Below are 88,211 nucleotides of genomic sequence, written 5' to 3'. Positions count from 1 at the left end.
CATACATAAATGCAGCCCGTGCTTTCTTGCCCACGCAGCGGTTGACACCAGGGGCGAGTCCATACATAGGGCGGGCACTGCCCGCCAGCTTTTGATCTCGCAATGCACAGCGGCGGGCAGTGCCCGCCCTACAATGGCAGGCTGTGGGCTGCGGCCCATCCGCTATGCTTGCCGCGATCCAACCACCGGCAAGACCGATGCCTTCCCGCCTCCCCGAACCGAGCGCCGACGAGCGCGCCCATTCCGATCGCCTGCTGCAGCTGCTGCGCGAGCAGATCGTCTCGCACGGGCCGATGCCGTTCTCGCAGTACATGGAGCGCTGCCTGTACGCGCCGGGGCTGGGCTACTACAGCGCCGGGCGCACCAAGTTCGGCGCAGCCGGCGATTTCGTCACCGCGCCGGAACTGGGCGACCTGTTCGCCGGCTGCGTGGTGAACGCGTTGCAGCCGGTGCTGGCGATGCTGGGCGACGAGGCGGATTTCCTCGAACTGGGCGGCGGCAGCGGCGCGTTCGCCGAGGCGGCGCTGAAGGTGCTGGCGGCCGGCGGCACGCTGCCGCGGCAGTACCTGATCCTGGAGCCCAGCGCCGACCTGCGCGAACGCCAGCGCGAGCGGCTCGCCGCGAACCTGCCGCCCGGACTCCACGCCCGCGTGCAATGGCTGGACCGTCCGCCCGAACAGGACTGGCGCGGCGTGCTGTTCGCTAACGAGGTGATCGACGCGCTGCCGACCACCCGCTTCGCGATGCGCCAGGGCGAGGTGTACGAGGAGTACGTGGCGCTGGACGGCGAAGGCCGCCTGATCCGCGTCGACCGTCCCGCCGACGCGCTGGTGGCTGGTGCGGTGCGCCACGTCGAGCGCGACCTCGGTGTCGAGTTCGTCGATGGCTACCGCTCGGAGATCCTGCCGCAGCTGCCGTACTGGATCCAGGCGGTGGCCGGCGCGCTGACGGCGGGGCTGCTGCTGTTCGTCGACTACGGCTACGTGCGCCGCGAGTACTACCTGCCCGAGCGCGACGACGGCACCTTGATGGCGCACTACCGCCATCACGCGCACAACGATCCGCTGTACCTGCCGGGCTTGAACGACCTCACCACGTCGGTCGATTTCACCGCGCTGGCGGAGGCCGGCAACAGTGCTGGTTTCGGTGTGGCCGGTTACCTGCCGCAGGCGCAGTTCCTGATCGGCGCGGGCCTGCAGCAGGTGTTCGAAGAGGCCCAGGCGAAAGTCGCCGACGAGCACGGCCGCTACCGGCTGGCGCAGCAGGCGAAACGGCTGATGCTGCCCGAGCAGATGGGTGAGCGCTTCCAGGCCATGCTGCTGGCGCGCGGCCTCGATGCGCTGCCGCTGCCGGCCGACCTGCTGGCCGCCGACCAGGGCGGGCGGCTTTGAGCGCACGCGTGCCGGCGCGGCCGCTGGTGCGGCTGCGCTGGCATGCCTGGTGGGTGGGGCTCTGCGCGCTGCTCTTCTGCGCACACCGCTCGCCAGCGTGCTGGCGAGCGTGGAAGCGCACTCAGTGCGCCGGCAGCGCGACTGAGCCAGCCGCGGCGGGCGCCACCGCCGAGCTGGCCGGCGCCTGCGCCGAACCAGCCGGTACGGGTGCCGTGGCGGACTCCGCCGGCAACGGCGGCACCGGCGTCGAATCCTCCGGGCGGCGCACCAGCTGGCCGCGCCTGAACAGCTCGCTGGCGACCTGGTAGTAGGCGACCGCCTGGTCGATCTGTTCTTCGTTCTGCGGCACGATCGGGGTGGCGTCGCCGCTGATGTAGTCCGGCTTCATCTGCTCCAGCTTGCGCTGCGGCTCCAGCACGGTGAGCACGTCGCGGTGCAGGTAGCCGAGCTTCTCGTAGGTGGCCGGGAAGGCGCGCTCGCGCCCGGGCTCGAGCTGGAACAGGTCGTAGCCGAAGAAGCGCGAGCGGTAGCTGAAGTTGAGCAGGCCGAGCAGCGTCGGCGCGATGTCGATCTGGCCCATCAGCCGCTCCACCCGCTGCGGCGGGATGTGCTTCGGTGCGTAGATCCACAGCGGCACGTGGTAGCGGTTCACCGGCACGCTGGTCTTGCCCGCGCTGGAGGCGCAGTGGTCGGCGGTGATCACGAACACGGTGTCGTCGAAATACGACTTTTCACGCGCGCGCCGGATGAAGTCGCCGATCGCCCAGTCGGTATACGCCACCGCGCCCCGGCGGGTGCCGTTGGCCTGCTGCACGCGGCCCCGCGGGAAGGTGTATGGCCGGTGGTTGGAGGTGGTCATGATGTGCAGGAAGAACGGCTTGCCTTCGGCATGGACGCGGTCCATCTGGCCCAGCGCCAGCGTGTACAGATCCTCGTCGGCCACCCCCCACACGTTCTCGCTGTGGATCACGGCGGTCTTCGGGATGTCGCGCCGGTCCACCGCGCGATAGCCGTTGTGGCCGAAGAAATAGTTCATGTTGTCGAACTCGCCGTAGCCGCCGTAGACGAAGTCCGACTGGTAGCCGCGGTCGTTGAACACGGTGGCCAGCGAGAACAGGTTCTCGTTGCCGTGCTCCTTCAGCAGCGAGTCGCCGGGCGTGGGTGGCACCGACAGCGACAACGCCTCCAGCCCGCGCACGGTGCGCGTACCGTTCGCATAGAGGTTGTCGAAGAACAGGCTATGGCCGACCAGCGCGTCGAGGTACGGCGTGATGTGCTCCGGGTTGCCGAACGTGCCCAGATAGTCGCCGGACAGGCTCTCCACGCTGATCAGCACCACGTTGAGGTGCTGCTCCGGGCCGAGCCGGCGGATCGCGCGGGTGAGGTCGCGCGGGTCGTCGCTGACGTAGCTCGCCTCGGGCGTCTTCAGCATCTCGCGCACGCGGCGGAACGCCTCGTCGTCCGGCAGCGTGCGGTAGAACTTCGCGTAGTCGAGGTGGCTGCTGCGGAACGCATTGAAGAACTGGTAGATGCCGTTGCCGGCCAGCTCGTTGACGTAGTTGTTGCTGGCACGGTCCTTCATGCTGCCGTTCACCGCGGCTGTCGAAATCGCCGTCAGCACCAGCCACAGCAAGGCCACCTTGCCGCGCTGCCAGAAGCGGCTGCCGTCGTCGCGCACACGCAGGGCGCGCCGGCCGATCGCGAACAGCACCAGCGTGATCACCCCCAGCAGCGCCAGCCAGCGGCCGATCGGATAGGACTCGCGGATGTTGCCGATCACTTCGTTGGTGTAGACGAGATAGTCCACCGCGATGAAGTTGAAGCGCACGCTGAACTCGCTCCAGAACACCAGCTCGGACGCCGCCACGAACAGCAGGCCATACAGCAGCACCAGCGCCAGCCCGTGCAGCACCCGCTGGCCCGTGCGCGAGGCGTAGGCGAAGCCCGGCAGCGGCAGCACCAGCAGGAACGGCAGCACCAGCGGCCAGGTCATGCCCAGGTGCGCGCGGTAATGCAGGTACAGCGCGCCCAGGCACAATGCGTAGACCAGCGCCAGCAGCAGCAGCCACGCCAGCCATCGGGCCAGCCCGGATACGGTGGCGTGCCGCGTCGGCACCAGCCACAGGAACAGCACCATCGGCCACGCCACGTAGACGAGGGTGACCAGGTCGTAGCCCAGGCCCACGCCGAACGCGTACAGCAGGTTCAGCGGCGTATGCGGCACCTCGCTGCCGGACATCGCCAGCAGCACCACGCGGGTGGCCAGCGAGACGGCCAGGAAAACGACGACCAGCCACCACAACGGGCGGAAGCGCTGACGCAGGGGCGAGGTCGGGGTGAAGGCACGCGGCACAGGCAACTCCAGCTGAGAACACGAGGGCGATGCATGCCCGGCGGGCATGGGTATCCGGGCTTTATACCGTGGATCAGCCTGGCGAAGGATGAGCCCGCAGCGCGGCGATCGCCTCGAGGCGGGCACGCTCCATCGCCTGGCCGATCGCCGGGCCGGCCAGGCCCTGCCCGACGAAGCGGCCGGCGTCCACCGCCGCGGCCGCCGCGCGCGCGGCGCGCAGGTACGCCGCCTGCGGGTAGTCGTCGTCGCCATGGCCGAGCCGGCCGCGCTGGTCGGCCGCGCAGGCGGCGAGGAATGCTTCCAATCGGGCCGGCCGGCGCAGCGCGTCCAGCGCCAGCAGCAGCTTCAGCACCGTGGCCGGCTTCAGCTCGAACGCGCGGTGCGCGTTCAGATGCTCGCGACAGACCAGCTCGGCCAGCGCGGCATGCTCGTTCGGCACCTTCAGCCGCGCGGCCAGCGCGCGCAGCGGCGCCACCCCGCGATGCTCGTGGCCGATGTGGCGCGGCAGCTCATCGGCCGGCGTCAGCGCCTTGCCGAGGTCGTGGGTCAGGGCGCAGAAGCCCACCACGTCGTCGCCCGGCGCCAGCCGTGCCGCGGCGTCCAGCACCATCTCCACGTGCACGCCGGTGTCGATCTCCGGGTGGAACTCCGCGCGTTGCGGCACGCCGTACAGCGCGTCCACCTCGGGCAGCAGCACCGCCAGCGCACCGCATGCACGCAGCACGCGCAGGAAGGCCGACGGCTGCGTCTCGCCCAGCGCCTTGCGCAGCTCCGACCACACGCGCTCGGGCACCAGGTGGTCGGCCTCGCCGTCCGCCACCATCCGCCGCATCAGCGCCATCGTCTCGTCGGCCACGCTGAAACCCAGCGGCGCGAAGCGCGCGGCGAAGCGCGCCACCCGCAGCACCCGCACCGGGTCCTCGACGAACGCCGGCGACACGTGGCGCAGCACGCGCGCCTCGAGATCGCGCAGGCCGCCGAACGGATCGGTCAGCGCGCCGTGCTCGTCCTCGGCGATCGCGTTGATGGTGAGGTCGCGCCGGGCCAGGTCCTGTTCCAGCGTGATCGTCGGCTCGGCCTGGAACACGAAGCCGTGGTAGCCGCGCCCGCTCTTGCGCTCGGTGCGCGCCAGCGCGTACTCCTCGCCGGTTTCGGGGTGCAGGAACACCGGGAAGTCCTTGCCCACCGGGGTGTAGCCCAGCGCCAGCAGCTGCTCCGGCACCGCGCCGACCACCACATGGTCATGGTCGACCACGGGGCGGTTCAACAGCTTGTCGCGGACCGCGCCGCCGACCAGGTAGATATGCATGCGGGGATTCTGCCACGGGGCTGCGTCTCGCCCCAGATCGGGCGCTGCGCGATGCCGCGCGCCGCCCGGTGGAGGCCACCTAACGCATCCCGGAATCGCAGGCGATGGCCACGCGGGTGATCCGGTTCGCGCGGACCGTGGCCTCGACCGTTTCGCAGCGCGGCCATGCGGCCTGCCGGACATCGACCCGTACCTCGTAGCTGCCCGCCGGCGCGGCCACCATGAACTGCCCCTGCCCGTCGGTGACCGCGCGGGCCACGACACCGCCCCGGGCATTGCGCAGCTGCACTGCTGCCCCGCGGTAGGGACTCGTGCCCGGCTCGCCGGCGCGCTGCGGCCCAGGCCCGGCGGGCGACAGCTGCACCGTCCCGCTCACCCCGCTGACCGCGCTCGCACCCATGCAGGCCCATGCCAGCACGGCGATCGCGGCGCTGCCCGGTACATACGCACGGATTCCTTGCCACATGGGATCGACTCCGGCAGGTTCGGCTTCGAAACGCGCCACCGCAAAGGTGAAGTGTCGAGAAGAGCCGTGGTAGGCGGAAGCATAACCATTTTCGAGGCCGCCGGCGGAGCCCGTGTTCCGGCCCGTGCGCCGCGTGGCTTTATGCCGCTTTCCCCCTCACGTAAGCTGGTGCCATGAAGTGAAAGGTGGCTACAGGGGGCTCCCGGGCATGGTGGATAAACAGGCTCATCCGCTGTTGCGGGATCGTGCCGCGGGCCTGTCGGCGGAACTGGTGCGGCAACTCGATGAGGCGGTGGATGCGATCGACCGCCGGCAACCGGAGCAGGCCGAAGCGTTGCTGACGGAGCTGCTCGGACGGGAGCCGGCTTGCGCGGAGGCGCGGCGGCTGCTGGGCGTGGTGCAGCAGTTGCGCGGCGAACATGTGCCAGCAGTGGCGAACCTGCGACAGGCGGTGGCGCAAAACCCGCACGACGCGCTGGCGCAGATGAATCTGGGCGTTGCGTTGCAGTCGATGGGCGAGCCGGAAGCCGCGCTGGCCGCGCTGCGACGTGCCTGCGGGCTGGCGCCGGATTTCGCGCCCGGCTGGTTCAACTACGGCCAGATGCTGCTTGCGTTGGGGCGGCCGGTCGGCGCGATCACCGCGCTGCATCGGGTACTCGACCACGATCCGGATCACCCCGACGCGCGGCTGGTGCTGGCCGAAGCGCAGGCCGACGTCGGCGCGGCGGTCCAGGCGGCGGCGAATTACCGCGAGGTGCTGCAATGCCGGCCTGCCAGCGCGGAGGCATGGACCGGCCTGTGCAACCTGGCGGGCGAGCGTTTTGGCGCGGACGATGTCGCCCGGCTGCGACAGGTGCTGCAGACCGCGTTGCCGCTGCCCGCGGTGCGCACCGCGCTGGGCTTCGTACTGGCGCGGGCGCTGGAGGACCAGGGCGAATTCCACGAGGCGTTCCGCATGCTGCGCAAGGCCAACGCGCAGATGCGCCGGCAGCTGCAGTGGAACGCGGGCGTGGAGCACGCCCGTATCGAGTCGGTGCTGGCGGCCTTCGCCAGGCCGCTGGACGGCGCGCGGGAAGCATTGCCGGAGGGGCAGGTGGTGTTCGTGGTGGGCCTGCCGTGTTCCGGCGCCGCGCCGGTGGCGCGTTCGCTTGCCGCGCATCCGCAGGCCGCCGGCGACGACCAGCCCCATCTGCAGCGGGTGATCGAGGCCGAGTCGTTGCGCCGCGGCCCGGCGGGCGTACGGCGCGCGGGCACGCAGACGCCGGACGACTGGGCGCGGCTGGGCCGCGACTACCTGGCACGCCGCGCCTCCGGCCGCAGTGGCAAGCCGTGGCTGGTCGATGCCTGCCTGCCGAACTGGCGGATGCTCGGTGCGGCGATGACGATGCTGCCGCAGGCGCGCGTGGTGAACGTGCGACGCGACGTGCTGGAGACCTGTTTCGATTGCTACAGCCAGCTGTTCGCCAGTGGCCACGAGTTCAGTTACGCGCTGGACGACCTCGCCGGCTACTGGCATGACTACGACCGCATGATGCGCCATTGGCAGAAGCTGTATCCCGGGCGTGTGCATGAATTGGCCATCGAATCGCTGCTGGCCGAGCCGGAGGAGCAGCTGCGCGGGGTGCTGGCGTTCTGCCGGCTGGACGACGATCCAGCCTGCGTGGCCAGCCTGCGGAGCGAGCGCGGCGTGCGTGCGGAGGTGGCGCGCGGGGCGCTGTACGGCAACGAGCTGGACCGCTTGCGGAAGTTGCTGGGCGTCGCCTGAGGTTCAGCGCCAGCGCGCGCGCTGCGCGGCCAGTCGCCGTTGCCGCGGCGGCTCGTGGAGCAGCACCGGCAACCACGGCGTCAGCGCTTGCGGCAGGATGCCCAGCGCGGCGTAACCGTCCACCTTGCCGACCGAATCAGTGCGCAGCGAGTGGAAGTTGTCGAGCGAAAAGGGCTTGCCGGGCAGCAGTTCGGCGAACCGCGCCTGCAGGCGGCCGAGGCCGTCGGGCAGGGCAATGATCGGTGTGCGCAGGCCGGCGGCGGCGCGGATCGCACGCACGATCTCGCCCAGGGTGAGCACCTCGGGGCCGTACAGCTCGAAGCTGCGCTGCACGCCCAGCTTTTCGTGGCCGACGCAACGGGCAATCGCTTCGGCCACGTCACCCGCGTGGGTGGGCGCCATGCGCGCCTGCGCGCGCGCCAGCGGCAGTGCCGGCATGCGCCGCAGCAGGCCGGCGAAGCGACTGACCAGGCCGTCGCCGCGGCCGAAGATCACGCTGGGCTGGTAGATCGTCCACGCCAGCCCGGAGGACTTGACCAGCGCCTCGGCCTCGCCGCGGCTCTTCAGGTACTGCGACAGGCCTTGGCCGGCCTTCAGCGAGCTCATCTGGTGCAGCCGGCCCACGCCGCTGGCGTGGCAGGCGGCGATCAGCCGGCGGGCGAATTCCACGTGCGCACGCTCGAAGCTGTGCCGGCCGCGCGGGTTGAGGATGCCGACCAGGTTGATCACCGCGTCGGCGCCGGCGAGATGACGGCGCAGCACCTCGTCGTCGTAGACGTCGGCGTTGCGCACGCTGACCCCGGGCAACACGCCGAGTTCGCGATGCTGCTCGCGGTTGCGGCTGAGCAGCACGATGCGATGGCCGTCGGCGGCCAGCCGCGGCACCAGGTAGCTGCCGACGAAACCGGTGCCGCCGAGGATGACGAGTTGCCGTGCGCTCATGCGAAGGCTCTCCTGCCGCACTCAGGGCGTGGCGGCTGCCGCACTGGCCGCCGCCGTTGGCGCGGCGACCGGTGGGCAGTCGACCGGGCGGCGTGCCGTCGCGGCGGTCGGCATGACGTACGGCTGGCCGATGGCACCCATGCGCTCGGCCAGCGCTACCACCGGGCCGCCGCTCAGGCGCCAATCGTAGATCACGCTGAACGCCATCACCCGTGCCACGTACTCGCGGGTTTCCTTGTACGGGATGGTGGCGACGAACAGGTCCGGCGCCAGCGTGCCGCGCGCGGCCAGCCACTGCTCGACCTTGTTCGGCCCGGCGTTGTAGGCGGCGCTGGCCAGCCACGGCGAACCGTTGAAGCGCGCGGCCATCTGCGCCAGGTAGCGCGTGCCCAGCGCAATGTTGGTGGCCGGGTCGTACAGCGTGTCGCCGCCGCCCCAGTCGAGGCCGTTGCGCCTGGCCACCAGCGCGGCGGTGGCGGGCACCAGCTGCATCAGGCCGCGGGCGTCGGCACCCGATTGCGCGTCGCTGACCCAGGCGCTTTCCGCACGCAGGATGCCGTAGGCCCAGGCCGGCTCGACGCCGGCCCGTTCGGCCTGCGGCACCAGGCCGTCCTGGCTGGCCAGCGGGAAACGCAGGTCGTACAGCCGCAACGCCTCGCCGCTGTTCAGGACGAACACCGCGCGGTCGTACCAGCCGCGGCGGTTGGCCAGCACGGCGGCGACGCGCTGGGTGGCCGGGTCGGCGTCCTGCAGCGCCCGCGCCCATTCACGCCGAGCCAGCTTCGGCAGGTCCACCGCGTACAGCTCGAAGGCGCGGCGCAGGCCGGGGTTGCCCAGCAGGGCCTGTTCGCGCTGCGGGTCGCCGGCCAGGGTCAGCGGACAGATCGCGTACGGCTGGTCGAGCCGGTCGGCGGAAAGGAAGCCGAAGAAGGTGGCCTGCCCGGCCTGGGCCTGGAACAGCCGGCGTGCCTCGTCGTCATGTCCCAGCGCGGCCAGCGCGCGGGCGCGGAAGTAGCGCCACTCGCCGTCCTGCTGCTGCTCGGCGGGCATCGCGTCGATGGCGGCCAGCACCGCGCTCCAGTTCTGCCGGGCCAGCGCCACCCGCACCCGCCACTCGCGGGTGCCCTCGGATTGCGCGGCGGCAGGCAGCGCGATCAGCCGTTCCAGCGCGCCGTCGTCGAAATCGGTGGCATGGAACAGCGCCAGCGTGCGCAGGATCCGGTTGCGCTGTGTCTCGCTGAAGGTGAAGTGCGAGCGCAACTGCTGCCACGCGGTATCGGCGCCGTCGACCTGGCGCCGGGCCAGCCGGGTCAGGGCCAGCGCGGCGGCCTCGCGCTGGCGTGGCTGGTCGGGCCAGCCGGCGGCGGCGGACAGCGCGGCGGCCGGATCGCGCAGCGCCAGCGCCAGCTGTTGTGCGCTGCGGCGGCCGGGTTCGTCCAGCCAGTCGGCCAGGCTGGCGATGGTGCCGGCCTGGCCGGCGTCGGCGGCGCGATCGATCCGTGTCCACAGCCGCGCGTCGGTGAGCAGGCCCTGCTCGTGCGCGGCACGGAGTACCGGGTCGCAGGCGCCGGGCAGGCCAGGCCGGGTCCACAGCTCGGCCAGGTCGCGCTCGAAATCCAGCGTGGCGCCACCGGCCAGCCGCGCCTGCAGCGCGTCGCAGCCCAGCGTGTCGCCGAGGCCGGGCTGGTACAGCGCGAGGAAACCGCTCCAGTCCTGCCGGCGCGCCAGTTCCAGCAGGAACGCGCGGCGCAGGTCGGCGGCGGGAATCCAGTCGGGGTATTGCCGCAGATATGCCTCCACGCTGGCGCGGTCGACCTGCTGGATGTCGTGCTGCAAGGCCGCGGCCTGCAGGTACGGATACAGCGGATAGTCGCGCAGGCCGGCGGCCAGGCTGCGCCAACCATCACCTCCCTGCTGCGCGGTGGCATAGGCCCGCTTGAAGGCGACGCGCTGGGTGTCGGTGGGTTCGGCGGCTTGCGCCAGTGCGCCCGTCAGCAGCCAGCCGGCGACCAGCAGCCAGGCGAGCAGGAGGCGCCGCGGCGGAAGGGAAACGGACATGGGGGCTCCTGCGGTGGATCGCAGGCAGTGTAGTCGATGCGCCTGAACCGCTTCTCGCGGTGCGCTGAGAGTTCGAAAAAACAAGCTCTCGGCCTGCCCTGCCTCGCACCTAGAAGAATCCGCAGGAAGTGGATCCTTTCCGGGCTCCCGGCACGCGTGCCACCGACCGGCGCTGGTAAGCTGCGGCGTTTGGCTTCCAGCATCCACGGAATCGGCATGTCACCAGCAGCTCCGCCCGTCTTTCGTCGCGTCTGGCCGGCGTGGCTGGCGCTGCTGCTGGCGACCCTGGCCGGGACGAGCTGGTGGTGGGCGATCGGCCGGCCGGTATCCCTGCCGGATGCGCCGTCGGCGCGGATCGCCTGCGTCTCGTACGCGCCGTTCCGCCAGGCCGGCGAGACGCCGCTGGATGCGGGCGCCTACATCAGTCCCGAACGCATCGACGCCGACCTGCGCGCGCTGTCGCAGCGCTTCGACTGCGTGCGCACGTACTCGCAGGGGCAGGGCCTCAGCGCGGTGCCGGCGATCGCGGGGCGCTACGGCATGCAGGTACTGCTGGGGATCTGGCTGGGCGGCGATGCGAAGTCGAACGAGCAGCAGGTCGCGCTGGGCGTCGCCACCGCCAACCGCTACCCGCAGGTGGTGCGCGGGTTGATCGTGGGCAACGAGGTGCTGCTGCGCGGCGATCTGCCGCCGCCGGCGCTGATCGGCTACCTGCGCCGGGTGCGCGCGGCGGTCAGTGTGCCGGTGAGCTATGCCGACGTTTGGGAGTTCTGGCTGCGCCATCCCGAGCTGGCCGGCTCGGTCGACTACCTCACCATCCATATCCTGCCGTACTGGGAAGACCAGCCGGTGCCCCCCGAGAGCGCGGTGCAGCATGTGGCGGCGGTGTACGCGAAGGTGCAGCAGGCGTTTCCGGGCCGCCGCGTGATGATCGGCGAGACCGGCTGGCCCAGCGCGGGGCGGCCGCGCCAGGCCGCCAGCGCCAGCGTGGTCAACGAGGCGCGCTACCTGCGCGAGTTCCTGCGCTACGCGGCCACCGTGCACATGCCGTACAACGTGATCGAGGCGTTCGACCAGCCGTGGAAGCGCGCGCAGGAAGGCACCGCCGGCGGTTACTGGGGCATCTTCGACGCGCAGGCCCGGCCGAAGTTCGCGATGCAGGGGCCGGTGACCGAGGAGCCGCGCTGGTGGCTCGGCTGGCTCGCCGGCGCGGCCGGTGGCGTGCTGTTCGCGCTGGCCGGCGGCCGGCGCCGCCGGATCGCGTCGGTGCTGGCCGGCATGGCCAGCGGTTGCGCGCTGGCGTGGCAGGGCCGGCAGATGCTGTACGCCTGCCGCGACGGCTGGGAGTGGGCACTGTCGCTGGCGGCTTGTGCGCTGGCCCTGCTCACCGCACTGCGGCTGGCGCGCTGGATCGCCGCGCGGCTGCACGGCGATCCGGCACCCGCCCCACCGCCGCGCTGGCTGCGGGCGGGCTGGCTGTTCGCGCTGGCGTATTACGGCCTGCTGCTGGCGGTCGACGGGCGCTACCGGGATTTCCCGCTGGGCCTGTTCTGGCTGCCCTGCGCCGGCTACGCGCTGCTCGGCTGGCTGGGCGACCGGCGCGCGACGAGGATGCCGTGGCTGGAAGAACGCTTCCTCGCCGTGTGGCTGGCGCCGCTGGCGCTGGTCGTGTTGTGGCAGGAGGCCGGCCTCACGCCGGCGGCCTGGCTATGGTTGGGCCTGAACCTGCTGCTGGCCCTGCCGGTGCTGCTCGAATGGCACCGCGCACGCGGCCTGTCGGCGCAGCAGGCACAGGCAGCCAGCCAGTAGCGCCAGCGCGCCGCTCTCGACGCAGTACAGCTGCAGCGCGAACACGCCCAGCGCGGCGGCCAGCCACGCAGGCCAGGCGCGACGGTGCAGCAATGCCAGCGCCGTCGCGGCGAGCGCCGCGATGCCGTAGGCGTCGTTGAGGAAGCCCAGCACCAGCCACTGCCGCCAGCGGCACCACCACGGGCCGCCGCCGCTGCACAGCTGCCCCGTTGCGCTGGATTCGACCACGCCGTAGCGCAGCCAGGTGGCGAGCAGCGCCACCGCCAGCAGTGCCAGCCACGGCAGCGCCTTCTTCCACCCTCGCCCGCTCATTGGCGCCGGCCCGGCACCGGCTTGCCGCCGACGTGTGCCGGCAGGCGGATCTCCGCCGCCAGCGGCAGGTGGTCGGAAAATGCCTGCGGCAGCGCCCAGGTCTTTTCCAGGTGGATCGCCGGCGAGGTGAGGATGTGGTCCAGCGCGCGCCGCGGCTTCCAGCTGGGGAAGGTCGGCGTGGCCTGTGCCGGCGGCTGCAACGTGGACTTGGCGAACAGCTGGCGCATCTCCGCGCTGTCCGGCTCGGTGTTGAGGTCGCCCATCAGCACGGCGTGGGGGAAGTCCTGCAGCAGTTCGGCGATGAATCCGAGCTGGCGCGCGCGCGCCGGCGCGCTCAGCGACAGGTGCGCGATCATCACCGCCAGCGCGTGTTCGCCCTCGCCGAACTGGGCCAGCAACGCGCCGCGGCCGGGGATGCGGCTGGGCAGCGGGTAGTCCAGCACCGCATGTGGCTCCAGCCGGCTGATCAGGCCGTTCGCCGAGTGCGCCAGCCTGGCCATCGCGCGGTTCGGCTGGTGGCTCCAGAACGGCAGGCCGGCGGTCTCGGCGAGGTAGCGGGTCTGGTTGAGGAAGCCCGAGCGCAGGCTGCCGGCGTCGGCCTCCTGCAGGCCGATCACGTCGAACTGCGCCAGCACCTCGGCCAGCCGGTCGAGGTTGTCCATCTTGCTGCGGCCCGGCAGCACCGCGTTGATGCTGCGGGTGACGTACTGGCGGTAACGCTGCACGCTGGCGCCGGCCAGGATGTTGCAGCTCAGCAGGCGCAGGTGGCGCTCGGCAGGCGCGGCGGGGGGAGTGGCGGCACGGGTCATCGCAACACACTGCACGGGGAGGGGGCGCTCGCGGACTCACGCCGGACGCGGCGGCCAGCATGCTCCGGCGGACGTGAACGGCACGCCAGCCGCCGCGCAACCGGCGCTTACTTGTGCGCGAGCTCGCGCTGGACCAGCCACTGCGTCACCGCGATCATCTCGTCGAACGAATGCACCGTGGCCACGCGGTACTTGCCGTTGACCACGATGCTCGGGGTGCCGTCAACCTGCCAGCGCTGGATCAGCGCCAGGTCGTCCTTCAGCTTCGCGGTGACCTCGGGCGAGGTGGCGATACGCAGGAACTCGGCACGGTTGACCCCTTCGCGGGCATAGAAGTCGGCCAGCTCGTCCAGTGAGTTGATCGGGTAGTGCTCGGCGAACTTGGCGTTGAACAGCGCCAGGTGGGTGCGCTCGACCGCGCCGAGCTGCCTGGCCGCGTAGTAGGCGCGCGCATACGGCGTCCACTCGGCGTTGAACGGCGCCGGCAGCAGCTTGAACACCACGCCCGCCGGCAGCTGCTTGCGCAGCTTCTCCGCGGCCGGCGCGAACTGCGCGCAGTGGATGCAGCCGTAGGAAAACACCTCGACCACTTCCACCTTGCCCTCGGCGCTGTAGCGCTGCGGCGCGGGCAGGGTGACGTACTCGTTGCCTTCGGTGTACGGCGCCGGCGTGCCGGACTGCGCGGTGCAGGCGCTGGCCAGCAGCAGGCCGCCAAGCAGGGTGAGTACGCGCAGGCGGGCGAATCGCTTGGACATGGAGCTTCTCTTCGGGGGGAGGACGGCCCAGCCTACTTGCCGGCCGCTTCCTTCGCCACCAGCCACTGGGTCAGCTCGATCGCCTGCGGGTAGCCGCCGGCGGAACTGGTGGTGAAGCGGTACTTGCCGTTGACGATCATGGTCGGCGTGCTGTCCACGCCATACGCCTTCATCAGGTCATCGGCGCGCTTCATCTGGGTGTTGACGGTGAACGAGTTGGCGACGGCGACGAACTCCTTCGGGTCGACGCCGTACCTGGCGTAGAACCTGGCGACGTCCTCGATCGTGGGCCACGCCGCATGCGGCTTCAGCCCGCTGGCCTTGAGATTGTAGGTGGACAGCTCGCCGCTCTTCCACACCGCGTCGTACATCGCGTCGTGGGTCTTGTCGACCACGCCCAGCGCCTGCGCCGCGTAGAACGCGCGCTGGTACAGCGGCCAGTTCTCGTCCGGCCGGAACGAGGCGGCCAGGTAGTTCATCACCGCGCCCGGCGGCAGGCCCTTGGCGATCCGGTCGACGGTGGAATGGAAGCCGTTGCAGGCCGGGCAGCCGTAGGAGAACACCTCGGTCACCTCGATCTTGCCCGGGTGGCTGGTCGGCTGTGCGGGATCGATCCGGAAATAGTGCTTGCCCTCGACCCAGGTGCCATTGTCGGCGAACGGTGTCGCGGCCGGGGCCGGCGCCGCGGCCGTGGTGGTGGCCGGCGCTGCTGCTGCCGTGCCGGCGGCTGTCGGAGCCGCGCTGCCGGATGCGGCCGGCGCGCTCGCAGGCGTGGTGGTGCTCGCGCCGGCGGCGGGCGTGGCCGTGCTGCTGCCGGTGGCTGCCGGCGCGGTGGCCTGCTGCGCGCCGCCGGAGTTGCTGTCATGGCTGCAGGCGGCGAGCGCGAGCAGGGCGGCACACAGGAACGGCAGGCGCTTCAGCATGGCAAACCTCGTACGGTGGAGCATCAGACGACAGCGCCGACACGAGGGTCGGCCCCGGGTCGCCGGGTCGGTCAGGGCGTGGCGGCCGGCTGGGTTCCGGCGCCGTGCAGGCCCTCGACGTAGCTGGCCAGGGCGGCGATGTCGTCGGTGCTCAGCTGCTTGGCGATCGCCGGCATGATCTGCGCGCGGGGCTCGTCGCCCCAGCTGGTGCCGTCGTGCCAGGCCTTCAGCGTGGTCTGGATGTACTGTGCGTGCTGGCTGGCCAGGTGCGGATAGGCGGCGCCCGGGTTGCCGCTGCCGTCGATGCTGTGGCAGGCCATGCAGGCGGGGATGCCGCGCGTGGCGTCGCCCTGGCGGAACAGCGTTTGGCCGCGCTCGACCAGCGCCTGGTCGGCCACGCCGGGCAACGGGGCCTTGCTGGCGAAATAGGCGCCGACGTCATGCATGTCCTGCTCGGACAGCGGCGCGGCCATGCCCATCATGATCGGGTTCTGCCGCTTGCCGGCCTTGAAGCTGGTCAGCTGGTGCACGATGTACTGCTCGCTCTGGCCGGCCAGCTTCGGGTACTGCGCGTCGCTGGAGTTGCCGTCCATGCCGTGGCAGGCGCCGCAGACCGCGGCCTTGGCCTGGCCGGCGGTGGCGTCGCCGGGCTTGACCGGGGCGCTGGCCGGGGCTGCGGTCGCCGCGGCGGCCGGGGCCGCCGCCACGGTGCTGGCGGCAGCCGGCGCGGCGGTGTTCGGCTGGGTTTCTTGGGCCATCAGCGCGGCGCTGGACAGCGCGAACGCGAGGGCGATGGCGGACCCGAGAACGGCGGGCCGAAAACCAGCAGACCGAAAACTCATACACTTGACTCCCGAGAGACTTGCAGACACTGCCAGTGTTGGCGGCCGCGAGGCCCGCAACAGGCAGAAACCGCAGAATTATCCCTGCGCCACCATCGCTTGGTCAAACCGTCCCCATGCCGAATCCCCTTCAAGGCGCGCAATTCGTGCTCGCCGCGCACCGCATCAGCCAGCTTCCCGCCGACCAGGGCGCCGAAGTGGCGTTTGCCGGCCGCTCCAACGCCGGCAAGTCCAGCGCGCTGAACGCGCTGACCGGGCACAAGGGGCTGGCGCGCACCTCCAAGACGCCGGGGCGCACCCAGCAGATGGTCGTGTTCAGCCTGCCGCCGTACAGGGATGTACCAGTGTCGCGGGCGCAGGATGCGCAGGAGCGACCGCCGTACAGGGATGTACCAGTGTCGCGGGCGCAGGATGCGCAGGAGCGACCGCCACTGGCCGTCGACGGCCAGCCCGCGGCGGTCCCGCGCCTGATCGACCTGCCCGGCTACGGTTACGCCAAGGTGCCGCAGGAGATGCGCGAGCACTGGAAGCAGGAGATCGACGCCTACCTGCATCAGCGGCGAAGCCTGCGCGGGCTGGTGCTGATCGTGGACATCCGCCATCCGCTGAAGGAGTTCGACCGGATGATGCTGGAGTTCTGCTTCGCCACCCACTTGCCCTGCCACCTGCTGCTGACCAAGGCCGACAAGCTTTCCCGCGGCCAGGCCGCGCAGGCGCTAGCCGCCTTGCGCAAGCAGTTCGCCGCCGACGGCCTGCACGCCACCGCACAGGTCTTTTCCTCGTCCGCCGGCACCGGCGTGGAGGAGGCGCGGCAGGCGGTGATGGCGCTGCTGCAGCAGCCGCGCGAGCGCTGAGAGGTTGTGACTATTCAACCTTGAAGCCCGGCCATGGCGAGGGCATGGAGGCCCGAGTTGAGGCAACGCAGGAGCAGTTGCCCGATGGCCGGACGCGAATCGGGCACGTAGGTGCCTGATTCGCGTGAGCGAGTCCGGACAAATCCGTCAGGAACGGATTTGAACAGCCGCAGGCTGGCCCGCAGGGTGCATGCCATGGATGGCATGCACACATGTTCCGGACTCGCGACCGAAGAAAACCACAGGAAGTGGTTTTCTTCACAAGCTCTGAGGCCCTGCGCCGGCGCGGTCAGCCGGCTATCGACGCCATGAACACCGCGCACAGCGCTTCCATCCCGGCGCGGTCGTCCTCGTCGAAACGGCCGGTCACCGGGCTGTCGACGTCCCACACGCCGAGCAGGCTGCCGTCGGGCTTCACCAGCGGCACCACGATCTCCGACTGCGAGGCCGCGTCGCAGGCGATGTGCCCGGCGAACGCGTTGACGTCGCGCACCAGCTGGGTCCGCCGCGTCTGCGCCGCGGTGCCGCAGACGCCGCGGCCGAGCGCGATGCGGATGCACGCCGGCTTGCCCTGGAACGGGCCGACCACCAGCTCGGTGCCATCGTACAGGTAGAAACCGGCCCAGTTCACCTGCGGCAGGCTGTGGTAGACCAGCGCGCCGAAGTTCGCCGCGTTCGCGATCAGGTCGCGCTCACCGGCGAGGATGCCGCGCGCCTGCCGCACCAGGTCGTCGTAGTGGTCGTGCTTGCTGGCGTAGCTGTGGGTTTTCAGTTCGAACATGCGGCAGGTCCGGCGGCAAAGCCCGTATTATGCGCGCAGCCATCGACTAGGGAGACGCCACGTGAGCTTGACCGGACCATGCCATGGCGCCGTCGCGGCGCGGTACGCACAGGCGTGACGGCGGCGGTGTTCATCGCCGGCACCGATACCGGCATCGGCAAGACCCACGCGGCGTGCACCCTGCTGCACGCCTTGCGCGCGGCCGGCCACGATGCCTGCGGGATGAAGCCGGTGGCCAGCGGCTGCGCGGAAACGCCCGACGGCCTGCGCAACGACGACGCGCTGGCGTTGCAGGCGGCCGGCCAGGACGCGAACCTGCCATACGCGCTGGTCAACCCCGTGGCGTTGCGCGATCCGCTGTCGCCGCACCTGGCGGCGGCGCACGACGGCGTGGCGATCACGCTGGCGCCGCTGCGCGAGGCGTTCGAGCGGCTGCAGACGGCGCACGACACGGTGGTGGTCGAGGGCGTCGGCGGCTGGCTGGTGCCGTTGGCGCCTGGATTGTTCGCCTCCGACATCGCCAAACAATGGCAGCTGCCGGTGATCCTGGTGGTCGGGCTGCGGCTGGGCTGTCTCAACCACGCCCTGCTGAGCGCGCGCGCGATCATGGCCGACGGCTGCCGCCTGCTCGGCTGGATCGGCAACCGCATCGACCCGGCGATGGACGCGCCGGAGGAGAATCTGGACACCCTGCGCGAACTGCTGCCGGCGCCGTGCCTGGGCGTGCTGCCGCACGGCGTGGCGCCGGCGCTGGCGGCCGGCCAGCTGCGCGCCGCGGTGGCGGCGTTGGACTGAACTTCACGTCCGGCGTGCTTGGATGACCGCCCGCCCGAACGCCGGAGACGCCATGGCTCGCAACCACTACTACCTCTCGATCGCCGACCTTGGCCATGCGCGCGGCGAGGACCAGCGTTTTGCCTATGACGGCGCCGGCCCGGACGACTTCGCGCAGCAGCTGCAGCAGGCGTTGCGCGACGACACCCTGTTCCAGCGCTGGCGCGCGGCGCAGCCCGACCCCGATGCGGTGGACGGCAGCCTCGGCGCCACCGATCCGGCGGCGCAGGTGCACGCCCGGGTCGCCGACCTGCGCACCGACGTGGAGCTGGTCACCGACCTGCCGATGAGCGTGGTGCGCCACCGGCTGTACCTGCTGATCGGTGCGGCGTGGCAGCTGCGCGACCTGCGCGCCGCCTGAGCTGCCGGACCGGCACGGTTTGGAAAGTGTCCGCGCTGCCGGTACAGTCGGTGGTCGCCACTTTCCGCGCCCGGCAATGGGCACGCCACTCCAGGGAAACCAATGCCTCGTCTGCACACGATTGTGATCGCCACCACGATGGCCCTGGCTGCCTGTTCGCGGCAGCCGAATGAAGCTGCCAGCCCGTCCGCACCGGCCACCTCCGTTGCCACCGCCAGCAGTGTTGCCACCGCCATGACCAGCAACCCGTTCTACAGCGCCAGCACGCTGCCGTTCCAGGCGCCGCCGTTCGACCGGATCAAGGATGCCGACTACCAGCCGGCGATCGAGGAGGGCATGCGGCAGCAACTGGTCGAGATCGGGAAGATCGCCAACGACCCGGCGGCGCCCACGTTCGAGAACACCTTCGTGGCGATGGAGAAATCCGGCGCTATGCTGAACCGCGTGATGGCGGTATTCAGCGCGGTCACCGGCGCCAACACCGACGACGCGCTGCAGAAGGTGCAGGAAGACGAGGCGCCGAAGCTGGCCGCGCACCGGGATGCGATCTACCTCAACGGCAAGCTGTTCCAGCGCGTCGGGGCGATCTACAACCAGCGCGACACGCTCAAGCTCGATCCGGAATCCGCCCGGCTGGTCGAGGTGGTCTACAAGAACTTCGTGCATGCCGGCGCCAGGCTGTCCGATGCCGACAAGGTGAAGCTGAAGGACCTCAACAAGGAAGAGTCCACGCTGAGCACCGCGTTCACCAACAAGCTGCTGGCCGCCACCCGGGACGCCGCGCCGGTGATCGCCGACAAGGCGAAGCTGGCCGGCCTGTCCGACGCCGAGCTGGCCGCCGCCGGGCAGGCCGGCAAGGACCGCAAGCAGGATGGCAAATACGTGCTGACCCTGCAGAACACCACCCAGCAGCCCGAGTTGCAGGACCTCGCCGACCGCGATACCCGCAAGGCGCTGTTCGAGGCGTCGTGGAACCGTGCCGAAAAGGGCGACGCCAACGACACCCGCAAGACCATCGAGCGGCTGGCGCAGATCCGCGCCGAACAGGCCAGGCTGCTCGGTTATCCCGACTACGCCGCGTGGAAGCTCGATGACCAGATGGCGAAGACGCCGGAGACGGCGCTGAAGTTCATGCAGGACCTGGTGCCCGCGGTCACCGCCCGCGCACGGGTCGAGGCGGGCGACATCCAGGCGCTGATCGACAAGCAGCATGGCGGTTTCAAGCTCGAGCCGTGGGACTGGAACTTCTACGCCGAGCAGGTGCGCAAGGCGAAGTTCGACCTCGACGAGAGCCAGATCAAGCCGTACTTCGAGCTCGACCACGTGCTGCAGAACGGCGTGTTCTACGCCGCCAACCAGCTGTACGGGCTGACCTTCAAGGAGCGCCACGACATCCCGGTGTACCAGCCGGACGTGCGCGTGTTCGAGGTGTTCGACAAGGATGGCAGCTCGCTGGCGCTGTTCTACTGCGACTACTTCAAGCGCGACAACAAGAACGGCGGCGCCTGGATGGACAACCTGGTCGCGCAGTCGAAGCTGCTCGGCACCAGGCCGGTGATCTACAACGTGGCCAACTTCAGCAAGCCGGCCGCGGGCCAGCCGGCGCTGCTCTCGTTCGACGATGTGGTCACCATGTTCCACGAGTTCGGCCATGCGCTGCACGGCATCTTCGCCGACGAGCAGTATCCGACCCTGTCCGGCACCAACACCGCGCGCGACTTCGTCGAGTTCCCGTCGCAGTTCAACGAGCACTGGGCCACCGACCCGAAGGTGTTCGCCCACTACGCGAAGAACTACAAGACCGGTGAGCCGATGCCGCAGGCGCTGGTCGACAAGGTGAAGAAGGCCGGCAAGTTCAACAAGGGCTACGACATGACCGAGCTGGTCGCCGCCGCCCTGCTGGACATGAACTGGCACATGCTCGGCGCCGACGCGCCGCTGCAGGATGCCGACCAGTTCGAGTCCGCCGCACTGAAGAAGGACGGCATCGACCTGTCCTATGTGCCGCCGCGCTACCGCTCCAGCTACTTCCAGCACATCTGGGGCAACGGCTACGCGGCCGGCTACTACGCCTACCTGTGGACGCAGATGCTGGCCGACGACGCCTTCATCGGCTTCAAGGAACACGGCGGCCTGACCCGCGAAAACGGCGACCGCTTCCGCGCGATGGTGCTCTCGCGCGGTAACACCGAGGAACTGGCGAAGATGTACCGCGACTGGCGCGGTCAGGATCCGCAGATCGAGCCGATGCTGGAGAACCGCGGGCTGAAGGACGCGCCGAGGAAGTAGGGCGGATGGGTCGGCAGACGTCGAGGGGCCGGTGCAGACCGGCCCTTTTATTTTCAAATTTCCGCTTATTAACTAGCAAATAAAGCGATATAACTTTAGAATCCGAGCATGGCTCGCCCCAGTCGCTCCGCCGAAATAGATACCGCCCTGCTGCAGGCGGTGGCCACACATCCCCGTGACCTGGTCGGCATGGTGGCGGCGCAGCTTGGTTTGTCGGGGGCAAGGGTCAGCATCCAGGTTCGCAAGCTGGTGGCCGATGGCTACCTGCACAAGGACGGGACGACGCGCCCGGTTTACACGATGGGCCACAACCGCCGGTTCTGGCAGCGCTACCCGCGGGAGGGCTTGGCCGAGGACACCCTGTGGTCGGCGCAATTGTCGCCGTTGCTGCGCGAATTGCCGCGCAATGTCCTGGACATTGCCCACCACGGCGCAACGGAAATGATCAACAACGCCATCGACCACTCCGAGGCTGCGCACGTCGAGGTGCACATGGAGCTGCGCGATGGAGAGTTATTGCTGGTGATCGCCGATGATGGTGTCGGCATCTTCCGAAAAATCGCGCGTGCGTTGGAGTTGCCTGACGAGCGCCTGGCACTGCTGGAACTGTCTAAGGGCAAGTTCACCACGGATCCGCGAAATCACTCGGGTGAGGGCGTGTTCTTCACCTCGCGGATGTTCGACCGTTTCCAGATCATGTCTGGAGGGTTGGTGTTTTCCCATGAGGAGGGGCATGGCAGGGACGTGCTGTTCGATTTCGACGACATGCCGCAAGAGGGCACCGTCGTACTTATGAGGATATCCACGGCATCCGTGCGCACTGCCAGGCAAGTGTTCGATGAATATTCCAGCGGCCCGGACGAGTATGCCTTTGCGAAAACCGTGGTTCCGGTTCGCCTTGCCCAGGTGGGGGATGAGAACCTGATTTCACGCTCGCAGGCCAAGCGCTTGATGCAACGTGTGGACAGGTTCCGCCATGTGGTGCTCGACTTCAGCGGCGTCGCCGCCATCGGGCAGGCATTTGCCGACGAGATATTCCGCGTTTTTGCGCAGGCCCACCCGGAAGTCGAACTGGTGCCTGTGCATGCCATGCCGCAAGTACAGCAGATGATCCGTCGCGCCGAAGTGGCGCGCGATCACGATGACGGGCAGTTGTCCTTGCTTTGAGCGTTGAACCATTGTCTTCGCATCAACCGGGTCCGTGCGGAGACACCGGAAAGTCCTTCAGGACAAGGCCCTAATGGCGTTCGAAGAACGCGGCGGATTCTCCAGCGCCGTCCTTTCCTGGTCGAGAGGTGCTGTTGACGTCAAAGCGAGAGGTCGGTGGCAGGATCTTCCTGATCGCGGTGCCGGTGGTCGGAATGGCGCCGTCGCGGAAGGCGTTGTTGATGAAGGCACGGGTTTCCTCAGCCTTGTAGTGCCTCCTGGGCAACTCTGCGCTCCAGTTCCTCCATTAGCCGCCTGCGCGTGGACAACCACCATTTCCTGCCGGCCGCGATCGAAAAGGTCAGCAGGCGACGCTCGCTTCCGATCCGAAGAGGGCATTCCTGCGCACCTCGAACCGGGCTGGAAGGATCAAGAAAGGAGAGGCTGCCTGAAATGCGGGTGGTGAGCCGAACATCCTGCTACCCGAAATTTTCGGAGAGATTATCGGTGCTCTGCACAGCTCACGATCCATTACGAGCCTTTTAAGAGGAAACGGCTGCATATGTCCAAACTGTCGACGGATTGCGACATTAATTTTCCAAGGACTGATCGAAGCCGAATAAGACGGGAACCTCATCTTGGTAGTTACCTGCGTTCCGACGTCTATGCCGTCGTGGACGCTTCCCCGCTCTGCCACATCGGTTATGTCATCGACGGGGCGCCCTTTGTGACTCCGACCATGCACTGGAGAAAAGACAATCGCATCTACTGGCACGGATCGATAGGGAGTCGCTTCCTCAGGCAAGTAGATGGAGCGCCAGCCTGTGTAACTTGCAGTTTGGTCGATGGCTACGTTTTGGCGCGGTCAGCCCTGAATCATGCCGTCAACTATCGTTCGGCGATGATGTTTGGCACGGCCAACGTGATGGAGGATCTCGACGAGCGGGCTGAAGCACTCCGTGACTTCATGGAAGGTCTCTTCCCGGGGCGGTGGGATACGCTGCGACCGGTAATGGAGAAAGAGCTTAGGGCGACGTCGGTGCTTTGGATGGATATTGAGGAAGCGACTGTTAAGGCTCGTACGGGCCCTCCATCCGACGCTGACGAATCCCATGTTCCGGTCTGGGCCGGAGTCATACCTATGCAAACAATGCTTGCGGAAGGCCAGCCTGCGCCAGAGGCCCCGGCATCGACCAGGTTGCCAGACCCCTTGGCGGCTCTAATTGCCTCCGGACGTCTTCGCTAGAAGCAACCTGGGGTTCGTGTTTTTCTGTGGGCAAGTTGCGGATGAAACGTCGCCCATGCGGGGCCCCATTCAAGCTCAGCCATCGATCGTACCCAGGAGCTGACAGAAGGTGGGCACGTGCCCGCCGCAGCGGCCCATTCATCAGGCCGCTTCCAGCGCCTGGGCCGCTGGCCTGCCGAGTGAGAGACGCAGTCCGCACGGCCGTCGGCAGCGTGGAATAATCGCGACATCCCGGACCGGAGCCGCCTGCGCGTGGACAGCCATCATTTCCTGCAGACCGCGGTGGTGTTCCTGCTCGCCACGGTGATCGCGGTGCCGCTGACCAAGCGTTTCCGGCTCGGCGCGGTGCTCGGCTACCTGATCGCCGGCGTGGCGATCGGCCCGCAGCTGTTGGGCCTGGTCAGCGATACCGAGGGCGTCGCCGCGATCTCCGAGTTCGGCGTGGTGCTGATGCTGTTCGTGATCGGCCTGGAGTTGTCGCCGCAGCGCCTGTGGGTGATGCGCCGCGCGGTGTTCGGCATGGGCCTGCTGCAGGTGCTGAGCTGCAGCGTGGCGATCGGCGCGGCGGCGTATTTCCTGTTCGGCCTGTCCGGCAAGGGTGCGGCGGTCGTCGGCGGCAGCCTGGCGCTGTCGTCCACCGCGTTCGGCCTGCAGATCCTGGCCGAGCGCAAGGAGGCCGGTTCGGCCTACGGTCGCCAGGTGTTCGCGATCCTGCTGTTCCAGGACCTGGCGGCGATCCCGCTGATCGCCGCGGTGCCGCTGCTGGCGTCGGCGGCGGGGGCGCAGAGTTTCGACCTGCTCGCGCTGCTGCGCACGGTCGGCGTGATCGTGGCGGTGGTGGTCGGCGGCCGCTACCTGTTGCGGCCGGTGTTCCGTTTCGTGGCGCGCGCGGACTCGGTGGAGGTGTTCACCGCCACCGCGCTGCTGGTGGTGATGGGCGTGGCCCTGCTGATGGAGATGGCCGGGGTTTCCGCCACGCTGGGCGCGTTCCTCGCCGGCGTGCTGCTGGCCGATTCGGAATACCGGCACGAGATCGAATCGAACATCGAGCCGTTCAAGGGCCTGCTGCTGGGGCTGTTCTTCATCAGCGTCGGCATGTCGATGGACATCTCGCTGCTGCTGCACCGGCCGGCCCTGCTGCTGGGGCTGGTGGCGGCGCTGCTGCTGCTGAAGAGCCTGCTGCTGTGGCCGCTGGGGCGGCTGCTGGGCGGACTCAACCGTTCGGACACGCTGCGCCTGGTGGTGCTGCTGGCGTGCGGCGGCGAGTTCGCCTTCGTTGTGCTCAAGCAGGCGGCCGACCAGCGCCTGGTCGGGACGGCGCAGCACGACGTGCTGGTGCTGGCGCTCACCCTCACCATGGCGCTGACCCCGCTGCTGGTGGTGCTGGCGGCGAAGGCGCTGAACGTGAAGCCGAAGAAGCCGGTGCGCGAGTTCGACACGATCGAGGCCGACACGCCGCGGGTGATCATCGCCGGCTTCGGCCGGGTCGGCCAGATCATCGCCCGCGTGCTGCGCGCGCAGAACATCCCGTTCGTGGCGCTGGAGCATTCGGCCGACCAGGTGGACCAGTCGCGCCGCTTCGGCAACGTCAACCTGTTCTTCGGCGACCCGGCGCGGCCGGAACTGCTGCGCGCGGCCCAGGCCGACAGGGCCGAGGTGTTCGTGCTGGCCACCGACGACCCGGAGGCGAACCTGCGCACCGCACGGCTGGTGCGGCGGCAGTACCCGCACCTGAAGATCATCGCCCGCGCCCGCAACCGTCAGCACGTGTTCCGGCTGATGGACATGGGCGTGGAGGAGCCGATCCGCGAGACGTTCCACTCCAGCCTCAAGATGACCCGCAAGACGCTGGAGGCGCTGGGCCTGCCGCACGAGCTGGCGGTCGACCGGGTCGAACGCTTCCGCCGCTACGACGAGGACCTGCTGAAGAAGCAGGCGCTGGTCTATGACGACGAGACCAAGCTGATCCAGAGCACCCGCGAGGCGATGATCGACCTGCAGCGGCTGTTCGAGGCGGATGCCGAGCGCAGCGCGGAACGCGAGCGCCAGCGCGACGCCGGGGTGCCGCTGGCCGACGGCGACTGAGCGGGATCGTCCGCGCCGCCGGGCAAAGGCAGCGGACGCGTGTCAACCGGCCGCCGGCTCCGGCGTTGCCCGGCAACATGCCTCCCGATAACCGACCTGCAACCGGCCCCGTGGTGATCCGCTTCGGCCGGCTCGGCGACACCGTCCTGCTGCAGCCGTTGCTGCACAAGCTGCACCTGCGCTACGGCCAGCCCTGCCGGTTGCTGGCGCTGGGCGACTGGCCGCCGGCGCTGTACTCGGCGGCGCCGGAGGTGGCCGGGTGCATTCCCCTGGATTCGCAGTACGGGCCGTTGTGGCTGCGCCCGCGGCGCTGGCGTGCCGCGCTGGCTTTGCGGCGCCTGCGCGGGGCGCCGCTGTACATCAGCGAGCCGCTGGAACGCACGCGGACCAAGGTGCGCCCGATGCTGGCGCTGGCCGGGGTGAGCGCCGAGCACTGCACCTTCATCGAGGACATGCCATCGATCGCGGACGAGCACTGGGTGGACATGCTGCTGCGCTTCGGCGACACCACGCCGCCGGCATTCCGCGCCAGCTGTGTGCCGCTGGCGACGCCGGTGCCGGCCGCGCCGCGGCTGCGGGCCAGCGCGGCCGAGCGCGCCGATGGCGAGGCCTGGCTGCGCGCGCGCGGCTTCGCCGGTCGCCCGCTGGTGCTGCTGCAGCCGGCCAACAAGCGCACCATGCGCTGGAACGGGGTGCGTGCCGCCGGGGATGACGACAAGTCGTGGCCGGCGCAGTGCTGGGCGGCCTTGGCGCATGCCATCAGCCGCCAGCTGCCGCACGCGCAGGTGCTGTTTTGCGGCTCGCCGGCTGAGAGCGGCTACCTCGATGCGCTGATCTCGGCCGTGGGCCGGGAACGGCCCCGGATCGCCGCCGCCGCCTTGCCGCTCGGCCGCCTGAAGGCCCTGCTCGACACGGCGCACAGCATGGTCTCGGTGGATACCGGGCCGGGGCACCTGGCCGCGGCCATGGGCTGCCCGCTGGTGGTGCTGATGGGCTCCCGCTCGCCGCGGTTGTGGACCCCGCGCAGCGGCGCGGGCAGCGACGTGACGGTGCTGGGCGGCCTGCCGGCGGTGCGGCGCGTGGACGAGATCGCCACCACGCAGGTGCTGGACGCCTGGCGCTCGCTGCGCTGGCGCCATGCCGCGGCAATGGCCGCCGCGGTGGAAGACGATGCCGGGGCGGAAGCCTATTCGGCTGGCTGCGCCGGCTGACGCAGGGTCTGCCGCACGCTGGGGATCGCAGTGTTGCGCGTGGCCAGCTCATGCGCGATGTCGACGTAGCCCAACTGCCGCGCCACCTCGGCGGCGGTGCGGCCGAACGCGTCCACCGCGGCGCGGTCGGCACCGCGCGACAGCAGCACGCGCGCCGGCGGCAGCAGCGCGTGCATCGCGCAGGCGTGCAGCGCGGTGACACCGCGCTGGTCGGCGTGGCCGACCTTGGCGCCGGCCTCCAGCAGCGGCGGTACCAGTGCGCCGATATGGGTGGCGTCGCAGGCGCTGCCGGGGCGCAGCTGCGCGCCCAGCAGTAGCAGCAGCGGAGTCTTGCCCTCGCTGTCGGCGTGGTTGATGTCCGCGCCGTGCTTGAGCAGGCTGTCGAACAGGCGGCGCGCGCGCAGGCTGTCGTTGTGCTCGAAGCCGAACTGCGCGGCGGCGTGCAGTGCGCTGCGGCCGGTGCCGTCGACCGCGTTGACGTCAGCGCCGGCGTCGAGCAGTTGTTCGGCGATTTCCGGGTAGCCCATCGCGGCGGCCACCATCAGTGCGGTGGCTTCGTTCGGCAGGCGCTGGTCGACGGCCACCTGGTGCTGCAGCAGCAGCGCCACCAGTGCTTCGCGCCGGGCGGCGACGGCGGCGGCCAGCGGCGTCACGCCACTGTGCGCGGCCAGCGAGGGGTCGGCGCCGGCGTCGAGCAGGCAGGCGGCGACCTCGCGGTGCCCGGCGCCGCACGCGCGCAGCAGGGCCGAGGCGCCTTGCTCGTCGCGGGTGTCCACGGCGAAGCCCAGCTCCAGCAGGCGCCGTACCGAAGCGGGCGCACCGACGGCGGCCGCGGCCGGCAGGTCGGTGGCGCGCAGCGGGCGGTGCGGCCGCGGCCAGTCGCGCCAGTCCAGCCAGCGTTCCACCGCCGGGTGCTCGAGCGCCAGTCCCAGCGGCGTCTCGCCGTTCGCGTCAGTTGTCTCGGGATTCGCACCGTGGGCGATCAGCGCGCGTACCAGCGGCAGCGCCTGCGCGCCATGTTCCAGCGCGGCGAACAGCGGCGTGCGGCCGTCGCGGTCGCGCGTGTTCGGGTCGCAGCCGCGCGCCAGCAAGGCTTGCAGCAATGCGGGTTGGGCGTGGGCCGCGGCGAGCTGCAGCGGGGTGCGCCCGCGCGGGTCCGGGCCGAACGGATCGGCGCCGCGCTCAAGCAGTTGCAGCGGCAGGGCGGCGCCCTGCGCCGCACTGCCCAGTTGCGCCAGCGCCCGCGCCAGCAGGCCGGCGCCGGCCGGGCTGGCGCCGGCCTGCAACAGATCCTCCAGTGCCTCGGTCGCATCCGGCAATGCCGGCAGCAGGGCGTCGAACAGGCGCTGGCCCGGCGGCGGCGGCACCGGTGCGTCGGCGGTGTCGGCGTCGTCGGTGCGCGGCGCCTCCAGCCGTGCCTCGGCGTCGAGGCCGTGGTCGAGCAGCCAGCGGCGGGCGGCGGCCGAGCCGGGCGCGGCCAGCTCCAGGTACAGTTGCGCCAGTTGCTGCTGTGGCCATTCGCGCACGCGTTCGGCGAAGCCCGAGACGATCGCCCAATGGCCGAAGCGCAGCGCATCGAGCAGGTGGGCTGGCGTGTCGCTGCCTTCGGCCAGCACGTCCTGGCTGAGGCTGGCCGGCAGCGGCGTGTCGGGATCGAGCATGGCGACCAGGTCCCAGCGACCCGCGGCGGCGGCGTGGTCGAGCGCGCTGCGGCCGTCGCCGCCGGCGGCCCTGGGGTCGGCACCCAGCGCGCGCAGCGCGCGCACCGTCTCGACGTGGGCGTGCGGGGACTGGCAGGCCAGGGTCAGCGCGTCGCGGCCATGGCTGTCGCGTGCGCTGGCGTCGGCCTTCGCCTCGGCCAGCAACTGCACGATGCCGCCCGCGCCGGCGCGCGCGGCTTCCATCAGCGCGGTGCCGCCGTGGCGGTCGGCCAGGTTGACGTCGGCGCCGGCGGCGCGCAGCGCGCGGGCGATCTGCTCATGGCCCTCGGCGGCGGCGGCGAGCAGCGCGCTGCGCTTGCGTGCATCCACCGCGTTGACCGCGGCGCGCTGCTTGAGCAGCAGCCTGACTCCTTCGGCGTCGTCGTCGGCGATGCCGGCGGCGGCTACCAGCGCCGGCTCGCCGCCGGCCGGCGCCGGCTTGGCGCCACGCTCGAGCAGGAACTTCACCAGCGGCCAGTTGGCGGCGCGGCAGGCGGTAGCCAGCGGGCTGACGCCGGCCTTGTTCAGTGCATCGATCGGCGCGGCCGCGTCCAGCAGCATCGCCGCCACGCCGGCATCGGCGCTGAGCACGGCGCCGTGCAGCGGGGTGTTGCCCTCGGCGTCGGTGACCAGCGGGCTGGCGCCGTTGGCGAGCAGGGTCAGCACCGCTTCGGCGCGGCCGTGCCAGCTGTCGCGGGTGGCGGCCAGCAACGGGGTGAGGCCGCCGCTGGCCCGGTTCACGTCGGCGCCCCTGGCGATCAGTGCACGCAGCAGGCGGGTATCGGGCAACAGCGCGGCCAGCATCAGCGCCGGGCGCTGGTCGCGGTCGTCGGCGAGCGGCGCGGTATCGGGGTCGGCACCGGCCTCGATCAGCGCCAGCGCACGCTCGATGTCGCCCCCACGGATCGCGGCCAGCAACGCAGCGGCCTGCTCGGGCGTGCCGGCGGCGCGTTCCTGCTCGTTCAGCACCGGGCGCGGGGCGGGCGCGGCGCGACCGTCGAGATCGCCGCGCCGGCGTGGCTGGTGGCGCTCGCACAGCAGCGCGCGCAGCGTGCGGTTGGCGATCACCAGGCAGCCCAGCGGCAGCAGCACCACGCCGTAGATCGCCAGCGCGGCGATGCGCGGCTCCGGCGGCAGCACGCCGTACAGCCCGGTCAGCGCGATCGCGCCGAAGGCCAGCGCCAGCAGCGCGAACGCGGCCGGCAGGAAGTGGCTGAAGAAGCGCTCCTCGCGCGACAGGTGGCGACCGAACGCCATGCTGCGCAAGGTGGCGGTGAAGATCCATGAGCCGTCGCGCTGGCTGGGATAGGCGTCGTCCCAGACGAACACCAGCCCGAACGCCGGCCACAGCCGCCATAGCGCCAACAGCGCCAGCACCAGCGCTGCGGCCAGCGCCAGTGCTGCGCTGAGGCTGGCCCCATGGGTCAGCTGCAGCATCGGCCAGGCCACCAGCACGAACACCAGCACGGTGTAGCCGGTGAACATCACCAGGTGGGCGGCGCCCCGGCGCAGCACGGTGCGGCCGAAGCTGGGCTCGGGATCGAAGCCGATCGCATGGCAGATCGCGGCCATGGTCAGCGCATTGGCCAGCAGCAGCGGGATCAGGGTCAGCGGATGGCTGGCCAGCCCGGCGGCGGCGACCGCGATCAATCCCGGTATGAACCAGGCGAGGGCGTGCAGGAGGGGCGGGCGGCGGCGCGATTTGGGCTGGTTCATGGGGACAGTATAGAAATCGTTGGAGATGCAGGCGGTAACCAAGTGTTAACGCTCGACTTGGTTCCGCATGCACCGCATGCGGCGGCACGGCGCGCGATTCAATCGTCCCGATCGTCCCGCGGTGAATGGGTATACGCGGGGTGGTTGGCGCTGGCGAGGGTCTCCTGCGGCGGCAGCTGCAGGTGCCAGCCCTGCGCGTGCAGGTGCTCGAGCACCTGCACGGCATCCTCGACCGGCAATTTGCGCTGCTCGTCCAGCTGCACCTCCATCACGAAGCGCAATTCGCCCAGCAACAAGGCCAGCGGTTCGGGCAGCAGGTCGAACGCGTCGCGCTGCGCCAGCCACAGGTAGCTGTCGGCCTTGCGCACGCTGGCATAGACGAAGCATTGCATGGTGCGGCTCGCTGGGCAGAGGGGGTGATGCTGGCGTCGACCGCCGGCGCGGGAGGGTAGCAGCCCCCTCGCCGCCGATCCCAGTCTGCCCATCCAGATGCAATGGCCGCGTTAGTATTTTGTTGCGACCGCACTTGCAACGCCTTGTGCAAGAGGGCTAAGTTCCGCGCAGGTAGTTCAAACGCGCGTATGAATCAATACACCCTACCTGCAGCCTTCCGATAACCATAAGTCGCACCACAACACGCAGGAGCATGCGATGCACACGTCTTTCCGTTCTCTTTCGGGCGCAACCCGTCCATTGGCGCTCGCCGCGCTGAGCATCGCGATCATTGGTGCACTGGTCGCCCCTGCAAGCGCCGATGCCAGCGCGTTCCAGCTCAAGGAAAACAGCACCAAGAGCATGGGACGTGCCTACGCCGGCTCGGCGACCGCCGGCGGCGATGCCTCGGTGGTGGCGAACAATCCCGCGGCGATGACCGAGCTGGACGGCACCTACCTCCAGGCCGACGTTACCGCCATCAATTTCAGTGCCAGGTTCAACGGCAGCGCGCACGACGTGCTGGGCCGTCCGATCTCCGGTGGCAACGGCGGCGACGCGGGCACCACCCTGCCGGTGCCGGCGCTGTTTATTTCCAGCAAGGTCTCGGACAAGGTGCACCTGGGCCTTGGCTTCTCGGTCCCGTTCGGCTTCCAGACCGAGTACGACCGCAACTGGGTGGGCCGTTACAACGGCATCAAGTCCAAGTTCCAGTCGCTCGATGCCACCCTCTCGGCGTCGTACGACGTGACCGACACGTTTGCCCTGGGCGTGAGCGCGATCGCGCAGCGCACTTCGGCCGAGCTGACCAGCGCGATCAACTTCAACGCGGTGGGCCTGGGCATCCAGCAGGGCATCGGGGCGAAGACCGCGGCCGGCGTCGCGAAGATCCAGGCCGCTGCTGCCGCCGGCCAGATTCCGCCGGCCATGGCTGCCGCCATGATCCAGCAGGCCGTGCAGCAGGGCCAGGCCGCCGCGGCTGGCGTGGCGGCGGTGACGCCGCAGGGCGTGGACGGCTATGCCCGCGTCAAGGGTGACGACTGGGCCTACGGCTACCAGGTCGGCGCCTTCTGGAAGCTCACGCCGAACGACAAGCTGGCGCTGAACTACCGCTCCAAGATCAGCCATCGCCTCGAGGGCACCGGCAACTTCAACACCACGCCGGGCTACGACCTGCTGCTCGCCAATCCGGCGCTGGCCGGCTCGATTCCGTCGTTCTCCCACACCACCGGCAGCGCCAACTTCACCACACCGGCCGTGATCAGCGCGAGCTACTGGCATCAGGCGGAGAAGTTCGGCCTGGGCATCGACTTCGCCTACACCAAGTGGGACGTGTTCAAGGAACTGCGCGTCAAGTACGGCAATCCCGGGCAGCCCGACACCGCCGAGACGTTCAACTGGCGCAACACGGTCTACGCCTCGATCGGCGGTGACTACTACCTCAACGACAAGGTCACGCTGCGCGCGGGCATCGCGGTCGACACCACGCCGACCTACAACTCGGTGCGTGACGTGCGCGTGCCGGACTCCACCCGCAAGCTGGCGACGGTGGGCATCGGCTACAAGGCGAGCGACCGCTTCGAGATCAACGCCTCGTATGCGCACATCTTCGTGAACCAGGCGCACATCAACAGCACCAGCTCCACGGGCGACGCGGTCACCGGCAACTTCGACGACTACGGCAACCTGCTCGGCCTGTCGGCGACGTACAAGTTCTGACCCCCGGCATGCCGTGACCGCGCAAGCGAAACCTCCCCGCCCCGGCGGGGAGGTTTTTTTGTGCGAGGGATTTCTCAGCCGCGGCGCAGCAGCAGGGCGAGCAGGCGCCGGAAGCGCGCGCCGTAGGGCGGGTTGAACAGGCTGGCACCGTTCCAGCGCGCCTGGCGGAATACTGGCTTCAGGTGCGAGTAGGTGCGGAAGCCCGCCTCGCCGTGATACCCGCCCATGCCGGACGCGCCGACACCGCCGAATGGCAGATCATGCTGGGCGATGTGGTACAGCGTGTCGTTGAGGCTGACGCCGCCGGCATGGGTGCGCGCCAGCACCTGGTCGATGCGGGCCGGGTCGTTCTCGAACAGGTACAGCGCCAGCGGATGCGGGCGTGTGGCGACATGGGCGATGGCCTCGTCCAGCGAGTCGTACGGCAGCAGCGGCAGCAGCGGGCCGAAGATCTCCTCGCGCATCACCGCCATGCCGTCGTCGACGCCGGTCAGCAGTTGGGGCGGAAGCAGGCGGCGTGCCGGATCCTCCGCCGTTTCACCGAGCGCATGCACCTGCGCGCCCGCGGCCACCGCATCGTCGCGCAGGCCAGCCAGGCGCTGGTACTGGCGGTCGGAGGCGATGCTGGCGTACTGCGTGTTCGCGCCCAGGCGCGGATACATCCGCGCCATCGCCCGGCCCGCCAGCTCGACGAATTCCGCCACGCGCGCGCGCGGCAGCAGCACGTAGTCCGGCGCGATGCAGGTCTGTCCGGCGTTGACCAGCTTGCCGAACATGATGCGTTCCACCGCCTGCCCGAAGCGCGCACCGGGGCCGATGATCGCCGGCGACTTGCCGCCCAGCTCCAGCGTCACCGGGGTGAGGTTGGCCGCGGCCGCGCGCATCACGTGATGGCCCACCGCGGTGGAGCCGGTGAACAGCAGGTGGTCGAACGGCAGGGCGGAGAACGCCTGCGCCACTCCGGCGTCGCCGGTCACCACCAGCACTTCGCCAGAGGGGAAATACTTCGCCACCTGCTCGGCGAACAGCGCGGAGAAGCGCGGCGTGTATTCGCTCATCTTCAGCATCACGCGGTTGCCGGCGACCAGCGCGTCGACCAGCGGGCCGACTGCCAGATACAGCGGGTAGTTCCACGGCACGATGATGCCGACCACGCCGCGCGGCTGCGGCCGCAGCTCGGTGCGCGCAGGCAGGAACAGCAGGTCGGCGAGGCGCCGCCGCGGCTTCATCCAGCGTCGGCCGTGGCCGAGCGCATGGCGGACCGCCGACAGGCTGGGAAAGACCTCCAGCAGGTCGGTCTCCTCGACCGGACGCTGCCCGAAATCGGCGTCGATCGCCGCGGCGAACGCCGCCCGCTGTTCGAGCAGCATCGTCTCCAGGGCGCGCAGGCGTCGTGCGCGCAGCGGCCACGCAGGCAGCGGATCGCGCAGTTGCGCGTTGCGCATGTGCTGCAGGGTGACGGCGAGATCACTGGAGTCGGTCATGATCGTGCGCGCTCTGCGTTCGGGTACAAAACCGAGACTGGCGGAGCCGCGCATGGCATGCAAGGCATTGGGCACGGAACGTGGCCAGGCCGTGCGGCGGCGCCCGCTCCAACCCTGGCGAGGCCCCGCATGCCGAACCGGAACACCGTCGCCGCAGCGGCTCCATGGCACGAGCCGCCGCGGCGGGGGATCACTCGCCGATCGTCAGCAGCGAGGCATTGCCGCCGGCGGCGGTGGTGTTGATGGTGAGCGTGCGCTCGCCGGCGAAGCGCAGCAGGTAGTGCGGGCCGCCCGCCTTGGGGCCGGTGCCGGACAGGTTCTCGCCGCCGAACGGCTGCACGCCGACCACCGCGCCGATCTGGTTGCGGTTGACGTAGCAGTTGCCGACGCGGGCGTGGCTGCTGATGTAGTCGACGGTGTCGTTGATGCGGCTGTGCACGCCCAGCGTGAGGCCGTAGCCGGTGGCGTTGATCTGATCGACCACCTGGGCCAGCTCGCTGCCCTTCCAGCGGATGATGTGCAGCACCGGGCCGAACACCTCGCGGGTCAGCGTGGCCAGCGAACCGATCTCATAGGCGCGCGGGGCAAAGAAGGTACCGTGGCTGGTGGTCGCCGGGTCGAGCGCGACCTCGCCGATCTTCTTCGCCTCGGTGTCCATGCGTGCGGCGTGGTCGACCAGGATGCGCCTGGCGTCCTCGTCGATCACCGGGCCCACGTCGGTGGAGAGCTGGCCCGGGTCGCCCACCTTCAGCTCGCCCATCGCGCCGGCCAGCATCGCGGTGACCTTGTCGGCGATGTCCTCCTGCACGAACAGCACGCGCGCGGCCGAGCAGCGCTGGCCGGCGGACTGGAACGCGGAGGCGATCACGTCCTTGACGATCTGCTCGGGCAGGGCGGAGGAGTCGGCGATCATCGCGTTCTGGCCGCCGGTCTCGGCGATCAGCGCGGCGATCGGTGCGTTGCGCGCGGCCAGTGCACGGTTGATCGCCCAGGCGGTCTCGGTGGAGCCGGTGAAGGCGACGCCGGCCACGCGCGGGTCTTTCGTCAGCGCGGCGCCCACGGTGGCGCCATCGCCCGGCAGGTATTGCAGCACGTCGACCGGCACGCCGGCTTCGTGCAGCAGTTTCACCGCCGCATGGCCGATCAGCGAGGTCTGCTCGGCTGGCTTGGCGATCACGCTGTTGCCGGCGGCCAGCGCGGCACTGACCTGGCCCAGGAAGATCGCCAGCGGGAAGTTCCACGGGCTGATGCAGACGAACACGCCACGGCCGTTGAGGAACAGCTGGTTGCTCTCGCCGGTGGGGCCGGGCAACTGCTCGGGCTGGCCGAACAGGCGGCGCGCCATGGTGGCGTAGTAACGCAGGAAATCGGCCGCCTCGCGGATCTCGGCGATCGCGTCGGGCAGGCTCTTGCCAGCCTCGCGCACGCACAGCGCGATGAACTCGCCGCGGCGCGCTTCGAGCTGTTCGGCGGCGTGTTCGAGGATTGCGGCGCGGCTGGCCGCGGGCAGGCGATCCCAGCCGGGCTGGGCGGCGACCGCGTTGGCCAGCGCCTTGTCGACGCTGGCGCTGTCGGCGCTGACATAGCTGCCGACGGTCTGGCGGCGATCGGCGGGGTTGGTCACCTGCACGGTCGGGCCGCTGGCCGTCGCACCGGGCACCAGCGGGCCGGCGGTCCACGGGCCGGCATTTGCGTTGACCGCGTCGGCCATCGCTTTCAGTTCGTTGTCGTTGGAGAAATTGACGCCCATGGAATTCTTCCTGGATACAAAATTAGAATGCTGCGCCAGCGCAGCATTCTCGCCGTAGAGGTTCACCGGCAGCGGGATGCGCGGGTGCGGAATGGAGGCGAAGCGGCGCACCGTCTCGCACGGGTCGGCGACCAGCTCGCGCACCGGCAGCGTTTCGTCCACCACGCGGTTGACGAAGCTGGTGTTGGCGCCGTTCTCGAGCAGGCGGCGCACCAGGTACGGCAGCAGGTCCTCGTGCGTGCCGACCGGCGCATAGACCCGGCACGGCACGTTCAAGTTCTGCGGGCCGATCACCTCGGCGTACAGGTCGGTGCCCATGCCGTGCAGGCGCTGGAACTCGAACGGCCGGCCGTGCGCGAGGTGGTGCACGGCGGCGATGGTGTGCGCATTGTGGGTGGCGAACTGCGGGTAGATCAGCTCGCTGCCGGCATCGAACAGCTTGCGCGCGCAGGCGAGGTAGGACACGTCGGTGTTCGGCTTGCGCGTGTATACCGGATAGCCGGCCAGCCCCTGTTCCTGCGCGCGCTTGATCTCGGCATCCCAGTAGGCGCCCTTGACCAGCCGCGCGTACCAGCGGCGGCCCCTGCTGCGCGCGGTCTCGATCAGCCAGTCGATCACGAACGGGGTGCGCTTGGAGTACGCCTGCACCACGATGCCGAGGCCGTTCCAGCCCGCCAGCGAGGGGTGCGCGAAGACGTCGCCGATGATGTCCAGCGACAGTTCGAGGCGATCGGCCTCCTCGGCGTCGACCGACAGCGCGATGCCGTGCTTCATCGCCAGCTGCGACAGTTCCAGCAGCTTCTCGGTGAGCTGGCGCCGGGCCAGCTCGCGCTTGGCCACCTCGTAGCGCGGGTGCAGCGCGGACAGCTTCACCGAAATCGAGGGGGCGTCGGTGTGGTTGGCAAACGGGCCGCGCGCGCCGAGTGCAGCGATCGCGCGGCGGTAGTCTTCCTGGTAGCGCTCGGCGGTCTCGGCGGTGAGCGCGGACTCGCCCAGCATGTCGTAGGAGTAGCGGTAGACCGCGTATTCCTTCTTGGCGCAGCGGTCCAGCGCCTCGTCGATGGTCTGCCCCATCACGAACTGGTGGCCCATGATGCGCATCGCCTGGCGCACGGCGAGGCGGATCGCCGGCTCGCCGGCGCGGCCGGCCAGCCGCTTCAGCGCGCCGGTGAAGTCGTGGCGCGTCTCTTCGGCCAGGTTCACCAGGCGGCCTGTGAGCATCAGGCCCCAGGTCGAGGCGTTGACGAACAGCGACTCGCTCTGGCCCAGGTGCTTCTTCCAGTCGGCGTCGCCCAGCTTGTCGCGGATCAGCTTGTCGGCGGTGGCCTTGTCGGGGATGCGCAGCAGCGCCTCGGCCACGCACATCAGCAGCACGCCTTCCTCGGAGGACAGGTCGTACTGGCGCATGAAGGATTCGACCGCGCTCTGGTCCTTCGCGCGGGTGCGCACGCGGGCGACCAGGCCGGCGGCGACGTCGATCACCTGTTCGCGTTCGACGGGCGGCACAGTGGCCTGGGCGAGCAGGTCGTTGACGGCTTCGGTTTCGTCGCGCAGCCAGGCGGCAGTGATGCGCGCGCGTGCGGGGGTATTGTCGACGGGGAGTTCGGGGCTGAGGATGGGCTGGGTCACGGGCAGGTCGCGAGGATCCGCGGTGGCGGAGGGGAGGCGCGGATTGTACGCCGGGCCGTCGTCGAAGCGAGCGGATCGCGGTGCCGCACGAGCCCCGTCGGGCTGGCAGCCGAGGCGGCGCGCAGGCCTGATCCAGATCATCGGGGTGCGACATTCTTGCCCACCGCCTCGCCGCGGCCTATCATTCCGGTGTTCCAGGCACGCCGGGTCCCCATGATCGTGCTTCGACCAGCTACCGCCGGCTTGCCCTGCGTGACGATGTGGCTCAAGCCCAATCGCATGCTCAGCCGGCGCGGTCTGCGTCGCTTGATCGTGGTTCTGGTGGCGCTGGTTCTGGTAACGGCCGGCCTGGGTGCATGGCAGGGGAATGTGTTCGCTCCGCTGTTTGCCCTGGTCGAATCCGCCGCCGTGGCCGTCGCCTTGAGCGTGGCCTGGCGGGCTGGCGACCGCAGTGAGCGCATCACCCTCGACGCCGTGTCGCTGGAGGTGCAATCCCTGCCAAGCCGGCGCCGCATGCGCTTCCAGTCGTACTGGGTGCGCGTGCTGCTGGAGCCGGGCGACGGGCATCGGCGCCTGCTGTTGTCGTCGCACGGGCGCGAGCTGGAGATCGGCGCTTTCCTGGCGGATCAGGAACGCATCGAGCTGTCGAAGAAACTCATGGTGTTGCTGGCCGATTTCAACCAGCTGCGCAAGTAGGTTCAACAAAGGTGCAAGACATGACATCTGGCGGCATCAGGCGATCATTCACGGCAGCGGCGGCCCTCGCCCTTGCATCGTTCGGCAGCGTGGCCCTGGCCGACCCCGGTCCGTGGCAGCTGAACATGGCACGCGGCGCGAGTACCTGGTCGCAGGTGCCGTACCACCTCAACAACATTGCGCTCGGCGTGTGCACCGTGATCGGCGTGCTGGTGTTCGGCGCGATGTTCGTGGCGATGTTCCGCTTCCGCAAGTCGCGTGGCGCGGTCGCCGAGAAGTGGTCGCACAACACCACGGTGGAGGTGATCTGGACGACCATCCCGGTGCTGATCCTGATCACCCTGGCCTACCTGGCCACCGGCGGCCTCACCAGCTGGGCCGACACCACCGGCTCGCAGATGACCGTCAAGGTCACCGGCTACCAGTGGAAGTGGCGCTACGACTACGTCGACTACATGGGCAAGTCGATCGACAAGGTCGGCTTCATGTCCAAGCTCGACTCGCAGAGCGACCAGACCCGCCAGCTCGGTTCCGGCCTGGACCCGTTCGCGGTGAAGGTCGGCGACGAGAAGACCTACCTGCTGAATGTCGACAAGCCGCTGGTGGTGCCGGTCGATACCAAGATCCGCTTCGTGATCACCAGCGGCGACGTGATCCACTCCTGGTGGGTGCCGGCGGCCGGCTGGAAGCTCGACGCGATCCCCGGGATCATCAACGCGGCCTGGGCGAACTTCACCACGCCGGGCACCTACCGCGGCCAGTGCGCCGAGTTGTGCGGCCAGGACCACGGCTTCATGCCGATCGTGGTGGAGGTCAAGACCAAGACGGATTTCGCCAAGTGGCTGGCCGAGCAGGAGGCGCATTCCGCCGCGCCGGCTGCGGCGCCGCAAACCGCGCAGGTCGCCGCCCCCGCCGCGGCCAAGCAGGGCTGAGTCCCGCCCGGCACCCGTTTTTCCCGCAGTCGCATTCAATATTCCAGGTTAGAGGTGCAAGGCCATGTCCTACGCAGCCACCCATGATCAGCACGACGATCACCACGGCGCGCCGAAAAGTTTCTTCCAGCGCTGGTTCATGTCCACGAACCACAAGGACATCGGCACGCTGTACCTGATCTTCTCGCTGACGATGTTCTTCATCGGCGGCAGCTTTGCGATGTTGATCCGCGCCGAGTTGTTCAAGCCCGGCATGCAGCTGATGCAGCCGTACTTCTTCAACCAGCTGACCACCATGCATGCGCTGGTGATGATCTTCGGCGCGATCATGCCGGCCTTCGTCGGCCTCGGTAACTGGATGATCCCGCTGATGGTCGGCGCGCCGGACATGGCGCTGCCGCGCATGAACAACCTGTCGTTCTGGATCCTGCCGTTCGCCTTCCTGCTGATGCTGTCCACCTTGTTCCTGCCCGGCGGCGGCCCGGCCGGCGGCTGGACGATGTATCCGCCGCTATCGCTGCAGAGCGATTCGCTGGCCTATGTGGTATTCGCGATCCACCTGATGGGCATCAGCTCGATCATGGGCGCGATCAACATCATCGCCACCATCCTCAACATGCGTGCGCCCGGCATGGACCTCCTGAAGATGCCGGTGTTCGTGTGGAGCTGGCTGATCACCGCCTTCCTGCTGATCGCGGTGATGCCGGTGCTGGCCGGCGCGGTGACCATGCTGCTCACCGACAAGTACTTCGGTACCAACTTCTTCAACCCGGGCGGCGGCGGTGACCCGGTGCTGTATCAGCACATCTTCTGGTTCTTCGGCCATCCCGAGGTGTACATCATGATCCTGCCGGCGTTCGGGATCATCTCGGAGATCGTGCCGACCTTCGCGCGCAAGCCGATCTTCGGCTACAAGGCGATGGTGTTCGCGATCGCCTGCATCGCGTTCCTGTCGTTCATCGTGTGGGCGCACCACATGTTCGCGGTGGGCCTGCCGCTGGGCGCCGAGATCTTCTTCATGTACGCCACCATGCTGATCTCGGTGCCGACCGGCGTGAAGGTGTTCAACTGGGTTGCCACCATGTGGGGCGGCTCGATGACGTTCGAGACGCCGATGCTGTTCGCGCTCGCCTTCATCATCCTGTTCACCATCGGCGGCTTCTCCGGCCTGATGCTGGCGCTGGTGCCGGCCGACTTCCAGTACCACGACACCTACTTCGTGGTGGCGCACTTCCACTACGTGCTGGTGACCGGCGCGCTGTTCGCGATCATCGGCTCGGCGTACTACTGGATGCCGAAGTGGACCGGCCACATGTACAGCGAGTTCTGGGGCAAGGTGCACTTCTGGAACAGCGTGATCTGGGTCAACGTGCTGTTCTTCCCGCAGCACTTCCTGGGTCTGGCCGGCATGCCGCGCCGCATTCCCGACTACAACGTGGCGTTCGCCAACTTCAACATGATCAGCTCGATCGGTGGCTTCCTGTTCGGCGCCACCCAGCTGATCTTCGTCGGCGTGGTGATCCACTGCGTGTTCTTCTCGAAGAAGAAGGCCACCGACCGCGTGTGGGAAGGTGCCAAGGGCCTGGAGTGGACGGTGCCGTCGCCGGCGCCGCACCATACCTTCGAGGTGCCGCCGGTGATCAACGACGACGAGCTGGCGCACGGCCACGTGAACGACTGAACCTGACCGCGACGCCCGGGCCACACCGGCCGGGCGTCGCAACGGAACGAACCGGAATGACCCAGCACAGCGCGAACCATCCTGCCGCCACCGACGGCGAAGACCGCCGCAAGGGCGTGCGGCGCACCGTGACGGTGCTGGTGTCGATCGTGCTGACGTTCTTCCTGCTGTCGTTCCTGCAGATCATGCTGATGAAGTAAAGGTATCGCGGGCGCCACATGTTTTTCCGACCGGTCCGGCTCGACGACCGGCTTGCAGTTCCCCGGGCGGCACGACGGGGCAAAAGTCATCAAGAGAAATCCACGGGGTCTCACCATGGGTCAGCAGCACGACGCTTACTTCGTTCCAGCCAGGAGCACCTGGCCTTTCGTGGCCGCGATGGTCATGTTCATCACCGTGTTCGGTGCTGCGCACTGGCTGAACGCCGAGCCCGGCGACGCCGGCTTCGGCAAGACCGTGCTGACCCTCGGCGTGATCGGCGTGCTGGGCATGTTCTTCGGCTGGTTCCGCTCGGTGATCAACGAATCGCTGGCCGGCAGCTACAACCACCAGGTGGACACCTCGTTCCGCATGGGCATGATGTGGTTCATCTTCTCCGAGGTGATGTTCTTCGGCGCGTTCTTCGGCGCGCTGTTCTACATCCGCATGTTCTCGGTGCCGTGGCTCGGTGGTCACGGCCACGGCGTGCTGACCCACGAATTCCTGTGGAGCGATTACACCGCGTCCTGGGGCGCCAACGGCGGCAACGGCCCGGAGCAGGCCGGAGGCGCGTTCCGCACCGTGCCGGCGTGGGGGCTGCCGCTGCTGAACACGCTGATCCTGCTCACCTCCAGCGTCACCGTGACGATCGCGCACCATGCGCTACGCGCCGGCCACCGCGGCAGGATCCTGCTGTTCCTGGGCCTGACCGTGCTGCTGGGCGCCACCTTCCTGTACTTCCAGGCGCACGAGTACATGGAGGCGTACAAGGAGCTGAACCTCACCCTGCACAGCGGCGTCTACGGCTCGACCTTCTTCCTGCTCACCGGCTTCCACGGCCTGCACGTGACGCTGGGCACGATCATGCTGGCGGTGATCTGGCTGCGCGTGCTGAAGGGTCACTTCAACAAGGAGCACCACTTCGGCTTCGAGGCGGTGGCCTGGTACTGGCACTTCGTCGACGTGGTCTGGCTCGGCCTGTTCATGTTCGTCTACATACTTTGATTTGACGCGACGTCCTGTCGCGGAGAGCGAAGATCAAGAACCGGCCATCCATGGCCGGACTCTTCATAAAGAGCATTGCTCCGGATCGGTTTCGGATACGAAAAAGCCCGCTATCCGGCGGGCTTTTTCGTGTAGCAGGGAAACGGCCGCGGCCGTGGCGGTTACAATCACTGGCCGACGTCGTGGGGGTGCAGCCAGCCCATCCAGATGCCGAACGCGACCATGGCGATGAACAGCAGCGACAGGCCGATGCGGCGGGTCAGCGCCCATACCGTGCGGCGGTCGTCGTCCTTGTCGGTCATCATGAAGTACAGCGCCTGGCCGAGGCTGAAGATCACCACCAGCAGCACCACCACCAGCGCGATTTTATAGATGGTTTCCACGTGATTGATCCGATCCAGTTCGACAGGGCCAGTATAGCGGCCGCCGGCAGGCGCCCGACGTGAACGGGTTTCGCCGTCCCTCCTGGTGGGCGTTGCTGCTGACAGCGGCCGGGGCCTTGCTGTTCGTGCGTTTGGGCGTCTGGCAGCTGCATCGCGCCGACTTCAAGGAAGCACTTCTGCGGCGGTATGCCGCATCGGCGGACGCACCGTTGCAGGACTTCGCCAGGGTCGCCGAAACGCCGCCGGCGGACGGCTTTCCGCGGGTGCGCGTGCGTGGCCGTTACCTGGCCGATCGGCTGTACCTGCTGGACAACCCGAAGCACGACAGTTTCGGCGGCGTGGAGGCATTCGTGCCGCTGGTGGTCGACGGCCAGGCACGACTGTTGCTGGTCGACCTGGGCTTCCTGCCCGGCAACGGCAACGGCAAGACGCCGCAGCTGCCGCCGCTGCCCGGTGGCGAGGTGAGCCTGCAGGGCGTGTACGTGCCGCCGCCGCCGCCCGGCTTCGAGATGGGCGGCAATGCGCTGGCGCGGCAGACACAGTGGCCGAAGAGCAGCATCTTCCTGGATCCGGCGGAGATCGCGCGCGACCTCGGCCGCCCGCTGTATCCGCGGTTGCTGGCGCTGGATCCCGATCCGGCCTCGATCTACGTGCGCGTGCATACCCTCGATTTCTCCGCGATGCCGCCGGCACGGCATCGCGCCTATGCGTTCCAGTGGTTCACCTTCGCGCTCGCCGCGGTGGTGATCCTGCTGGTCGTGCATCGCAAGCGCCCACCGCGCAAGCCCTGATTCCCCTGAGGTCGACCAAGTCCGATGAAAGCCGCTGACCCCGCCGCCGTGCGCAAAAGCCGAATGTTCCTGCTGCTGGTCGCGCTGGTGTTCGCCGCGCCGATGCTCGTCGCCGGCCTGCTCAGCTGGAGCGGCTGGCAGCCGGGCGTGAAGGGCAACGGCCGCCCGATCCTGCCGCAACGCAACTTCGTCGCCGAGCAGTTGCAGGTGCGACTGGGCGATGGCACGTCGTGGCCGTGGCGCGACAGCGAACCGCGCTTCACCCTGGTCGCACTGGCCGGCCCGGACTGCGCCGCGCAATGCTTCGAGACGCTGACCGGCATCGCCAAGGCGCGCGTCATGCTCAACCGCAACCAGTCGCGCCTGCGTCTGCTCTACCTCGGCGCGCCGCCGGCGGATCCGGGCCGGCGCGCCGCGATGCAGACCTACTGGACGCTCGGCCACGACATCGATGGCAAGCTGGCCGCCTACGTGCCGGCAACGCCGGACAGCGTCAGCGCCGTGCTGGTGGAATCCAACGGCACCGCCCTGTCGCTGTACCCGGCGGGCTTCGATGTGCCCGGCCTGTTGCGGGACATGGTGAAGGTGATCAGGTGATGTCGGCGCGTTCCTTGAAACCCCTGCGCTGGCTGGCGCTGTTCGCGGCGGTGTTCGCGTTCGGGCTGGTGATGTTCGGTGCCTTCGTGCGGCTGTCGAACGCCGGCCTGTCCTGCCCGGACTGGCCGACCTGCTACGGCCAGGTCACCTGGCCGCAGCATGCGCAGGCGGTCGCGCACGCCGACGCGGCCTTCCCGGATCGTCCGTACGAGGCGCACAAGGCCTGGCGCGAGCAGGTGCACCGCTTCCTCGCCGGCACGCTCGGCCTGCTGGTACTGCTGCTGGCGCTGCTGGCGAGCTGGCGCCGCCGCGATGCGCTGCTGGCGGTGCTCGCCGGCGCCCTGTTCGCCGCGCTCGGCGTGGGGTTGTACATGCGCGGCGAACACCTGTGGTCGTCGCTGCTGGCGGCCTGCGCGATCGCGCTGCCGCTGCTCGCCGCGATCCGGTTGCCGCGGCCCGGCGCCTGGAAGATCTGCGTACTGGCGCTGGCGGTGATCATCTTCCAGGCGATGCTCGGCATGTGGACGGTCACGCTGCTGCTCAAGCCGGTCGTGGTGATGGGCCATCTGCTCGGCGGCATGACCACCTTCGCGCTGCTGGCCTATGCCGCGCTGCGCTTCGCCGGCGTGGCCGCGCCGGACGACGGCCTTGCCGACCTGCGCCGGCTGGTGGCGATCGGCATCGTGCTCCTGCTGTGCCAGATCGCGCTCGGTGGCTGGACCTCGGCGAACTACGCGGCGCTGGCCTGCGGCTACGGTCCGGGCTCGTTCCCCCAGTGCCTTGGCCAGTGGGCGCCGCCGACGGATTTCCGCGAGGGCTTCGTGCTGTGGCGCGGGATCGGCGTGAACTACGAAGGCGGCGTGCTGGACATGGCCGCGCGCAGCGCGATCCAGATCGCGCACCGGCTTGGTGCGCTGGTGGTGTTCTGCTACCTCGGCTGGCTGGCGACCAGGGCTGCCCGGCGCGGCCTGGTCGGCTACGGCCTGGCGATCGCGCTGGCGCTGGCGGGCCAGGTGCTGCTGGGCATCAGCAACGTGTACTTCGGCCTGCCGCTGGCGGTGGCGACCGCGCACAATGGCGTGGCCGCGCTGCTGCTGTGCGCCCTGCTGGCCACGCTGGCGCGCACGCAGCGGCGGCATGACGAATCGATCTTCCTGCCGCCGGGACGATACTGACGATGAGTACTTTCCGCGAGTACCTGCAACTGACCAAGCCGCGCATCGTCGCCCTGCTGGTGTTCTGCGCGGTGATCGGCATGTTCCTCGCCGTGCCCGGGCTGCCGCACTGGCAGGCGCTGGTGTTCGGCACGCTGGGCATCTGGCTGGCGTCGTCCTCGGCCGCCGCGTTCAACCAGCTGATCGACCAGCGCATCGACAAGCTGATGGTGCGCACGGCGCATCGGCCGCTGGCCACCGGGCACCTCAATCCGCGTCAGGTGTTCGTGTTCGCGCTGGCGCTGGGCCTCGCCTCGATGCTGGTGCTGGTACTGCTGGTCAACACGCTGACCGCGGTGCTGACCTTCGCCGGGCTGATCGGCTATGCGGTGATCTACACCGCGTTCCTCAAGCGTGCCTCGCCGCAGAACATCGTGATCGGCGGCCTCGCCGGTGCGATCCCGCCGGTGCTGGGCTGGACCGCGGTCACCGGCGCGTTGCACCCGTACGCGCTGCAGCTGTGCCTGATCATCTTCGTGTGGACACCGCCGCACTTCTGGGCGCTGGCGATCTTCCGCCGCGACGACTACTCGCGCGCCCAGGTGCCGATGCTGCCGGTGACCCACGGCGTGGTCTTTACCCGCTGGCACATCCTGTTCTACACCGTGCTGCTGGTGCTGGTGACCTTGCTGCCGGCGCTGACCGGGATGAGCGGGCTGGTCTACCTGGGCGGCGCCGCGGTGCTGGGCGGTGCGTTCCTGTATTACGCGGTGCGCCTGCTGAATCCGCCGGATGAGCTGTACGCGATGAAGGTGTTCAGCTACTCCATCGTCTACCTGATGGCGCTGTTCGCGTTCCTGCTGGCCGACCACTGGCTGGTATCGCCGCTGCTGCAGCCGGCAGTCCCGTCGGCGGTGCTGGGCTGAGCGGAACATTCCGGCAAGCACCTGCAAAGTGCTTGGCCAGTAAGCGAGGAAGCCCCTTCTCTTCATTGGAAGGAGGGGTCCACGCCTTATGGCTTGGCGAATGCCATTTCAACGAAACGCGGTGTGATTTACTGCATCGCCTTGTACGGGTTGGTTCGGTTTCTGCGAGACCGCACCGGCGGTTCAGACGCGTAAGCAAGCAAGCGGCATACACGCTGCAAGCATTGGCATCGCTACGAGCACACTGGCTGACACTGACACGCTGCTGACCACGCTCGATGCCGAAGCGGCCGAGGAAGGCTGAACCGGGGCAGTGGCGGCCGGCGAGTAGTGTGCGTACAATGTGTATACGTCCGAGGATCTCTGCCATGACCACAGTCGCGCGTCAAACCACCATCAACCTGCGCGCCAAGGCGCCGCAACGCAGCCTGATCGACCAGGCTGCGCGGGTGGCCGGCAAGAGTCGTACGGACTTCATGCTGGAAGCGGCCTGCGAGCGGGCGCAGCAGGTGCTGCTGGAGCAGACCGTGTTTGCCCTGGACGCCACCCGCTTCAAGCGTTTCCAGGCGCTGCTGGATGCTCCGGTCGAACAGGGTGCTGTCCTGCGCAAGCTGCTGCGTCGTCAGGCCCCGTGGGAGGCGTAAAACGGCCGAGGCTGCGGGCGCCGACGCCGCTGACCGAGACGCATCGGCTGGAGGGCTTCCGCTGCACTGAGCCAGCGCTGGAAAGCTGGCTCAAGCAACGCGCCCGGCGCAACCAGCAGGACGGCGCCTCGCGCTGCTACGTGGTATGTGCCGGCGAGGACGTGGTGGGTTACTACGCCTTGGCCGCCGGTGCCGTCTCGCATGCGCAGGTCCCGGGAAGCATTCGCCGCAACATGCCCGAGCCAATCCCGGTGATAGTCCTGGGTCGTCTGGCCGTGCATGCCGACTGGGCGGGGCAGGGCATCGGTGCCGGGCTGCTCAAGGATGCCGTGCTGCGCGCCCTGCGTCTGTCGCAGGAGCTGGGCATCCGGGCGTTGCTATGCCATGCACTCCACGAGGACGCCAAGCGGTTTTACCTGCACCATGGCTTCGTCGAATCGCCGATCGAGCTGCTGACCGTAATGCTGAACCTGGCAAAGCTGTCGACGATCGATCAATCCAAGTGATCCCCCGCAGATTGGCTGATGTCTAGTCCCGCCTGGTTATTGTTTGGCCATCTGACAAAACGGGTCGGTCGGCTTCTGGCGCCACGCTGCCCGCGTGTGCGACAACTTTCGTTCGCGCGGGGCGCTTGCCGGGTTGACACTGCGGCAACGCAGCACGACAATGCCCGCGCCCACCGGCGCGTCTGCATCGGCGGGCTCCCTGTCCTGACTAACCAAGGCATATGGACGTTTACCCTAGTCGCAACGTCGACATCCGCGAGCATCGGATGCCGGCATTGCATAACAAGCTGATGATCTGCGGCGACCGCCTGCGGTCGGCCGGCGCTTTCCTCGACTAGGGAAGACCGGCCCACCTCCTCCGGCGCCGCGGGCGCCGTAACGAGGAGATGGGCCATGAAGCTCCTTCGCGATTCCGTTTTGCTGCGCATGCTGCACCGGCTGCTGGCCGGCCGTCGTGAGGCCGTGCGCGCCACCTACACCATCACCGTGCCCGCCCCGCTGGAACGCCCGGCCGGCAGCAAGGTGGTCGAACTGCACCGCCGTGCCGACGCGGGCGGCCGTGCGTCGGCGACAACCCGGGCCCGCGGCGACGCGCTGCCATCGTCCGTCCATCTCGCGCTGGTATCCAGTCGCTGATGGCTGCTGTGACGTCATGCAAGGGATGGCCTCCGCCAGGCGCGGAACCGTTCCGGCCGCAGGCGCGGCCAGGCGCACCAGCGCCGATGCGGTTGGCGGATTGACTCCGCGGACTCGCCCCGGCGGCAGGCATCAGTGAATTCACGGAAGCGGGTCATGATCAAGCAATCCATCCAGGGCGCCCTGCCGAGGGCGGCCGACAAGAGCGCGTCGGCGCCCCTGCACGTGGCGGTGGCGCAGGAGGCGTTCCGCGACAACGACGCGTTGCTGGCCGGGCTGGACAGCACGCCGGCCGGCCTCGACGAGGAGCAGATCGCCGAGCGGCTGGGACGCGACGGCATCAACGAGGTCTCGCACGAGAAGCCGCCGCACTGGTCGCGGCAGCTGCTGCGCGCGTTCAAGAACCCGTTCATCATCGTGCTGCTGGTGCTGGCCGGGGTGCAGCTGTTCACCGACTCCAGCGACCTCACCGGGCCGGCCATCATCGCGGTGATGGTGGGCATCAGCGTGCTGCTGAGCTTCACCCAGGAGTACCGCTCCTCGAAGGCGGCGGAGAAGCTGAAGGCGATGGTGCGCAATACCGCCACGGTGACGCGGCGTGCCTCCGACGGCCACAGCGAGCGCATCGAGGTGCCGGTGGGCGAACTGGTCGCCGGCGACATCGTGCACCTGGCCGCGGGCGACATGGTGCCCGCCGACCTGCGTCTGCTGCACGCGAAGGATCTGTTCATCAGCCAGGCGATCCTCACCGGCGAGTCGCTGCCGGTGGAGAAGGCCGCGCCAGGCACGCATGGAGCGGTCGACGCGGGCCACGCCAATCCGCTGGACCTGCCGACGATCTGCTACATGGGCACCAACGTGGTCAGCGGCACCGCGGCCGCGGTGGTGGTGGCGACCGGCCCGCGCAGCTATCTCGGCTCGCTGGCGCACAGCATCGTGGGCCAGCGCGTGCAGACCAGCTTCGACCGCGGCGTGAACAGCGTCAGCTGGCTGCTGATCCGCTTCATGGCGGTGATGGTGCCGGTGGTGTTCCTGATCAACGGCTTCGACAAGCACGACTGGCTGCAGGCGTTCATGTTCGCGCTGTCGGTGGCGGTCGGCCTCACCCCGGAAATGCTGCCGCTGATCGTCACCGCGAACCTGGCCAAGGGCGCACTGGCGATGTCCGGGCGCAAGGTGGTGGTGAAGCGGCTCAACGCGATCCAGAACTTCGGCGCGATGGACGTGCTGTGCACCGACAAGACCGGCACGCTCACGCTGGACAAGATCGTGCTGGAGCGACATCTCGACCTGCACGGCGAGGAGTCCGACGAGGCGCTGGAGTACGGCTACCTCAACAGCCGTTTCCAGACCGGCCTGAAGAACCTGATGGACAAGGCGGTGCTGGAGCATCGTGACCTGGAGCCGGCCGCGGCGCATTACCGCATCGTCGACGAGATCCCGTTCGACTTCCAGCGCCGGCGCATGTCTGTGGTGCTCGGCAACGGCGACGGCCACGACCTGATCGTGTGCAAGGGCGCGGTGGAGGAGATGCTGTCGATCTGTGCCTGGGCGAAGACCGGCGGCGAGGTCGTGCCGATGACCGACGCGCAGCGCGACGAGATCAAGGAGATGACGCACGGGCTCAACGAGGACGGCCTGCGCGTGCTGGTGGTGGCGGTGAAGCAGCAGCCGCCGGCCGGGCGCCCGTACGGCGTCGCCGACGAAAGCGGGCTGACCGCGGTGGGTTGCCTGGCCTTCCTCGATCCGCCGAAGGATTCGGCGGCCACCGCAATCGCCGCGCTGCATCACCATGGCGTGCAGGTGAAGGTCATCACCGGCGACAACGAGGCGGTGACGCGCAAGATCTGCCGCGAGGTGGGGCTGGACGTGGAGCATTCGGCGCAGGGCCGGCAGATCGAGCCGCTGGACGATGCGGCGCTGGACGAGCTGGTCAAGCGCACCACGGTGTTCGCCAAGATGTCGCCGCTGCAGAAGGCGCGCGTGGTGAAGTCGTTGCAGCGCCAGGGCCACACGGTGGGCTTCCTCGGCGACGGCATCAACGACGCGCCGGCGCTGCGTGAGGCGGACGTGGGCATCTCGGTGGATACCGCCACCGACATCGCCAAGGAGTCCGCCGACATCATCCTGCTGGAAAAGAACCTGATGGTGCTGGAGGAGGGCGTGATCGAGGGCCGCATCACGTTCGGCAACATCATCAAGTACATCAAGATGACCGCCAGCTCGAACTTCGGCAACATGTTTTCGGTGCTGGTGGCGAGCGCGTTCCTGCCGTTCCTGCCGATGCTGCCGCTGCAGATCCTGGTGCTGAACCTGCTGTACGACATCTCGCAGCTGTCGATCCCGTTCGACCGGATGGACGACGAATACCTGCGCAAGCCGCGCAAGTGGGACGCCAGCGACATCGGCCGCTTCATGGTATGGATCGGCCCGGTCAGCTCGATCTTCGACATCACCACGTTCCTGCTGCTGTGGTACGTGTTCGGCGCGAATTCGACGGCGCACCAGTCGTTCTTCCAGTCCGGCTGGTTCATCGAAAGTCTGCTGACCCAGACGCTGATCGTGCACATGATCCGCACGCGCCGGATCCCGTTCCTGCAGAGCAGCGCCTCGGCGCCGGTGCTGGCGCTGACCACCGCGGTCATCCTGGTCGGCCTGTTCGTGCCGTTCATCGGGATCGGCGCCAAGATCGGCATGGTGCCGCTGCCGACGGTGTTCTTCGGCTGGGTGGCGCTGACCGTGCTGACCTACTGCGTGCTGACCCAGCTGATGAAGCTGATCTACATCCGCCGCTACGGCCGTTGGCTGTAGCGTCCACGGCCCCGGCGGGAGGACCGCATCATGAAGGGCACCTTCGCCTTGCTCGACATCGCCGGCTTCGTCGCCCTGCTGCTGTGGGGCACGCACATGGTCACCAGCGGCGTGCTGCGCGGCTACGGCAGCGTGCTGCGGCGCTGGCTGGGCCGCTACCTCGGTCGCCGCGCCAGCGCCTTCGCGTTCGGTGTGTGCATTACCGCACTGCTGCAGAGCAGTACCGCCACCGGCATGATGGCCACCTCGTTCGCCGCCAACGGTTTCCTCGGCCTGGCGCCGGGGCTGGCGGTGATGCTCGGCGCCAACGTCGGCACCACGCTGATCGTGCAGGTGATGTCGTTCGACATCTCGGTGGCGGCGCCGGTGCTGGTGCTGCTCGGTTTCGTCATCCATCGCCGCAGCGACGACGCGCGCTGGGAGAATCTCGGCCGCGTGTCGATCGGGCTGGGCCTGATGCTGCTGGCGCTGCACCTGCTGGTGCTGGCGCTGGCGCCGGTGGAGAACGCGCAGGCGCTGCGCGCCGTGCTGCACAGCCTGGCCGGCGAGCCGGTGCTGGCGATGCTGGTGGCCGCGCTGCTGACCTGGGCCTGCCATTCCAGCGTGGCGATGGTGCTGCTGGTCGTGTCGCTGGCGAACGCCGGCGTGGTCGACGCGCCCGGCGCGCTAGCGCTGGTGCTGGGCGCCAACCTCGGCGGCACGCTGCCGGCGCTGGCCGAGGCGCGCACGCCGGTGGCGCGGCGCCTGCCGCTCGGCAACCTGCTGGTGCGCGCCGCCGGCTGCCTGCTGTGCCTGCCGCTGCTGCACCCGCTGGCTGCATGGCTGGCGCCGCTGGGCGATTCGCCGGCGCGCGTCGCGGTGAACTTCCACACCGCCTTCAACCTGGGGCTGGCCCTGCTGTTCCTGCTGCCGGTACAGCGGCTGGCGCGTCTGCTGGTGCGCCTGCTGCCGGAGCCGCCGCGCCCGGCCGACCCGGGCCTGCCGCAGTACCTCGACGAGAACGCGCTGGACAGCGCGAACGTGGCGCTGGCCAATGCGGCGCGCGAGTCGATGCGCATGGCCGACATGGTGGAGGGCATGCTGGCCGGCCTGGTGGAGGTGTTCGGCAAGGACGACCGCGCCCGCGCGGCGGCGATCAGCCGCATGGATCCGTTCCTCGACCGGCTGGGCATGGCCATCCGCCAGTACCTCGCCGACCTCGGCGCGGAGGCGCTGAACGAGGAGGACGGCGAGCGCAGCCAGGAGATCCTCGCCTTCGTCATCAACATCGAGCACATCGGCGACATCACCGCCAACAACCTGATGGAGTTTGCCGCCAAGAAGGCCGAGCGCGGGCAGGACTTCAGCGCCGACGACATCCAGGACCTCGCCGCCATGCACGCCCAGGTGATGGAGAGCCTGCGCCTGGGACTGGCCGTGTTCATGCGCGGCGACGTGCGTGCCGCGCGGCAGCTGGTGGCGCGCAAGGAGGCCCTGTGGCGGATGGAGAACGAGGCCTCCGAGCGCCACATCCGCGCGCTGCGCGAGCGCCGCGACGGCGGCGGTGGCGACGTGTACCTGCGCATCCTGCGCGACCTCAAGCGCATCCATTCGCACCTCGCGGCGCTGGCCTACCCGCCGCTGGAGCGCGCCGGCCTGCTGCAGGACCGGCTGGTGCGCGAAGCCGGCCCGTCGCACGCGCTGCCCTGAGAGGTTGTGAATTTTTCAACCTCTCAGGCCGGCCACGGATGGCCGGATATGAAACAGTCACACCAGTGACTGTTTCATGTGAGCGAGTCCGGGCGTGTACCGGACTCGCGACTGAAGAAAACCACAGGAAGTGGTTTTCTTCACAAGCCCTGAGCCGTCCCCGGCCTGCACGAGCAAAGGAGAAACCGCCCCTTGGACCCAGATCCTTCCAGTCGACCCACGCCATCGCCCCGGCCCCGCTGATCCCGCCTCCGCGCGCACGCTCGTCCCGAGCCTGCCCGGCCGCGGCGACCGGTGACGGTCCGGCCGCGGACGGGAGCGCCGTAGCGTTGCGCTGACTGCCTTCCCCGCCGCACATCCCGCCCTGTGGTCGCGCGACCGCAGCGGACGCGTTCATACCTTCATTCCGCAGGGGAAAGCCATGCCGTTCCGCCCGAAAGAAAACCTGTCCCGCCTCGCCCTGGCCATCGCCGTGCCGCTGCTGCCCGCCGCCTGTTCGCAGCGCACGGGCGAGGCGCCGGCGCCGCCCGCCGTGATCGCCGAGCATGGCGTGCTGCGCATTCCCGAACACTCGCCGCTGCGCGCACGCCTGAAAGTGCAGCCGGTGCTGCTGCGCGACGCGGCGCACGCGCTGGTGGAGCCCGCCGTGGTGGAGGCCGACCCCGCGCGCACGGTGAGCATTCTGCCGCCGCTGGGCGGGCGCGTGGTCGAACTGAAGGTGGGCCTGGGCGACCGGGTGTCAAAGGGGCAGGTGCTGGCGCTGATCGCCTCCGGCGATTACGCCCAGGCCGGCGCCGACCGCGCCAAGGCCCACGATGTGTTCGAGCTGGCGCGGAAGGCGCTGGCGCGCGCCGAGGGCGTGCAGGCGGCGGGCGGCAACGCGCGCAAGGACCTGGAGGCTGCACGCAGCGCCTGGGTGCAGGCGCAAGCCGAGCTGGCGCGCGCCGACGCGCACCTGGTCGCGTTGGGCGGCGCAGCCGCCGGCCCGGGCGGGCGGATGACGGTGACCGCGCCGATGGCCGGCACCGTCACCGCGCTGTCCACCGCGCCCGGCGCGTTCGTCAACGACGTCAATGCTCCGCTGATGACCGTGAGCAATCTCGAACGGGTATGGGTCACCGCCAACGTTGCCGAGAACGAGGTGGGGCTGGTGGCCGCCGGGCAGCAGGCGGAGGTGACACTCGCCGCTTGGCCGGGCCGCCGCTTCCACGGCACGGTGCAGTTCGTGAGCGCGGTGCTGGACGCGGACACGCGCCGGGTGAAGGCGCGCATCGCGCTGGCCAACGACGACGGCGCGCTGAAGCCGAACATGTTCGCCACTGCCGTCTTCCAGGTGCCGCAGGGCAAGGCGCTGCTGGTGCCGCAGTCGGCGCTGCTGATGAACAACGACCGCGTCAGCGTGTTCGTCGAGGTGTCGCCGTGGACGTTCGCGCGCCGCACGGTGGAGCTGGGCGGCGACGAGGGCGAGCAGGTGCGCATCGGCAAGGGCCTGGCACCCGGCGATCGCGTGGTGGTGGCCGGCGGAGTGCTGATCAATGATTGACGCGATCATCAAGTGGTGCTTCCAGCGGCGTGCGCTGATGCTGGGCATGGCCGCGCTGGTGGCGGCGTACGGCTGGTACGCCTGGACCCGGATGGCGGTGGAGGCCTATCCCGAGCTCAGCGACGTCACCGCGCAGGTCACCACGCAGGTGCCCGGGCTGGCCGCGGAGGAGATCGAGCAGCAGATCACCACGCCGCTGGAGCGCGCGCTGGCGGGCACGCCCGGCCTGGTGTCGATGCGCTCCAGCAGCACCTTCGGGCTGTCGCTGATCACGCTGGTGTTCCGCGACGGCGCGGAAGACTACTGGTCGCGCCAGCGCGTCACCGAGCGACTGGCCGACGTGACGCTGCCGCCCGGCGTGACGCCGTCGCTCGACCCGGTCACCGGCCCGGCGGGCGAGATCTACCGCTACACACTGGAGTCGGACACGCGCAACCTGATGCAGCTGTCCGAGCTGCAGCGCTGGACGGTGATCCCCGCGCTGCAGCAGGTGCCCGGGGTGGCGAACGTCGACAACTTCGGGGGCTACACCAAGGAGTTCCAGCTGGTGGTCGATCCGCAGCAGCTGCTGCGTTACGACCTCGGCATGAACGACGTGATTGCCGCGATCGGCGCCAACAACAGCAACGCCGGCGGCGGCCGTGTCACCCGCGGCGAGCAGTCCTACGTCATCCGCGGCGAGGGCCTGCTGCGCTCGCTCAAGGACATGGGCGACATCGTGGTGGCGCAGCACGGCGGCAACCCGGTGCGCGTGCGCGACCTGGGCAAGCTGCAGTACGGCCACCAGGTCCGCGAGGGCATCCTCGGCAAGGACCACAACCCCGACACCATCGAGGGCATCGTCACCCTGCTCAAGTACGAGAACCCGTCGCGCGTGCTGCAGGGCGTCCACGCCAAGGTCGAGGAGCTGAACCGCCGGCTCGCCGCCGAGGACGTGCGCATCGTGCCCTACCTCGACCGCGACGAGCTGGTGCAGGCCACGGTGCGGCAGGTCGCGCACACCGTGGCCGAGGGCGTGGGCCTGGTGTGCCTGGTGCTGATCCTGTTCCTGGGCAGCCCGCGCAGCGCCATGGTGGCGGCGGTCACCATTCCGTTCGCGCTGGTGGCCGTGTTCATCATGATGCACTTCACGCACATGCCGGCGAACCTGTTCTCGCTGGGCGCGATCGACTTCGGCGTGATCGTCGACGGCGCGATCGTGGTGACCGAGGCGATCCTGCGCAAGCGCGAGCACCGGCCCGGGCTGCCGCTGCAGGAGCACGACGTGCTCGGCGCAGTGGCGCAGGTGGCGCGGCCGATCTTCTTCGCCACGCTGATCATCGTCACCGCCTACGCGCCGCTGCTCGCGTTCGAGCGCGCGGAGGGCAAGCTGTTCGCGCCGATGGCCTACACGGTCGGCTTCGCCCTGCTCGGCGCGCTGCTGTGCACGGTGGTGCTGGTCCCGGGCCTGGCCTACATGGCGCTGCGCAAGCCGCGCAGGATCTTCCACAACCGACCGCTGGAGCGTCTGCAGACCGGCTACCGGCAGGGGCTGGAGTGGCTGCTGCACCGTCCGCGGCTGACCCTGGGCATGGCCGGCATGGCGCTGGCGGCGGTGCTGGTGCTGGGCGCGAGCATCGGCCGCGAGTTCCTGCCCGAGCTGGACGAGGGCTCGCTGTGGGTGCAGGTGCAGCTGCCGAGCGGGCTGTCGCTGGAGAAGGCCAGCGAGATGGCCAGCGAATACCGCCGCGTGGTCGGCGCGTTTCCCGAGGTGTCCTACGTGGTGACCCAGCTGGGCCGCAACGACACCGGCACCGACCCGTGGACGCCCTCGCACATCGAGTCGGCGGTGGGGCTGAAGCCCTACCGCAGCTGGCCGTCGGGCGAGAACAAGGCCGCCTTCGTGCGTCGCCTCAATGCGCGCCTGCAGCAGATCTCGGGCATCAGCGTGGGCATCAGCCAGCCGATCATCGACGGCGAGAACGACATGGTCGGCGGCGCGCACAGCCCGCTGGTGCTGCGCATCTACGGCGACGACTTCGGCGAGTTGCGCCGCATCGGCGGCGAGATCGTCGACGTGTTGCGGGGCATCCGCGGCACTGCCGACGCCTCGATCTTCCAGGAGCCGCCGGTGCCCCAGCTCACGGTGAAAGTGGATCGCGCCGCCGCCGCCCGCTACGGCATCAACGTGGCGGACATCAACGCACTGATCCAGACCGGCGTGGGCGGGGCGCCGATCACCCAGGCCTACGTGGGAGACCGCGTATACAACGTCACCGCACGCGTGCCCGCGCAGGTGGCGGCCAGCCCGCAGGCGCTGGGCCAGCTGGCGCTCACCGCCCCGTCGGGGGCGAAGGTGCCGCTGGCGATGGTCACGCAGCTCGTGCTGCAGACCGGCGAGAGCACCATCGCGCACGAGCAGGGGCAGCGCCAGCTCACCGTCCGCATCGACAACCGCGACCGCGCGCTGTCGGAGTACCTGGCCGACGCACAGGCGCAGATCGCCGCGCAGGTGCATTTCGACCCGGCGAAGTACCGCCTGGAGTGGGCGGGCCAGTTCGAGAACCAGCAGCGCGCCCAGGCGCGGCTGGTGCTGGTGATGGGGCTGGTGCTGGCGGTGATGGCGGTGCTGCTGTTCGCCGAGTTCGGCAGCCTGCGCCAGTCGCTGCTGGTGCTCGCGGTGGTGCCGCTGGCCACGCTGGGCGGCCTGGTCTCGCTGCACCTGCGCGGCGAGACGCTCAACATCGCCACCGCCGTGGGCTTCATCGCGCTGTTCGGCGTGGCGGTGCAGAACGGCATCATCATGGTGGCCAACTTCAACCGCATGCGCCGCGAGGGGAACGGCGTGCGGGACGCGGTGCTGCTCGGCGCCGCCGAGCGCTTCCGGCCGGTGCTGATGACGGCGACGGTGGCCAGCGTGGGCATGCTGCCCGCGGCGCTCGCCACCGGCATCGGCACCGACGTCCAGCGCGGCCTCGCCACGGTGGTGGTGGGCGGCCTGGTGATCGCCACCTTGCTCACCTTGTTCATCCTGCCTGCCCTGTACGACGCGCTCGAACGCCGCGTCGAGCGCCGCCGCCAGCACCAGCTGCCGGCCAAGGAGATCTGACATGCGCATCGAGAAACTGATTCGCCGCGGCCTGCGCGGCACCTGGATGGCCGGCGCCGTGCTGGCGCTGGCGGGCTGCGCGGTGGGCCCGAACTACCGGCGCCCGGCGGCGCCGGCCGCGACGGACTACGGCGTCGACGCCCAGGCCACCGCCGCCGCGCCGGTGCGCGGCGGCGAGGCGCAGCGGCTGGTGCAGTCGATGGACATCCCGGGCCAGTGGTGGACGCTGTTCCATTGCGCGCCGCTCGACGCGCTGGTCGAGGACGCGCTGCGCCACAACGCCGACGTGGCGGCGGCGCATGCGTCGCTGCGCGCCGCGTGGGAGAACGTGTACGCGCAGCGCGGCGCGTACTTCCCCGCGGTCGACGCCAGCGTCAACCCCACCCGGCAGAATGTCGCCAGCGACCTCGCCAGCCCGGCGGAGTCGGGCGCCAGCCTGTACAGCCTCACCACCGCGCAGGTCAGCGTGTCCTACGCGCTCGACCTGTGGGGCGGCACGCGGCGGCAGGTGGAGTCGCTGGCGGCGCAGGCGAACGCTGAGCGCTTCCAGCTCGAGGCGGCCTATCTCACGCTCACCAGCAACCTGGTGAACGCGGTGATCGAGGCGGCCTCGCTGCGCGCGCAGGTCGACGCCACGCAGGAGATCATCCGTGCGCAGGAGGAGATCCTGGCCACGCTGCGGCGCCAGCAGGCGCTGGGGGACGTGGCGGAATCGGCGGTGGCGGCGCAGCTCGCCGCGCTGGAGCAGAGCCGCGCCACCCTGCCGCCGCTGCAGAAGCAGCTGGCGCAGCAGCGGCACCTGATCGCGGCGCTGGGCGGCCGCATGCCCGGCCCGGCCGGCGACGTGCGCATCGACCTCGACGACCTGCGGCTGCCCGCCGAGCTGCCGCTCAGCCTGCCCGCGCAGCTGGTGGAGCAGCGTCCCGACGTGCGGGCCGCCGAGGAGCAGCTGCACGCGGCCAGCGCCGCGGTGGGCGTGGCGATCGCCAGTCGTCTGCCCAGCGTGCAGATCGACGCCAGCTTCGGTCGGGCCTCGGAGAAGGCCAGCGCGCTGTTCGGCGCCGGCACCGGGTTCTGGAACCTCGGTGCCGCGATCACCCAGCCGCTGTTCGACGGCGGCACATTGAAGCACAGGCAGCGCACGGCGGAGGCGCTCTACCGGCAGGCGGCGGCGCAGTACCGCGGCACGGTCACCGGCGCGGTGCAGAACGTGGCCGACGTGCTGCAGGCGATCCAGGCGGACGCCGATGCGTTGGTGGCCGCGCAGCGCGCCGAGCGCGCGGCGGCGCGCAGCCTGGCGATCGCCCGGCGCCAGCTGGCGCTGGGCGACCTCGCGCCGAGCGCGCTGCTGGAAGTGCAGCTGGCCTGGCAGCAGGCGTCGATGTCGCTGGTGCAGGCCCGCGCGGCGCGTTACGCCGACACCGTGGCGCTGTTCCAGGCGCTGGGCGGCGGCTGGTGGCACCGCCATGACGCCAGCGCGGTAGCATCGGCGGCGGACTGAGCGGAAAGGTGGTCGCGCTGGCTGTCGCGCGGCGGCCTCAGTCGGCCTCGCGGCTGTCCTCGACGACGCGGTGGTGGCCCTGCATGGCGTAGCGCCGCGCCACCACCGCGCATACCATCAGCTGCAGCTGGTGGAAGATCATCAGCGGCAGCACCAGCGCGCCGAGGCCGCCGAGCTGGCCGGCGAACAGGATCTTCGCCATCGGGATGCCGCTGGCCATGCTCTTCTTGGAGCCGCAGAACACGATGGCGATCTCGTCTGCGCGCGGGAAGCCGAGCCGGCGCGCGGTCCAGGCCAACGTGGGCATCACCAGCGCCAGCAGCAGCGCGCACATCGCGAGGGTGGCGAGCAGGGCGGAGACCGGCGTGTCGCGCCACAGGCCGGCGACCACGGCGGCGCTGAACGCGGTGTAGACCACCAGCAGGATGGTGCCCTGGTCGGTGTAGCCCAGCAGCGCCCTGTGGCGGTCGACGAAGTCGCCGATCCAGCGCCGCGCGGCATGCCCGAGCGCAAACGGCAGCAGCAGTTGCAGCATGATGTCCAGTACGCTGTGCCAGGAGGCACGGCCGCCGTGGCCGGCCAGCAGCAGGCCGACCAGCAGCGGGGTCAGCACGATGCCGATGAGGTTCGACGTCGAGGCACTGACCACGGCTGCCGGGACGTTGCCGCCGGCGATCGAAGTGAACGCGATCGACGATTGCACCGTGGACGGCAGCGTGCAGACGAACAGCACGCCGAGATAAAGCTGCGGCGTCAGCAGCGCATGGCCGAGCGGCTGCAATGCCAGGCCCAGCAACGGAAACAGCACGAAGGTGCTGCTGAGCACGGTCAGGTGCAGCCGCCAGTGCGTGAGGCCCCGCACGATCGCCGCGCGCGGCAGCTTGGCTCCGTGCAGGAAGAACAGCAGCGCGATCGCGCCGTCAGTGATCGCGTCGGACACCCGCGCCGCCTCGCCCCGGCACGGCATCAGCGAGGCCAGCGCCACAGTGGCGAGCAGGGCGAGCGTGAAGTTGTCGGGACCGGCGTGGCGCGAGGACATGCCGGCGGCTCAGTCCAGCCCGCAGCGCGTGCGGCGCCGGCGCCGCCACCACAGCATCAGCATGGTGAGCACGAGGATGGCCACCAGCACCCACAGGCTGCTCTGGCCGCGGTGTATCCACTTCACCAGCCATTCGTGGTTGTCGGCGCCGAAATAGCCCAGGTAGACCCAGATCGGCACGCTGATCAGCGCGGCCAGCGTATCGATCAGCAGGAAGCGCAGGAACGATACCCGGTGGGTGGTGCCGGCGGTGAGGTAGACGGTGGTGCGCATGCCGGGCAGGAAGCGCGCGAAGAACAGCATGCGATTGCCGTACTGGTCGAACTTTTCCTGCACCCTGGCGTAACGCTCCGGCGTCAGCACGCGGGCCACGAAGCGCCATTGCAGGATGCGCGCGCCGTAATGGTGGCCGAGCAGGAAGATGGCGCAGTCGCCCAGCAGTACGCCGAACATCGCCAGCGCGAACATCGCGTGCACGTTGGCGTAGCCCAGGCCCGCGATCACGCCGCCGGCGACCAGGGTGATGTCTTCCGGCAGCGGCAGGCCGGCGCCGCAGATCATCAGCGCGATGAACACTGCAACATAGCCGTTCTCGGCGAAGATCGTCACCAGTTGCTGCAGCAGATCCATCAATATCCTTGCGCTTCGTGCGGGGCACGCCGGGCCGCAGCCGGGCATGATCCCACAGTCAGGCGGCGGCCGATGGCCGATGGGACAGGACGACACAGGACGCACGCGGGCAGACGACGGCTCATCATGTTCAGGCCGAGGCTACCGGCGGCCGCGCGCGGGCGGCCAGCAGCTCGCGCAATTCGGCTTTTTCTGCGCTGTCCAGCCGGCTTTCGCGGCTCTTCGCGGTCAGTGCGTCGCGGCGTTGTGTATACGCCTGGTCTTCCATCCGCGCCAGCGCGTCGAAGAATTCGCTGCGCTGCGCCTCGGGTTCGCCCACCGCCATGGTCGCCATCAGCTTCTGCAGCGAGGGGTATTCCGCCCGCTCGGCGAAGTGCTCCACCAGCATGGCGGAATTGATGCCAGGGCGCCCGCGCGCGATGTCGAGCAGCTCGGCCAGCAGCCCCACGCCGGGCTTGTCCAGGCGCAGGAAGCGATAGGGCTTCTCCACCTGGTCGGCCATGCTCGGCTGCGCCAGCAGCAGCGAGATCGCGCTGCGCACCAGGCTGCGCTGCACCGCCACCGGCCGCTGCACTGCGCGATGGACGGCCGGGTCGGCCTGCAGCAAGGCGCGCGCACCGCTGCGCTTCTCCAGCTCCTGCCCCATCAGGTCGCGGAACGCGCCGTCGGGCAGCTTCGCGATCAGCGGGCGCGCGCGCTCGGCCAGCCGGGCGCGGCCGTCGAGGCTGGCCATGTCGACGTCGTGCGACAGCTCGCTGAAGAAGTAATCCGACAGCGGCACCGCTTCCCGGATGCGCTTTTCGAAACCCACCTTGCCTTCCTTGCGCACCAGCGTGTCCGGATCCTCGCCGTCGGGCAGGAACAGGAAATAGGCCTGCCGCCCGTCGCGCAGCCGTGGCAGCGTCGATTCCAGCGCCTTCCATGCCGCGGCGCGGCCGGCACGATCGCCGTCGAAGCAGAACACCACGTCCGGCGCGGCGCGGAACAGCACTTCGGTGTGCTCCGGTGTGGTCGCCGTGCCCAGCGTGGCCACCGCGATCGGCAGCCCGGCCTGGTGCAGCGCGATCACGTCCATGTAGCCCTCGACCACCACGATCCGCGCGAGGTTCGGGTTCGCCTGCTTCACCTGCCACAGCGCGAACAGTTCTCTGCCCTTGTGGAACAGCGGGGTCTCGGGCGAGTTGAGGTACTTGGGGGATGAGCTTTGTTGAGAAGTGCGGGCAGGGATGCCTGCTTCTTGATCTTCGCGCGCAGGAGGCGCGCTGGAAATGATGCGACCGCCAAAGGCGATGACGCGGCCTCGGCGGTCCAGGATCGGAAACATCAGGCGCTCGCGGAAGCGGTCGTACTTGCTGCCGCGTTCGCTGGAGGCGACCATGCCCGCCTCGTTGAGCAGCTCCATCCGCCGCGGCGTATTGCCCAAAGCCTTGATCACGCCATCGTAGCCGGTGGGTGCCCAGCCGAGGCGGAAGCGCTGGATCGTCGCCGCGTCCAGGCCGCGCTTTTTGCAATAGGCCTGCGCGTCGGCGTTGCGCGGGAGTTCGCCCTCGTACCAGGCCGCGGCGGCATCGAGCAGCGCATACAGGTCGGTCTTGTCCTCGCGGGGGCGTTCGTCGCGGCCGCCCTCGCGCGGCACGGTAAGGCCCACCGTCTGCGCCAGCTCCTCCACCGCGTCCGGAAACTCCAGCCGCTCGTAGTCCATCAGGAACTTCAACGCGCTGCCGTGCGCGCCGCAGCCGAAGCAGTGGAAGAACTGCTTGGCCGGGCTGACGTAGAACGAGGGCGTGCGCTCGTTGTGGAACGGGCAGCAGGCGGTCCACTCGCGCCCGGCCTTCTTCAACGGCACGCGCCGCTCGATCACGTCGACGATGTCGACGCGGGCAAGCAGTTCGTCGATGAAGCTGTCGGGAATCAGGCCGCGCATAGGCCGCCTAGTCTAGTCGGTCGCCGCCGGGGAGGCTTGGGCCGATTGCATCGACCTGAGGCGAAATGTCACAGGGTCAGGGCGGTGAGCCGTGCTGGCACGGGTTCCCGCACTGCCTCGGTAGAGCCTTGGCAGTCGTCATGCGGTCTCCGGTCGGGCCCGGATGGCCGGCTAGAACAGGTGGATCAAGCCGATCACCGCCAGCACGGCCAGCAGGAACAGGATCACGAAGCACGCGAACAGCACCTTGGCGATGGTGGCGGTGGCGCCGGAGACGCTGCCGAAACCGAGCCAGCCGGTGACCAGCGAGACGATGGCGAAAATGATGGCCCACTTCAGCATGCTGATTCTCCTGCGGCGACGGCCACCCGCGCGGCGGGGGTGTGGCGGGTCACGGCGGTTGTAGCGGTATGGGCGTGAACGCGATGCATGGTGTCGCTTGCCAGTGCGCAGGCGGTGCGGCACGCTTCCAGGTCGGCCCCGGAGTGACGAACCATGGTGATCGGCACGGTGATGATGATCAGGCAGCGTACGATCGTGCGCGCGTTCGAGCGGGCTGCCGCCACCACGGCGGCGACCGCCTGCACGGCGGAGCAGCTGGGGCTGAAACCGGGCATGGCCTGGTACCGGCTGGTAAGCCATGCGGTGCTGCGCTGCCCGGGCGAGGGCCGCTATTTCCTCGACGTGGCGAACTGGCAGCGGCTGCGCCGGCGTCGCCATCGCATCGCGCTGGCCGTGATCGCCGGCGTGCTGGTGCTGCTGGGGTTGCTGTTCGTGGCCGGCACGCTCAGCCGGCCAGGCGCGCCTTGATCCGGCCCGAGACCACGCCCATGTCGGCGCGGCCGACGGCCTTTTCCTTCACCGCGGCCACCACCTTGCCTATGTCGCGCGGCGAACTGGCGCCGGTGTCGGCGATCGCTGCGGTGATCAGCGCGTCGATCTCGGCGTCACCGAGCTTGCTCGGCAGGTAGGTTTCGATCACCACCATTTCGGCGCGCTCGATCGCCGAGAGGTCGTCACGGCCCGCGGCGTCAAACTGGCTGACCGAATCCTTGCGCTGCTTCAGCATCTTCTCCAGCACGCTGAGCACCTGCACGTCGTCCAGCTCGATCCGCTCGTCCACCTCGCGCTGCTTGATCGCCGCCAGCATCAGCCGGATCACGCCCAGCCGGTGCTTGTCGCCGCCGCGCATGGCGGTCTTCATGTCTTCGGTGAGCTGCTGCTTGAGCGTCATGGCGGGGGCCTCTGGTCAGGTGGGTCATTCTACGGAAACGACAAAGCCGGCGTTGCCCTGGGGGACAACACCGGCCAATGTCGAATCCGGAGTGCTGGCGGCGGCTGCGAGAACCCGCGCCGACCGTGTTTCCTGCATGCGCCGCGTGAAGACGCTGGCGAGCCCGCCGCTGGGCGGCGAGCGGAAACTCAGTACAGGCGGACCTTGCGCGAGACGTCGCGCGACAGGCGGCGCAGGTGACGCTTCACCGCGGCGGCACGCTTGCGCTTGCGTTCCTGGGTCGGCTTTTCGTAGAACTCGCGCTTGCGCGTTTCAGCCAGTACGCCGGCCTTTTCGCAGGTACGCTTGAAACGACGCAGTGCGATCTCGAACGGCTCGTTCTCGCGAACTTTTACGTTGGGCATGGAAACTCCGAGTGGTAATCTGCCCCGGTGACGGGACTGTTGAACAGGGCGAGCCGCGAAGTATACCGTGGAAACTGGCGAATTTTCAAAGCCCGTGCTGGGCATCGAGACCTCCTGCGACGAGACGGGCGTGGCCCTGCTGCGCTGGGAGCCGGACGCGCCGGGCCGCGGCCTGCTGGCCCACACCCTGTACAGTCAGATCAAGCTGCACGCCGACTACGGCGGGGTGGTGCCGGAACTGGCCAGCCGCGACCACGTGCGCAAGCTGCTGCCGCTGATCCGCGAGGCGCTGGCCCAGGCCGGGCTGACCGTGCACGACCTGGGTGGGGTGGCCTATACCGCCGGTCCCGGCCTGGTCGGCGCCCTGCTGGTCGGGGCTTCCGCCGGGCGCGCGCTGGCCTGGGCGCTGGGCGTGCCGGCGATCGGGGTACACCACATGGAGGGTCACCTGCTGGCGCCGCTGCTGGAGGCCGATCCGCCCGAGCCGCCGTTCGTGGCCCTGCTGGTCTCCGGCGGCCATTCGATGCTGGTCGAGGTGCAGGCGATCGGGCGGTACACGATCCTGGGCGATACCCTGGACGACGCCGCCGGCGAGGCGTTCGACAAGACCGCCAAGCTGATGGGCCTGCCCTACCCCGGTGGCCCGGCGCTGGCGAGGCTGGCCGGGCAGGGCACGGCCGGCGCGTTCCGCTTCTCCCGCCCGATGACCGACCGGCCGGGGCTGGATTTCAGCTTCTCCGGCCTGAAGACCCAGGTATTGCTGGCCTGGCAGCAGTCCGATCAGTCCGAGCAGACCCGCGCCGACATCGCCCGTGCGTTCGAGGAGGCGATCGTCGACACGCTGGTCATCAAGTGCCGCCGTGCGCTCGCGGCCAGCGGCACGCGGCGGCTGGTGATCGCCGGCGGTGTGGGCGCGAACCGCCACCTGCGCAGCGAGCTGGCCAAAGCCGGCGAAAAGGATGGTTTCCGGGTGTATTTCCCACGGCTGGACTTCTGCACCGACAACGGCGCGATGATCGCGCTGGCCGGTGCGATCCGCCTGGCCGGCGGCCAGCAGCAGGACGAAACGGTGCAGGTGCGCCCGCGCTGGGATCTGCAGACTTTGCCGGCGGCTTGACCGCGAGGCGTTCATGGGGCGGGCACCGCCCGCCGTTTTTCCCCGGAACCGCGAGAGCCGGCGGGCAGTGCCCGCCCTACATCCGGCCTTCATGGGGCGACGAGATCACCATTGCGTGCGGCTCGGCAGCAGGCCTTTCAGCTCCGCCTCGGTGAGGTTGCGCCACTGGCCGGGCTTGAGGTGGCCGAGCTTCACATTGTCGATACGCACGCGGCGCAGCTGCGTGACGCGATAGCCGAACGCGGCAGCCATCAGCCGGATCTGGCGGTTCAGACCCTGGGTCAGCACGATCGAGAAACCGAATTTCGCGATGCGGCGGGTGCGGCAGGGCCGGGTCATTTGGCCGCGGATGCGCACGCCTTTCGCCATGCCGGCCAGGAACTCGTCGGTCACCGCCTTGTTCACGCCGACCAGGTATTCCTTTTCGTGGTGGTTTTCCGCGCGCAGGATCTCGTTGACGATGTCGCCGTTGCTGGTGAGCAGGATCAGCCCTTCGGAATCCTTGTCCAGCCGCCCGATCGGGAAGATCCGCTGCGGATGGTCGACGAAATCCACGATGTTGCCGGACACGCTCTGGTCGGTGGTGCAGGTGATCCCGACCGGCTTGTTCAGCGCGATGTAGATGGCTTTCTTCGCCGCCGGCGTGGCGGCGAGGATGCGCGCCCTGACGACCTCGCCATCCACGCGCACCTCGTCGCCTTCCAGCGCCTTGGCCCCGGTCGAGACCACTTCGCCGTTGATGGTGACGCGCCCGGCAGCCAACAGCTCGTCCGCCTCGCGGCGCGAGCACAGACCGGCTTCGCTGATGTATTTGTTGACGCGCATGGGTCAGGGCCGGGAATAGGGAATAGCGAGTGGGTGAAGCGCTGTGGTCGCAAGCCATGCACTCCGCGCACGCCCGAGAACAGTACGAAATCCAATCGGTGCGATCTATTCCCTATTCTCAGCTTCTCAGCCCCACGCCGCGCTTGAGCAGCTGCAGCGCCACGATCGACAGCGCCGTCACGAAGCCGAGCATCACCACGAAGGCCCAGCCCACGTGCACGTCGCTGATGCCGAGCACGCCGTAGCGGAACGCGTTGACCATGTACAGGATCGGGTTGGCGCGCGAGATCGCCTGCCACGGCTCGCCCAGCATGTTGATCGAGTAGAACACGCCGCCGAGGTAGGTCAGCGGGGTGAGGATGAAGGTGGGCACCAGCGCGATGTCGTCGAACTTCTTCGCGTACACCGCGTTGACGAAGCCGGCCAGCGAGAAGATGGTGGCGCCCAGCAGTACCGAGGCGAACGTGATCAGCGGATGCATCACGTGCAGGTCGGTGAAGAACAGTGCGATCACCAGCACCAGCACGCCGACCACCAGGCCGCGCACCACCGCGCCGGCGACGTAGCCGGCGAGGATCACCCAGTTCGGCATCGGCGACACCAGCATCTCCTCCACCGCGCGGCTGAACTTGGCACCGAAGAACGAGCTGGAGATGTTGCCGTAGCTGTTGGTGATGATGCTCATCATCACCAGGCCCGGCACGATGTACTGCATGTAGCTGAAGCCGCCCTGGATGGTGCCGATGCGGCTGCCGATCAGCTTGCCGAAGATCACGAAGTACAGCGTCATGGTGATTGCCGGCGGGATCAGCGTCTGCGTCCAGATGCGCATGATGCGCACGATCTCGCGGCGCACGATGGTGTTGAGGGCGACCAGGTTGGCGGCGGCGTTGCTGCTCATGCGGCGCGCTCCCGGCCCGGTTCCTGCCGGCCGTTCTCCACCAGCCGCACGAACAGTTCCTCCAGCCGGTTGGTCTTGTTGCGCATCGAGGTCACCGTGATGCCGTGCGCGGACAGCGTCGCGAACAGCGAATTGAGGTCGTGCGAGCGGGCCATCTCGGCCTCCAGCGTGTGTTCGTCGCGGCGGCGCAGGGTGACGTTGGGGATGCCCGGCAGCCCGGCCGGGATGGCGGCCACGTCGAGCACGAAGGTCTCCACGTCCAGCGTCGCCAGCAGGCGCTTCATGCTGGTGTTCTCGATGATGCTGCCGTGGTCGATGATCGCGATGTTGCGGCACAGCGACTCGGCTTCCTCCAGGTAGTGCGTGGTGAGGATCACCGTGGTGCCGGCCGCGTTGATGCCGCTGACGAACTGCCACATGGAGCGGCGGATCTCGATGTCGACGCCGGCGGTGGGCTCGTCCAGGATCAGCAGCTTCGGCTCGTTCATCATCGCGCGGGCGATCATCAGCCGGCGCTTCATGCCGCCGGACAGCGTGCGCGCCTGCATCTGCGCCTTGTCCCACAGGCGCAGCTCCTTCAGGTACTTCTCCGCGCGCTCGGCAGCAATCTTCCGCGGGATGCCGTAGAAGCCCGCCTCGTTCACGCAGATGTCGAACGGCTTCTCGAACTGGTTGAAGTTGATCTCCTGCGGCACCAGGCCGATCAGCTTCATCGCCTCGCTGCGTTGCCGGTTTACCGAGATGCCGAACACCCGCGCGTCGCCGGAGGTGGAGTTGACCAGCGAGGAGAGGATGCCGATCAGGGTGGACTTGCCGGCGCCGTTCGGGCCGAGCAGGGCGAAGAAGTCGCCGGGCTGCACGGTGAGGCTGATGCCCTTCAGGGCCTCGACCCCGTTGCCGTAGGTTTTGCGCAGGTTGTCGACGACGAGCGCCGGGGCCGTATCTTGGGACTGCGGGGACATGGGCTGCACCGAGGGGGTTAGCCCTTATTATAGCGGGCTACATCCCGTCGTCCGGCCCTGCCGGACGGCACACACTGTTTCCGGAAACCCTCCATGGCCGACCACTTCCAGCTCCGTCTCGTCGACAGCCGCATGCTTGCGCCCACGGTGCGCCATCTCGTGTTCGAGCGCGTCGACGGCCAGCCGCTGGCGTTCCAGCCCGGCCAGTTCCTGCAGGTGCACTTCCACTACGACGACGGCACGGCGACCAAGCGCAGCTACTCGGTCGCCACCGTCGGCGACGGCAGCTCGCCGGTGCAACGCATCGAGATCGCAGTGAGCTACGTCGACGGCGGTGCGGCGACGAAACTGCTCGGCGAACTGCCGGTCGGCGGCGTGATCGACGCCAGCGGCCCCTACGGCCGCTTCTGCCTGCAGGAAACCGACCGCCATCCGCGCTACCTGCTGCTCGCCACCGGCACCGGCGTCACCCCGTACCGCGCTATGCTGCCGCAGATCGAGAAACTGCTGGCGGAGGGCAGCCGCGAAGTGGTGCTGCTGTACGGTGCGCGCAGCGAGGCCGAGCTGCTCTATGGCGAGGAGTTCGAGGCGTTCGCCCGCACCCACCCCGGCTTCACCTTCCACGGTTGCCTCAGCCGCGAGGCCCGTGCGGTGCCCCGGCCCACCGACCGCAGCGGCCACGTGCAGCACGTGCTGGCCGAACTCGCCCCCCATGAGAGCCGCGACATTGCCTACCTGTGCGGCAACCCCAACATGGTCGACGCCGCCTTCAACGCGCTGAAAGAGTGCGGCCTGCCGGTGGCGCAGATCCGGCGCGAGAAGTACGTGTCGTCGCGCTAATCGATTGCTTCACATGGGCGCGAGGTTGCCTGCGTGGCGCTCAATAATAGACATAAACGGTAACGGCATCATAGTAATTGCCTGGTACGGATGGGGTGGTCAGCACTCGGCCATAGACGGTGAATGTTTGCTGGTTAGATGAGATAGGAGTTGGGCCGATTGCCCGGTAAGTATCGACGCCGTAATTGTTGCCCCATCGGTTTTGATAGCCGCTGTCCGCGTAGAGGTCGTAGCTGATGTAACCGCTGAACGTTGGCCCGCCACGCATGGCCCGGGCGCCGCTTGCGCTGCCCATGCCGTAGTTCTGGCCGTTGTCCAGACCAATGTCGTAAAACGTATCGCCGTCGGCGCAATTTACCGTCAGGGTGGTGGTGGCGGTGATGGTGCGGGCCGTGCCGGACGGTGATGTCGGGAAAGTCAGTAGGTTGGTGCTGACATAGCAGGTCGCTTGCACGTTGGCGGACACGGTAAAGCCAGAAATGGTGTTGCCGCTGGAATAGGTTTGGCAGCCAGTACCCGAGGGACTGGTGTCCAGTTTGACAGCGCTGTTTCCGTAACTGTCGTTGTAAGGCCCTGGCGATTTCATTTTCCAGTTGTTCTGGCTTTGGGCAATCACGGCATAGATGGGGACGGTCAACGGTGCGGAAGTGCCGTTGGCCGGTACGTTGATCGTTGATGAATAAGGATTTCCCCAGGTATTTGCGTACGCACTTCCCCAGGTCGCTGCGTAAGCTGCGTCCTGGTAGAGCTGGTAATTGAGCGCTTTGTTGCTATTCGCGCTGGACATGCTTCGCTGGGCGGAGCGGTTCCGGTTGCCGATGCTCACGCATATCGTGATGCTTTGAGGTGTGGCGTTGGTATTTGTGCAGTAGTACGTCAGGTAACCCGTGGTTTGCAGGTTGGCGTTGGTGTTGCCCGATAGAGAACCTGTATTTCCACCCGTGGGAGCGTTGTCGTAGAGGCCGGAGGAGGTCGGATCCACGTTGCCGAAGCTGAGGTTGGTGATAGTGCCGTTGCAGCTGACCCCGGCCACGCTGGCGTAAACCGCGCCCAGCGGGACGACCGCGGCGGGTGCCAACCACTGGCACAGGACGCAGAGCAGGGTCAGCCAGAGCCCGTGACGGATGCGGCGGATCATGGCACTCCCCCCTTCGTGCAAGTCAGTGGGCCGATCTGCGGAATGCCGTTGCCTTGCTGGCGGTAGTCGAAGCTGGCATGGCAGACGCGGCCGTCGGGCAGGGTCGCGTCCAGCGTGTTGTGGAGGCCCAAGGTGTCCAGATAGACCGCGCCATCGTAGCCCACCAGCGCCGGACTGCCGTGCTGGCCGTGCAATTGCACCTCGCTGCCCAGCGGCAGGGGCTTGCCGTCGGCGCCGTGCAGGATCACCGACGCGGCACGCACCGGTGCGATGGCGAATTTCACCAGGGTGCCGGCGCGGTCGCCGGGTGCCGCGATGGCGTTGACGTCGGCAATGCGCATGTAGGCAGGCAGTTGCATGGGATCGATGCTGAGCTTGTTGTCCTGGTAGGCGTTCAAGGGGCTGACCAGGAGCAGGCCGTGGGCGTTCGTGGTGCCCACCAGGTTGTTCTCCAGCTTCACCGGCACGTTGGGGACGCCGTTGGTGGAGACCAGCGCAAAGCCGTTGTAGATGCTGCGTGTGGCGAATACGTCCCCGCCCATCAGTACCACGGCGCCATTGGCGCCGGCGTAGGCTGCATGGCTGCCGCCGTAGTCGGTCAGGCCCGCCTGTACCTGGCCGTAGCGGCCCAGGTAATCCAGTTCGGCCTGGCCGTTGCGCGTGTCGCCGCCTTGTTGCCATTGCGCGCGCCAGCCCAGGCCGCCTTCGGTGGGCATCGAACGCACGATGCTGGCACCCAGCGTGTTGCGGTTGCCTTGATGCTGGAGCGAGGTGCTCATGTAGTCGCTGTCGCTCAGCGAGATGCTGAGGCTCAGAAAGGCACTGCGATCGCGGGGCTGCTGGAGGTTCTGGTTCACGCTGATGTTGAGCGTCGCACGCCGGCCCAGCGACTTGAACCAGTAGGCGCTGGCATAGCGGCTGACCTGTTGCTGGTAGCGCAGTTGCGTGTAGCCCAGGCCGAAGCTGCCCAGTTGGCGCGTGTTGACGCCCGCCTGTGCGCTGGCGCTCAGGCGCGGCGGCGCGGCGCCGTGCAAGGCGGCCACGTCCAGGTAGTCGCCGGTCGTGCGCAGGCCTTGCACCGCAAAGTTGAAATACTGGTTGGTCCAGTTGTAGCCGAAGCCAAGCTGCGAGCCGGTCTGGCCGCGGTAGCTGCTGCGTGCTGCCGAGGCGGATACCACGCCTGCCGTGCCCAGCAGCCACGCGCCGCCGCCGCCCGCATTCAGCAGCCCCTTGGTGGCCTCGGCATGCGCTTCGCCGGTGAAACTGTCGGTGAAGCCGTAGCGCCAGGTTCCGCTGCCCATCGGGTCGTGTCCGTAGGCGAACGAGCGCAGGCCATAATCTTCGCGCACGTAGCCGGCTTCCACCGACCAGTCGGCCAGGCCCTGCTGCAGCAATTGCCGGGTGTTGTACAGCGAGAAGGCATAGGTGCTGACCTGGCCGAGCGCATTGGTCAGCACCATCTGCGCATTGCCCGCACCGTTGATGCCGGGCACGGCATCGAGCTGGAACGGGCCGGCCGGCACCTTGCCGCTGTATTGCTTCATGCCGTTGATGTACAGCTCCACCTGCGAGGGCAAAGTGGCTTGTCCGAGGAACTGCGGCAGCGGCGTGGTGATGAGGTAGGGCTGCAGCGCGAAGTTGGTGCCGAACTGCACGCCGCCGATGTGGGTCGGGCGCGACCACGAGGTGGCGGCGGTCAGCGTGTCGCCGACGCGCAGGGTCAACAGGCGCGACGGAAACGACAGGCTCCAACTGGTGTCCAGCCTGACCGAGCGGGTGCTGCGCCCGGCGTCGGTCGGATGCGATTGCACAAGCTGGGTGCTGTTGAAGACGCCGGCGGCGCTGAAGGCGCGCCACTCGGTGAAGGCGCTGAGGCTGCTGGCGCCGCGCGTTGCCTGTGTCTCGTACAGGTTGTAGTTGAGCAGCAGGCCCGGTGAGTGCGCGGTGGCTTTGGGGGCGGCGGTATCGTCCGAGCCGAGCCGGGTGGTGGGCAGATGCAGCAAGTTCAGCGGGGCGTCGATGCTGACGCTCTGCCGCGGCTCGTCATAGTGCGTCTGCACGCCTTGCAGGCCGGACAAGCGCGCCGGGTCAGGCGTGTTGGCCGGCAGCACGAAGCCGAGTCGCTTGAGGGTCGCCATGGAGGCCCATAGCCCGCCGTCGCGGTAGCCAAAGTGGGCAAGGCCGCGATCGGAGCCGTTGATCGTCGTTTCCAGATACAGGTCGGTGCCCCCCGCGACGGCCATCTCGCCCACCGGATCGGCGGTCAGCGCAGAGGATGTCGCGTCGATCGCGTTGCCGGCATTCCCCGTGGCACCAGATGCCGCTGTGCTGGCGTGGGCATGGGCGACCAGCAGCGGAAACAACAGGGTTTCAATGAGTGCCGTCGGCAGGCGGGATGGCTTGTGTCGTCGGTGCCCCATTGATTCTTGCCTCGAGAGAGCCGCCTCCGGCGAAGTTCTTCGCTGGCTCATTCAGAGGCCAGTACATCGTTGCGCCCGGCAAGACATAGCCGAGCTTGTGGCCTTCGATCACGCTGCGCTTGCCGGCATGATCGACGTAACTTATCCCGCTCAATTGCGCGTGACCGGTGCCGGTATTGGATACCTCCAGCACGCCATGCCCGCCCTGGTCGATGACCTGCCATTGCAGATGCGGAGCCACCGTGCCGGTAGCCGGTTCCACGAATACCGGCAGCGAGTAGTGCAGTACGAACTGCAGTTGGGCCTTGCCGCTGTGCGGCTCCACCGGCAGTTCGTCGATTGCCAGCCGGTAGGTGGCTTCCGCCGCCCCCGGGCCATTGGGTGGAGCCGCCACCCGGATTACCCGGATCAGTTGGCGCGCGCCCGACGCGATGGCAAGCATCGGCGGGCTGACCACCAGATCCTGCGAGGGGGTGAGCTGATCGTTACCGTCCGCCTGCGTCCAGCGGTAGACCCGCACCTGTGCGTGGATCAGGTCGCCGCCGGTGTTGCTGAGCCACAGGCCGTCGGCGTTCTGCGCCGGCTTGAGCGTCAGCGAAATCGGCGCGACCTGCAGGCCACTGGCCCACGTGCCGCTGCAGGCCAACAAGAGGCTGGCAAGCAGCGACAGGCCAAAGCAGAGGCGCAGTTTCATCGATGGCGTCAGTAGTTCACGTTGACGGTGACGGCGTCCGTATAGCTGCCTGTCGCTGCGCTGGCGAGCGCGGCGGACGCGACCTTGACGTAGGCTGTGAGACTCTGGGCGGCGGCATTACCGGTGCCGGCTTTCATATTCGCAGTCGTGTTGCCCCATGCGACGGAATAGAGGGTATCCGAATACAGGTTATAGGCGATGGTGTTGGGGCTGGATGTCAAGACACCGGCACCGCTGGCGTTGCCGTTGCTCGGCAACAAGCCCACCGTGTAGGGAATGCCGGTCGGACAAGTCACGGCAATGGTGGTGGATCCTTTGTAATCGTTACCCGATCCGGTAGGAGCGGTGCCCAGGTTGATGTCGGACGGGGTGGCGACCGTGCAGGCCGCTACGACGGTGAGGCTCACATGGAACGTTGCGGTCGCAGGGCTGGCTGCCATTGCGGTGGTACCGATGGCGCCGATGGCCAGGAGGGCGGCGGCAAGCAGGGTTTTCTTGAACATCATGACGATTCTCTCCGGGTGGATTTGAAGAATTTGGGCAGCTCGATACGCAAACGACGTGCCAGTATCTGCATGTAAACGGTTACGCCAGGCACTGGGCCACTCTCTAGGGGGGCGAAATTTGAAGCTGGGTAAGGGTCTTGCATGGTCTGTCCGTCCTTTCTGACAAAAATCGGCGTCCGAAAAATGTGAAGTATGTCACTTATTTCGGACGCCGTCATCATGCCATTTTCACATTACAGAACCGTTTGGGTGTTGGATTGGAGGATTTTTGTAAAGCGTCCTTGACACCCGCGGGAGGTTTCTTACCCTGCGTCTGTCAAGTTCGCTTGACATGACGGGTGGCGTGGGATCGCCACGCGTGCATGGCCGGCGGTCACTCGGAATCACACGGTGAGGACAGCGGCATGTCGCGTTTTGCGGAAAGGCGTTATCAGCGCAGGGTGGCCCTGGCGATGGTGTTGTATGTCGTGATGCTCTTGCTGGCATGGCCGCTGGTGCGCAGCACGGTCAGTCAGCCGCTGCGGATCGTGCTGGCGCTGCTGCCGCTGCTGCCGGTACCGCTGGCGATCCGTGCGATGGTGCGGGTGCTGCGCGATCAGGACGAGCTGGAGCGGCGCATCGATCTGGAATCGTTCGCGATCGCTGCGATGATCACCGAATTCGGCTTCTTCAGCTCCGGCCTGTTGCTGCTGGCGGACGTGGGCTGGCAACTGCGCGGTGGAGCGGTGGCGATCTGGGTGTTGCCATGCCCGTTCGCCAGCTTCGGCATCGCGAGGCTGTTGGTTTCCCGGTGTTATCGAAACCATGCATAACCACCTGCGCGAACTGCGCGGCGAACAGGGCTGGTCGCAGGCCGACCTGGCTGCGCGGCTGGAGGTGTCGCGGCAGACCGTCAATGCGATCGAGACCGGCAAGTACGACCCCAGCCTGCCGCTGGCCTTCAGGATCGCGCGATTGTTCGGGCAGCCGATCGAATCCATTTTTGCACCCGGGAGTAACACGTGAGCATGCAACCCAGAGCACGCATGGGGGTCTTTGTCGCCATCGCGGTGGCGATCTTCGCGGGTCATCGTGTTGCCCGTCATCGCGGGCAGGACCACGACCGGCCTTCGGCGGCAGCGTCGTCGGCGAGTCTGGCGGCTCCCGTCGCCAAGGCCGCGCCGGCGGTCTGGAAACTCGGTACGCTGACGCTCACCGCGTGCGAACTGGCCCAGCCGAACAGCGGGCTGAGCACGGCGGCGTGGTGCGCCGATTTCCCGGTGCCGGAGAACCGCGACGACCCGCACGGCCGCACGATCAGGCTGAAGCTGGCGGTGCTGCGCTCGCGTGCACAGGTGGCCAGCCCGGACATGCTGGCGTTCCTCGCCGGCGGCCCCGGCCAGGCCGCCACCGACTCCGCCGGCGCGGTGGCGTCGGTGCTGCAGCCGCTGCTGGCGCATCGCCACGTGCTGCTGCTGGACCAGCGTGGCACCGGCGGCTCGAACGCACTCACCTGCAAGCACGCCGACGAGCGCGCCGCGCCGGGCGACGACGGCACGCTCGACGCCGCCAAGTTGCGCGCGGCCGCCGCCGAGTGCCTGCAGCAGCTGGCCGGCCATGCCGACCCACGCTACTACACCACCACGATCGCGGCGCAGGATCTGGAGGACGTGCGCAAGGCGCTCGGTGCGCCGCCGCTCGACCTGCTCGGCGTGTCGTACGGCACGCGGCTGGCGCAGCAATACGTGCAGCGCTTCCCGGATGCGGTGCGCAGCGTGGTGCTGGACAGCGCGGTGCCCAATACGCTGGCGCTGGGCGAGGATTTCGCGCGCAACCTGGACGAGGCACTGAAGGCGCAGTTCGCCCGCTGCACCGCCGAGCCGGCCTGCAGGAAACAGTTCGGCGACCCGGACCAGACCCTGTACCAGCTGCGCGACGCGCTGCGCGCGAACCCGCACGAGGTGAGCTTCCGCGACCCGCAGAGCTATCAGACGGTGAAGCGGATGCTGGACGAGGACTCGCTGGCCAGCGTGGTGCGCATGTTCGCCTACACGCCGGCCACCGCCGCGCTGCTGCCGCTGTCGATCGACGCCGCTGCCCACGGCGACGTCGGCCCGTTGCTGGGTCAGGCCAAGCTGCTGTCCGGCGAGCTGTCCGACCTGATGGGCAGCGGCATGCAGTACGCGGTGATCTGCAGCGAGGATGCCGACCTGCTCACGGCGCGCCCCGAGGATGCGCAGACCATCCTCGGCACGCGCATGGTCGACGCGCTGAAGGCGGTCTGCTCGGCTTGGCCGAAAGGCGCGCGCCCGGCGGATTTCCACCAGCCGCTGAAAACCGCCCGGCCGGTGCTGCTGCTGGCCGGCCAGTACGACCCGGTCACTCCGCCGCGTTACGCGGAAGAGGTGGCGAAGGGCCTGCCGAACGCGCGCGTGCTGGTGCTCAAGGGGCAGGCGCACAACGTGATGGCGGCGGGCTGCACGCCGCAGCTGATCCAGCACTTCGTCGAGAAGCCCGACCCGAAGGCGCTGGACGCGAGTTGCCTGGACCGGCTGCAAGCCACGCCGATCTTCATCGACTTCAACGGAGCCACGCCATGAGAAAACGACACGTCCTGGCCAACGCCATTTTATGGGCTGCGGCCATCATGGCTTCCAGCGCGCTTGCCGTGCCCGGGTTCCTTGCCCTTGTCCTGCTTCCGTCTCTGGCCATGCTGTCTCTACTGACGGCAGGCAAGGCGCATGTTTCAAACGGAGTGACTTGTCGTGATTGAAGTCAGGGATCTGCACAAGGCGTTCGGCACGGTGAAAGCGGTCGACGGCGTCGGCTTCGGCGCCCGCGACGGCGAGATCACCGGCCTGCTCGGCCCCAATGGCGCCGGCAAGACCACCACGCTGCGCATGCTGTACACGCTGATGGCGCCGGACCGCGGCCAGGTGCTGGTGGACGGCATCGACGCGGCGACCGACCCGCTCGGCGTGCGCCGCCGGCTCGGCGTGCTGCCGGATGCGCGCGGCCTGTACAAGCGGCTCAGCGCGCGCGAGAACATCGACTACTTCGGCCGCCTGCACGGCCTGCCGGAGGATCTGCTGGCGAGCCGGCGCGAGGCGCTGGTCAAGGCGCTGGAGATGGAGGACATCGCCGACCGCCGCACCGAGGGCTTCTCGCAGGGCCAGCGGGTGAAGACCGCGATCGCGCGCGCGCTGGTGCACGACCCGCGCAACGTGATCCTCGACGAGCCGACCAACGGCCTCGACGTGATGGCCACCCGCGCGCTGCGCCGGTTCATGCGGCAGCTGAAGGGCGAGGGCCGCTGCGTGCTGTTCTCCAGCCACATCATGCAGGAGGTCGCCGCGCTGTGCGACCGCATCGTGGTGATCGCGCACGGCCGCGTGGTGGCCGACGAATCGCCCGACGCGCTGAGGGCACAGACCGGCGAATCCAACCTGGAGGACGCCTTCGTGAAGATCATCGGCACCGACGAGGGACTGGCGGCATGACGACGACCCCATTGAAAACCCGCCGCGGCGGCTCCGTCCTCACCGTGTTGCTGAAAGAGGTGAAGGAGAACCTGCGCGACCGCCGTACCCTCATCAGCGCCTTCCTGACCGGCCCGCTGCTGGGGCCGCTGCTGTTCGTGATGCTGATCAACTTCACCCTCAACCGCGAACTGGACAAGGCCGAGAAGCCGCTGCCGGTGCCGGTGATCGGCGCCGAGCACGCGCCGAACCTGGTCGCTGCACTGAAGGCCGGCGGCGTGGTGCCGGGTGCGCCGGTGGCCGACCCCGCCCAGGCGGTGCGCAAGCAGGACGCCGATGTGGTGCTGCGCATCGCGCCCGGCTACGGCAAGGCCTGGCGTGCGGGCGAGCCGGTGCAGGTCGAGCTGTTCTACGACTCCTCGCAGCGCGACACGAACACCTCGGTGGAGCGGGTCACCCAGCTGGTGGAGAGCTACGCGCGCCAGCAGGGCGCGATGCGGCTGGTGGCGCGCGGCCTGTCGCCGGGCACGGCCTGGCCGCTGCAGGTGGCCAAGCGCGACCAGGCCACGCCGCAGTCGCGCGCGGTACTGATGTTCGCGATGCTGCCGTACTTCTTCGTGATCACCATCTTCATGGGCGGCATGTATCTGGCGATCGACCTCACCGCCGGCGAGCGCGAACGGCAGTCGCTGGAACCGCTGTTCGCCAACCCGGTGCCGCGCTGGAAGATCCTGTGCGGCAAGCTGGCGGCGATCTGCGCGTTTTCCCTCGCCAGTCTGCTGATCACCCTGCTGGCGTTCGCGGTGGTGGGGCAGTTCATTCCCGCCGGCAAGATCGGCATGGAACTGGACCTCGGCCTGCACTTCGCCACTCGCGTGCTGCTGCTGATGCTGCCGCTGGTGCTGCTGCTGGCCGCGCTGCAGTCGATGGTGGCGGCGTTCGCCAAGAGCTATCGCGAGGCACAGACCTACATCTCGCTGCTGATGCTGGTGCCGATCATCCCCAGCCTGCTGCTGTCGTTCATGCCGATCAAGGCGCAGGCGTGGATGTACGCGGTGCCGCTGCTGGGCCAGAACCTGGGCATCATGCAGCTGCTGCGCGGCGACGGTGTCAGCGTGGAGCAGCTCGTCCTGTGCCTGGCCGGCACGTTGGCCGCAGCGCTGCTCGCGGTGCTGGCGACGGCGCAGCTGTATCGTTCCGAGAAGCTGGCGATTTCGGCCTGACGGGGCGCGAAGAGCGACCCCACCCCAACCCTCCCCTGCGTCGCAGGGGAGGGAGAAGGCGGCGATGCAGCAGGGGGAAAGGGCCGTCGACGCTCTGCTTCTCCCCCTGCACGCAGGGGGAGGCTGGGAGGGGGTGGCTTTTGATCTTGCGTCACGAGAGAGCGACCCGATCCTCTCCTGCTGCGCAGCATGGGAGCAGGCTTCAGCGCGGAGGCGCGGTTAGTTCCTTCGCGTCGAGGTAGCCGTCGCGGTTGCGGTCGAGCTTGTGGAACTGCCGCCGCAGGTTGTCCTGGTATTCCTTGAGCGTGATCGGCTTGCCGCGGCCGCCGGGCAATTCATCGGTTTCGATGATGCCGTCGCCGTTGCGGTCCATCGCGCGGAAGCCGCGGCCCATGTAGGCGAGGTACTCAGCTTCGCTGACCCGGCCGTCGCCGTCGCTGTCGAACAGGCGCAGGTAGTCCGCCCGGGTGTCCTGGGCATGCGCCGCTGCGGCCGCCAGCGGCAGCGCCAGCGCGAGAGCGAGGCGCACGTTCAGCGGCTGCCGCCGTGGATGCCGATGAACTGCAGGAACTCGGCGCGGGTGCGCGCATCGTCGCGGAAGGTGCCGAGCATCTGGCTGGTCACCATCGACACGCCGCGCTTGTGCACGCCGCGGGTGGTCATGCACTCGTGGCTGGCGTCGACCACCACCGCCACGCCGGCCGGCTGCAGGGTTTCCTGGATGCACTGCGCGATCTGCGCGGTGAGCTTTTCCTGCACCTGGAAGCGGCGCGCGAAGCCTTCCACCACGCGCGCCAGCTTGCTGATGCCGACCACCCGGTTGGTCGGCAGGTAGCCGACATGGGCGCGACCGATGATCGGTGCCATGTGATGCTCGCAGTGGCTCTCGAACTCGATGTCGCGCAGTACCACCATCTCGTCGTAGCCGTTCACCTCCTTGAAGGTGCGGCGCAGGTAGTCGCCCGGGTCGGATTCGTAGCCGGAGAACCAGTCGCGGTACGCCTTGACCACCCGCTTCGGGGTGTCCAGCAGACCCTCGCGCGAAGGATCCTCGCCGGCCCAGCGCAGCAGCGTGCGCACCGCCTCCTCGGCCTGCTCCTGGCTGACATCGTTAGGGTTGCGCTGCTCGCTCATGGGGGATCTCGGGTGGACGGATGGGGGGCATTTTAACGTCCGCGTCAAGCCCGCGCAGGTCCGGGCATGGCGGGGAAGTCACGTCTCGGTGTCGTCGTCGCTGTCGTCCGGCGCGGGCACGTCGTCCAGCAATTGCCGGGTGACTTCGCCCGGCGCGGTTTCCACGCCGCGCAGTCTGCGTTCGATGGCACGGGTACGCACACCGGTCGCGTCGATCTGGTTGCTGGCCTGGTCGAGATTCTTCTTGACCTTGTCCAGCACCGCGCCGAACTTGCCGAACTCGGTCTTGACCGCACCCAGCAGTTGCCAGACCTCGCTGCTGCGCTTCTCGATCGCCAGCGTGCGGAAGCCGGCCTTGAGGCTGGTCAGGATCGCCGCCAGCGTGGTCGGTCCCGCGACCGTGATGTGATGGTCGCGCTGCAGCGACTCGAACAGGCCCGGCCGCCGCAGCACTTCCGCGAACAGGCCCTCGGTGGGCAGGAACAGGATGGCGAAATCCACCGTGTGCGGCGGCACCACGTACTTGCTGCGTATGCGTTTGGCTTCCTCGCGCACGCGCCGCTCCAGCGCATTGGCGGCGTCCGCGGCGGCGACGGCGTTGGCGTTTTCCTGGGCCTCCTGCAGACGCTGGTAATCCTCGAGCGGAAACTTGGCGTCGATCGGCAGCCACAATGGGGCGCCGTCGACGCCGTTCGGCATGTGGATGGCGTACTCCACCCGCGCGTCGGCGTTGGGCACCACGGCCACGTTGGCGGCGTACTGGTCAGGCGTCAGGAGCTGTTCGAGCAGGGCGCCGAGCTGGGTTTCGCCCAGTACGCCGCGTGTCTTCACGTTGCCGAGCACGCGCTTCAGGTCGCCGACGCCGGTGGCCAGGCTCTGCATTTCGCCCAGCCCGCGCTGCACCGCCTCCAGCCGCTCGGACACCAGCTTGAAGGACTCGCCGAGGCGGGTTTCGAGTGTGGCGTGCAGTTTCTCGTCGACGGTGGCGCGCATCTGCTCGAGCTTGGCCGCGTTGTCCTGCTGGATCGCGCCGAGCTTGGCCTCCAGTGTGGCGCGCACCTCGCCCATGCGCTTCTCGTGTTCGGCGCCGAGCGCGCTGAAGCGCTGTTGTTGCTGCTCGCCGAAATGATTGAGCGCGAGCGTGGTTTCCGCGCGGCTCTTGCGCGCATCTTCGGCAAGTTGCTGCGCCAGCGTCTGCAGGCCCTGGCTGGTACCGTCGGTGAGGGCGGCGAGGCGCTGGCCGAAGCCGTCGATGCGCTCGGCCTGCTGCTGCGACATGCCGCCGAGCTGCTCGCCGACATGGCTGCGGAAGCGGTCGAAACCCTGCTGCAGCTCCTCGCGTCCGGCGCGCTGTTCCTCGCGCAGCGTGCGTTCGACGCGGGCGCTGTCGTCCTTCAGGGCATCGAGTTTCGCGCCAAGGCCGGGGTCGCCGCGCCCGCGCAGCAGCGCCGCGACCTGCAACAGCAGCACCAGCGCGGCGAGGATGACGAGGGCAATCAGCAGGACTTCGTTGAGCGGCATGGAACGTTTTCCCGGGTCGATGCATCCAGTGTACGTCGAGCGGTCTCATCGGCTGCGCCTATTTCACGTCGCCGCTGCCGCAGCGGTGCATCATGGGCCGATCCGTCGGCCCGGGAGGCAGATATGGAACATGTTCACGATTACCTGATCATCGGCGGCGGCATGGCTGCCGACGCGGCCGCCAAGGCGATCCGCGAGGTCGAGGCCACGGCGAACGTCGGCATCGTCGGCGCCGAGGCGCAGCCGCCGTACCAGCGGCCGCCGCTGTCCAAGGCGCTGTGGAAGGGCGACAAGTCGGTGGCCGACATCGAACTGGCCACCGCGCGAAGCGGCGCGACGCTGCATATGGGTCGGCATGTGGAGTCGCTGGACCGGGTGGCGCGCACCGCGCACGACGATCGCGGCGACAGCTACCGCTACCGCCGCCTGCTGCTGGCCACGGGCGCCACCCCGCGGCGGCTGCCGTTCGAGGGCGGCGAGCGGATCATCCATTTCCGCACGCTGGACGATTACCAGGCCTTGCGCCGTTACGCCCAGCCCGGTGCCTTCATCGCGGTGATCGGCGGCGGCTTCATCGGCTGCGAGCTGGCCGCGTCGCTGTGCAGCCTCGGCTGCAAGGTGACCCTGCTGTTTTCCGGCGGGACGATCGGCGCGGGGCGCTACCCCGAGGGCCTGGCGCATTATCTCGACGACTATTACCGCAGCCGCGGCGTGGATGTGCGCGCCGGGGTGCGCGTGCAGGGCAGCAACCCCACCGACGGCGGGGTGGAACTGGTGCTGTCCGATGGCAGCCTGCTGCGCGTGGAGGCGGCGGTGGCCGGCCTCGGCGTGACGCCGAACACTGCGCTGGCCGAGCAGGCGGGCCTTGCCGTCGAGGACGGCATCGTGGTCGACGCCCGGCTGCGCAGCAGTGACGCGGACATCTGGGCTGCCGGCGACGTGGCCAACTTCCACAATCCGGCGCTGGGCCGGCGCCTGCGCGTGGAACACGAGGACGCGGCGGTCAGCATGGGCCGGCATGCCGGCCGCGCGATGACCGGCGTGGCCGGGGAATACACCGTATTGCCGTTCTTCTACTCGGACATGTTCGACCTCGGCTACGAGGCGGTCGGCCTGCTCGATACGCGGCTCGAGGTGGTCGAGGACTGGCGCGAGCCTAATCGCGAGGGCATGGTGTATTACCTGGATGGCGGCCGCGTGCGGGGCGTGCTGTTGTGGAACACGTGGGATCAGGTGGATGCGGCGCGCGAACTGATCGCCGAGCCCGGCCCGTTCGATGCCGTGTCGCTGCGCGGGCGGTTGCCGCGCAAAGTATAAACAACCTCTACCGAAAGGCGGCCCTGATCCATCCGGCAGCCTCGTAGGGCGGGCAATGCCCGCCGGCTTTGGTTCTTGTGGATGTGAGGTGGGGCGGCGGGCGGTGCCCGCCCTACGGAATTTCGGAGGACTCATTCCACCCGGCAGAACACCGCCTTCAGGTAACGGCCTTCCGCCACGTCGGTGCGGAACGGGTGGTCGGCGCCGGCGCCGCGCACCTCCAGCACCTGGATTTCGCGGCCGGCGTTGAGCGCCACCCGGCGCAGCATCTCCAGGAACTCGCCTTCGCCGACCAGGCCGGTGCACGAGCAGGTCAGCAGCAGGCCGCCGGGCGGGATGATGTCCAGCGCCATGCGGTTCATCGCGAAGTACTTCTTCAGCGCGTCCATCACCTTGCTGCGGTCGCGGGTGAGCTTGGCCGGGTCGAGCACCACCGCGTCGTAGCGCTCGCCGCGCGCCACCGCGGCACGCACCCAGTCGAAGATGTCTGCCTGCTCGAACGCCACCGCGACCTTGTTGGCGCCGGCGTTGGCGCGGGCGACGTCGAGGATGCCCGCATCCAGATCCACGCCGACCGCCTCGCGCGCGCCGGCCGCCATCGCGTGCACCGCGAAGCCACCGGCGTTGCAGCACAGGTCGAGCACGCGGCGGCCCTTCGCCAGTTCCGCGAAGCGCTTACGGTTGTCGCGCTGGTCGGCGAAGAAGCCGGTCTTGTGGCCCAGGCCCGGCGCGGCGTGGAAGCGCAGGCCGTGCTCGTGCACCTCGAACGGCGCCGGCACCTCGGGGCTGCGGCAGTCGAACGACTCCTGCTTCTGCACGTGCGACTCGGCGAACCAGTACAGCTGCGCGCCGGGAAAATGCGTGAGCAGGGCGGCGTGGATCGCCTCGCGGAAACGCCACATGCCGGCGGCGAAGTATTCGATGACGAGGACGTCGGCATAGCGGTCCACGATCAGCCCGGAGAGTCCGTCGCCCTCGCTGTGCACCACGCGCCAGGCGTCGCTGACGGCATCGAGCCGCAGCCAGTCGCGGCGCAGCTGCACCGCGCGGGCGATGCGCGCGGCAACCCAGTCGGCGTCGATCACCGCATCCGGATGCGTGTCAAGCAGGCGCAGCGCGATGCGCGCGTGGCCGTTCCAGAACGCGCGGCCGACGAAGCGGTCTTTCGCGTCGTGCACCTCGACCACGCTGCCCGGCGGCAGTTTCGCCTCCGGCTTGTGCAGCTGCGCCGACCACACCCACGGATGGCCGGGGCTGCGATCGGATTTCAGGCGGATGACGGGAAGCGCGGTGGACGTATTCATCCGCGCATGATAGCTGGTGCTCTGCGCCTCCCCCTGCCTGGCAGGAGGAGGTGGGGGGGGCGGGGAAGATCAATGTAAGCGGACATTTGGTTTGCAAAGTGGGGACACTTGGTTTGCACAGCCCGCCGCAGGAGCAGGAAGGGCATCCTAACCGGCCATTGAAGGGGGTTCAAACGGGCCTTGATGGCGGGCCACCGGCCGGCCGGAAGGGGCCGCGCTTGATCCACGTCCTGTCGTGGAGAGAGGCCGGGCTGCGTCAACAGCCCGGCGCTCCGTTTGTCATGTGAAATCGAACGTGGCCGCCAAGGGTTGCCAACTGGTGTAGCCATCGCGCACGGCGTCGACCTCGACGCGCACGACGCCGGTGCCTGGGTTTGCGGGCGTATGCGTGGCGGCGGTGATGCCGGTGGTGGTGGACTTGAGCACGCCGCCGAGGTAGGTGCGCACGGTGTAGGTGGTGCCGGTTTCCGGGCCGATGTTGGCGGCGGCGGTGTCGATCAGTTGGTCGGCCTGCTGCTTGCGGTCGCGGTGCGTCCAGGTGAGCACCAGGCCGGCGGCGGACGACACGGCCGCGGGGTAGGCGACGCCGTTGATCTTGAGGCCGCCCGGCGCATACGGGCGGATCTGGCGCTTGCTGAGCAGCAGGCTGGCGATGGTGGCCAGCGCGGGGTCGAGCGCGCCGGCGCCGGCGTGCGTGAGCAGCTTGGCGTTGATGGTTTCGCCGGTGGTGTATTCAGTGCGGTCGGCCGCGGTGAAGTGGTCGGTGAACCAGACGCGGGCGCCGAGTGCGTGCTCCGCCGGCACGGTGTCGACGCAGCCGCGGGCGAGCGTGGCGGTGCCGGCGGCGGGGTTGATGGCGTCGACGCGGAAGATCTCGTCGTCGATCAGCGCCTCGCTGCCGACGGCGACGAGGTCGAGATCCTTGGGGCTGGTGAGCGTGACGGCGACCGGCGCGGCGCCGACCGGCATGGCGGCCGCCAGCAGGCCGGTGGGTGTGAAGTCGCCCGACGCCACGTCGACGAAGGCGCCGGTGGTGCCGATGCGGGTAGTGAGCGCGTAATTGACCGGCACGCCGGCCGGCCGGGCCGCCAGCGCGCCCACGTAGCCTGCCAGCGGCGCAATGGCGCCGAGGTCGGCGGCCCGCAGGTTGGCGGCGAGGTCGCGGTAGCTGGATTCGAGCAGGCGCTGGACGGTGATGGCCTGCGGCGCGAGATTCGGCGCCGTCCACAGCGCCGGCTGAGCGACCAGGTAGGTGGTGGTGGGCAGGCTGTAAACATCCTGCGCGCAGATGAGCGTGATGCTGTTGGCGGTGGGCGTGCCGCGCTCGATCTCCAGCACGCGGATGGGCATGCGCGAGAGGTTGAGGCGCGGCCAGCTGAAGGCCAGCACGTCGCCCTTGCGCACGTCGAGCGAGGAAAACACCTTGAGCTTCATGCGCGCTGGCAGGCTGCTGCTGGCGTGCAGGTCGCGCTGGCCGAGCCGCAGCGCCAGGGCCGCGTTCCAGGCGCCGTCGTAGCGCACGGCCTGGCTGATCACCCGGCCCTGCGCCTGGATGTTGGCCAGGTTGGGGATCGCCGGCGTCGCCGCGTCCTTGTTGGTGGCGCTGTCGCGGTAGGTCACCACGACCTGGTTGATCGAGCCGGCCAGCGCGCCCTGCTCGAAACTGACCAGCTCGACGATGTTGCTCTCGTCGACCAGCGGCACCGTGGCGATGTCGTAGTCGCCGCGGTAGAGCTTGAGGTACTGCTTGCCGGTGGTGGGGTCGTCGACGAAGTCGCCGCCGGCGTGGTCGCACACCATGCGGATGAAGTTGCCGGTGACGTCGCTGCGCGTCCAGCGCAGGCACAGGCCGAGCCCCTCGTTATAGAGGGTCTGCGCGGCAGCCTTCATGCGCACCAGGTCCAGCGCCTGGTTCGGGTCGCGGCCCAGCCCGGTGGTGGGGTCGGTGATGGCGCGGTAGATGAAGTGCGCCGGGTTCATGCCGTCGCCGATGCGGCACAGTGCCGGCTCCCACACGGGCGTGCGCCAGCCGGCCGTCCAGCGCTGCACCTGGAAGCCCCACGCCTTGATGTAGGGGTTCATGGCGCCGACGATGCCGCGGAACACCAGCATCACCTTGCCGCGGAACGCCGGCATGGGCGTGCCGAGCTGGCTGATCAGATACGCGTTCGGCATCTGGGTTGCCTCGCCCATCATCAGGTCGGCCGTGCCCTCGATACCGCCTTCCTTCTTCTCGCCACCGAACAGCTCGCGCGCATTGATGCTGATGGGGCCACTGGCGGTCACGTTGCCGGACCAGGCCAGGCGCCCGCCGCCCGTGATCTTGCGCAGCGCGTCGATCGGGCCGGTGCTGAGCCCGAACATGATGCCCATCTGGTACCAGAAGCCGATGGTGACCTTGCCGCCCTTACCCATTGCCCGGTGCCCCCGCCGCGGCCTCGGCGCGCGCGATGGCCACTACGCGCTGCGCGAACGCGTCGTCGATGGCCTCGGCCTGCGCGATCGGCAGGCCCTCCTCGGCGAGCTGGCGCAGGTCGACGTCGTGGCGCGCGCACCAGTCGCGGATGCCGTCGGCGCACAGCACGCCGACGCCGCCCAGCTTGGCGGCGCGCACGTGCTGCATGGTGACGATGATGCTCACGATGTGGCCCCGGCGATGTAGCGATACCCCACCGTCACGTCCACATACATCTGCCACCAGCGCCGGCCACGAGCGCAGGCATGGCCGTGCAGCACGGCCTCGATGTAATAGGGGTGCGGCCAATAAAAGCGGCGCTTGATAGGCTCGATGCTGTTCATTACTTGCCGCTCGATGTCTGGATGGGCGGGTAGACCTTGAGGTCGCCCCACCAGGTAAGGTTGGGGTCGTCGATCCACACGGTGCCGCCAAAATCCGTCACCTCGCGGCCGTCCTCGACGGTGGGCACCTCGAAGTCGGCCGCCAATGGCGGCTTGGCGTTCTTTGGCTTCGGCGCCAGCGCCACCGACAGCACCAGCGACACGACCATGACGATGAGGTAAACCCAGGTGATGGGGTCCATCGGCGGCTCCTAGTAGATGGGTTCGCCCGAGAACGGGTTTTTATCGGGGATGAAGGGGTCGCCGCCATAGTTCACGGCGTTGTTGAACTTGGTGTCGCAGGTGGCCAGCGTGTGATCGTCGCCGGGGTAGGTGGCCACCACCGTGCCCGCGGGGACCTGCGCCGGCCGCAGCAGGGTCAGCACGGTGCCGACGTGCGAGACGATGGGCCGGCGCTCAACGATGCCAGCCACCGCCCACTCGATCCAGCCGCCGTCGAACCAGCCGTTCGGCTTGGTGCCCCAGGCCGCCGCGGTGGCGGTGACGCCCGCGGTGGAGATGATGGTGGCGTTGACGCGCATGGTCTCGCGGTCCACGTTGCACTCGCCCAGGCCGGTGCCGTAGGTAACCAGCGGGCAGCCCTTTTGCCAGTTGCGCTTGAGGCCGAGGCCCTTGAGGCTGGCCATCGGCGGCAGGCCGTGGATGATCGCCTTGTTGGTCTGCCACTCCACGCTGCCGATCACGCCCACCCAGCGCGTTTCCACCACGCCGTCGCTCTTGCGCTGGCGGCGCAGGACCATGTCGATGTCCTGCATGGGCGCGGTGCCGCGGTAGAGATCGAGCAGCGGCAGATCGGTGGGCACGGACAGGTCGAGCACGTTGCGGGTGAGGTCGACGCTTTCGGCCAGGCCGCTGCGCTTGATGTTGGCGTAGGTGTAAGGCTGGGTGAGGTACACCAGCGCCTTGTTCTCGGTGACGTAGCGCCAGTGCTGCACGCCACGCGAGAACTCGTAGAACTCGATCCAGCGGCTGATGAAGCTCACGGCTCCTCCTTCGGCACGCCGACGAAGGTGGTGCCAGCCGTGGCGGTGCCCATGCTGTCGTGCACGTGGCCGATCTCGACGCGATCGCCGGCGAGCGTGGCCAGCATCAGCCAGCTGATCTGTCGCACCTGCGCCGGCGTGACCGCCGCGCCCAGCGCGCTGTCGATGCCCAACTGCTCAGTCTGCTCGTCGACCTCGACGGCCGCGGTGAGCTTGCGGTAGTACACCGTGCCGTTCTTGAGCTCGATACGGATGTGCCGGCGCCCAGGCCGGCCGTACACGAAGCGGGTGATGCCGGAGGCCGCCACCGTCAGCGAGGCCGCCGTGCCGGTCAGCGTGGCGGCCAGGGTGATGTCGGCGTTCCCGCTGGGAAGCCACAGCGCGTTGCCGCGGCCCTTCAGCCAGTACAGCAGGCTGCGCAGCGCGGCACGGTCGGCGCGGCCCTGCACCAGCCAGTAGAACGGTTGGCTGATCCAGGTTTGGCCGCTGAGATCGTCGAGCGTGGGCGTGCCCAGGTCGTTGTCGATGGTGACGACCACGCGGCGGTAGGCGGCGGCCAGATCCTCCGGCTCGTTGGTGCGCGTCTCCAGCACCGGAATGCCGAGGTACAGGGCGGCCGGCGCGATCGCTGGCCAGGTGCAATCCTCGGCGGCGCGAAAGCGCAGCTGCGCATCGACGCGCTCGTCGTGCTTGCGGTTGAGCGTGGGGTAGTCGGTGAGCGCGGCCGTGCGCACCGGCACCACGCGGTCGCCCTTGCCCCATCCCTTGGCCAGTGGCTGCTTGAACGTGATGGCCGCGGCAGTGAGGGTGAGGATTTCGGCCAGCTCGTAGCTCGATGCCGAGCGGTAGAACGCGACTAGGCCGCCCTCGACGTAGTCCAGGTCGGTGGTGTCCAGCGCGATCACGCTGGTGCCGGCGGCGATGGGCGCGGCGAGCCAGGTCATGTCCGGCCACACCGGCAGCGCCCAGGTGCGCGAGCTCCAGCTGTACAGCGCGTTCTCCATGATCTGCCGCTCGGCGCCCTCGGCGATCACGCCGAACTCCCACTCGCGCCGCGGTACCTCGCGGCACGGCTGGCGCAGCTGGCTGCCGTCGACGGCATCCTGCGCATCGGTGAGCCAGCTGAGCGTCTCGGTGACGGGGTTGGCCCAATCGGGCGCGATCATCCAGGTAGTGAGGCGGTTGCCGGTGATCGCGACCGAGATCGGGGCGCTGCCTGCGAACAGCCAGCTCAGCGTGGCGTCGATGATGGGCGGGCCGTCGGTGCTCACCGCCACCGACCAGGTGCGTTGCTGCAGCGGGTTGAAACTGAGCGGCAGCGCGCCCTCGCCGGTGGCAGTGATGCCACCGGCATTGACCAGGTCGAGCGCAGTGAGCGTGCGCGGCTGGTCGGGCCAGGCGTTCCACACGACGATATTGCGCGTCTGCGCCGTGCTCAGGTTGCCGATGTCGAGGCGCGCCGGCGTGATGTAGGTGCGGTAGTAGTAGTCATCCATGTAACCGCGCGCCGGCGTGGTGTTGATCACTCGCGGGTGCACCTGCGCGGCCACGCGGGTCGGTACCATCGCCGGCGCCGTGCCGGCGTCGAGGGGCGCCGCGGGCGGCCAGCCCGTCCACGCGCTGCGGGCGGCCAGGTCCGTGCTGATCTGTGGTTGCGTGTATTGCGACAGGCTGGCCTGCGCGCTGGCGAGGAGTATGACCGTCATGGCCTATGGGCCGTCGTACCGCAGCGCGTGACCGCAATTGACGATACCCAGCCGCGCGTCCTTGGCCCACCACGGGTAGACGCGCCAGCGGTCAGGCCCCAGGGTGATGACCTGTTCCGGCACCATATTGGCGAGGTTGACGTAACGCGCGTGGCGACATTCGAGCACGGGTGAAATGAAGCCGCCGGTGCGCGGCGCATAGACGCGGATCGGAATCAGGATCGAGCGGCTGTTAAACGCGTTGGGCTGCAGGATGAAGGGGCTGTACCAGTCCCGCCACGCGCCCTCGACCTTCCAGGTGGCCGAATCGAGCGCATGAT

The 88,211-nt window shown here is 68.9% G+C and carries 79 protein-coding genes (1 of these 79 running past the window's edge); 39 read left to right on the top strand and 40 right to left on the bottom strand.

Annotated features, from left to right (window positions below; genetic code table 11):
* Positions 1–197: 197 nt before the first annotated feature.
* Positions 198–1,391, top strand: coding sequence for a class I SAM-dependent methyltransferase (locus AC1Q5A_RS11535; RefSeq protein WP_492700858.1), 1,194 nt, complete (start codon positions 198–200; stop codon positions 1,389–1,391).
* Positions 1,392–1,512: 121 nt separating this feature from the next.
* On the opposite strand, the gene AC1Q5A_RS11530 is transcribed toward AC1Q5A_RS11535, so the two are convergent.
* The 3 genes from AC1Q5A_RS11530 to AC1Q5A_RS11520 form a co-directional block, all read right to left on the bottom strand.
* A complete protein-coding gene (locus tag AC1Q5A_RS11530) occupies positions 1,513–3,744 on the bottom strand; it encodes an LTA synthase family protein (RefSeq protein ID WP_492700857.1) in 2,232 nt (743 codons plus the stop codon).
* 73 nt (positions 3,745–3,817) lie between these two features.
* Positions 3,818–5,053 (bottom strand): multifunctional CCA addition/repair protein, encoded by a 1,236-nt coding sequence (locus AC1Q5A_RS11525; protein WP_492700856.1) that lies wholly within the window; start codon positions 5,051–5,053, stop codon positions 3,818–3,820.
* Between the two features lie 79 nt (positions 5,054–5,132).
* Entirely contained in the window at positions 5,133–5,519 is a 387-nt protein-coding gene (locus tag AC1Q5A_RS11520) for a carboxypeptidase-like regulatory domain-containing protein (protein WP_492700855.1), read from the bottom strand.
* A 208-nt stretch (positions 5,520–5,727) separates the two neighbouring features.
* Here AC1Q5A_RS11520 and AC1Q5A_RS11515 point away from each other — a divergent pair, with 208 nt between their 5' ends.
* Positions 5,728–7,284, top strand: a complete 1,557-nt coding sequence (locus tag AC1Q5A_RS11515; RefSeq protein WP_492700854.1) for a sulfotransferase family protein — start codon at positions 5,728–5,730, stop codon at positions 7,282–7,284.
* Positions 7,285–7,287: 3 nt separating this feature from the next.
* Here the strand turns inward: AC1Q5A_RS11515 and AC1Q5A_RS11510 are convergent, their stop codons facing one another.
* Both AC1Q5A_RS11510 and AC1Q5A_RS11505 read right to left on the bottom strand, forming a co-directional pair.
* Positions 7,288–8,226: a complex I NDUFA9 subunit family protein gene (locus tag AC1Q5A_RS11510; protein WP_492700853.1), complete on the bottom strand. Its 939-nt coding sequence runs from the start codon at positions 8,224–8,226 to the stop codon at positions 7,288–7,290.
* 21 nt (positions 8,227–8,247) lie between these two features.
* Positions 8,248–10,284 (bottom strand): transglycosylase SLT domain-containing protein, encoded by a 2,037-nt coding sequence (locus tag AC1Q5A_RS11505; protein WP_492700852.1) that lies wholly within the window; start codon positions 10,282–10,284, stop codon positions 8,248–8,250.
* A gap of 216 nt (positions 10,285–10,500) precedes the next feature.
* Between AC1Q5A_RS11505 and AC1Q5A_RS11500 the strand changes: the two genes are divergently transcribed.
* Positions 10,501–12,093 carry a glycoside hydrolase family 17 protein gene (locus tag AC1Q5A_RS11500; protein ID WP_492700851.1) on the top strand — a complete coding sequence of 531 codons (1,593 nt, stop codon included), beginning with the start codon at positions 10,501–10,503 and terminating at the stop codon, positions 12,091–12,093.
* On the opposite strand, the gene AC1Q5A_RS11495 is transcribed toward AC1Q5A_RS11500, so the two are convergent.
* From AC1Q5A_RS11495 to AC1Q5A_RS11475, 5 genes are all read right to left on the bottom strand, one after another.
* Positions 11,992–12,405 (bottom strand): hypothetical protein, encoded by a 414-nt coding sequence (locus AC1Q5A_RS11495; protein ID WP_492700850.1) that lies wholly within the window; start codon positions 12,403–12,405, stop codon positions 11,992–11,994. The genes AC1Q5A_RS11500 and AC1Q5A_RS11495 overlap by 102 nt on opposite strands.
* Positions 12,402–13,214 carry an endonuclease/exonuclease/phosphatase family protein gene (locus AC1Q5A_RS11490; RefSeq protein ID WP_492700849.1) on the bottom strand — a complete coding sequence of 271 codons (813 nt, stop codon included), beginning with the start codon at positions 13,212–13,214 and terminating at the stop codon, positions 12,402–12,404. The genes AC1Q5A_RS11495 and AC1Q5A_RS11490 overlap by 4 nt, the downstream gene beginning before the upstream one ends.
* A 107-nt stretch (positions 13,215–13,321) precedes the next feature.
* The gene (locus tag AC1Q5A_RS11485; RefSeq protein WP_492700848.1) at positions 13,322–13,969 is read right to left on the bottom strand and encodes a thiol:disulfide interchange protein DsbA/DsbL; all 648 of its coding nucleotides are present in this window, start codon (positions 13,967–13,969) and stop codon (positions 13,322–13,324) included.
* A 32-nt stretch (positions 13,970–14,001) separates the two neighbouring features.
* Positions 14,002–14,892: a thiol:disulfide interchange protein DsbA/DsbL gene (locus tag AC1Q5A_RS11480; RefSeq protein ID WP_492700847.1), complete on the bottom strand. Its 891-nt coding sequence runs from the start codon at positions 14,890–14,892 to the stop codon at positions 14,002–14,004.
* Between the two features lie 71 nt (positions 14,893–14,963).
* A complete protein-coding gene (locus AC1Q5A_RS11475; RefSeq protein ID WP_492700846.1) occupies positions 14,964–15,650 on the bottom strand; it encodes a c-type cytochrome in 687 nt (228 codons plus the stop codon).
* A gap of 200 nt (positions 15,651–15,850) precedes the next feature.
* Here AC1Q5A_RS11475 and yihA point away from each other — a divergent pair, with 200 nt between their 5' ends.
* Positions 15,851–16,588, top strand: a complete 738-nt coding sequence (yihA, locus tag AC1Q5A_RS11470; protein WP_492700845.1) for a ribosome biogenesis GTP-binding protein YihA/YsxC — start codon at positions 15,851–15,853, stop codon at positions 16,586–16,588.
* A 289-nt stretch (positions 16,589–16,877) separates the two neighbouring features.
* Here the strand turns inward: yihA and AC1Q5A_RS11465 are convergent, their stop codons facing one another.
* The gene (locus AC1Q5A_RS11465) at positions 16,878–17,369 is read right to left on the bottom strand and encodes a GAF domain-containing protein (RefSeq protein ID WP_492700844.1); all 492 of its coding nucleotides are present in this window, start codon (positions 17,367–17,369) and stop codon (positions 16,878–16,880) included.
* Positions 17,370–17,483: 114 nt separating this feature from the next.
* On the opposite strand from AC1Q5A_RS11465, the gene bioD reads away from it, so the two are divergent.
* The 7 genes from bioD (at position 17,484) to AC1Q5A_RS11430 (ending at position 26,541) form a co-directional block, all read left to right on the top strand.
* On the top strand, positions 17,484–18,164 hold the full coding sequence (gene bioD / locus AC1Q5A_RS11460) for a dethiobiotin synthase (RefSeq protein WP_492700863.1): 681 nt from the start codon (positions 17,484–17,486) through the stop codon (positions 18,162–18,164).
* Positions 18,165–18,216: 52 nt separating this feature from the next.
* Positions 18,217–18,564, top strand: coding sequence for a hypothetical protein (locus tag AC1Q5A_RS11455; RefSeq protein WP_492700843.1), 348 nt, complete (start codon positions 18,217–18,219; stop codon positions 18,562–18,564).
* Between the two features lie 102 nt (positions 18,565–18,666).
* A complete protein-coding gene (dcp, locus tag AC1Q5A_RS11450) occupies positions 18,667–20,853 on the top strand; it encodes a peptidyl-dipeptidase Dcp (RefSeq protein ID WP_492700842.1) in 2,187 nt (728 codons plus the stop codon).
* Positions 20,854–20,961: 108 nt separating this feature from the next.
* Entirely contained in the window at positions 20,962–22,020 is a 1,059-nt protein-coding gene (locus AC1Q5A_RS11445) for an STAS-like domain-containing protein (protein ID WP_492700841.1), read from the top strand.
* 541 nt (positions 22,021–22,561) lie between these two features.
* The gene (locus AC1Q5A_RS11440; protein ID WP_492700840.1) at positions 22,562–23,245 is read left to right on the top strand and encodes a pyridoxamine 5'-phosphate oxidase family protein; all 684 of its coding nucleotides are present in this window, start codon (positions 22,562–22,564) and stop codon (positions 23,243–23,245) included.
* 252 nt (positions 23,246–23,497) lie between these two features.
* The gene (locus AC1Q5A_RS11435) at positions 23,498–25,330 is read left to right on the top strand and encodes a monovalent cation:proton antiporter-2 (CPA2) family protein (protein ID WP_492700839.1); all 1,833 of its coding nucleotides are present in this window, start codon (positions 23,498–23,500) and stop codon (positions 25,328–25,330) included.
* A gap of 110 nt (positions 25,331–25,440) precedes the next feature.
* Entirely contained in the window at positions 25,441–26,541 is a 1,101-nt protein-coding gene (locus AC1Q5A_RS11430) for a glycosyltransferase family 9 protein (protein WP_492700838.1), read from the top strand.
* Here AC1Q5A_RS11430 and AC1Q5A_RS11425 read toward each other — a convergent pair.
* The gene (locus AC1Q5A_RS11425; RefSeq protein ID WP_492700837.1) at positions 26,517–29,957 is read right to left on the bottom strand and encodes an ankyrin repeat domain-containing protein; all 3,441 of its coding nucleotides are present in this window, start codon (positions 29,955–29,957) and stop codon (positions 26,517–26,519) included. The genes AC1Q5A_RS11430 and AC1Q5A_RS11425 overlap by 25 nt on opposite strands.
* A gap of 98 nt (positions 29,958–30,055) precedes the next feature.
* The gene (locus tag AC1Q5A_RS11420; RefSeq protein ID WP_492700836.1) at positions 30,056–30,349 is read right to left on the bottom strand and encodes a YcgL domain-containing protein; all 294 of its coding nucleotides are present in this window, start codon (positions 30,347–30,349) and stop codon (positions 30,056–30,058) included.
* A 259-nt stretch (positions 30,350–30,608) separates the two neighbouring features.
* Here AC1Q5A_RS11420 and AC1Q5A_RS11415 point away from each other — a divergent pair, with 259 nt between their 5' ends.
* Complete coding sequence (locus AC1Q5A_RS11415; protein WP_492700835.1) at positions 30,609–32,108, top strand: OmpP1/FadL family transporter; 1,500 nt, start codon at positions 30,609–30,611, stop codon at positions 32,106–32,108.
* A 74-nt stretch (positions 32,109–32,182) separates the two neighbouring features.
* Here AC1Q5A_RS11415 and AC1Q5A_RS11410 read toward each other — a convergent pair whose 3' ends face one another.
* Positions 32,183–33,592, bottom strand: coding sequence for a coniferyl aldehyde dehydrogenase (locus AC1Q5A_RS11410; protein ID WP_492700834.1), 1,410 nt, complete (start codon positions 33,590–33,592; stop codon positions 32,183–32,185).
* Positions 33,593–33,782: 190 nt separating this feature from the next.
* Positions 33,783–36,971 carry a bifunctional proline dehydrogenase/L-glutamate gamma-semialdehyde dehydrogenase PutA gene (putA, locus tag AC1Q5A_RS11405; protein WP_492700833.1) on the bottom strand — a complete coding sequence of 1,063 codons (3,189 nt, stop codon included), beginning with the start codon at positions 36,969–36,971 and terminating at the stop codon, positions 33,783–33,785.
* Positions 36,972–37,229: 258 nt separating this feature from the next.
* On the opposite strand from putA, the gene AC1Q5A_RS11400 reads away from it, so the two are divergent.
* From AC1Q5A_RS11400 to AC1Q5A_RS11380, 5 genes are all read left to right on the top strand, one after another.
* Entirely contained in the window at positions 37,230–37,667 is a 438-nt protein-coding gene (locus AC1Q5A_RS11400) for a DUF2244 domain-containing protein (protein WP_492700862.1), read from the top strand.
* A 20-nt stretch (positions 37,668–37,687) separates the two neighbouring features.
* Entirely contained in the window at positions 37,688–38,599 is a 912-nt protein-coding gene (gene coxB, locus AC1Q5A_RS11395) for a cytochrome c oxidase subunit II (RefSeq protein WP_492700832.1), read from the top strand.
* A gap of 64 nt (positions 38,600–38,663) precedes the next feature.
* A complete protein-coding gene (gene ctaD, locus AC1Q5A_RS11390) occupies positions 38,664–40,280 on the top strand; it encodes a cytochrome c oxidase subunit I (RefSeq protein WP_492700831.1) in 1,617 nt (538 codons plus the stop codon).
* A 56-nt stretch (positions 40,281–40,336) separates the two neighbouring features.
* On the top strand, positions 40,337–40,480 hold the full coding sequence (locus AC1Q5A_RS11385) for a hypothetical protein (RefSeq protein WP_492700830.1): 144 nt from the start codon (positions 40,337–40,339) through the stop codon (positions 40,478–40,480).
* 115 nt (positions 40,481–40,595) lie between these two features.
* Positions 40,596–41,483 carry a cytochrome c oxidase subunit 3 gene (locus tag AC1Q5A_RS11380; protein ID WP_492700829.1) on the top strand — a complete coding sequence of 296 codons (888 nt, stop codon included), beginning with the start codon at positions 40,596–40,598 and terminating at the stop codon, positions 41,481–41,483.
* Positions 41,484–41,650: 167 nt separating this feature from the next.
* Here AC1Q5A_RS11380 and AC1Q5A_RS11375 read toward each other — a convergent pair whose 3' ends face one another.
* The gene (locus AC1Q5A_RS11375; protein ID WP_068092259.1) at positions 41,651–41,866 is read right to left on the bottom strand and encodes a twin transmembrane helix small protein; all 216 of its coding nucleotides are present in this window, start codon (positions 41,864–41,866) and stop codon (positions 41,651–41,653) included.
* A gap of 59 nt (positions 41,867–41,925) precedes the next feature.
* Between AC1Q5A_RS11375 and AC1Q5A_RS11370 the strand changes: the two genes are divergently transcribed.
* From AC1Q5A_RS11370 to AC1Q5A_RS11315, 12 genes are all read left to right on the top strand, one after another.
* Positions 41,926–42,657 (top strand): SURF1 family protein, encoded by a 732-nt coding sequence (locus AC1Q5A_RS11370; protein WP_492700828.1) that lies wholly within the window; start codon positions 41,926–41,928, stop codon positions 42,655–42,657.
* 24 nt (positions 42,658–42,681) lie between these two features.
* Positions 42,682–43,254, top strand: coding sequence for a hypothetical protein (locus AC1Q5A_RS11365; protein ID WP_492700827.1), 573 nt, complete (start codon positions 42,682–42,684; stop codon positions 43,252–43,254).
* Positions 43,254–44,429 (top strand): COX15/CtaA family protein, encoded by a 1,176-nt coding sequence (locus AC1Q5A_RS11360; protein ID WP_492700826.1) that lies wholly within the window; start codon positions 43,254–43,256, stop codon positions 44,427–44,429. The genes AC1Q5A_RS11365 and AC1Q5A_RS11360 overlap by 1 nt, the downstream gene beginning before the upstream one ends.
* A gap of 2 nt (positions 44,430–44,431) precedes the next feature.
* The gene (gene cyoE / locus AC1Q5A_RS11355) at positions 44,432–45,334 is read left to right on the top strand and encodes a heme o synthase (RefSeq protein ID WP_492700825.1); all 903 of its coding nucleotides are present in this window, start codon (positions 44,432–44,434) and stop codon (positions 45,332–45,334) included.
* Between the two features lie 368 nt (positions 45,335–45,702).
* Positions 45,703–45,978, top strand: coding sequence for a type II toxin-antitoxin system TacA family antitoxin (locus tag AC1Q5A_RS11350; RefSeq protein WP_492700824.1), 276 nt, complete (start codon positions 45,703–45,705; stop codon positions 45,976–45,978).
* Entirely contained in the window at positions 45,966–46,484 is a 519-nt protein-coding gene (locus AC1Q5A_RS11345; RefSeq protein WP_492700823.1) for a GNAT family N-acetyltransferase, read from the top strand. The genes AC1Q5A_RS11350 and AC1Q5A_RS11345 overlap by 13 nt, the downstream gene beginning before the upstream one ends.
* A gap of 393 nt (positions 46,485–46,877) precedes the next feature.
* On the top strand, positions 46,878–47,120 hold the full coding sequence (locus AC1Q5A_RS11340) for a hypothetical protein (RefSeq protein ID WP_492700822.1): 243 nt from the start codon (positions 46,878–46,880) through the stop codon (positions 47,118–47,120).
* 156 nt (positions 47,121–47,276) lie between these two features.
* Positions 47,277–49,931 (top strand): magnesium-translocating P-type ATPase, encoded by a 2,655-nt coding sequence (mgtA, locus tag AC1Q5A_RS11335; RefSeq protein ID WP_492700821.1) that lies wholly within the window; start codon positions 47,277–47,279, stop codon positions 49,929–49,931.
* Positions 49,932–49,961: 30 nt separating this feature from the next.
* A complete protein-coding gene (locus AC1Q5A_RS11330) occupies positions 49,962–51,620 on the top strand; it encodes a Na/Pi cotransporter family protein (RefSeq protein WP_492700820.1) in 1,659 nt (552 codons plus the stop codon).
* 421 nt (positions 51,621–52,041) lie between these two features.
* Positions 52,042–53,163 (top strand): efflux RND transporter periplasmic adaptor subunit, encoded by a 1,122-nt coding sequence (locus tag AC1Q5A_RS11325; protein ID WP_492700819.1) that lies wholly within the window; start codon positions 52,042–52,044, stop codon positions 53,161–53,163.
* A complete protein-coding gene (locus AC1Q5A_RS11320; protein WP_492700818.1) occupies positions 53,156–56,251 on the top strand; it encodes an efflux RND transporter permease subunit in 3,096 nt (1,031 codons plus the stop codon). The genes AC1Q5A_RS11325 and AC1Q5A_RS11320 overlap by 8 nt, the downstream gene beginning before the upstream one ends.
* 1 nt (position 56,252) lies before the next feature.
* On the top strand, positions 56,253–57,752 hold the full coding sequence (locus tag AC1Q5A_RS11315) for an efflux transporter outer membrane subunit (RefSeq protein ID WP_492700817.1): 1,500 nt from the start codon (positions 56,253–56,255) through the stop codon (positions 57,750–57,752).
* Between the two features lie 37 nt (positions 57,753–57,789).
* Here AC1Q5A_RS11315 and AC1Q5A_RS11310 read toward each other — a convergent pair whose 3' ends face one another.
* The 4 genes from AC1Q5A_RS11310 to AC1Q5A_RS11295 form a co-directional block, all read right to left on the bottom strand.
* Positions 57,790–58,791, bottom strand: a complete 1,002-nt coding sequence (locus AC1Q5A_RS11310) for a bile acid:sodium symporter family protein (protein ID WP_492700816.1) — start codon at positions 58,789–58,791, stop codon at positions 57,790–57,792.
* Between the two features lie 9 nt (positions 58,792–58,800).
* Complete coding sequence (locus AC1Q5A_RS11305; protein WP_492700815.1) at positions 58,801–59,421, bottom strand: DedA family protein; 621 nt, start codon at positions 59,419–59,421, stop codon at positions 58,801–58,803.
* A gap of 130 nt (positions 59,422–59,551) precedes the next feature.
* Complete coding sequence (gene dnaG / locus AC1Q5A_RS11300; RefSeq protein ID WP_492700814.1) at positions 59,552–61,345, bottom strand: DNA primase; 1,794 nt, start codon at positions 61,343–61,345, stop codon at positions 59,552–59,554.
* 171 nt (positions 61,346–61,516) lie between these two features.
* Positions 61,517–61,687: a DUF1328 domain-containing protein gene (locus AC1Q5A_RS11295; protein ID WP_492700813.1), complete on the bottom strand. Its 171-nt coding sequence runs from the start codon at positions 61,685–61,687 to the stop codon at positions 61,517–61,519.
* 153 nt (positions 61,688–61,840) lie between these two features.
* On the opposite strand from AC1Q5A_RS11295, the gene AC1Q5A_RS11290 reads away from it, so the two are divergent.
* Positions 61,841–62,155 (top strand): hypothetical protein, encoded by a 315-nt coding sequence (locus AC1Q5A_RS11290; protein WP_492700812.1) that lies wholly within the window; start codon positions 61,841–61,843, stop codon positions 62,153–62,155.
* Here AC1Q5A_RS11290 and AC1Q5A_RS11285 read toward each other — a convergent pair.
* A complete protein-coding gene (locus AC1Q5A_RS11285; RefSeq protein ID WP_492700811.1) occupies positions 62,133–62,579 on the bottom strand; it encodes a GatB/YqeY domain-containing protein in 447 nt (148 codons plus the stop codon). The two genes, AC1Q5A_RS11290 and AC1Q5A_RS11285, sit on opposite strands and share 23 nt — an antisense overlap.
* A gap of 188 nt (positions 62,580–62,767) precedes the next feature.
* The gene (rpsU, locus tag AC1Q5A_RS11280) at positions 62,768–62,983 is read right to left on the bottom strand and encodes a 30S ribosomal protein S21 (protein WP_007081639.1); all 216 of its coding nucleotides are present in this window, start codon (positions 62,981–62,983) and stop codon (positions 62,768–62,770) included.
* A 67-nt stretch (positions 62,984–63,050) separates the two neighbouring features.
* Here rpsU and tsaD point away from each other — a divergent pair, with 67 nt between their 5' ends.
* Positions 63,051–64,100, top strand: coding sequence for a tRNA (adenosine(37)-N6)-threonylcarbamoyltransferase complex transferase subunit TsaD (tsaD, locus tag AC1Q5A_RS11275; protein WP_492700810.1), 1,050 nt, complete (start codon positions 63,051–63,053; stop codon positions 64,098–64,100).
* 105 nt (positions 64,101–64,205) lie between these two features.
* Here tsaD and AC1Q5A_RS11270 read toward each other — a convergent pair whose 3' ends face one another.
* The 3 genes from AC1Q5A_RS11270 to AC1Q5A_RS11260 all read right to left on the bottom strand — a co-directional run bounded on the left by AC1Q5A_RS11270 (position 64,206) and on the right by AC1Q5A_RS11260 (position 66,788).
* Positions 64,206–64,925 carry a pseudouridine synthase gene (locus AC1Q5A_RS11270; protein WP_492700809.1) on the bottom strand — a complete coding sequence of 240 codons (720 nt, stop codon included), beginning with the start codon at positions 64,923–64,925 and terminating at the stop codon, positions 64,206–64,208.
* A 118-nt stretch (positions 64,926–65,043) separates the two neighbouring features.
* On the bottom strand, positions 65,044–65,826 hold the full coding sequence (locus AC1Q5A_RS11265) for an ABC transporter permease (RefSeq protein WP_492700808.1): 783 nt from the start codon (positions 65,824–65,826) through the stop codon (positions 65,044–65,046).
* Positions 65,823–66,788, bottom strand: a complete 966-nt coding sequence (locus AC1Q5A_RS11260) for an ABC transporter ATP-binding protein (RefSeq protein WP_492700807.1) — start codon at positions 66,786–66,788, stop codon at positions 65,823–65,825. Before AC1Q5A_RS11260 ends, AC1Q5A_RS11265 begins: the two co-directional genes overlap by 4 nt.
* 93 nt (positions 66,789–66,881) lie before the next feature.
* Between AC1Q5A_RS11260 and AC1Q5A_RS11255 the strand changes: the two genes are divergently transcribed.
* Positions 66,882–67,628 carry a ferredoxin--NADP reductase gene (locus AC1Q5A_RS11255; protein ID WP_492700806.1) on the top strand — a complete coding sequence of 249 codons (747 nt, stop codon included), beginning with the start codon at positions 66,882–66,884 and terminating at the stop codon, positions 67,626–67,628.
* Between the two features lie 40 nt (positions 67,629–67,668).
* Here AC1Q5A_RS11255 and AC1Q5A_RS11250 read toward each other — a convergent pair whose 3' ends face one another.
* The 4 genes from AC1Q5A_RS11250 to AC1Q5A_RS11235 are packed head-to-tail and all read right to left on the bottom strand — an operon-like array spanning position 67,669 to position 72,386.
* Positions 67,669–68,766: a Csu type fimbrial protein gene (locus tag AC1Q5A_RS11250; RefSeq protein ID WP_492700805.1), complete on the bottom strand. Its 1,098-nt coding sequence runs from the start codon at positions 68,764–68,766 to the stop codon at positions 67,669–67,671.
* Complete coding sequence (locus AC1Q5A_RS11245) at positions 68,763–71,129, bottom strand: fimbria/pilus outer membrane usher protein (protein WP_492700804.1); 2,367 nt, start codon at positions 71,127–71,129, stop codon at positions 68,763–68,765. Before AC1Q5A_RS11245 ends, AC1Q5A_RS11250 begins: the two co-directional genes overlap by 4 nt.
* A gap of 7 nt (positions 71,130–71,136) precedes the next feature.
* On the bottom strand, positions 71,137–71,880 hold the full coding sequence (locus AC1Q5A_RS11240; RefSeq protein WP_492700803.1) for a fimbrial biogenesis chaperone: 744 nt from the start codon (positions 71,878–71,880) through the stop codon (positions 71,137–71,139).
* An 8-nt stretch (positions 71,881–71,888) separates the two neighbouring features.
* On the bottom strand, positions 71,889–72,386 hold the full coding sequence (locus tag AC1Q5A_RS11235) for a Csu type fimbrial protein (protein ID WP_492700802.1): 498 nt from the start codon (positions 72,384–72,386) through the stop codon (positions 71,889–71,891).
* 362 nt (positions 72,387–72,748) lie between these two features.
* Here AC1Q5A_RS11235 and AC1Q5A_RS11230 point away from each other — a divergent pair, with 362 nt between their 5' ends.
* From AC1Q5A_RS11230 to AC1Q5A_RS11205, 6 genes are read left to right on the top strand one after another with little or no spacing between them, the layout of a single operon-like run.
* Complete coding sequence (locus tag AC1Q5A_RS11230) at positions 72,749–73,198, top strand: hypothetical protein (RefSeq protein ID WP_492700801.1); 450 nt, start codon at positions 72,749–72,751, stop codon at positions 73,196–73,198.
* On the top strand, positions 73,191–73,391 hold the full coding sequence (locus AC1Q5A_RS11225) for a helix-turn-helix transcriptional regulator (protein WP_492700800.1): 201 nt from the start codon (positions 73,191–73,193) through the stop codon (positions 73,389–73,391). The genes AC1Q5A_RS11230 and AC1Q5A_RS11225 overlap by 8 nt, the downstream gene beginning before the upstream one ends.
* 20 nt (positions 73,392–73,411) lie before the next feature.
* Positions 73,412–74,965, top strand: coding sequence for an alpha/beta hydrolase (locus AC1Q5A_RS11220; RefSeq protein ID WP_492700799.1), 1,554 nt, complete (start codon positions 73,412–73,414; stop codon positions 74,963–74,965).
* The gene (locus tag AC1Q5A_RS11215) at positions 74,962–75,138 is read left to right on the top strand and encodes a hypothetical protein (protein ID WP_492700798.1); all 177 of its coding nucleotides are present in this window, start codon (positions 74,962–74,964) and stop codon (positions 75,136–75,138) included. The genes AC1Q5A_RS11220 and AC1Q5A_RS11215 overlap by 4 nt, the downstream gene beginning before the upstream one ends.
* Complete coding sequence (locus AC1Q5A_RS11210) at positions 75,131–75,865, top strand: ABC transporter ATP-binding protein (protein WP_492700797.1); 735 nt, start codon at positions 75,131–75,133, stop codon at positions 75,863–75,865. The genes AC1Q5A_RS11215 and AC1Q5A_RS11210 overlap by 8 nt, the downstream gene beginning before the upstream one ends.
* Entirely contained in the window at positions 75,862–77,067 is a 1,206-nt protein-coding gene (locus tag AC1Q5A_RS11205) for an ABC transporter permease (RefSeq protein WP_492700796.1), read from the top strand. The genes AC1Q5A_RS11210 and AC1Q5A_RS11205 overlap by 4 nt, the downstream gene beginning before the upstream one ends.
* A gap of 202 nt (positions 77,068–77,269) precedes the next feature.
* Here AC1Q5A_RS11205 and AC1Q5A_RS11200 read toward each other — a convergent pair whose 3' ends face one another.
* From AC1Q5A_RS11200 to AC1Q5A_RS11190, 3 genes are all read right to left on the bottom strand, one after another.
* Positions 77,270–77,596, bottom strand: a complete 327-nt coding sequence (locus AC1Q5A_RS11200) for an EF-hand domain-containing protein (RefSeq protein WP_492700795.1) — start codon at positions 77,594–77,596, stop codon at positions 77,270–77,272.
* Positions 77,597–77,598: 2 nt separating this feature from the next.
* Positions 77,599–78,201: a GTP cyclohydrolase I FolE gene (gene folE, locus AC1Q5A_RS11195; RefSeq protein ID WP_492700794.1), complete on the bottom strand. Its 603-nt coding sequence runs from the start codon at positions 78,199–78,201 to the stop codon at positions 77,599–77,601.
* A gap of 78 nt (positions 78,202–78,279) precedes the next feature.
* Positions 78,280–79,722, bottom strand: a complete 1,443-nt coding sequence (locus tag AC1Q5A_RS11190) for a DNA recombination protein RmuC (protein WP_492700793.1) — start codon at positions 79,720–79,722, stop codon at positions 78,280–78,282.
* Positions 79,723–79,845: 123 nt separating this feature from the next.
* On the opposite strand from AC1Q5A_RS11190, the gene AC1Q5A_RS11185 reads away from it, so the two are divergent.
* Complete coding sequence (locus AC1Q5A_RS11185; protein WP_492700792.1) at positions 79,846–81,039, top strand: NAD(P)/FAD-dependent oxidoreductase; 1,194 nt, start codon at positions 79,846–79,848, stop codon at positions 81,037–81,039.
* Positions 81,040–81,170: 131 nt separating this feature from the next.
* On the opposite strand, the gene AC1Q5A_RS11180 is transcribed toward AC1Q5A_RS11185, so the two are convergent.
* From AC1Q5A_RS11180 to AC1Q5A_RS11145, 8 genes are all read right to left on the bottom strand, one after another.
* Positions 81,171–82,343, bottom strand: a complete 1,173-nt coding sequence (locus AC1Q5A_RS11180; protein ID WP_492700791.1) for a class I SAM-dependent rRNA methyltransferase — start codon at positions 82,341–82,343, stop codon at positions 81,171–81,173.
* 279 nt (positions 82,344–82,622) lie between these two features.
* Positions 82,623–84,758 carry a phage tail protein gene (locus AC1Q5A_RS11175; protein ID WP_492700790.1) on the bottom strand — a complete coding sequence of 712 codons (2,136 nt, stop codon included), beginning with the start codon at positions 84,756–84,758 and terminating at the stop codon, positions 82,623–82,625.
* Positions 84,751–84,984, bottom strand: a complete 234-nt coding sequence (locus AC1Q5A_RS11170; RefSeq protein ID WP_492700789.1) for a hypothetical protein — start codon at positions 84,982–84,984, stop codon at positions 84,751–84,753. The genes AC1Q5A_RS11175 and AC1Q5A_RS11170 overlap by 8 nt, the downstream gene beginning before the upstream one ends.
* Entirely contained in the window at positions 84,981–85,142 is a 162-nt protein-coding gene (locus AC1Q5A_RS11165; protein WP_492700788.1) for a hypothetical protein, read from the bottom strand. The genes AC1Q5A_RS11170 and AC1Q5A_RS11165 overlap by 4 nt, the downstream gene beginning before the upstream one ends.
* Positions 85,142–85,384 (bottom strand): hypothetical protein, encoded by a 243-nt coding sequence (locus AC1Q5A_RS11160; RefSeq protein ID WP_492700787.1) that lies wholly within the window; start codon positions 85,382–85,384, stop codon positions 85,142–85,144. Before AC1Q5A_RS11160 ends, AC1Q5A_RS11165 begins: the two co-directional genes overlap by 1 nt.
* Positions 85,385–85,393: 9 nt before the next feature.
* Complete coding sequence (locus AC1Q5A_RS11155; RefSeq protein WP_492700786.1) at positions 85,394–86,185, bottom strand: phage BR0599 family protein; 792 nt, start codon at positions 86,183–86,185, stop codon at positions 85,394–85,396.
* Positions 86,182–87,891: a hypothetical protein gene (locus AC1Q5A_RS11150; RefSeq protein ID WP_492700785.1), complete on the bottom strand. Its 1,710-nt coding sequence runs from the start codon at positions 87,889–87,891 to the stop codon at positions 86,182–86,184. Before AC1Q5A_RS11150 ends, AC1Q5A_RS11155 begins: the two co-directional genes overlap by 4 nt.
* A 3-nt stretch (positions 87,892–87,894) precedes the next feature.
* On the bottom strand, positions 87,895–88,211 hold the 3' portion of the coding sequence (locus tag AC1Q5A_RS11145; RefSeq protein ID WP_492700784.1) for a hypothetical protein. It continues 538 nt past the right edge of the window; only the last 317 of its 855 coding nucleotides appear in the window; its start codon lies beyond the right edge, outside the window; its stop codon occupies positions 87,895–87,897.

The organism is Rhodanobacter sp. GW835-FHT13D09 (assembly GCF_058793995.1).
This window is presented reverse-complemented; position numbering and strand designations above follow the sequence as displayed.

Excerpts from the sequence above, each read along its gene's own strand:
- AC1Q5A_RS11535 (WP_492700858.1), top strand. The coding sequence starts at position 198 with ATGCCTTCCCGCCTCCCCGAACCGAGCGCCGACGAGCGCGCCCATTCC.
- AC1Q5A_RS11525 (WP_492700856.1), bottom strand. The coding sequence starts at position 5,053 with ATGCATATCTACCTGGTCGGCGGCGCGGTCCGCGACAAGCTGTTGAAC.
- AC1Q5A_RS11520 (WP_492700855.1), bottom strand. The coding sequence starts at position 5,519 with ATGTGGCAAGGAATCCGTGCGTATGTACCGGGCAGCGCCGCGATCGCC.
- AC1Q5A_RS11515 (WP_492700854.1), top strand. The coding sequence starts at position 5,728 with ATGGTGGATAAACAGGCTCATCCGCTGTTGCGGGATCGTGCCGCGGGC.
- AC1Q5A_RS11510 (WP_492700853.1), bottom strand. The coding sequence starts at position 8,226 with ATGAGCGCACGGCAACTCGTCATCCTCGGCGGCACCGGTTTCGTCGGC.
- AC1Q5A_RS11505 (WP_492700852.1), bottom strand. The coding sequence starts at position 10,284 with ATGTCCGTTTCCCTTCCGCCGCGGCGCCTCCTGCTCGCCTGGCTGCTG.
- AC1Q5A_RS11500 (WP_492700851.1), top strand. The coding sequence starts at position 10,501 with ATGTCACCAGCAGCTCCGCCCGTCTTTCGTCGCGTCTGGCCGGCGTGG.
- AC1Q5A_RS11495 (WP_492700850.1), bottom strand. The coding sequence starts at position 12,405 with ATGAGCGGGCGAGGGTGGAAGAAGGCGCTGCCGTGGCTGGCACTGCTG.
- AC1Q5A_RS11490 (WP_492700849.1), bottom strand. The coding sequence starts at position 13,214 with ATGACCCGTGCCGCCACTCCCCCCGCCGCGCCTGCCGAGCGCCACCTG.
- AC1Q5A_RS11485 (WP_492700848.1), bottom strand. The coding sequence starts at position 13,969 with ATGTCCAAGCGATTCGCCCGCCTGCGCGTACTCACCCTGCTTGGCGGC.
- AC1Q5A_RS11480 (WP_492700847.1), bottom strand. The coding sequence starts at position 14,892 with ATGCTGAAGCGCCTGCCGTTCCTGTGTGCCGCCCTGCTCGCGCTCGCC.
- AC1Q5A_RS11475 (WP_492700846.1), bottom strand. The coding sequence starts at position 15,650 with ATGGCCCAAGAAACCCAGCCGAACACCGCCGCGCCGGCTGCCGCCAGC.
- yihA (WP_492700845.1), top strand. The coding sequence starts at position 15,851 with ATGCCGAATCCCCTTCAAGGCGCGCAATTCGTGCTCGCCGCGCACCGC.
- AC1Q5A_RS11465 (WP_492700844.1), bottom strand. The coding sequence starts at position 17,369 with ATGTTCGAACTGAAAACCCACAGCTACGCCAGCAAGCACGACCACTAC.
- AC1Q5A_RS11455 (WP_492700843.1), top strand. The coding sequence starts at position 18,217 with ATGGCTCGCAACCACTACTACCTCTCGATCGCCGACCTTGGCCATGCG.
- dcp (WP_492700842.1), top strand. The coding sequence starts at position 18,667 with ATGCCTCGTCTGCACACGATTGTGATCGCCACCACGATGGCCCTGGCT.
- AC1Q5A_RS11445 (WP_492700841.1), top strand. The coding sequence starts at position 20,962 with ATGGCTCGCCCCAGTCGCTCCGCCGAAATAGATACCGCCCTGCTGCAG.
- AC1Q5A_RS11440 (WP_492700840.1), top strand. The coding sequence starts at position 22,562 with ATGTCCAAACTGTCGACGGATTGCGACATTAATTTTCCAAGGACTGAT.
- AC1Q5A_RS11425 (WP_492700837.1), bottom strand. The coding sequence starts at position 29,957 with ATGAACCAGCCCAAATCGCGCCGCCGCCCGCCCCTCCTGCACGCCCTC.
- AC1Q5A_RS11420 (WP_492700836.1), bottom strand. The coding sequence starts at position 30,349 with ATGCAATGCTTCGTCTATGCCAGCGTGCGCAAGGCCGACAGCTACCTG.
- AC1Q5A_RS11415 (WP_492700835.1), top strand. The coding sequence starts at position 30,609 with ATGCACACGTCTTTCCGTTCTCTTTCGGGCGCAACCCGTCCATTGGCG.
- AC1Q5A_RS11410 (WP_492700834.1), bottom strand. The coding sequence starts at position 33,592 with ATGACCGACTCCAGTGATCTCGCCGTCACCCTGCAGCACATGCGCAAC.
- AC1Q5A_RS11400 (WP_492700862.1), top strand. The coding sequence starts at position 37,230 with ATGTGGCTCAAGCCCAATCGCATGCTCAGCCGGCGCGGTCTGCGTCGC.
- coxB (WP_492700832.1), top strand. The coding sequence starts at position 37,688 with ATGACATCTGGCGGCATCAGGCGATCATTCACGGCAGCGGCGGCCCTC.
- ctaD (WP_492700831.1), top strand. The coding sequence starts at position 38,664 with ATGTCCTACGCAGCCACCCATGATCAGCACGACGATCACCACGGCGCG.
- AC1Q5A_RS11385 (WP_492700830.1), top strand. The coding sequence starts at position 40,337 with ATGACCCAGCACAGCGCGAACCATCCTGCCGCCACCGACGGCGAAGAC.
- AC1Q5A_RS11380 (WP_492700829.1), top strand. The coding sequence starts at position 40,596 with ATGGGTCAGCAGCACGACGCTTACTTCGTTCCAGCCAGGAGCACCTGG.
- AC1Q5A_RS11365 (WP_492700827.1), top strand. The coding sequence starts at position 42,682 with ATGAAAGCCGCTGACCCCGCCGCCGTGCGCAAAAGCCGAATGTTCCTG.
- AC1Q5A_RS11360 (WP_492700826.1), top strand. The coding sequence starts at position 43,254 with ATGTCGGCGCGTTCCTTGAAACCCCTGCGCTGGCTGGCGCTGTTCGCG.
- cyoE (WP_492700825.1), top strand. The coding sequence starts at position 44,432 with ATGAGTACTTTCCGCGAGTACCTGCAACTGACCAAGCCGCGCATCGTC.
- AC1Q5A_RS11350 (WP_492700824.1), top strand. The coding sequence starts at position 45,703 with ATGACCACAGTCGCGCGTCAAACCACCATCAACCTGCGCGCCAAGGCG.
- AC1Q5A_RS11340 (WP_492700822.1), top strand. The coding sequence starts at position 46,878 with ATGAAGCTCCTTCGCGATTCCGTTTTGCTGCGCATGCTGCACCGGCTG.
- mgtA (WP_492700821.1), top strand. The coding sequence starts at position 47,277 with ATGATCAAGCAATCCATCCAGGGCGCCCTGCCGAGGGCGGCCGACAAG.
- AC1Q5A_RS11330 (WP_492700820.1), top strand. The coding sequence starts at position 49,962 with ATGAAGGGCACCTTCGCCTTGCTCGACATCGCCGGCTTCGTCGCCCTG.
- AC1Q5A_RS11325 (WP_492700819.1), top strand. The coding sequence starts at position 52,042 with ATGCCGTTCCGCCCGAAAGAAAACCTGTCCCGCCTCGCCCTGGCCATC.
- AC1Q5A_RS11320 (WP_492700818.1), top strand. The coding sequence starts at position 53,156 with ATGATTGACGCGATCATCAAGTGGTGCTTCCAGCGGCGTGCGCTGATG.
- AC1Q5A_RS11315 (WP_492700817.1), top strand. The coding sequence starts at position 56,253 with ATGCGCATCGAGAAACTGATTCGCCGCGGCCTGCGCGGCACCTGGATG.
- AC1Q5A_RS11310 (WP_492700816.1), bottom strand. The coding sequence starts at position 58,791 with ATGTCCTCGCGCCACGCCGGTCCCGACAACTTCACGCTCGCCCTGCTC.
- AC1Q5A_RS11305 (WP_492700815.1), bottom strand. The coding sequence starts at position 59,421 with ATGGATCTGCTGCAGCAACTGGTGACGATCTTCGCCGAGAACGGCTAT.
- dnaG (WP_492700814.1), bottom strand. The coding sequence starts at position 61,345 with ATGCGCGGCCTGATTCCCGACAGCTTCATCGACGAACTGCTTGCCCGC.
- AC1Q5A_RS11295 (WP_492700813.1), bottom strand. The coding sequence starts at position 61,687 with ATGCTGAAGTGGGCCATCATTTTCGCCATCGTCTCGCTGGTCACCGGC.
- AC1Q5A_RS11290 (WP_492700812.1), top strand. The coding sequence starts at position 61,841 with ATGGTGATCGGCACGGTGATGATGATCAGGCAGCGTACGATCGTGCGC.
- AC1Q5A_RS11285 (WP_492700811.1), bottom strand. The coding sequence starts at position 62,579 with ATGACGCTCAAGCAGCAGCTCACCGAAGACATGAAGACCGCCATGCGC.
- rpsU (WP_007081639.1), bottom strand. The coding sequence starts at position 62,983 with ATGCCCAACGTAAAAGTTCGCGAGAACGAGCCGTTCGAGATCGCACTG.
- AC1Q5A_RS11270 (WP_492700809.1), bottom strand. The coding sequence starts at position 64,925 with ATGCGCGTCAACAAATACATCAGCGAAGCCGGTCTGTGCTCGCGCCGC.
- AC1Q5A_RS11265 (WP_492700808.1), bottom strand. The coding sequence starts at position 65,826 with ATGAGCAGCAACGCCGCCGCCAACCTGGTCGCCCTCAACACCATCGTG.
- AC1Q5A_RS11260 (WP_492700807.1), bottom strand. The coding sequence starts at position 66,788 with ATGTCCCCGCAGTCCCAAGATACGGCCCCGGCGCTCGTCGTCGACAAC.
- AC1Q5A_RS11255 (WP_492700806.1), top strand. The coding sequence starts at position 66,882 with ATGGCCGACCACTTCCAGCTCCGTCTCGTCGACAGCCGCATGCTTGCG.
- AC1Q5A_RS11250 (WP_492700805.1), bottom strand. The coding sequence starts at position 68,766 with ATGATCCGCCGCATCCGTCACGGGCTCTGGCTGACCCTGCTCTGCGTC.
- AC1Q5A_RS11240 (WP_492700803.1), bottom strand. The coding sequence starts at position 71,880 with ATGAAACTGCGCCTCTGCTTTGGCCTGTCGCTGCTTGCCAGCCTCTTG.
- AC1Q5A_RS11235 (WP_492700802.1), bottom strand. The coding sequence starts at position 72,386 with ATGATGTTCAAGAAAACCCTGCTTGCCGCCGCCCTCCTGGCCATCGGC.
- AC1Q5A_RS11230 (WP_492700801.1), top strand. The coding sequence starts at position 72,749 with ATGGCCGGCGGTCACTCGGAATCACACGGTGAGGACAGCGGCATGTCG.
- AC1Q5A_RS11225 (WP_492700800.1), top strand. The coding sequence starts at position 73,191 with ATGCATAACCACCTGCGCGAACTGCGCGGCGAACAGGGCTGGTCGCAG.
- AC1Q5A_RS11220 (WP_492700799.1), top strand. The coding sequence starts at position 73,412 with ATGGGGGTCTTTGTCGCCATCGCGGTGGCGATCTTCGCGGGTCATCGT.
- AC1Q5A_RS11215 (WP_492700798.1), top strand. The coding sequence starts at position 74,962 with ATGAGAAAACGACACGTCCTGGCCAACGCCATTTTATGGGCTGCGGCC.
- AC1Q5A_RS11205 (WP_492700796.1), top strand. The coding sequence starts at position 75,862 with ATGACGACGACCCCATTGAAAACCCGCCGCGGCGGCTCCGTCCTCACC.
- folE (WP_492700794.1), bottom strand. The coding sequence starts at position 78,201 with ATGAGCGAGCAGCGCAACCCTAACGATGTCAGCCAGGAGCAGGCCGAG.
- AC1Q5A_RS11190 (WP_492700793.1), bottom strand. The coding sequence starts at position 79,722 with ATGCCGCTCAACGAAGTCCTGCTGATTGCCCTCGTCATCCTCGCCGCG.
- AC1Q5A_RS11185 (WP_492700792.1), top strand. The coding sequence starts at position 79,846 with ATGGAACATGTTCACGATTACCTGATCATCGGCGGCGGCATGGCTGCC.
- AC1Q5A_RS11180 (WP_492700791.1), bottom strand. The coding sequence starts at position 82,343 with ATGAATACGTCCACCGCGCTTCCCGTCATCCGCCTGAAATCCGATCGC.
- AC1Q5A_RS11175 (WP_492700790.1), bottom strand. The coding sequence starts at position 84,758 with ATGGGTAAGGGCGGCAAGGTCACCATCGGCTTCTGGTACCAGATGGGC.
- AC1Q5A_RS11165 (WP_492700788.1), bottom strand. The coding sequence starts at position 85,142 with ATGAACAGCATCGAGCCTATCAAGCGCCGCTTTTATTGGCCGCACCCC.
- AC1Q5A_RS11160 (WP_492700787.1), bottom strand. The coding sequence starts at position 85,384 with ATGGACCCCATCACCTGGGTTTACCTCATCGTCATGGTCGTGTCGCTG.
- AC1Q5A_RS11150 (WP_492700785.1), bottom strand. The coding sequence starts at position 87,891 with ATGACGGTCATACTCCTCGCCAGCGCGCAGGCCAGCCTGTCGCAATAC.